The organism is Agromyces protaetiae, assembly GCF_030866785.1.
GTDB classification, from domain to species: domain Bacteria; phylum Actinomycetota; class Actinomycetes; order Actinomycetales; family Microbacteriaceae; genus Agromyces; species Agromyces silvae.
In genome coordinates, this window is the sequence record NZ_CP133018.1 from 1,365,135 (window position 1) to 1,480,477 (window position 115,343).

The window sequence follows — 115,343 nt, forward strand, 5'->3', positions numbered from 1 at the left end:
TGGCGGGCCAGACGATGACCGTCGACCGGCTCTCGCGTGGTCGGGTGATCCTCTCGGCCGGCCTCGGCGTACCGCAGTCGGTCGAAGACCGATTCTGGATCTTCGAGGACGATCCCGGCCGCCGCGCGCGGGCCGAGATGCTCGACGAGTCGCTCGAGCTGCTCGAGGCGATGTGGCGCGCTCAGCCGTTCGAGTTCGACGGCGAGCACTACCGCGCGCGCCGCACCGATGAGATGCTGCCGCTGCCGGTGGTGCAGCAGCCGCGGATCCCGACCTGGGTGGTCGGCATGTGGCCGCGTCCGAAGTCGATGCAGCGCGTCGTGCGGGCCGACGGGTGGATTCCGAACTACGCGCCGCCCGGTGTGGAGCTCAGCGGCCCCGAGGAGCAGGCCGCTGTGTACACGCCCGCGGTCGCCGCCGAGGCGATCGCGTGGCTGCGTGCCGAGCGCGAGGCCGCGGGTCTCGCCGAGCGGCCGTTCGCGATCGTGCACGAGGGCACCACGAGCGCGACGGCGGCTTCGGCGGCCCGCGCAACCGTGCAGCCCTGGGCCGATGCGGGCGTCACCTGGTGGCTGGAGTCCGACTGGTCGGTGCCCGCCGACCGCGTCGAGGCGTACGCCCGCGAGCGTATCGCGGCGGGCCCGCCCGCCATCGGCTGAAGCGACTCAGGCGAGCCGCTCGTCCTCCGGGCGTACGAGCCCGTCGCCATTGCGCCGGTCACGGCTCGACTGGATGAGCGTGACCACGCCCCAGCCGAAGGCGATGCCGCCGACGAACGTGAACGCGTGCAGCCATGATGGGCCGCCCATGACGTCGGCGACCAGCGCGACGACGCCGACCAGGATGCCGCCGAACAGATACCCGAGTGCAGCAGCCTCCCGGGTGGTGAAGTTCTTCATGCGGATGAATGTATAGCGACCGGGCCCGAGGGCCGGTGGCGATGCAGTGGTTCCTACCAGCCGTCGCCGTGGCCGCTCCGCGTTCGCGTCCTCAACGCCCATAAGGTGGAGATATGCCCCCGGTTCGTTCGCAGGTCGCGCTCGTCCGGGACCGGCTGTTCGGACCGCTCGACGGGCCCGCGAGAATCGTCGCCGTCGTGGGCGCGCGGGGCGCAGGGGTGAGCACGGTGCTGCAACAGTGGCGCGAACGCCACGAGACCGCCGTGCACGTAGCTCCCGCGAGTCTGCCCGAGCTGCCGCCCCACGAGGCCTCGGGCGCCGTGCTCGTCATCGATCACGGCGACCATCTCGCGAGCGCTGAGTGGCACCAGCTGCGCCGTCTGCTCGACGCCTCCCCGCAGTTGCGCATCCGGCTCGGCGTCCGCAGTCTGCACGGGCTGCCACCCGAGCTCGAGGTGGAGGTCGTCGACGACCTGGCGTTCACGCCGGAGGAACTCGGTGACTACCTCAGGGAGAACGCATCGCGGGCGGACCCCGGTGCGGTGTTCCTCGCCACCGCCGGACATGCCCGCGCCGTGCGGGCGATCGTGACCAGCGGCGTCACGCGTCGCGACCGCTTCGCCACGGTGCTCACCGCGGCAGCGGGCGGGATCGGGCTGCCTGCGGCCGCGTCGCGGCTCGCGGTGCCGAGCGCCCTCACCCCGAGCATCGTCGCCGCACTCGGCGGTCCGGACGACTTCATCGAACGGGCCGAGCGCGATGGACTCGGCTCGTGGACTCCCGGTGGCGGGCCGCCGGTGTTCACGCTCACCCCGCTCGTCCGGGCGGCCACCGCGGCGACGCACCCGGTTCCTGCGGACGATCGGCGCGGCATCCGGCAGTCGGCCGCCGCCCAGCTCCTTGACGAGGAGGCCTGGCTCGCGGCGATCGTCGAGGGCGCGCAATCCGGGCGCCTCGACCTCGTCGACGTAGCGCTGAAACGCGGCGGCATGTCCGTGCTCTGGGACCACGGGCCCGCGATCGTCCGGGTGCTTCGTGGAGTGCCGGTCGCCCAGCTGCGTCGCTGGCCGGTCATCGCGATGGCGCAAGCGCTCGTGCTGAACGCTCGCCGCCAGCACGCCATCCGTGCCGCGGAGCTGATGGGCATCGCGCTCCTCGGCATCCAGACCAGCGCTCGATCGTCGCCCGACCGGGCGCTGCTGCGCGTCATCGAGAGCGTCGCCCGCCGGCTCACCGGCTTCGGCGACGGCGGGGTCAAAGCGGCGCGCGCCGCCGCCCGGACGCTCGACGAGATGCCGCCGGCCGCGCTCGAGGACCTCGCAGGACTGCTCGGCGATCTCCGGGTGCACGCGGGGATCAGCCTGCTGTACGGCGGACACCTCGACGAGGCGCGGCTGCAGCTCGAGCGCGCGGCCGCCGCGCCGAGTCGCGTCGGCATCGAGCTCATGGCGATCGGCGGCGTCGCCATGGTCGAGGCACTCAAGGGTGACATCCACGCGGCGCGTCGGTGGACCGCGCTCGCGGAGGCACGGACGTGGCCGACCGACATCGTCGACGAGTATCCGGGGAGCATGCTGCGCATCGCGCAGGCCTTGGTCGCACTCGAAGCCGGACGGTTCGCGGACGCACGCGATCGGATCGCGACGATCTGGCCGATCATCGACACGATCGAGCACTGGCCGATCCTCGGCTACGTCCGCGCACTCATCGATGTCCGCAGGGGCGCACCCGAGGACGGTCTCGAGGCGCTTCGGCTGCTCCGTCAACGGCGTGGCGGCCGGCTCGGCTCCGCGTCCGCCTCGGCACGCCTGCTCGATCTCGCAGAATCGACGCTGGCGCTCGCCGCGGGTGATCTGGCGACGGCCCGGCGGCTGAAGCCCGGTGCCGCCGATCACCCGTGGATCTGGCTGGGGGCGGCGAGGGTCGCCGTGTTCGAAGGCGACGACGATCGCGCCTTCTCGCTCCTCGGACGGGTCCGGGCGGTCACGCCCCGCGATCGCCTGGGCCTGCTGAGCCTCGAGGCGGTCCTGCTCCGGCGGCTCGGCCGATCCGACGAGGCCGGCGACGTCGCCCGGCGTGCGGATGCGCTCGTGCGGGGCGCCGGGGTGCTCACGCCGCTCGCCCTCGTGCCGGCGAGCGATCAGGACCTGTTCACGCTCGATCTGCCCGATGCGCCGCGGGGCCTCGATGACGTGTCGGCCGCTCCGCGGCTCACCGACCGCGAGCTCGTCGTCCTCCAGCAGCTGGTCCACACCTCGCGACTGCACGACATCGCGACGTCGCTGCACGTGTCGGAGAACACATTGAAGACGCAACGCCGGTCGTTGTACCGCAAGCTCGGAGCGACATCCCGTGAGGAGGCGCTCGCTCGAGCGCTGGCTCACGGCCTGATCGACGACACCGTCGCGCCGACGCGCGCGATGAATGGCACCGACAGCAGCACGAGCGACACCGCCACCGCGAACAGGAGCGGGTAGACGCCGCCGCTGAGCGTGAGGAGCACGCCGGCGATCGCGGGCGCGAGCATCTGCGGGACGATGGTGGCGAGCCCGAGCACGCCGAGGTCTCGCCCGTGATCGGCGTTCGAGGGCAGCACATCGATCATGAGCGCCAGGTCGGCGCTCAGGTACACCCCGCGGCCGACCCCGCCGATCACCGCGAACAGCAGCAGCCCGGTGAGGTCCGGGAAGGCGATCGGGAGGAGCAGTGCGACCGCGAGCACCGCGGTCGCGCCGATGATCCATGGCCGGCGTGCGTCGCCGACGAGCTTGGAGCCGGCGACCGCGCCGACCACGATGCAGGCGATGTGCGTGCCGATCAGCAGGCTCACGGTGCTGCCGGCATCGGCGACCGAGGCATCCGTGAACGCCATCACGATGTAGAGCAGGTAGCCCATCACCAGCTGATGGCCGAGGATCATGAGGAACCGGGCGGCGAACACGAGCCTCAGGTCGCGGGACTTCCAGGCCTCGCGTGCCGGGGTCGACGGGGGAGCGGCCTCAGGGGGTGAGCGATCCGGAGCCGCGAGCGTGAACCCGACCATGACCACGACGAGCACGACGGCGAGCACGACGTACACCGTGCCCGACGAGCTCGCGCCCTGTCCTGCGACGCCGGCCCCGATTGCGATGCCGATCGCCGCGCCACCGCCGTACACCGCGGCCGCCCGGGGTCGTGACGGCTGATCCACCCGGTCGGCGACGATCGCGTCCAGCGGGGCTTCGACCGTGTTCAGGAACGGTTGCAGGATGAGCCATCCGAGCGCGATGGCCCACACCGCCTCGGCCTGACCGAGCAGGAGCATCGCGACCGCGCTCGCGAGTGCGCCGCCGACGATCCAGGGCGAGCGCCGTCCCCATCTGGACCGTGTGCGGTCGGACAGCGCTCCCGCGAGCGGATGCACCGCGAAGGTGACGAGCGACGACGCGGTCATGATCAGCGCGAGGGTGAGCTCCTTCCCCTCGGGGTCCGCGACGGCGACCTGGGCCGGTACGAGGACACCGGCGATCGCGCCGTACATGACGTTCAGGGCCAGGCTGGCGACCAGGAGCGGCCACAGCAGCCGGGATGGGGGCATCTGCGCATTCTTCCAGAGCCGCACGGGGTGGGGTGGCCGGGGGTGAGTTCGGGGGTGAATAGGTCGCGGTCCGCGACGATCGCCCGGTGCGACATCGGCACGCTCGGGGAAAGACAGCCGATGGCTGCCGTGCGCCGTCGTGCGCGCGCATCACCCCCAGGAGTCGCAGATCGTGAACGCTCACCATCCAGATCCGCCGCGTCGGAGACGCGGCCGAACACTCGCCAAGACGGCGTTCGCCGCCGTCGCGGCCACCATGCTCGTCGCCGGCGGTGCGACCGCCGCGCACGCGGTCGAGTCGACCGTCCCGGTCTCGCCGAACCCGCCGCTGGCCGACCGCTGCGACCTCGACCTCGCCATCAGCATCGACCTGTCGAACTCGGTGACCGACACGCAGCTCGCGCAGGCCCGTGCCGAGCTCTCCGGGCTCGTGGCGGCACTCGAGGGCTACCCCGTGAATCTCGCGGTGCACAACTTCGCCTCGAACGCGCCGGCGACCTCGGCTGCGTCGAACGCGCCGCTGCCCCTCACCTCGCTGGCGGACGCTGATGGCGTCGCGGCGATCGATGCGTACGTCAACGGCCTGCAGCGGCCGACGTCGGCTCAGGGCGGGACCAACTGGGATCGTGCGTTCGCCGAGATCGCGGACTCCACGGAGGCGTACGACGCGCTGCTGTTCATGACGGACGGCAACCCGACCCAGTACAACAGCCCCGCGCAGGGCCCGGGCAACTCGACGAACCAGGCCACGATCGACGCCGCCGTGACGAGCGCCAACGCGGTGAAGGCCGAAGGCGTGCGCGTGGTCCCGATCGGGGTCAACGACAACCTTTCCGGCAATGCGCTGGAGCAGTTCCGCGAGCACATCGAGCAGGTCTCGGGGCCGGTCGAGGGCAGCGACTACTACATCGCGGGCTTCACCGGTCTGCAGGACACGCTGATCGAGATCATCAACGCGAACTGCGCCTCGATCGACCTCGAGAAGGTGGGCGAACTCGCCGACGGCGCCACGGGCGCGGTCGGCGACCGCATCGACTATGCCTTCACGGTGACGAACACGGGCACGGTCACGCTCACCGGCGTCACCCTGGCAGACCCGAAGCCAGGACTGTCGGAGATCGAGTTCGGTGTCTGGCCCGGTGCACCCGGCGTGCTGGCGCCTGGTGCCTCGGTCCACGCGACCGCGAGCTACCTGCTGACCGAAGCGGATGTCTCGGACGGGGAGGTCGCGAACGTGGCCGCCACCTCGGGGCTGCCGCCGGCCGGTGCCGCGGTGACCGATGAGTCGCCTGCGCTGGTCGTGCTGCCCGAGCCGGCCCCCGGCATCGACCTCGTCAAGAACGGCGCCGTGAACGGCAGCTCGATCGACTACACCTTCACCGTCACGAACACCGGCAACACCGTGCTCACGGGCGTCTCGATCACGGATGAGCTCGACGGGATCTCGGAGATCGTGTACGGCACCTGGCCGGGCGCGGCGGGCGTGCTCGCGCCGGGCCAGTCGGTCACCGCGACCGCGACCTACGTCATCACGCAGGCCGATCGGGACGCGGGCGAGGTCGTGAACACCGCGACCGCGACGGGGACGCCGCCGAGCGGCCCGGATGTCTCGGACGAGGATGGACACGAGCAGCCGCTGCCCGCGGCGCCTGGGATCCAGCTCGTGAAGACCGGCGCCGTCGACGGTTCGGCGATCGACTACACCTTTACGGTCACGAACACTGGCAACGTGACGCTGACGTCGGTGAACGTCGCCGATGAGCTCGAGGGCCTCTCGGAGATCGTGTACGGCACGTGGCCGGGCGAGGCCGGCGTGCTCGCGCCGGGCCAGTCGGTCACCGCGACCGCGACCTACGTCATCACGCAGGCCGACCGCGACGCGGGTGCGGTCGTGAACACCGCGACCGCGACGGGCACCCCGCCGAGCGGCCCGAACGTCTCCGACGAGGACGACCACGAGCAGCCGCTGGTGCCGTCCCCGGCGATCCAGCTGGTCAAGACGGGTTCGCTGACGGATGGCACGATCGCGTACGAGTTCATGGTGACGAACACGGGCAATGTGACGCTGTCAGGCGTCTCGATCGCCGATGAGCTTCAGGGCCTGTCGGAGATCGTGTTCGGCACGTGGCCGGGCGAGGCCGGCGTGCTCGCGCCGGGCCAGTCGGTCACCGCGACCGCCTCCTACCGGGTCACCGACGCCGACCGCGCCGCAGGCTCGGTCACGAACTCCGCGACCGCCACCGGTCTCCCCCCTGCCGGCCCGGCGGTCGCGGATGAGGACGGCGTCGAGGTGTCGACCCCGGCGCCGCCCACGAAGCCCACGGCACCGCTTGCCGACACGGGCTTCGACGGTGAGCGACTCGCCGGCGTCGGCGTGCTCGCCGCGCTGACGCTGCTCCTCGGAGCGGGCGCGCTGTTCGTCCAGCGCCGCATCCGCGCCGGCGCGTAGTCGAACGCACACCACACGACCCCCGCGGCCTTCGGGTCGCGGGGGTCGTGCTGTGCCTGACCGGTCCCGGATCGAGGACGCGCGGCGTCAGAAGATGCGCACGCCGGCCTCGGCCGGAGCGGCGAGTAGGCGCTCGATCTCATCGTCGAGCCTGACCAGGGTCAGTGACGCGCCGGCCATGTCGAGCGAGGTGCAGTACTCGCCGACGTAGCTGCGCGCGACCGTGATCCCGCGCTCCTCGAGGACCTCGTGCGCGTGACCGTACGCGACGTAGAGCTCACTGATGGGCGTGCCGCCGAGGCCGTTGATCATGAGCGCGACGCGATCGCCGCGCTCGTAGGGGAGGTCGGCCAGCACGGGCTCGAGCAGGATGTCGACGAGCTCGTCCGACGGGACGATCTTTGCGCGGCGACGTCCCGGTTCGCCGTGGATGCCCACGCCGATCTCGATCTCGTCGTCCCCGAGCTCGAAGAGCGGCGAGCCTTTCGCGGGCGGTGTGCACGCCGTGAGCGCGAGCCCCATGGTGCGCGTCACGGAGTTCACCTTCTCGCCGATCCGCATGAGCTCATCGAGGTCGGCGCCGGCTTCGGCCGCCGCGCCCACCGCCTTGATCACGAAGAAGTTGCCGGCCACGCCGCGGCGCCCGACCGTGTACGTCGAGTCCTGCACGGCGACGTCGTCGTCGATGAACAGCGTGCGCACGTTGACGCCGTCGGCCTCGCTCATCTCCTGGGCCATGTCGAAGGCCATGCGGTCGCCCGTGTAGTTGTTCACGAGCAGCAGCACGCCCTTCGCGGAGTTCAGGAGCTTCGTCGACTCGTAGACGTAGTCCATGGGCGGCGCGGCGAACACATCGCCCGGACACGCCCCGTCGAGCATCCCCTTGCCGACCACCATGACGTGCGCCGGCTCGTGGCCCGACCCCGAGCCCTGGATGATCGAGACCTTGTCGTCCCTCGGGGCATCGGATCGCATGATGAGGTTGTACGCGGGGACGTACGTGAGCGTGTCGGGGTTGGCCAGCGCGAGCCCCTTGAGCATGTCGGGCACGAACTGCTGCGGGTCGTTGACGAACTTCTTCATTTCACTGTCCTCCACTGGTGTCGGGGCGGGTCAGGGGCTCGGGTTCCGGGCAGGCCAGCCCGCGGCGAGGGCCTCCGCGATCACCGCGATCGCCACGGCGCCCGCGTCGGGCGAGCCGATGCTGCGCTCGCCGGTGTACGCGGCGCGGCCGCGTTTGGCGATCATCGGCGTGGTCGCGTCGGCGGCTCGTCGCGCGGCCTCCGCGGCGGCGACGACGACGGCGTCGGATGCCTCGCCCTCGGCGAGGGCCGTCTCGATCGCGTCGGTCATCGGTGCGAGCGCGTCGAGCAGGGTCTTGTCGCCCAGCTCGGCGTCGCCGCGCTTCTTGATCCCCTCGATCGCGGCGCGCAGCATCGCGACCGCGTCCGCTCCCGAGAGGTCGGACCGGCCCTTCGCGACGGTCGCGGCCCTGAGGAAGGCCGTGCCCCAGATGGGGCCGGACGTCCCGCCGATCCGGCTGCTGATCGCGACGCCGATCTTCTGCAGGAACGTGCCGATGTCGGCACGGTCGTAGTCGTCCCAGTCCCTCAGGACGATCTCGAACCCGCGAGCGAGCGAGTAGCCGAAGTCGCCGTCGCCGACGACCGAGTCGAGGTCGCCGAAGTACTTCTCGTTGTCCACCGCCGTCTGGGCGATCGTCCGGACGACGAACTCGGCGTCGGCAACGCTCGTCATGAGGTCTCCTTCTCGGTGGTGGCGGCGGCCGGGCGGTCGAGCTCGAGGATCCGGTCGAGATCGGCGAGGCCGATCTCGGCGCCCGGCGCGACGCCGAGCGGGTCGGCGATGACGTGCGCCGGCTCGGTCTCGTCCCCGAGTGAGGACACCACGAGCGAGGCACCGGTGAAGTCCTCGTCGGCCGTATAGCTGCTGACGGTCACGAGCGTCCTGAGCCCGGCCGCCACGGCGGCCTCGACCCCGTTCCCGCTGTCCTCGATGACGACGGTCTCGTCGGGATCTGCACCGAGCTCGTCGAGCGCGAGCAGGTAGATGTCGGGGGCGGGTTTCTTCCGCGGCACGATGTCACCGGCGAAGACCCTGAACCGCGCCGCGAGGTCGCGGCCGACGGCGTGGTCGAGGACGGCCTGCACGGATGCCTCGGCCGAGGTGGAGGCGACGGCGAGTCGCCACCCCGCGGCATCCGCCTGGCCCGCGATGCGCGCGATGCCGGGTCGCGCCGGGAGCGCGCCTGAGGCGACCAGCTCGGTGTAGACCGCGGTCTTGCGGCGGTGCCACTGCGCGAGCACCTCGCGCTGCCCGTCCTCGTCGGCCGGCAGCCCGTTCGCGGCGACGAACTCCGGGGTCAGCAGGCTCGCCATGCGCTCCTTGCCGCCGCCGATGCGGAGCTTCTCGGCGTAGTCCTCGTCGCTCCAGCGCACGGGGAGACCGAACGCCTCGAACGTCGCGTTGAACGCGGGCAGGTGGCCGTTGCGCTCGGTGTCGGCGAGCACGCCGTCGCAGTCGAAGATGAGGGTCGGCATGATCACCACGCCTTGCCCGCGCTGCCGAACGTTCCGGCGAGTCCTGTGGTCAACGCGACGATGTGCGAACGCACGTCGGCGAACAGCGACGGCGGGTCCCACGTGTCGGCGGCCTCCGCGCCCTTGAGGAACGCGAGGCTCGAGCGCATGAACTCGATCTTGAGCGCAGTCGAGATGTTGACCTTCGCGCACCCGCGCGAGATCAGGTCGTGGAACTGCTCGTCGGTCATGCCGCTGCCGCCGTGCAGGGCGATCGGGATTCCAGTCGCCTCGACGAGTGCGGTCACCCGCTCGAAATCGAGGTCGGGCGAGGACGAGTACACGCCGTGCGCATTGCCGATCGAGGGGGCGAAGACGTCCACGCCGGTCTCGCGGATGAACGTGAGCGCGGTGTCGAGGCTCTGCCGCCGGGTCTCCGTGTCGGTCCCGATGCCGTCTTCGACGCCCTTGATCGCCTCGATCTCACCCTCGACGTGGGCGCCGTGCCGGCGAGCCTCGGCGACGACCTCGATCGTCTGCCGCTGATTCTCCTCGACCGGCAGCGTCGACGCATCGAACAGCACCGAATTCCAGCCGCGCTCGAGACAGTCGGTGATCACCTGCCGTTCGGGGCAGTGGTCGAGGTGCAGGGTGACCGGCACCTCGATGCCGGCCGTCATCGACTCCCACATGCCGAACAGCACGTTCAGGCCGATGGACTTCACGGTCTTGACCGAGGTCTGCACGATCACGGGAGATCTGGCCTCGACCGCCCCCGCGAGCACCGCCTCGAGCGTGAGATCGTTCACGATGTTGATGGCGGGGACCCCGTACCGGCCCTCGAAGGCCCGGTCCACGATCTCGCGCAGTGAGACGACAGCCATGCGACACCCTCCTCGCCGTCGGGGTCAGGCTACGAGCGCGCCGCCGGCGCCGAAAGGCGTGGTTCCCCCTACGCGCACGTAGGCAGTTCCACGACGTCGCGGCTCGTCAGTGGGGGTGCAGCGCCGAACGGCTGGCCAGCGTCGTGCGGTTGGCTGCGCCGGTCTTTCTGAGGATCGCGCCGACGTGCTTCTCGACCGTGCGCACCGAGATCTGCAGGTCGACCGCGATGCGCTTGTCGGGGAGTCCGCGCTCCACGAGCAGCCGGACCTGTTTCTCGCGAGGGGTCAGGTGCTCGCCGCCGGCCCCGCCGGCGTCGAGCGCCGCGGCGAGCCGGTTCAGGACGTCGGCCGTCATGAGCGAGTCGCCGCGCGCGGCGGCGAGCACGGCTCGCGCGAGGTCGGCCGGGTCGGCCTCCTGCTCGACGAACGCCACCGCGCCGATGCGTGCCGCGCCGCGGACCCGCTCGTCGTCGAGGCCGTGGATGAGGAGCACGACCGCGGCGTGCGGGTCGGCCGCGCGCAGGTAGGACGTCAGCTGCACCCCGTCGATGTGCGGGAGGTCGAGGTGTGCGATCACGACGTGCGGGTGCAGCAGCTCGTAGGCCTCGAGGGCCTCGCCGGCGTCGCCGGCCTCGCCGACGACCTGGAGGCCGGGCTGGAGACTGCCGAGCAGGCGCGCCAGGCCCGCGCGGATGATCGGGCTCTCGTGCACGACGAGCACGCGCCAGCGAGGACGGGGCGCCGGTTCGGGCGACGTCACCGGCACGGGGTGGGGGCCGACGGAGTCGGGCCGAGCGGCCCAAGCCCGGTCGAAGGCGGGGGAGCTGTCGAGGTCGACCGCGTCGCCCGGGGCGCTCGGGTCGCCAGGGTCGCGCGGGTCGTCCACCGGTCCTGCGGCGAGCGGCGCGGGTCTGAGCCCCAGGACGTCGCGGGCGACGCGCTCACGTTCGGCCAGGACCGCGGCCTCGCGCTCGCGCCGGTTGGCGAGCGCATGCAGGCGTGCGTTCGCGATGGCGATCGCGGCGTGCGTCGCGAACAACTCGACCAGCGTGGCATCCGAATGTGTGAAGCGGCGCGCGGGATCGCGACTGAACACGACGCAGCTGCCGATGATCGATCCGGCCCAGCGGATGGGCACGCCGATCACGCCGTGCAGCGAGGCGCGGTCGGGTGCGGCGATGTGGCCGCCGCGCACGTCGGCGTACTCGTCGAAGATCACGGAGCTCCGCGCCCGGACGATCGCCCCCGTCACGCCCTCGTCGAGGGGGAACGTGTGCCCGGAGAGGCAGCCGACGCCGAGGTCGACCTCCTTGCGGTACGTGCCGGCCGCCTCGTCGACCGTGCAGATCGAGCCGCTGTCGCAGCCCAGGAGCTCCATGGTGTGCCGGAGGATGCGCTCGAGCAGCGGTGCGAGCGCGAACTGGCCGGCGAGGTCGGTCGCGAGCGCGGCGAGCGCCTCGAATCGCGCGTCGTCGTCGGGCGACGGATCGGGAAGTTCCGGGTGGGCCATTGCGACGATCTCCATCGATGGTCGGCACGGCGATTCGCCTGATCACATCATGCGCCACCGAGCGGCGCGCGCACCACTGCCGGTGCTGCTCGTCGCGCGCTACGTTGGGGGCATCTCAACGCCGAAGGAGCGCCTCGTGGGCACCGTGATCATGTACGGATCGATGTCGGTGGACGGCTTCGTCGCGGACGACGACGATCAACCGGGCCCACTGTTCGACTGGTTGACCGGTGGTGACGTTCCGCTGGACGACAGCGGCGTGTTGAAGGTGTCGCAGGCGTCGTACGACTACACCCGGGCGTACTGGGACCGGATCGGGGCGACCGTCGTGGGCCGCCACGTGTTCGACCTGACGGACGGCTGGGACGGCACGCCGCCGAGCGGCGTCGACCACGTCGTCGTCGTGACCCACCGGCCGCCGCCGGAGGGTTGGGACCCCGAGGCCCCGTTCCACTTCGTCGACGGCGTCGAGGCGGCCGTGGCCGTGGCGCAGGAACTCGCGGGCGACCGCGTGGTCGAGGTCGCCGCCGGCGAGGTCGGCGGCCAGGCCCTCGCCGCCGGCCTCGTCGACGAGGTCCGCATGGACGTCGCACCTGTCGTGTTCGGGTCCGGCGCACGCTACTTCGGCTCGGTCGACGCCCAGCAGCTGCTGGAGGATCCCGTCGAGGTGATCCAGGGCGACCGCGTGCTGCACCTGCGCTATCCGGTGCGCCGTCCACCGGTCTGAGTGCGGAAGGAGGGACTTGAACCCTCACGCCCGAAGGCACAGGAACCTAAATCCTGCGTGTCTGCCGATTTCACCACTCCCGCGAGTGCCCGCCCAGTCTAGGCGGCTCGGCGGTGCGCACTCAGCCCTGGACACCGCCGACGCACACTTGGAGCGCCCCGGGGCGCACGGTGATGCGCGCGCGGACGACATGCCCGAAACTGTCGCCGTCCAGCTCGATACCGTGCGGCGTCTCGAACCGGGCGTCGAACTGCCGGCCCTGTGCGTACGCCAGCGCCTGCAGGTCGGGCGCGAGCCGGAGCAGGTCCCGACCGAACCGCGAGCGGTGCGCGACGCCCTGGATCGTGAGACGGGTGCCGATCCTCGCCCAGCCGAACCCGCCTTTCGGACGCAGCATGACCACGTCCAGGAGCCCGTCGTCGACCTTCGCGGTCGGAATGAGGAGCATGTTGCCGGTCAGCGTGCCGCAGTTCCCGACGATGACGGTGTGCGCGCGAGTCGACCGGGTGTGTCCGCCGTCGATGCGGTAGTCCAGGTGGAACAGCCGGTTGGCGATCACGGATCGAGCGATCGGGTTCACGTAGGCGAGCCAGCCGAGGCGCTTCTTGGCGGTCGCGCTCGTGTTGGCGGCCATCTCGGCGTCGAGCCCGATGCCGGCCATCACCAGAAAGACGTGCGTGCGCCGCGCTGAGTGCTCGTCCTCGAGATCCGCGACCGCGATGTCGACCGGACGCGTCACTCCCGCGAACGCCGCCGCGACGGCGCCGTCGATGTCGGTGAGGGACAGGCGGAGATTGCGGGCCAGGAGGTTCCCGGTACCGGCGGGAACGAGTGCCAGCGGCGTCCCGCTCTCGACCAGGGTTTCCGCGACCGCCCGGACGGTGCCGTCGCCGCCCGCAACGATCACCACGGTCGGACTTTTCGCAAGGGCCTCCTCAGCTGCGTGCGCTCCGAAGTCCTCGCTGCCGGTCTCGTACCAGCGGGACTCGCCCCACCCGTGCAGCTGTTCCTGCTCCGTCACAGCGCGGCGGACCCGGTCGAGTCGAGTCTTGACCGGGTTGTAGACGATCGCGGCATGCTTCACCTGCACCCTGCTGAGCCTAGGACCCGTGCGTCGGATCGGTGTCGGTGGGGCCGGCAGCATGCCGGCCCTCGCCCCGGCGCAGCATTCAGCGGATGGCGACGACCGTCTCCCACGGTGCGAGACGCGGCGCGAGCGGAGCCCCCTCCCGGTGGTTGCCGAGGACGGTGCGCGCCGACCGCCACTGGTCGCACAGGTCGTCGGGGAGCGTGGCTGGTCGCCCCGAGAGGTTCGCGACGACCAGCAGCGTGGTGGCGTCGAGCGTGCGGGTGTAGGCGAACACCTGCGGGTCTTCGGCGAGCAGCAGACGGAAGCGTCCATCCACGACGACCGGTTCCGAGTGTCGCAGCTCGATGAGCCGGCGATACCACGCGAACACCGAGCGGGGATCGTCGTATTGCGCTTCGGCGTTGAGCCACGTGTGATTCGGGTTGACCGCGATCCACGGCTCCGCACTGCTGAAGCCGGCTCCGGGGGAGCCGTTCCACTGCACCGGTGTGCGGGCGTTGTCGCGGCTCGCCAGGGTGATGGCCTCGAGCACGTGTCGAGCGCGGTCGGGATCCATGCCGCGTGTGACCTCACGGTAATGATTGAGGGTCTCGAGGTCGCGGAAGTCGTCGATGCTCGCGAAGGGCATGTTGGTCATGCCGATCTCCTCGCCCTGGTAGATGTACGGCGTGCCGCGCATCAGGTGCAGGGTGGTCGCGAGGGCTGTCGCCGACTCGTACCAGTACCGGGTGTCGTCGCCGAACCGCGAGACGACCCGCGGCTGGTCATGGTTGTTCCAGTAGAGGCTGTTCCATCCGACGTCGGCGAGCTCCTCCTGCCAGCGCGCGAACACCCGCTTGAGCGCCACGAGGTCGAGCATGCCCGCCGTGAACTTGCCGCCCGGCCCGTGGTCGAGTCCCACATGATCGAAGTGGAAGACCATGTCGAGTTCGCGTCGGCGCGGATCGGTGTACAGGCGCGCCTTCTCGGGAGTGACGTCGACCATCTCGCCGACGGTCAGCACGTTATCGGCACGCCCGTCGAACACCTCGCGATGCATCTCCTGCAGGTAGTCGTGGATGCGCGGGCCGGAGCCGTAGAGCGCCATCCCGTCGCCCCACCCCGAGCTCCCCACGCGGCCGTCGGCGAGGTCGTCGGGCTTGGAGATGAAGCTGATGACATCCATGCGGAACCCGTCGACGCCGCGGTCGAGCCACCAGTTCATCATCCGGTAGATCTCCGACCGGACCTCGTGGTTCTCCCAGTTCAGGTCGGGCTGCTTCGGCGAGAAGAGATGGAGGTAGTACTGGCCGGTCGCCTCGTCGAGGTCCCATGCCGGCCCCGAGAAGAACGAGCCCCAGTTGTTCGGGGCGCCGCCATCGCGCGGGTCTCGCCAGATGTACCAGTCCCGCTTCGGGTTGTCGAGGGATGAGCGGGACTCCTGGAACCAGGCGTGCTCGTCAGAGGTGTGATTGACGACGAGGTCCATGATGAGGCGGATGCCGCGCTCGTGCAGCGTCGCGATCAGCTCGTCGAGGTCGTCGAGCGTCCCGAAAGCGGGATGCACCGCGAAGTAGTCGCTGATGTCGTACCCGTTGTCGTCCTGCGGCGACGCGTACACGGGTGACAGCCAGACGACGTCGACGCCCAGTCGCACGAGGTGGTCGGCGTGCTCGATGATGCCGCGCAGGTCGCCCATGCCGTCGCCGTCGCCGTCGGCGAAGCTGCGGGGATAGATCTGGTAGACCACCGCGCCCTTCCACCACGGCTCACCGTTTCTCACGCTGGGGTGGCGGACCGAGGTGAGCAGGGTCGTCATCGGAGATCCTTCTCTGCGCGAGCGGCGGGGCCGTCGGCGGCGGGGAGCCAGATCAGGGTCCATCGGCCGAGCGGAGGCAGGGCGAACGCCAGATGCTCCTGGCCGGCGCTGAGGGCATCGGCCTGCGCGGCCGTCCCGGCGTCGCGGCCGAGGAGGGGGCGAAGCTCGGGGCCGTCGGGACTCGCCGACCACACGCCCACCGGTGCGAGGCCCGTGGCGACCTTCACCGTGGCGCCCTCGAGCGGCGCGACGGGAGGCTTGGCGCGATCCCACTCGGTCTCCTCGAGACCGAGCAGGTTGACCACGTGGACCACGTGCGAGCCGTCTCCGGTGCGGAAGACCCGCACCCAGACCGAGTCGGCAGCGGCCTTCGTCGAGACGGTGTGACCCGCTGCGTCGATCACGATGTCTTCGTTGATCCCGCCCGTGTAGAACTCCGTGACGTCGTGCACGTCGGGCGCCAGCAGGACGTCGCCGTACCTCACGAGGAAGTCGTACCAGGGCACGAGGGCGTCGACGGCCGCGGGTTCGAGCTCGGCGTTGCGCGGGTAGTAGGGATCGGTGAGGGCATGGGAGTTGTCGCCGAGGAGGAGGTGCGTCCCTCCGCTGGAGTAGATGGCCGCCATTGCGCATTTCGCCGCCTCGACGCCGCCGGCCGGGCCGTCGGCGAAGCAGGAGAGGTACGCGGAGATGATCGGCGGATGCTCCGGACGCAGGGCGCGAGTGCGCGCCACGAGCTCCGCGAGGTCCTGCAGTGTGTCGTGCGGTGACCAGACCTCGATGTACGACGCATCCTGTGCCGCGCCGGCGGTCTCGCGGGTGCCGAAGTCGTTGACGTTGTTGAACATGAACCGCGCGTCGGGTACGGCCGCCCGCACGGCCGCCAGCATGCGCACGAACGAGCGTGCCACATCGATGCGCCCGTCGGCGGTGCGTGCGAACTTGGGCCATCCGTATTGGTCGAGGTGGAAGCCGCGCAGGCGCGTGCGGTCGATCACGTCGCGCAGCTGCTGGGTGTAGTGGGCGAGCCACGCCTCGTCACCCGGGTCCACCAGCACGAGGAAGTCCTCACCGAGCCGGTAGGGGGCGCCGTCTTCTCGGCGCAGGACTGCGGCGGACCACCGGTCGACCTCGTCGGCGCCGATGGCGTACACCGCCGAGTAGCCGAGCGGCACCGTGCCTGCTTCGGAGAAGCGGGCCGCGAGCCGGTCGATCACCGCGAGGGAACGCGGCTGCCCGAGCGGATCGAGATACGGGTCCTCGGGCGGCAGCAGGGTGGAGTGGCGGTACGCCCAGTCATAGAACTGCGCGAGCGACAGGTGCAGTCGCCGGAAGAAGGTCAGCATCTCCTCGACGGGAGCGGAGTCGTCCATCTTGGTGACGAACCCGTATCGGGGCCGGTCGAACGGGTCCTCGAGCACGTCGAAGGCGGTGCGGTGCCGTTCCGCCCCCGCCGCGTCCACGCCGGTGACGCCGTACCCTCCAACCGGCTGCGCGGGAACGATCGCAACACCGTCCTCCACCGTGACCTCGGCGACGACGTGGGCGAGGTGATGCACGCGCACGGTGCGCACCGACGGGTCGTCGACCAGGAGGCGGACGGCGTCGCCGGGGACGTGCGATGTGCGCTCGGGGATGATCATCGGAGTGCTCCTGCGTCGCTGGTGGGGGATGCGTGCGGGGGGAAGGACATCAGCTCTTGACCGCTCCTGTGGTGATGCCGGCGACGAAGAATCGCTGGAAGGTGATGTAGACGATGAGCACGGGGATGATGGCGATCGCCGACGCGGCGAAGACCAGACCCCAGCTCGTGGAGTGCTGCCCGTGGAAGAGCGCGATCGCGACGGGCAGGGTGCGTTGCGCGGGGTCGTTGATGACGGTGAGCGCCCAGATGAACTCGTCCCAGGAGCCGAGGAACGAGAAGATCACCACCGTCGCGAGTGCCGGCTTGGAGAGCGGCAGCGCGAGATGGAAGTACCGACGCCACGCGCCGGCGCCATCCATCAGCATCGCCTCGTCGAGCTCACGCGGGATCGTCTCGAAGAACCCGCAGAGCAGGAAGGTGTTGAAGCCGAGCGCGGTGCCCACATAGAACGGCACGAGACCAGGGAGCGAGTCGAGCAGCTGCAGGTCCTTCGCGAGGATGAACTGCGGGATGATCAGCATCATGGTCGGAATCGTGAGACCGGCGATGATGAGCGCGAACAGCAGCCGGCGGCCGGGGAAGCGGAATCGGGTGAACCCGTACGCCATCATCGACGAGAGCAGCACGATCAGGAACGTGCTCGCCGTGGCCACGAAGACGGAGTTCAGGAAGTAGAGACCGAAGTTCTCCTCGCCGAGGGCTCGCGCGTAGTTCTCGATCGTCGGTTCGGTCGGCAGCAGCTCGAACGGGTTGCCGAGCGAGTTGGTCCGCGTCTTGAACGAGGTGGCGATCATGAACAGGAACGGGTAGACCAGCACGATCGCGAGCACCGTGAGGATCAGGTATCGCAGGGCCATGCTCACCCGGCGGCGGGTCTTGGGTGTGACCATCAGAGGGCCGTCTTCCGTCGGGTCCACCAGTACTGCAGTGCCGAGAGGGCGAGCACGAGGATCGTCAGGCTGAATGAGATCGCGCTGCCGTACCCGAAGTCGAGGAACCGGAAGGCCTCCTCGTACATCATCGTCAGCGGGACCTGCGTGTCGTTCGCGCCGCCGGTGATGAGCAGCACCGAGATGAACACGTTGAAACCTCCGATGACGAGCAGGATGACGACGACCGCGAGGGCGGAGCGGATCGAGGGGAGCGAGACGTGGCGGAACCGCTGCCAGGCGTTGGCGCCGTCGAGCGCGGCGGCCTCGTGCAGCTCACGCGAGACGCCGGTCAGGGCGGCGAGGAAGATGAGCATCGCCCAGCCGAGGCCCTTCCACACGCCGAGCGCACAGATGGCGACGTACGAGGTCCATCTCTCGAGGAACCACGCGACGGGATCCTCGCGCACGCCCACGACATCGATGAGGAGCGCGTTGGCGAGTCCGGTCTCGGCAGACGAGAAGATGAACTGGAAGAGCAGCGACACGACGACCCAGCTCGTGACGACCGGAAGATAGAAGAGCACGCGGTACGCGGTGCGGCCGGGGAGCTTCGAGTCGAGGAGGACGGCGATGCCGAGGCCGATCACGATCTGCAGCGGAACCGTCACGGCGGTGTACACGACGGCATTGACCAGCGCGATCTGCAGATCGGGGTCGCTGAAGGCCCGAACGTAGTTGTCGAGTCCGACCCAGGGGCTCTCCGCCCCGGGAACGATGTTCCACTCGCGCAGGCTCATGAGGAACGTCTGCACGGTGGGGTAGAGCATGACGAGCGCGTAGAGGGCGAAGCCCGGGAGCACGAAGGCGTATCCGGCCCAGGCGATGCGACGGCCGCCGGCAGGGGCGAGGACCCGGCGCGCCGGGAGCGCGCGCGTGCGCGCTCCCGGCTCTCGGACAGTCGTCATCGGATCAGTTCGCGTAGTCGGCGAGCAGCTCGTCGGTCTGTTCCGCCACCGTGTCGAGGGCTTCCTCGACCGTCTTCTCGCCGCGGAGGGCCAAACGGATCTCGTCCTGCAGCAGCGTGTCGATGCGTGACCAGGCCGGTGTCGCAGGGCGGTTCTTGGCGGTCTCGAGCTGCGCGAGGAACTGCTCGTAGTAGGCGTTCAGTTCGACGAGCTGGGGGGCGACATCGGTGAGCACGGAGATCTGGCCGATCTTCGAGAATTCGATCTGTGCCCATTCGCTGAGCAGGAAGCGCATGAACTCCGCGGCCGCCGCCTTGTTCTTCGACGACTTCGTCAGCACGATGTCCTCGCCACCCACGACGCTGATGCTGCCGCCCGCGCCGGCCGGCACCGGCGCCGCGTTGAGCTCGAAGTCCGGATACTGCGAGCCGAAGATGGGCCACATCCAGGGGCCGTCGAGGATCGTGGCGTAGGCGCCCTGAGCGAGCCCGTCGCTGGTGGACAGTCCGCCGGAGTCACCGAGCACCGTGTCGGGCATGAATCCCTGCGTGTAGAGATCGACGAAGGTCTGCACGCCGGCGATGGATGCCTCGCTGTTGATGTAGCCCGAAGCCACCGTCACGTCCTCGTCGGTGATATCGCCGCCGGCGCTCCAGATCCACGGGAGGACGTTCCAGCCCCCGGCGCCGTTGTCGGCGAAGGCGTAGATGTCCTTCGCCTTGAGCGCCGCGCCGACCTCCATCAGCTCGTCGACCGTCTCCGGCGGTGCGTCGACGCCCGCCGCGGCCAGCGCCTCGGCGTTGTAGAGCTGGACGCGTGTGTTCGTGTCGAGCGGAAGCCCGTAGTACTCGCCCTGCCAGCGGTTGGTCGCGAGCATGCCCGGGTACGTGCGATCGGCGATCTCCTGGAAGTCGGGCATCTCGGTGCTCAGCGGCACGAGGACGCCCAGGTCTGCGAGCTCGGGGACCCACGCGAGGTCGGCGCGGACGAGGTCGGGAAGCACGTCACCGGCGACGGCCGTGACGAGCTTCTGGTGCAGTTCGTCGTGGGGCACGGCGACGTCCTGGACCTCCACGTCGGGGTAGGTCTCGTTGAACTTCGGGATGATCACGTCGCGCAGGGTCGAGACCTCGGTCGAGTCCACGCCGTACGCGTGCCAGAACGTGACCGTGCCGGAGATGTTGGTGTCGCCCGGTTCGCCGATGCCGTCGGCGGAGGTGCCGGCGTCGGCCGACGTGCAGGCGGCCAGGCCGGCGGACGCGAGCGCGAGTGCGCCGACGACGCTGAGGGCGCGCACCCACTTCGGAGTGGGACGGGACATGATGACCTCCATTGGTCCAGTGATGATCGGGGTGCTGCGTGCGTAAATAGATCTATAGCAAAACAAATACAGCCGTCAATAGTGTGTTTTGCGCGGTGTGGCGCAATAATAAGGTTCGCCATGCAACTAAAGGGCGGAGAAAGGGGCGTCATGCCGACGAAGCAGCGGGCCTGGTCCTCAGCCGATGCGTCCCTGCCCGTGGCGATCGAGGTGCTGCGTCGCGGCCCGATCTCGCGCGCGGAGCTCGCACGCCGTCTCCAGCTCACGCGCGGGTCGCTCAGCCGTCTCAGCGCCCCGCTGCTGCAGTCGGGGATCCTCCGCGAGGTCGGCGAGCACAACGACGGCCGAGTCGGACGTCCCACGCAGCTCCTCGACGTGGACGCCGACGCCTCGACGTTCGTCGGCATCAAGCTGCGCGAGAACGAGGTGATCGTCGCCCTGACGAATCTCCGCGGGCACATCCTCAGGTCGAACACCGCGGCGCTGACCGCAGGCGACCCCGAGAGCGTCGTCGCCATCATCGCGGAGCAGGTGCGGGTCGTCGCCGCCGAGACGCCCCCGAGCGCGATCGGCATCGGGATCGGCGCACTCATCCGCGACCGCGCCGACGTCGTCAGTGCGCCGTTCCTCGGATGGCGGGACGTTCCGCTCGCCAGGCTCGTGAGCGATGCGACGGGCATCCCCACCCTGATCGACAACGACGTGCTCGCGTTCACCGAGTACGAGCACTGGTTCGGAGAGGGCCGCGACGACGAACGATTCGCGGTGGTCTCACTCGGTTCGGGCACCGGATTCGGCCTGGTCGCCAACGGAGCGCTCGTCACCGCCAGCGACTACGGGATCGGCCTGGTCGGCCACTGGCCGCTCGACCCCGCGGGTCCGATGTGTCCCGACGGGCACCGCGGCTGCGCGATGAGCCTGCTCGACTCCGACTCCGTCGCGCGCCGCACGTCCGACGCGCTCGGCCGCCCGGTCGACTACGAGACGACGCTGCAGCTCGCACGCGAGGGTCAGCCGGCTGCCCGGAGGATCGTCGACGAGGCCGGCCGGGGTCTCGGCCGGCTGCTGGCCGCGATCTGCAATCTCACACTCCCGCAGCACCTGATCATCGCGGGGGAGGGTGTCGGACTCGCGCGGGTCGCGTGGGACGCCATCCACGAGGGCATCCGTGCCGACCGCGACCCGCGGGCGATCACGCCGCCCATCGTCATCACATCCGGCGACAACGCGGGATGGTGCCGAGGTGCGGCGGCGCTGGCGATCCAGGCCTACGTGCAGGGCCGTCTGCACGACACCTCGGCCTGATCCGCCGCCGGTCGCGACACGCGACGCCGAGTGTCGGCTGTGCGGCGTATTCGGGCGAGTCATCGGCCTCGGCGCCGCAGGCACTGTGGATAACTTCGCAGTGAGGCATCCGCTTCTGAAGCATCATGGGGCGCATGTCCGATCCCGTCCGCAGCATCGCCGAGCGCGTCCGCGACCGTGTGCTGCGCGAGGGGGTCGATCTCGGCGGCGATGACACGCTCGCGGCCGGGTATGCGCGCGACGAGGTCCGCAGGTACAACGAAGCCGCCCTCGGCGGGCTGCACGAGGCGCTGGGCGACGAACCGGCGGCCGAGCGAGAGGTCGTCGCCGAGCTCGCGGGCTATGGGGTGCTCCAGCCGTTCTTCGACGACCCGAACATCGAAGAGCTCTGGATCAACGGGCCACGGCGCGTGTTCGTCGCGCGCGACGGCGTGCCCGAACTGACGAACATCATGCTCACCGAGCACGAGGTGCGCGAGTTGGTCGAGCGGATGCTGCAGCACTCGGGGCGGCGCGTGGACCTCTCGTCGCCGTTCGTGGACGCGTCGCTGCCAGACGGGTCTCGGCTGCACGTCGCGATTCCCGACGTGACGAGGTCGTGGTCGGTGAACGTGCGCAAGTTCCAGCAGCGCATCCGAACGCTGCCGCAACTCGTCGAGCGCGAGGCGCTCACCCGCGAGGCCGCCGAGTTCCTCCGGATGTGCGTGCTCGCCGGAGCGAACGTCCTCGTCTCAGGTGCGACGCACACCGGCAAGACGACGATGCTCAACGCGTTGATGTCCTGCATCCGCAGTCACGAACGGGTGGTCACCGTCGAGGAGACGTTCGAGCTCGACCTCGATGTGCGCGACCTCGTGGCGATGCAGTGCCGGCAGCCCAGCTTGGAGGGTACGGGCGAAATCACGCTGCGCAGGCTCATCAAAGAGGCGCTCCGCATGCGACCCGACCGGCTCCTCGTCGGGGAGGTGCGTGAGGCCGAGAGCCTCGACCTGCTGATCGCGTTGAACTCAGGGCTCCCCGGCATGTGCACCATCCATGCGAACACCGCCGCCGACGCCCTCGCGAAGCTCTGCACCCTTCCGTTGCTGGCCGGCCGGAACATCGACGCCGCCTTCGTCGTGCCGACGGTCGCGAGCTGCATCGACGTCGTCGTCCACCTCGCGATCGACCGGCACGGCGTGCGGCGCGTCGACGAGATCTCGGTCACCACCGGCGCAGTGGTCGACGGCACGGTCGAGGCGGATCGCGTCTTCATGCGGCGCGGCGCACGGCTGCGGCCGACGAGCGCCAGGCCTGAGCGGCTCACGAAGCTGCGCGTCGCGGGGTTCGACCCCGAGATCGTCCTGGGGGGCACGTGAGTCTCGTCCTCGGCGCCGGGCTCGGGCTCGGGCTCCTGCTCGCGATCTCTCCGATCGTCTGGCCCGCCGCGCCCGCACGGTCGGCGGCACCGCGGCGCACCCGCTTCGACACCGTGCGCGACGAGCTGCAGCTCGCCGGCCTCAGCTCGGTACCGACGAGCGTGATCGCCGTCGTTGCCGGAGTGTTCGGCGTCGCGGTCGCGGCGCTCGCGCACGCGCTGTTCGGCCTGACCGCGCTGACGTTCGTGGGAGGCGTGCTCGGGCTAGCGATCGTGCCGGCGTCCGTGCACGCCCGAGCCCGGGCGCGGCGGGCCGCGAACCGCGCGGTGTGGCCCGAGGTCGTCGACCACCTCGTCGCCTCGGTGCGCGCCGGCCTGTCGCTGCCCGACGCGCTCGCCGCGCTCGCGACACTCGGACCTGCCGCGACGCGCGCGCCGTTCGCCGCGTTCGACGACGAGTACCGGCGCACGGGTGTCTTCGCACCCGCGCTCGATGCGCTGAAGGCTCGGCTCGCCGACCCCGTCGCCGACCGCATCCTCGAGACCGTCCGGATGGCACGCGAGGTGGGTGGCACCGAGATCACCCACGTGTTGCGAAGCCTGTCGACGTATCTCCGAGACGACGCGGCGCTGCGCGCCGAAGTGCGCTCGCGTCAATCGTGGACCCGGAACGCCGCGAAGCTCGGTGTCGCCGCGCCCTGGGTCCTCCTCGTGCTGCTCTCGACGAAACCCGAGACGCTGCAGTCGTACGACACGCCCGCGGGTACCGGCCTGCTGCTCGTCGGGCTCGCGGTGAGCGCGGTGGCGTACCGGGCCATGGTCGCCCTCGGCCGGCTCCCCGACGAGCGGCGGTGGTTTCAGTGACGGGCACGGCAGCGCTGGCGATCGCCGCGGGCGCCGTGCTCGGCCTCGGCCTCTGGCTGCTCGCCGCGTCGGTGCCGAGACTCGGGCGACCGCGGCTGATGCAGCGGGTCGCCCCATACCTGGCGGATGTCTCGGACGAGGCCCGGGCGAGCCTGGTCCGCCGCACGGCCGATCCGGCGCCGGTGCTCGGCGTGGTCGCCGTTCCGCTCGCGCGGCGTGCCCGGGCGCTGCTCGGGCAGCTGCTCGGCGGTGACGAGGTCGTCCGCCGTCGGCTACGGCAGGCCGGTTCCGCGGGCGACGCCGATCGCTTCCGTGGCGAGCAGCTCGCGTGGTCGGTCGGGGCGTTCTGCGTGGCATCCGTCGTCATGGTCGTCGCGCCGGCGGCGCAGTCGCTCCCGGTCCCCGCTCGCGTCATGGTGCCCGTGCTTGCCGCCGTGCTCGGCGCGACGCTTCGTGACTGGCTGCTGCAGCGTGCTGCGCGGCGCCGACTCGAGCGCATCAGCGCCGAGCTGCCCACGGTGCTCGAGTTCCTCACCCTGAGCCTCACCGCGGGCGAAGGCATCCTCGACGCGATCCGTCGGGTCGCGCGCACCGGCCACGGTGAGCTCGCGGCGGAGTTCGCCGGCGTCGTGGCCGCGGTCGGCGCCGGGGTCCCGTTGCCGGTGGCGTTGCGCAGGCTTCGCGATGAACTGGGTCATCCCGCGGTGGCCCGGGCGCTCGATCAGGTGATCGGGGCGCTCGACCGGGGTGCTCCGCTCGCCTCGGTGCTGGCCGCGCAGGCCGGCGACGCGCGCGAAGCGGCGAAGCGCACGATCATCGAGCTCGCCGGGCGCAAAGAGATCGCGATGCTCGTGCCCCTGATCTTCCTGATCTTGCCGATCACGATCGCCTTCGCCCTGTTTCCCGGCTACGTCGTCCTGCAGGCGGGGCTCTGACCCGAGACGAATGACATGAACGAAGGGATCCTCCATGAGACGACTGCTGGGCCGACTGTGCGACGAGCGCGGCGACGTGCCGGGATGGGTGCTCATCACGCTGATGACCGCGGGGCTCGTGCTCACGATCTGGGTGCTCGCCGGGCCCGCGCTCGAGCAGGTGTTCCAACAGGCGATGGACCACGTGCTCGGCGGCCTCTGACCGTGCGGGCGGCGCTCGCCGACGAGCGAGGGGCCGCGGTCGCGGAGTTCTCGCTCGTCGCGGCGTTGCTCGCCGCACTCGTGCTCGCGGTCCTGCAGCTCGCGCTCGGGCTGCACGTGCGGAACACGCTCGCCGACGCCGCTGCCGAGGGCGCGCGGTATCGCGCGCTCGTCGGCGTGACCGACGCCGACGGCCTGCACCGCACCCGGGAGCTCATCGCGTCCGCGCTGACCGAGGAGTATGCGCGCGACGTCACACTTTCCAGAGCCGGCGCCGGTGCCGAGACGATCATCGAGGTGACCGTGCGCGCGCCACTTCCGGCCATCGGCCTGCTCGGTCCCGCGAACGCCATGGAGGTGACCGGCCGTGCGACCGTCGAGCCGCTGGACTGAGCGCCTCCGCGGCCTCGGCGACGATCGCGGCGCCGCCGCGCTCGAGTTCTTGACGGCCGGCATCCTGCTCTTGGTGCCACTGGTCTACGTGGTGCTCGCGCTCGCCGCCGTGCAGGCCGGTACCTTCGCCGTCGAGGCCGCGGCTCGGCATGCCGCACGCGTGGCCGTGCTGGCCGCGGTCGACGATCGCCGTGCCTCACTCGACCTGATCGACCGGGCAGCGCGCACAGTGCTCGCAGACCGAGGCATGGATGGTGGCGCTGCCGAGATCGCGGTGTCGTGCGTGCCCGAGGGCGGCTGCGCCGCCGCGGGCGCCCGGGTGCGGGTCGAGGTCGCGACCTCGGTCGCGCTCCCGCTCGTCCCCGACCTGTTCGGGTGGCGGGTCGGCTCGGTGCGGGTCGAAGGCGTAGCCACCCAGACGGTGTCGAAATACGCGGTGACCGGCCGATGACAGCGCGATGCCCGCGACCCGATCGCCGTACGTGGGGCGGAGGGCTGCACGACGAGACCGGATCGACGCTGCCGCTCATCGTCGGCTTCGCCGCGCTCGCCGGGGCGCTCATCCTCGTCGTCACCGCGGCCTCGTCGCTGTACCTCGAGCGCAAACGCCTCTTCACCGTCGCCGACGGTGCCGCGCTCGCCGCTGCCGAGGCCTGGTCCTTCGCCGCGACCGCTGCGACACCCGAGGGCGAGGGCGCTCCCGATGTGACCTTCGAGCAGGCGGCCCTCGAACGCGCGGTCTCGGACTACCTCGCCGCGGCCGACGCCGCAGCCGCCTTCGACGGGCTCCGGCTCGTCGGGGTCGAGAGCGCCGACGACCGCGGCGTCGCGGTCGCCCTCACCGCGAACTGGCGCTGGCTGGGCGACGGCGGGCTCATTCCGGTCGAGGTTCCGATCGAGGTCGTCGCCACCGCCCGTTCGGTCATCCGCTGAACGACGCGTCGCTCACCGAGACACGGTCGAGTCGCTCGACCGCCTCGCGCACGCCCGGCTTGGTCTTGCCGCAGGCATCGCGCGGGTAGTGCACGGGAACGACCGCACCGGCTGAATCCTCGAGCCAGAGCGCGGGGACGAGTTCCATGTCGGCGGTGCACGCGACGTTCGCTGGGACCGGGTCGTCGGGCTTCGCCAGCGCGTCGATCACCGGTCCGAGGTCGCCCTCGAACCGCTCGATCCGTACCGTCGGACCGTCGGCGGCTCCGTTCACCGGTGCGGGCGCGAAATCCACCTGGCACCGCAGCGCCGCGACCGCGTCGAATCCGGCCGGCACACGCCCGGGCGTCGGAGCCGGCGCGCGCGTCTCGGGTGCGGGATCCCACCAGTCGCCCTCGGTGCGGCAGTCCACCTCGGCGACCGGCTGCGCCTCGGGCGAGAGCGGCGGCTGGGTCCCCGAGAGCTGCGCGCACCCAGCGAGCCCCACCAGCGCAGTCAGTCCGGCGGCCGCGAGAAGTGGTCGCACGAGCAATTCCAGCGAACGGTGTGATCTCGATGAGCAGTCCCTCATGCCCAGAACAACGCGCGACGAGCCAGGAACGTTGGGTGCGTCGGTGGTCGCCGGTCAGCCGGCGGCGCGTTGCACGCGGGTCGGCGTGAACGTGAGCCGGATGAGATCCATCCCGCCCCACTCCTCGATCACGCCCGGGTACCAGTACCGCTTCGACAGTCGCGTCGCGAGTTCCTGGGCTCCGTCGGCCTGCAGCGTCACGTGGCCCTCGGCGGCGACCCAATACTCGGGTTCGCCGACCGGCGCCGTCACGACGACCGATGCCCGCGGATCGCGCCTGAGCCGTCTGATCCGTGCCGTGCTCGCGCCCGAGAACATCTCGAGCCCCCCGTCCTCCCCGAGCTCGTACCAGACGGGTCTCGGCGCCGGGAGCCGGTCTCCGTCGGGCACGGCCGTGAAGAAGAGATAGAGGGGCCTGGTCAGGAATTCCAGGTCGTCGTCGGTGAAGCTCGTCATGGAGTCGGTACCTCGCAGAGTCTGCCGGTCTCGGCCGGGATGGTCGGGTCGGTGAACATAGGGGTCTCGCCCGAGTGCGCGGCCTGGTCATCGAGCGGCGTCCGCGACTCGTAGATCGAGTCTTCCATGGGAAGCGGCGTTCCTGCGGCGGCGATGGTGGCCGCGGGCCGAGCCTCGCCGAGGAGGCCGTCGACCACCGGCCGGTCCACGTCGTCGGTGTCAGGAGGGACCACTCTCGTCGACACACCCGAGCCCGCACTCAGCGGAACATCATCTTCTCGTAGAGCGTGCGGCCGGTCACCCGGTCGGTCAGGTCGTCGAGCCGGATGTCGAGGTCGAGGTCGGCGTTGAAGTCGTAGTACATGGGGTGCTCGCCCGCGTGGAGCACGCGCTGGATGCCGTGGCGGGGCGTGGACATGTCCAAGGATTCGATGAGCCGGGGTTCGGTCACGGTCATGGTGATCGTGCCGCGCTCGGCCGCCCAGGTCCACACCATCTTGGTCGGATAGGTCTGATGCCCGGGGCCGGGCACGTCGCCACTCGTCTCGAGCCGAAGCGGCAGCAGGTCGTCCGTGATGATCGTCTCGCCCTTGGCGAGGAAGAAGGTCGGGATATTGAGTTGACCGAACCCGAACAGGCCCTTCGTGGTCATCCGTACGTAGACGATCGTGTAGTCGCCGACGTGGGCGCGGCCCCAGTACCAGTGGTCGAGGAACGATCCCATGAGGTGGTTTCCCCAGTTGTGGTCGTGGTACGCGCTGCCTGTGAGCCGCGACGTCGATCCGTGCTCGGTGATCGTCGCGGTGACGGTGCCGTACGGCACCGGCACCACCCACGCGAGGTAGTGCGACTTCGCCTGGTCGAAGTAGCTGATTCCCGCCCCGGGGCGCCACGACGGCGCCGCACGGTCGATTCGCACGTCGGCGACGATGCCGTCCGCCTCGAGGTGCAGCTCGTACACGTCGAGGTCGCCGCGCACGGTGCTCGGGCCGATGCGCACGTCGCACCGATCGGTCGCGGCGCTGAACTCGTCCGCCGGGAAGGTGGGCTCGAGGTGCACCCGGCGGCCGTCGGGGTACTGCCGGATGACGAGCAGGGTCGGCGTGAGCGGGCCGGAGGGGTCGGTGTGCGGCTTGTTCGAGAACGTGACGACGAGGGTCGAGCCGTCGTCGAACTGGCAGTCGAAGTACCACCACTCGAACGTGGTGTCCGCGGTCTTCGCGGCACGGTACCCGTCTTCCCAGACGGCGATGGTCTTCGGGTCGAGTCCGAGCGCGGCGAGCGCGTCGGTTTCCGCGCGGTCCATCTGCGCGCGGGCTTCGACGGTGTCGGGCAGATCGTGCACGGGCATGGAACTCCTTCGTCGACGGCGATGGCCGGCCGTACCCCTCGTGCGACCGGCTCCGGCGCCAGAGTACTGGCGTGACGATCGACGGATCGGGATCGACCGCTGCGACACGCGGAGGAGATTCTCCGATCCTGGGCTGGCGTCTGCCGCGATGCCTCAGGGCCGTCGGCGGTGCGGCACGTAGCGGGGGATCCAGCGCCAGAGCATCGCCGCCCCGATGAGGCCAAGCACGCCGACGGCGGCGCTCGCCGCCGTGATCGACACCACTGAGGTCACGGCCGAGATCAGCAATGGAGCTCCGGCCTGGCCGGTGTCCGAGATGGTGCGGAATGCGCCGAGGAACGGTGCGGGGTTCCCCTTCGGCGCGAGGTCGGCACCGAGCGTCATGATGATGCCGCTCGTGACGCCGTTCGCGACGCCGAGAAAGATCGCAAGCCCCGTGAACCACGCGACACGATCAGGGAGGTCGTGTGTGAACGCGAGCGCGAGATGCCCCATCGCCATGCCGAGTAGCCCCGGGATGGCGCTCCACAGTCGCCCGAACCGGTCCATGATCTGCCCGCTGACATAGAACAGCGCGAAGTCGATCGCGCCGGAGAGGCCGATGACGAGCGCCGCCTGCTCCGCGGGCATGCCGATCGAGACCGACCAGAGCGGGAGGATGACGATGCGGCTCGCGCGGATCGCCGCGATGATGCCCACGCCCGAACCGATCCGGGCGAGCACACCGCGATTCGCCCGGATCGCACGGAACACGCTCGACGACGCCGCGGCCGCTGATGCGGCCGAGTCGCCTTCGGTCGTCACGGCACCGGATGCTCCGCGCGCGACGCGTGCCGCACCGAAGGTCTTCTCGGGGTCGGGCAGCAGGAGCAGCACGGCGATGACGGCCGCGCACGCCACGACCAGGACCCAGAACACGGCCTCGCTCGAACCGGTCCACGCGATGATCCCGGCGGCGACGAACGGTCCGACCGCCCAGCCGCCGCGGAACACGCCACCGAGGGTCGACAGCGCCCGCGCACGCACCCGCGCCGGCACGTACGTCGTCAGGAACGCGTGCCGCGCAAGCGCGAACACCGCGGTCGCGAGGCCGAGCAGGAACACGCCCACCCCGAGCGCGAAGACCGAGGGAAGGCCGAGCGGGACGAGCACGGCGATCACCGCGAGGATCGCCGCGCCGATCATCGCGGGTCGCTCGCCGATTCGGGCGACCAGCCAGCCGGCCGGCAGATCGGCGACGAGCTCGCCGACCATGAGCATGGCGGCGACAAGTCCGGCGATCGCGAGCGACGCGCCGCGATCGACCGCGACGAGCGGGATGACCGGGATCAGCGCGCCCTCGCCGAGCGAGAACACGAGCGTGGGCAGATACGCCGGGAGGATGACCGAGCGCCACGCGAACGGGGCGGGCGAGGCGTCACTCATCGTCCTCGACGCTACACCCGACCAGCTCGGCGCCTGCGGCGGCCGGGATCCGCCCGCACGACTAGGCTGTTCGAGACATGTTGGATGCAGATTTCTCGCAGGCGCTCGCGGCCCTGCGCGCCACCTTCCGCGACATCCGGGCCGTCGTCGACGTCGACGCACTCGAGGCCGACATCGCCCGGCTCTCCGAGGAGGCCGGTGCGCCCGACCTCTGGGACGACACCGACAACGCGCAGAAGGTGACGAGCGCGCTCAGCCACCGTCAGGCCGAGCTGAAGCGCGTCACCGAGGTCGAGGCTCGGCTCGACGACCTCGACGTGCTCGTCGAGCTCGCCGCCGAGATGGACGACGAAGAGGCCGCCGAAGAGGCACGTCAGGAGCTCACGGCGCTCGAGGGCGTGATCGGCCAGCTCGAGGTGCAGACCCTGCTCGACGGCGAGTACGACTCGCGCGGCGCGGTCGTCACGATCCGCTCGGGTGCCGGCGGCGACGACGCCACCGACTTCGCCGAGATGCTCATGCGCATGTATCTGCGCTGGGCCGAGCGGCACAAGTACCCCGTCAAGGTCATGGACACGTCCTACGCCGAGGGCGCCGGCATCAAGTCCGCGACGTTCGAGGTCGACGTGCCGTATGCCTATGGCACGCTCTCCGTCGAGGCCGGCACGCACCGCCTCGCACGCATCAGCCCGTTCGGCTCGGCCGACAAGCGGCAGACGAGCTTCGCCGCGGTCGAGGTCATCCCCGTCATGGAGGAGGCCAAAGAGATCGACATCCCCGAGAACGACATCCGCGTCGACGTCTTCCGGTCCTCGGGGCCGGGCGGCCAGTCGGTCAACACGACCGACTCAGCGGTGCGCCTGACGCACATCCCCACCGGCCTCGTCGTCTCGATGCAGAACGAGAAGTCGCAGATCCAGAACCGTGCCGCCGCCATGCGCGTGCTGCAGACCCGGCTGCTGCTGCTCAAACGTGAAGAAGAGGCCGCGAAGAAGAAAGAGCTCGCGGGCGTCATCACGGCGAGCTGGGGCGATCAGATGCGCTCGTACTTCCTCTACGGCCAGCAGCTCGTGAAGGATCTGCGCACCGGCTACGAGGTCGGCAACCCGGCCACGGTGTTCGACGGTGACCTCGACGGGCTCATCGCCGCCGGCATCAAATGGCGCAAGCGCAAAGACGACGACTGACCCAACGCGAACGAGGCGCGAGTCGCTGAGCACGATTCCGCCGAACCCTGCTTAAGCTCGAACCCGATGATCCGCTTCGACTCCGTCACCAAGACCTATCCGGGCCAGGGCAGGCCTGCCCTGAACGACATCGGGGTGGAGATCCTGCGCGGCGAGTTCGTCTTCCTCGTCGGCGCCTCCGGCTCCGGCAAGTCGAGCTTTCTGCGACTGATCCTCAAGGAGGAGAAGCCGACCAAGGGCTCGATCCACGTCCTCGGGCAAGACCTCGGCTCGATCTCCAGCCGCAAGATCCCGTATTTCCGGCGGAGCCTCGGTGTCGTATTCCAGGACTTCCGCCTGCTGCCGAACAAGTCGGTCTATGACAATGTCGCGTTCACGCTCCGTGTGATCGGCAAGTCGCGCGGCTTCATCCAGTCGGCGGTTCCCGAGACGCTCAAGCTGGTCGGCCTCGACGGCAAGGCCAAGCGGATGCCTCATGAGCTCTCGGGTGGCGAGCAGCAGCGGGTCGCGATCGCGCGCGCAATCGTGAACAAGCCGCAGGTGCTGCTCGCCGACGAGCCGACGGGAAACCTCGACCCGGTCACCAGTGCGGGCATCATGACACTTCTCGAGCGCATCAACGCCGGCGGCACGACGATCGTCATGGCCACGCACGAGGCCGGCATCGTCGACCAGATGAAGCGTCGGGTCATCGAGCTCTCGGCCGGCGACATCGTCCGCGACGAGACGGAGGCCGGGTACGACGGGCAGACCGTGCGCGACATCGAGTACGTGCCCGAGCAGCAGCCCGACGCGCCGATCACCGCGGTCGCCCCGAAGATGACCCCCGAGGTCATGCGCGATGCACCGCCGCTGTACGTGGAGCCCGAGGCGACCGATGACGTGACCGACGCTGCAGCCCAGATCACGGCGGCCGCGACCGGTCAGATCCAGCTCGACCCCGACCAGCTGAAACCGAAGGAGACGCCGGAGGCCGCGGCATCCGATCATCTGACGCTCGCCGAACGGCTCGGGTTGCGCGCCCCCGGCGGGCCCCGACACGACGACCGTGACCAGGAAGTGGGGCCCACCTCATGAGGATCGGGCTCGTGCTCGCCGAGGCGGCGAGCGGGCTGCGCCGCAACGCCTCGATGGTCGTCTCGGTCGTGCTCGTCACGTTCATCTCGCTCACGTTCGTGGGCACCGCGGCACTCATGCAGCTGCAGATCGGCCAGATGAAGAGCTACTGGTACGACCGCGCCCAGGTCGCCGTCTACCTGTGCACCACCGTCTCGACGGCGGCGGGCTGTATCGACGGCGAGGCCACGGAGGAGCAGAAGGCGGCCGTCGAGTCGCAGCTCGACTCGGCCACCTTGACGCCGTACATCGACGAGTTCTACTTCGAAGACCACCAGCAGGCCTACGAGAACTTCCAGCAGCAGTTCGCGGGAACGCCTGCGGCCGACTACGTCACGCCCGAGGTGCTCAACGAGACGTTCTGGGTGAACCTCGTCGACCCGTCCCAGTCCGAGGTGATCGCCGAGGCGCTCGCCGGACTCGCGGGCGTCGAACAGGTCGTCGATCAACGCCGCTACCTCGACCAGATCTTCGACGTGCTGAACGCGGCGAGCTTCACGGCGATCGGCATCGCGGCGATCATGCTGGTCGCGGCGGCGCTGCTGATCGCGACCACGATCCGGTTGTCGGCGTTCTCGCGCCGTCGCGAGCTCGGCATCATGCGGCTGGTGGGTGCGTCGAACCGGTTCATCCAGACCCCCTTCGTGCTCGAGGGCGTCATCGCGGGACTGATCGGCTCGGTGCTCGCAGGTGCCGCGGTGCTCGGCATCGTGCACTTCTTCGTGCAGGGATACCTCGCGGGGAGTCTGTCGTTCACCTTCGTCGACCTCGGCGAGGCGTGGCTGGTGGTGCCGCTGCTCATCGCGGTGGGCGTGCTGTTGGCCGCGGTCTCGGCGGGCATCGCGATCCGCCGCTACCTGCGGGTCTGAGCGCGCTCCGCGCGCGTGGGCTAGACTGAACGGCTGCCCGGGCCGTGCCCGCGGCATCCGTCATGTCCACCCGCTCGAACGAAGGAGCAACCCGTGCCGAAGGAACGCGGTCAGAAGGTCGTCGCGACCAACCGCAAGGCGCGGCACGACTACACGATCGAGGACACGTACGAGGCGGGTCTCGTGCTCACCGGCACCGAGGTGAAGTCGCTGCGAGAGGGACGTGCGTCGCTCGTCGACGGGTATGCCTTCATCGACGGTGGTGAGATGTGGCTCGACGCGGTGCACATCCCCGAATACACCGAAGGCACCTGGAACAACCATGCGCCCCGCCGGAAGCGCAAGCTGCTGCTGCACAAGCAGGAGATCATCAAGATCAGCCATCGCACGCAAGACGGCGGCTACACGCTGATCCCGCTGTCGATCTACTTCAGCGACGGCCGGGCGAAGGTGGAGCTGGCGGTGGCGAAGGGCAAGCGCGAGTACGACAAACGCCACGCGCTGCGCGAGCGGCAGGACAAGCGCGAGGCCGAACGCGCCATCGCGAGCCGGCGGCACCTGGGGGAGTGACGCCCGCTGGCCGGGCTGACGGCCGGGCTGACGGCCGGGCTGTCAGCGGCGGTCGGTAGGCTGCGCGGGTGACCCCTCACGCGCGCATCCCCGTTCCCGGCACGTACAACTTCCGCGACGTCGGCGGCCTGCCCGCGTCGACCGGGGTGGTGCGGCGGGGCGTGCTGTACCGGTCCGACGGCCTGCAGCGGCTGGGCGAAGCCGGCCGCGCGGCGCTTGCCGAGCTCGGCGTCGGCATCGTCATCGACCTCCGCGACGACACCGAGGCGAAGTTCATGCCTGACGACCTCGACGGGCTCGACGTCGAGGTGCTGCGGCTGCCCGTCTTCGAGGGGTCCGGCGCTTCGCACGGCCCGAACGTGACGCTCGAGGCGCTCTACGAGCGCATCGTCACGCAGCATGCGGGCGTCGTGGTCGACGCCATCCGCGAGATCTCGACGGCGGACGGCCGGGCCGTCGTAGTGCATTGCACCGCGGGCAAAGACCGGACCGGCATCGTGACCGCGCTGACCCTGCTCGCGGTCGGCGTCGACCGCGACGACGTCATCGCCGACTACGCCCTGACCGAGGCGAACCTCGCAGGGGAGTGGCTCGAGGAGATGGTCGAGATGGTCGGCAGGTTCGGCGTGCCCGACGGTCCCGAGCTCCGCGTGCTGATGGGCGGCAGCCCGCCCGAGGCGCTCGAGGGCGTGATCACGCTCGTTGAACGCGAGCACGGGTCGGCGCGCGAGTACCTCCTCGCATCCGGCCTCACGTTGCACGAGCTCGCCGCGCTCGAGCGCCTGCTCGTCGAACCGAGCTGAGCCGAGCGGCACGCCGTGTCAGGGAATCCCGGCGTGCTCGGCGCGTGCCGCGCAACTCGCTCCGCGCCACTTCTGCACGCCCGCGCCACCAATGCGGGCGCGGGCGTGCAGAACTGGCGCGATGGCGGGCGCGATGGCGGGCGCGGGCGCGCAGAAGTGGCGCGATGGCGGGTCCGCGGCATGCCGCGGGCCGGCCGCGTCAGGCGGTGAATCGGGCGTCGACGGATGCCTCGAGCACGAGGTCGGCGGGCGTGAGCTCGGTGACCGGGGCCTGCGCGCCGCCGAAGGCGGCGGCACGCATCATCACGGGCTGCGGGCCGGAGGGCCCTGGTTGCGGGCCGAGCAGCCCTCGATCGGCGAGCTCGACGGCTGTCGGCTCGCCGAGTCCGAGCGCGTCGGCGTACACGCGGGCTTTCGCGATCGCGTCGGCGACCGCCCGTCGCTGGGCGTCCTCCTGCACGCGGTGGCGCGTGGCATCCGTCAGTCGCCACTCGACGCCGCCGATCGCGATCGAGTCGCGCTCGGCGGCGGCGCTCACCCATTCGGTGAGGCGTGCGAGATCGCGGAAGACGACCTCGACATCGGCGCGGGCCTCGTGAGCGAGGGGCAGCTGGCGGCCCTCGGCGTTCCAGGGGCGGTGCGCCCAGACCCGGAGCTGACCCGCTGACCAGACGTCGAGCACGCCCTCCGCGTCGACCGACTTGACCTCGTCGAGCAGCGCTTGGTGTGCGCGGCCGGCCTGCTGCAGGACGGCGTCGCGGCTCGGGCCGGAGGCCGCGACCGCGATGCTGACCGCGCCGAGCTCGGGTGCGATGCGGGCCTCGGCCCGGCCGGTGACGGTGATCTGGGTGCTCACGGTTCGCTCCTTCGCGGTCGGGAATGGCGCGCCGGGCGCCGATGTTCTATTCTGTAAGGCCGCGCAGTCCACTGCGCGGTTCATGGCAATTCCACAGTGTGCGACGACGGCCCGCCACGACCCTGCGACCGCAGGGCCTGGTGACCAGGGGGATGATCGGTTTCGACATCGTCTGAGCAACCGCGAGAAGCGGGCCGAGGATGCAGGGTTATCTCGTGAACGCTCCCTGCACAACAATAACTGCCAATAAGAAGCAGTCTGACTTCGCCCTCGCTGCCTAAGCGAGTCCGATAGTCCGTCAGCCCGGGTGGGTTCCCGCCCCGGTCGCTGGCGTCATTTAGGGAACTTGCTGCGCGCCGTCGCCTGAGCGGCGTGCGGGACTTTACTCAGGCTGGGCCTGTCGACTCAGTTGCCTGTGGCAAGGGTCGGGGCCGAGCAGAACGCCTCACAGGATGCGCCCGGAGAAGGCGCGGAACCACAGCGATGGACGGGGGTTCGATTCCCCCCATCTCCACCATGGTCGTCGTTGCACACGAACGAATGCCACACGAAGAGGCCGCCCTACGGGGCGGCCTCTTCGCGTGTGCGCGGACCGGTGATGGCACGCGGCACGAGCGCGACCATGAGCACCATGACGACGAGCTCGACGAGGGTCTGCGTGACCACCACGAGCGGCGTCAGCGTGAACCCGGCCGGCAGCGCGAGTGCGAGCGGCAGCACCACGAGCGAGTTGCGTGTCACGCCGCTGAAGACGACCGCGCGGCGCTCGGGCACGCCGAGGCGTGCCGTGCGCGCGACGAGGGCGCCCAGCGGGCCGACGAGGAGCGGGAACGCGGCGAACAGCGGCAACACGGTCACGAGGGCGGCGAGCTGGCCGCTGACCGCGGCGATCTGCGACGCGACCACGATCGCGAGCGTGAGCATCATGAGCGGCACCATCGCGCCGAGGAATCCGCTCCGGAGGGTGCGGGCGGGCCGGATGCGGCGCGCAAGTGCCTGCGTCGCCGCTGCGGCCGCGAGGGGGACGGCGATCAGCCAGACGAACGCCTCGACGAACGGCGCCGCATCGAATGTTGCAATGACGTCGGGCCCGGCCATCAGCCAGAGGTAGACGGGCAGCAGCAGGATCTGCGCGAGCATGAGCACCGGGGTCGTGGCGATCAGGCGGTCACGCGCGCCTCCCGCGAGTCCGGTGAACACGATCACGTAGTCGACGCACGGCGTCAGCAGCACCAGGAGCACGCCGACGAGCAGCGCGGGGTCGCCGGCCACGAACCGACTGAGTGCGAACACGACCAGCGGGATCAGGACGAAGTTCAGGGCGAGGATCGCGACCAGGAACCGCCCGTCGCGGAACGCGCGGCCCAGGTGCGTGATGGGCACCGCCAGGAACGTCGCGTAGAGCAGCACCCCGAGCACCGGCGTGATGGCGACCTCGAGCGGGTGAGCGAGCGTCGGCGCCGAGAGCCCCACGATCGCGCCGGCGGCGATCGCGGCGAGGTACAGCCACACCTGGCGGCCTTCCCACCACTCGATCGCACGCTGCACGGCTCCAAGCCTGCACCATGTGGCACGTCGTCAAGGGTCGCCGGGCGGACGCTGCCCGGCAGTAGCATGGCCCGCATGCCCTACGCCGCCGACGCCGCCAGATACGACCGCATGACCTATCGCCGATCGGGCCGTTCCGGCCTCCAGCTCCCGCTGCTCTCCCTCGGGCTGTGGCACAACTTCGGCGAGAACCGGCCGCTCGAAGGCCAGCGAGACCTGCTGCGCCGCGCATTCGACCTCGGAATCACCCACTTCGACCTCGCGAACAACTACGGCCCGCCGTATGGCGCGGCCGAAGAGAACTTCGGCCGCGTGCTCGCGACGGACTTCGCGCCGTACCGCGACGAGGTCATCATCTCGACGAAGGCGGGCTGGGACATGTGGCCGGGCCCATACGGGGTCGGCGGCAGCCGCAAATACCTCACCGCGAGCCTCGACCGCTCGCTCGCCAGCATGGGCCTCGACTACGTCGACATCTTCTACCACCACCGGCCCGATCCCGAGACGCCGCTCGAGGAGACGGCGGCGGCGCTCGATGCCGCTGTCCGCGCGGGCAAGGCGCTGTACGTGGGCGTTTCGTCCTACTCGGCGGAGCAGAGCCGAGAGATCGCCGGGTACCTTCGCGAGCTCGGCACGCCGCTGACGATCCACCAGCCGTCGTACTCCATGCTGAACCGCTGGATCGAGACCGAGGGGCTGCTCGACACCGCCGAAGACCTCGGGTTCGGCATCATCGGCTTCACACCGCTGGCCCAGGGGCTGCTCACCGACAAGTACCTCCGCGGCATCCCCGAGCATTCGCGTGCAGCGGCGGGCACGTCGTTCGACCCGTCGATGATCTCGGAGGAGGCGCTCGAGCGATTGCGCGGGCTCGACGCGATCGCCTCGGCCCGCGGCCAGTCGCTCGCCCAGCTCGCCCTCGCCTGGGCGTTGCGCGACGAGCGCGTCACGAGCCTCGTGATCGGTGCGAGCCGGGTCGAGCAGCTCGAGGAGAACGTGCGCGCGCTCGACCGGCTGGAACTCGCCGACGACGAGCTCGCCACGATCGACCGGCACGCGGTCGACACGGGCGTCGATCTGTGGGCCGACGCACGCGGCGGCGGCGAGCTCCCGGACCTGCGCGGCTGATCGGGCGATCGGCCGGCTGATCGCGCGATCGGCTCGGCGGGTCGGCGGATGCCTCGCGGCGCCCGCCGCCTCAGTGCGGCGCGTGCAGGGCTTCGAGCACCGCCTCGTGCAGGTGGCCGTTGGTCGCGAGCGCGCTGCCGTGGTGGGCGCCCGGCGCGCCGTCGATCGAGGTGAACCGGCCGCCGGCTTCGTCGACGATGGGCATGAGCGCGGCGAGATCGTACGTCTTCACGTCGAACTCGCCCACGATGTCGACCAGGCCCTCGGCGAGCAGCGTGTACGACCAGAGGTCGCCGTACGCGCGGTCGCGCCAGACTCGCTCCGAGAGGGCGAGGAGGCGGTCGAGGTGGCCGGCGTCGCGCCACTGCGCGAGGCTCTGGAAGCTGAGGGACGCGTCGGCGAGCTGCGAGACGCCCGACACCCCGATGCGCCGCGGCTCTGTGCCCGGCGCATCCGTCGTCCACGCACCGTGACCCGTCGACGCCCACCAGCGGCGTCCGAGCGCGGGGGAGGACGCCACGCCGACGACCGGCGTGCCATCGACGGCGAGCGCGATGAGCGTGCCCCAGACCGGGACACCGCGCAAGAAGTTCGCGGTGCCGTCGATCGGGTCGATGATCCACTGGCGTACCGACGAGCCCTCGGTGCCGAACTCCTCGCCGAGCACCCCATCGGTGGGCCGGAGCTCGGCGAGGCGATCGCGGATCGCACGCTCGACGGCGAGATCGGCCTCGGTGACCGGGGTGCGGTCGGGCTTCGTCGCGACCTCGAGGTCGACGGCCCGGAACCGTGCGAGCGAGATCTCGTCGGCGCGGTCGGCGAGGTCGAGTGCGAGCGCGAGGTCTTCGGCGAGAGTCGTCACGTGCACCAACCCTACTGAACCGCCCTGGTGCGAGCGGCCGCTTCGGGTGTACGGTGAGCGTCACTCAGCACACCCCGACGGCATACCCGGCCGAGAGAGGCCTCAGCGGTGAGGATCCGACCCGAGCGATTCGTGCGCGCCACGGCGCGCACCTTCGTTGCGCTCGCGACGGCATCCCTGGTCGCGCTGATCGCGCTCGCCGTCGCCGTCGCGCCGACGGCGCCGGTCGAGGCGCTCGCGGTCGCCGGTCAATCCTGGATTCCCGGCGAGATTCCGCCTGAGCCGGGGGATCGTGCGCTGCATGACGCGTCGCCGGCCGAGGGTGGTCTCGACGACGGCGACGACGCGGTGGCCCTGCATGCCGGCGTCGCCCGGCAGGTCACTGCACGACGCACGGGCGTTGCGGCGGCGCGCCGCCGAGACATCCGTCTCATCACCGGGTCCGCTCCGCGCGGGCCGCCGACGAACTGATCCGCCTCGCTGCAGAGGCGTCCTGATCGGGGTCCCTTGTCCCCCAAAACGAGGGTGATTCACGCTTCAATGATTGACGCTCAGCTTTTTCGCGCCCAAAACTATGCTCGATGGGGACGCACTACCCGACGAATCCTCATCGGAGCTGCGATACCCGTCGCGCCTCCGTCGCCTCACACCTCATCGGTACCCAGCCGAACCCGGAGGCACGGCAATGAAACCCACTGCGCCGACGCGCGCCCGCGCGTCGTTCGAACATTCAGAACCAGGACGCTTCGCGCGTCTGCTCCTCGCCATGGTCACGGCAGTCATGCTCGTGGTCACGATGCTGGCCCTGCAGCCGGTGTCGGCCGCACAGGCGGCCACCGACGAAGATCCGTCATTCGTCCTCACGCAGAACGACCTCGAGTTCCTGCTCCGCCAGATGCAGATCTCGGAGTCGCACGCGGCGGGCAACCCGCTGCGCTGCGCGAACGACGAGGACTCGAGCGGCAAGTGCGTCACCGGCGACGCCCGCACGCTCGGCGTCCGGACGGTCGACGGGACCGAGAACAACCTGGTGGCCGGTCAAGCCGAATACGGCTCCGCCGACCGGGCGTTCCCGCGCCTGCTCGAGCCCGAGTGGCGCCAGGCCGACCCGAACCCGCCCTTCCCGGGCACCACGCCGCCGACGGGCCCTCCGGGCAACCCGCCTGCGGTCGTCGAGATGTGCGAGCCGGGGAACACCTGCTACGCGCAGACCGACGGCATCGTCTACGACGCCGACCCCCGCACGATCTCGAACCTGATCGTCGACCAGACGATCAACAACCCCGCGATCCTGAACCAGCTCGACGCCGGCACGGCGACGCGCGTGCCAGGCACCGACCGGGTCGTGATCCCGAACACCGCGCCCGACGAGGAACTGTCGGCGCCGTTCAACACGTTCATGGGCTTCTTCGGCCAGTTCTTCGACCACGGGCTCGACCTCGTCAAGAAGGGCGGCAACGGCTCGCTCATCGTGCCGCTGCAGCCCGACGACCCGCTGTACGTCGCGGGCTCGCGGACGAACTTCCTGACGCTCACCCGGGCGACGCGCATCGAAGACGAGGCGGGCAACCCGACGACCGAGCACATCAACCTCACGACGCCGTACATCGACCAGAACCAGACCTACTCGTCGCACCCGTCGCACCAGGTGTTCCTGCGTGAGTACACGGCGGACGCGAGGAACACGGGTCACCTGCTCGAGGGCGCCCAGGGTGGTCTCGCGACCTGGAACGGCGTGAAGGCGCAGGCGAACGAGGTGCTCGGCATCGAGCTCACCGACGCGGACCTCCTCGACGTGCCGCTGCTGCGCACCGACCAGTACGGGCACTTCGTGCCGGGCCCGGAGCGCGGGCTTCCGCAGCTCGCGGTCGCCGACGAGACCGTCGAGGGCGGCGTGGCGTTCGTCGAAGGCGACACGGACGCACCGATCTCGACGGAGGACGCGCTCGGAACCGGGCACGCCTTCCTCGAGGACATCGCGCACGGCGCGACGCCCGTCGTCGGCCCGAACGGGCAGCTGCTGCCCCGGTACGACGAGAACGGCGAGCCGGTGCTCGACCCGGAGACGGGCGAGCCGATCCTGTCGGGCTACGACAACGTCGCGCTCGGCCGGCACTTCATCGCCGGCGACGGCCGCGTCAACGAGAACATCGGCCTCACGGCGGTGCACCACGTGTTCCACTCGGAGCACAACCGGATGATCGGTCAGATCGAATCCGTGCTGAACGGTGAGCGCCCCGAGCTCGAGAGCGGGAACATCGAGGAGTTCGCCAAGGCGTTCCGCGGTGAGGCCCACGCGTTCCCGTCGCTCAAAGCCGGGCAGGAGCTGCCGCAGCCGGAGGCGGACGACTGGACGTACGAGGAGCGCCTCTTCCAGGCGGCGAAGTTCGCGACCGAGATGCAGTACCAGCACCTCGTGTTCGAGGAGTTCGGCCGCAAGGTGGCCCCGTCGATCGATGAGGTCGTCTTCAACGAGAACAGCTACAACGCCGGCATCGACCCCGCGATCTTCGCGGAGTTCGCGCACGTCGTGTACCGGTTCGGCCACTCGATGATGACCGACAGCATCGGCCGTGCGGCGGTCGAAGGCGGCACACAGGAGTTCGAACCCGTGCCGTTGTTCGACGGCTTCTTGAATCCCGACGCCTACGATCTCGGCGGCGACCTCACACCCGAAGAGGCCGCAGGCTCGCTGATCAACGGCATGACCGCCGAGGTGGGCAGCCAGATCGACGAGCACGTCGTGGACACGCTGCGCAACCAGCTGCTCGGGCTGCCGCTCGACCTTGCGACGATCAACCTCCTCCGGGCCCGTGACGTCGGTGTCCCGCCGCTGCAGGAGGCACGTCGCACGTTCTTCGAGGCGTCGAACGAACCGGCCCTGCGTCCATACGCGAGCTGGTTCGACTTCGGCCAGAACATCAAGAACGGCAACAACTTCGGTCGTGGCGGTTCGAACGCGTCGCTGGTCAACTTCGTGGCGGCGTACGGCACGCACCCGACCGTGGTCGACGCGACCACGATGGAGGCGAAGCGGGAGGCGGCAGCGCTGCTCGTGAACGGTGCGCCGCTGGGCGAGGAGTTCATCCTGCAGTACGCCGGCATCGACCGGTTCGACACCGCGGCGAAGGTCTCGCAGCGCGCATTCCCGACCCCGGGCGTGCCGGTCGCGTACCTGACGAACGGGCACAACTTCCCGGACGCCCTCGCGGGCGGCGCCGCTGCGGCGGCGCAGGGTGGGCCCATCCTGCTGACGACGAACACCCTCGGAGCCGAGATCCCGAGCGCGACCGCGGTCGAGCTCGCTCGACTGAAGCCCGAGCGCATCGTGATCCTCGGTGACGCGAAGGCCGTGAGCGAGGCGCAGAAGACGCGACTCGAGGCCTACGCGACGAGCGGGGTGGTCGACCGCATCGGCGGCATCGACCGGTTCGAGACGGCGGCCATGATCAGCGAGGAGTTCGCTGCGCCTGGCGTCAACCGGGTGTTCGTGACGAACGGGTACAACTTCCCCGACGCGCTCGCGGGCTCCGCGGTCGCGGCGCGGGACGGTTCGCCCGTGCTGCTCGTCACGCCCACGTCGATCCCGGCGCAGACCGCTGCCGAGCTCGAACGCCTCGAACCCGACGAGATCGTCGTGCTCGGTGGTCTGCCGACCGTGGGGGCGAGCGTGTACTCCGCGCTGTCGAACTTCGCCCCGTCGATCGACCGGATCGCCGGTGCCGACCGCATCGAGACGGCTGTGCAGATCAGCGAGACGTACTTCCCCGACGGGGCCGAAGAGCTGTTCATCGCGACGGGGTACAACTTCCCCGACGCGCTGGCCGGCGGCGTCGCCGCCGGGCTCAAGGGCTCGCCGCTGCTGCTGGTGAACCCGGCGGGCGCGTCGCAGGCGGTGCTCGACGAGATCGCACGGCTCCAGCCCTCGCGCATCCACGTGCTCGGCGACTTCCCGTCGGTGCCGCAGGTGGTGCACACGCAGCTCGCCGAGTTCACGCCCGAGCCGCTCGACCCGCCTGAGGACCGCCTGGCCTTCATGCAGAGCACGGGCGCCTGGGCGAACGACGCGGAGGGCAAGACCACCACGGGTCTCGACACGGTGGACTTCTGGATGGGCGGACTCGCGGAGCGGCTCAACCCGTTCGGCGGCATGCTCGGCTCGACGTTCAACTTCGTGTTCGAAGCCCAGTTGGAGGCGCTGCAGTTCGGTGACCGGTTCTACTATCTGTTCCGGAACCAGGGCCAGCAGCTGTTCGCCGCTCTCGAGGGCAACACCTTCGCGGACATCATCCAGCGCAACACGGATGCGTCGAACCTTCCGGCCGACGTCTTCGCGCTGCACGACCCGATCCTCGACCTCGAGAACCTGCCGAACCCGCGTCCCGCGGGGCTCATCCAGGAGCCGAATGGCACTTGGCGCTGGGACGGCGACGAGCACGTCGAACTCCACGGAACCGCGAATGCCGACCGCATCCGAGGTGACGAGGGCGACGACGCGCTCTGGGGCTACGACGGCGACGATGTCATCGAGGGCGGCGCCGGCAACGACGCGCTCGTCGGCGGCAAGGGCGACGACATCATCACCGACTCGTTCGGCGACGACAACATCAAGGGAAAGCAGGGCAACGACGCGATCAACTCCGGTCCGGGTATCGACCTGACGCTCGGCGGGCTCGGCGACGACTTCATCATGGGCGGCGGTGACTTCAAGACCATCTTCTCCGGACTCGGGAACGATGTGGTCCTGGGCACCTCCGGCCGGCTGACGGTCTTCGGCGGCGAGCACGACGACTGGGTCGAGGGTTCGTCCCACGCCGACCTGCTGCAGGGCGACAACGCCGACCAGTTCCAGAACGACGTTCTGGGCGGCGCCGACGTCGTGATCGGCGGTCTCGGCAACGACGACATCGAGGGTGAAGGCGGCGACGACATCCTCGTCGGCAAGGCCGTCGGCACCGATCGTCATCTCGGCAACCTCGGGTTCGACTGGCTCACCTATTACGGCGAGTCGTTGAACGTGACCGCCGACATGTCGATGACTCGGGTCACGCAGCCGAACAACCCGCTGCCGAGCCGGTTCGACCAGCTCGAGGCCCTCTCGGGCGGTGCCGGCAACGACACCCTCCGTGGGCCGCTGGTCGCACCGGATGACATCGCCGAGAACGAGATCCCGTTGCACAAGGCCACGCAGGAGAGCCTCGACCTGATCGATGGGCTCGAGGAGCTGCTGCGACCGGCCGGCGCACCGTACGACTACGCGGCACCGCTCCTGCGGGGCACGCCGGAGTCCGACACCGACGGCGTCCACAAGATCATGGTCGGCGGCGCAGGCTCCGACCTGATCGAGGGACGCGGCGGCAACGACTACCTCGACGGTGACGCGTTCCTCCGGGTGCAGCTCGTCGACACCGAGACGGGCACGCGCTACGACAGCGCAGCCCAGGTGCAGGCGGCGGTGTTCCGCGGGGACGTCAACCCGGGTCAGCTCGATATCGTCCGCGAGATCGTGATGGACCCGAACGCCGCCACCGCGGTCGACACCGCGTTCTACCGGAACTCCTTCGCCTCGTACACGATCAGCCAGCTGCCCGACGGGTACTGGCGGGTCGAGCACACCCAGGTGCAGGAGGCTGAGGAGAGCGACGGTACCGACGTGATCCGCGGCTTCGAGGTGCTCCAGTTCACGGATGGCTGCGCCATGCTGAACGAAGCGGGCACCGCCTGGGAGGCCTGCGAGGCCAGTGCTCAGGTGCTGCTCGACACGGAGAGCCCCGTGGAGGACTCGCCCATCACGGCGACCATCACGGATCTCGATGGCAACGCGATCGACACCACCGGATTCACCAACGTGCAGTACACGTGGTGGGGCGGGGAAGGCGAGGATGCCAACACCATCACCGAGTGGGAGCAGCTGGCACTGGTCACGGTCAATGCCGGTCAGCCCGCGAGCCCGACGACCTTCACACCCGGCGACACCGCCGTCGGGCAGTTCCTGAGGGTCACGGTGTCGTACCTCGACGCCAGCGGCATCGCACGGGTCGCGGCCTCCGCTCCCGCACCGAATGTGGTCGCGAACGTCAACGACGTCCCGACCGCACCGACCATCATCGTCTCGCCGAGCGGTCTGCTGACCGTGACGCCACCGACGGATGGTGATGGCTTCAACGAGGACGATCCCGGATTCACCTACCAGTGGTTCCGCAACGGGGTCGCGATCGATGGAGCCACGGGGAACACCTATACGCCTGGCGCCGCGGACTCGGGAGCCACGATCACCGTGACGGTCGGATACACCGACCTGAACGGGACGGCGGAATCGGTGACCTCGCCGGGGGTCCTCGCCCCCTGATACATGGGGACCCTCGAATAGGTCGGGGAGGGGCGGGCCTGGCGGGCAGGCCCGTTCCTCCCCGATCTGCCCGACCAGCGCCGACCCACCCCAGCCCCCGAGAGGTCGGTTCGCGCAGTGGCGACCTGTCGGGTACGGGCCCGGCCGATGCCCCACCGCATCGGCCGGGTTCGTGCGCGTCCTGGCGCGTCAGCAGGCGGCGACACCGCCCGAGCGGATGCCTCGTGGCCGACGCCCGACCGATTGGCACATTCGGAGATCGGCTGGTAACGTTGATCCCCGGCCCGGGGCAATGAAATCCCGGGCCGATGCACCTCTAGCTCAATCGGCAGAGCAACTGACTCTTAATCAGTGGGTTCAGGGTTCAAGTCCCTGGGGGTGCACCAGCAGCCCCGCGTCTACGACGCGGGGCTTCGCATTTCAGCGCGGTCCTTCGTCGACCGGATGCTCAGTCGTCGACGCCGCGGGCGGCGAGGGCCTCGCCCATGGCGTCGGCGGTCTGCAGGGCGCGCACGACCACGGGGACGGCGATCGCGCGCAGCGACCCTTCGGCGCCGCGCGCCTTGCGCGCCTCCAGGACGGCACGGACGAGCTCCTGCATGAGCGGCACGGCGCGGATCGTGAGCGCCAGCACGAGCCCGACCCGGTCGGCGTCGATGCGCCGGCCGAACGGGCGGAGCGCGGCGCGCATGGCGTCGAGGATGTCGCCGACGCGGGTCGTGAGGGTCACGAGGGCGGCCAAGGCGACGCAGACGAGCACGCGCAGCGCGAGCATCAGGGCCGCCTCCCAGCCCTGGAAGAACCAGTTCAGCGCGCCGGCGAACGCGACGATCACCACGATGGGTGCGAGTTGAGCGAGCACGGCGCGCGGCCGGATCCCCGCGATCGCGAACAGCACCGCGGTCACAGCCGCAGCCCCCAGCATCCACGGCCACGACGGCAGCAGCGCGACGGCGATCACCGCGATCGCGAGGCCCGCGAGCTTCCAGCCCGCGGGCAGGCGGTGCAGCATCGAATCGCCGGGGGAGTACAGCCCGATCATGACGGATGCCTCATCCCACGAGTGCCCGGTACGCCTCGAGCGACGCGGCCGGTGGGCCGTCGGCGACGACGCGACCCTCGTCGACCACGAGCACGCGGTCGAACGACTCGACCGACTCGAGCCGGTGCGTGACGAGGATGAGCTGCTGATCCAGCTGGGCGAAGTGCCGCTCCACGAGCAGCGAGTTGCGTGCGTCGAGCAGCGTGGTCGGCTCGTCGGCGACGACGATCGCCGGCTCGGCGACGAGCACGGCCGCGAGCGCGAGCAGCTGCTTCTGCCCGCCCGACAACCGGTGCGCCGGCCGGTCGGCGAGCTCGGTCAGCCCGAACCGCGCGAGCGCGCCGTCGACCCGGGCCGAGGCATCCGCCGCACTCAGCTTGAGCCGCCGCAGCGAGAACGCGACGTCCTCGCGCACCGTCGGCATGACGATCTGGTGATCGGGATTGGTGAACACGAACCCGACGCGGCGCCGCACCTCGCGGCCCTGCCGCGCGACGTCGAGCCCGTCCACCAGCACCCGGCCCGACGTGGGCGAGATGAGCCCGTTCACGAGTCGCGCGAGCGTCGACTTGCCCGAGCCGTTCGCGCCGATCACACCGATACGCGGCTCGGTGAGGCTCAATGACACCTCGTGCAGCACCGGCTGGTCGTCGTACCGGTGCGAGACCCGGTCGAAGACGATCTCGGGCATCAGCGGGCAGCCGGCGCGGCCTCGTCGGCGCTGCGGCGACGCCACGGCCACTCGCGCGGCACGATCAGGCCGGGCCATGCGCGGTGCACGCCGGCTGCGACGCCGGCCGCGATGACCGCCTTGACGACATCGCCGGGCAGGAACGGCACGGCGCCCGCCAGGAACGCCTGATGGAGCGGCAGTCCGGTGACCACCGCGAGCCAGGGCACGCCGACGAGGTACACCACCACGATGCCGCCCACGACACTCGCGACGAGCAGCGGCCAGAACTTCAGCCGCGGCGCGAAGCGCTCGGCGATCCAGCCGATGACGAACGCGCCGGGGATGAATCCGATGAGGAACCCGCCCGACGGGCCCGCGAGCACGCCGAGACCGGCGGCGCCGCCCGCGAGGATCGGAAGTCCGGCGAGGCCGAGCGCGGCATACACGATGACGGCGAGCGAGCCCTTGCGCGCCCCGAGCATGACGCCCGCGAGCATGACGCCGAGGGTCTGCAGGGTGATCGGCACGCCGAAGCCGACTGGGATTGCTCCGGGCAGGGTGAGGCCGGCGATGAGCGCGGCGAACACCGCGATCTGGGCGAGGTCGCGTGCGGTGGACTTCGGCGCGGCGCGGCTGGGCGTGGGGGCAGTCGTCATGAAGCTCACGCTAGGAAGGACCGGCCGGCGTGCGCGCGAGGTCGCCCTACAAAGAACCGGCGCCGACTTTGGAGCGCGGTGCGCCGGGTCAGGCGGCGGCGTCGAGCTTCGCGGGCTCGTCGTGCGAGGCGTCGGTCGCGTCGACGGATGCCTCGGGCTGGTCGGTCGTCTCGGCGGACGCCGGCTCGTCGTGCACGGGCTCGACCACGGGCTCCGCCCACAGCACGAGCGGCGAGGGGTTCCAGCTCAGTGCCATGGTGTCTTCGCCCTCGGGGACCACGACCGCGACGGTTTCACGCTCGTCGAGGATCGTGCGGGTGACCTCCGAGGCGATCTGGTGGGTGACGACGGCGTCGAAGATCATGTCGGTGTCTTCGGGCGTGCGGCGCACGAGCGCCCATTGCCCGTTGGCGCCGATGAACTCGGCGAGTTTGGTGTTGACCAGCTCGAAGATGTGCTCACCGCGAAGGTCTGCCGCCGATGGTCGAGGTGCGGCCGTGGCGGCGATCGGGGTGGCTTCGGCTTCGAGCCGTGCGCGGCGGCGCCAGCGGCGGAACATCGGCGGCCCCTCTCAGTTCGGCGGGTCGGGTGGGGAGCTTGTACCACAGTCTGGTGGACGAGTGGGAGATCTCCCGGCTGGACACGCCGCGCCGACCGACGCGGTGCCGTTCCGCGTCGTCGTCAGTCGAGCAGCTTCGCGCGCTCCGACTCGTCGGCCACGGTGCCGATCGCGATCGCGAGGCTCGCGGCCCACGAGATCCACATGAGCAGCAGGCGCCAGTCGCGTGGCCCGGCGAAGGTGGCTCGGACCACGCCGATGCCGCTGAAGATCGCACTGACGACGGCCCCGCTGAACAGGTACTTGCGCATACGACCACGCTATCGCCCGTTCTCGACCGCGCTGGGAGTCCGCCGGGAATCTGACCGATCGGACAGGGACTGACCGATCGGTCAATTAGCGTGTTTCCATGCCCACAGACCCTCAGCCGACGTCCCGCGTGCGCGCCGCCGACGAGCTCAAACAGGTCGCCCTCGAGCAGTTCGCGACGGTCGGTTTCGCGGCGAGCTCGCTGCAGCAGATCGCCGACCGCGCCGGGTACTCGAAGTCGAGTGTGCTGTACCACTACGCCTCCAAAGAGGCGCTGCTCGAGGCCGCGATCGGGCCGGCCATCGACCTGCTCGAGCGTCTGCTCCGGGACTTCGTCGACGCCGGCCGCACGCTCGACGCACGCCGCGTGTTCATCCGGGAGTTCGTCGACTTCCTGCTCGGCAACCGGCTGGCCGTGCACACCTTCGTGAACCAGGGCCAGTTCCTGCGGGACATCCCGGTCATCGAACGCGCGAACACCGTGATCCGCGGGCTCGCCGACTCCATCTGCGACGCCGATGCGCCGCTCGCCGAGCAGATGCGCTTCGGCGTCGCGCTCGCCGGCGCGACCTACGCCCTCGTCGCCGACGAGACGATCCTCGAGGACGAGCAGCGTCACCCCGACGACGAGGTCCGCGAGGCGCTCGTCACCGTGCTCTCCGAACTGCTGCTGCCGGCCGACGGCCGCTGACCGAGAAAGACTGCAACGCCCGTGGCCCTCCTCCTCCACCGCATCGGACGCTTCGCCTACCGCCGCGCCTGGCTCGTCCTCGCCGCCTGGGGCGTGGCGCTCGCCGCGCTGCTCGGCGCGGGCATCGGTCTCGGCGGTCAGCTGCAGGAGTCGTACTCGATTCCCGGCACCGAGTCGCAGACCGCGATCGACCAGCTCGCGGCCGTGTTCCCGCAGACCGCGGGAGCGTCGGCGAAGGCCGTGCTCGAGGTGCCCGACGGCGACTCGGTCGAAGACGCCTCCGCCCGCTCGGCGATCGAGGCCATGGAAGCCGAGCTCGAAGACGTCGACGGCGTCGCCAGCGTGCTCGGCCCGTTCGACGAGTACGCGGGCGACCAGATCTCCGGCGACGAGCGCACCGCCTACATCCAGGTCCAGTTCGACGGTCAGACGACGGATGTCTCGCAGGACTCCTTGGATGCGGTCGTCGCCACGGGCGAGATCGGCCGGGACGCCGGGCTCGAGGTGGCCTTCGGCGGTGAGGTGTTCGAGGAGACGACGTTCGGGCTCACGATCACCGAGGCGCTTGGCGTGCTCTTCGCCGGCGTCGTGCTCTTCATCACGTTCGGATCGCTCGTCGCGGCGGGCATGCCGCTGCTCACCGCGCTCGTGGGCGTGGGCGCCGCCTTCGGCGGCATCACGATCGTCTCGGCCTTCACGACCGTGTCGAGCACCGCGCCGATGCTCGCGGTGATGATCGGGCTGGCGGTCGGCATCGACTACGCGCTGTTCATCCTCTCGCGGCACCGCACCCAGCTCGCCCGGGGCGAGGATCCCGAGCACAGTGCGTCCGAGGCGGTCGCGACCGCGGGCGGTGCGGTCGTGTTCGCGGGCCTCACGGTCATCATCGCGCTCCTGGGGCTCCTCGTGGTCGGCATCCCGTTCCTCAGCGTCATGGGCGTCGCCGCGGCGTTCGCGGTCTTCATCGCGGTCGCCGGCGCCGTCACGCTCCTGCCGGCGCTGCTCGGACTGCTCGGCCACCGGCTCGTGCCGAAGCCCGGCAGCCGCGCGGCGCGACGGGCGCTCGCCGGCGACGAGGGCGGAAAGCGCACGATGGGCCGCCGCTGGGTCGACACGGTGCTGAAGGCGCCGATCGTGTTCGTGGTGCTGGTCGTCGGGCTGCTCGGCGCCGCCGCCATCCCCGCCGCGAGCCTCGACCTGAATCTGCCCGCGGGCAACGGCGAACCGGGCTCGAGCCAGCGCGAGGCCTACGACATGATCGCCGACGGGTTCGGCCCCGGCGCCAACGGGCCGCTCATCGTCACGGTCGACATCACCCAGACCACCGACATCTTCGACGACCTGGACGCGATCGGCGCGCGCCTCGCGGAGGTCGACGGCGTCGACTACGTCGGTCAGGGCATGCCGAACGAGACGGTCGACACGGCGATCATCCAGGTCATCCCCGAGAGTGCGCCCGACGACCCCGAGACCAAGCACGTGGTGCAGGAGATCCGCGACCTGGAGCCCTCGATCACCGCCGACTTCGGCACACCCATCGCGGTCACGGGCTACACGGCCGTCTCGATCGACATCTCGCAACGACTGAACGATGCGCTCATCCCGTTCGCGCTCATCGTCGTCGGCCTCTCGATCGTGCTGCTGCTCATCGTCTTCAGGTCGCTGTTCGTGCCGGTCAAGGCCGCACTCGGCTTCCTGCTCTCGGCGTTCGGCGCGATCGGGGTGACCGTCGCGGTCTTCCAGTGGGGCTGGGCGGCCGAGCTGTTCCACATCGAGCCGGGCCCCATCCTCAGCTTCCTGCCCATCCTGCTCATGGCGGTGCTCTTCGGGCTCGCCATGGACTACGAGGTGTTCCTCGTGTCGGGCATGCGCGAGGAGTACGTGAAGACCAAGGACCCGCGTACCTCGATCGTGCACGGCTTCCAGCACGCGGCCCGCGTCGTCACGGCCGCCGCGCTCATCATGTTCTTCGTCTTCTTCGCCTTCGTGCCCGAGGGCTCCGGCGTGATCAAGGGCATCGCCTTCGCGCTGGCCGTCGGGGTCGCCTTCGATGCGTTCCTCGTGCGGATGACCCTCGTGCCGGCCGCGATGGCCCTCGCCGGCCGCGGCGCCTGGTGGTTGCCGACGTGGCTCGCCCGCGCGCTGCCCGACGTCGACATCGAGGGCGAGGGCCTCAGGACGCACCTCGACCAGGCGGCGTGGGCGGCATCCCGACGAGCGGCCGTGCTCGCCGAGGACGCCGTCTTCGGCCTGCCGGACCGCCCGATCGGCCCGGTCGACGTCGAGGCGCCGACCGGAGGGCTGCTGCTCGTCTCCGGCGAGCCGGTCGATCGCCGGATCGTGGCCGCCGCGCTCGCCGGCCGCCTCGCGCCGGTCGACGGCCGGGTCGCGGTGCTCGGCGAACCGCTTCCCACCGGGGCATCCGCCGTGCTCCGCCGCGTCGCGATCGCCGAGCTCGACACCGACGCCACGCGAAGCGTGGCGGACCTGATCGCCTCCCGGCTCGACGCGACGAGGCCGTGGTACCGGCTCACGCCCTCGACCGCGGCAGTCGACGGCTGGCTCGAGCGCCTCACCGAGGCGCGCGGCCCCGGAGCGGCCGGCATCGATCGTCACACGAGCGTCGCCGCGCTCGGCGCGGTCGACCGTGCGCTGATCGCGCTGACCGCCGCGCTCGCCGAACGACCCGACGCGGTCGTGATCGACCTCGACGACGAGACCGGCGCCGACGGCGCCCGGTTCTGGTCGGCCGCGGCCCGGCTCGTTCCGGCCGCCACCACCGTCATCGCCGGGGTCGCGCCCGGGCATGACGCCGCACCCTTCGCGCCGCGCGGGCTCAGCACCGTCCGCCTCGGCGCCGTCCTCCAGGAGACGAACCGATGAGCACCCGACTGCAATCCCTGCTCGGCCGCACCGACCGCCAACGCCGCACGCGCTTCGCCGCACTGCTCGCGGCCGTCATCCTCGTGCCGCTCGCGGTCGCCGGCCTCGTCTCCGGCGCGCTCGGCGGCGCCGCCGACCGCCTCGAGACCATTCCCGCCGTCGTGGTGAACGACGATCAGATGGTCACCACGACGCTTCCCGACGGCAGCGAGCAGACGGTGCTCGCCGGACGGCTGCTCGTGACCGAGCTCACCGGTGACGGGGGTGCCGGTTTCGACTGGTCGATCACGAATGACGACGAGGCCGCCGAGAAGCTCGAGTCGGGCGAGGCGTACGCGGTGCTGACCATCCCGCCCGGGTTCTCGGAGTCGATCACGTCGCTGTCGGGCGACCAGCCCACCAAGGCCGACCTCTCGATCCGCACCGACGACGCGCACGGCTACCTCGCGGGCGCCGTCGCGCAGTCGGTGGGCACCGCGATGAGCGCCACATTCGGCCAGGCCATCACGGCGCAGTACCTCGAGGGCTTCTACGGCAACCTCGCCACCCTCGGTGGCTCGCTCGGCGACGCCGCGAGCGGCGCGACGGAGCTCTCGAGCGGCGCCGGCACACTGGCCGATGGGGTCGGGCAGCTGTCGGCGGGCGTCGCGCAGGCGGCGTCGGGCGCGGCGGATGCCTCGGCCGGGGCCTCGACGTACGCCTCCGGCGTGCACCAGTTCGCCGACGGCGTGACCGGCTACACGCAGGGCGTCGACGGCATCGCGTCCGGCCTCGGCCAGCTCAGTGCCGGCGCAGCGCGCGTGGATCAGATCTCCGATGCCTGGGACCAGTACACGGGCGGGATCTCCGCGGGCGTCAGCCAGGTCGACCAGTACCTCGGCCCGGCTGCGACCGGCCTCGATCAGTTCATCGCTGAGAACCCGGAACTTGCCGCGCAATTCCCGCAGTTGCAGCAGGCGGCCAATGCCGTCACGGGTGTGCGCGGCCAACTCGGTCAGCTCTCGACCGGCGGCCAGACCCTCGCGGCGGAGTCCCGCGCAGCGATCGATGGTCTGCAGGGCGGGATCGCCGAGGCCGCCGGCGGCGCCGCACAGATCTCCGCCGGATCCGCGGGTCTCCGCGACGGGGCGACCGGTCTCGCCGCGGGCGCCGACCAGCTCGCCGGCGGCGTGGACGAACTCGCCTCGGGTCTCGGGCAGCTCTCGACCGGGGCATCCGCCGCCGCGACCGGAGCCACGCAGCTCGCCGACGGCACCACCCAGCTCGCCGACGGCCTCACCAGCGGCGCCGAGGGCGCCTCGGCGCTGACCGACATCGACGCCGCCGAGACGGCCGACGTGGTGTCGCAGCCGGTGAGCGTCGCCTCCGAGCGCCAGAACGAGATCGGGTCGATCGGCGAGGTCATCGGCATCCTCTTCGCGCCCATCGGGCTCTGGATCGGTGCGCTCGCGATGTTCCTCGTGTTCCGCCCGATCACGCGCGAGGTGCTCCGCAGTACGTCCTCGACCGGTGGCATCGTCGGTCGCACGCTCGTGCGTGCCTCGCTCGTCGCACTCGCGCAGACCGTGGCCGTGGTCGCGCTGCTGCACGCCGCGCTGGGAGTCTCGTGGGCGGTGCTCCCGCAGACGCTCGCGTTCTCGGCGCTCATGGCGCTGGTGTTCACCGCGCTGCACGCGTTCCTCACCACGGCCTTCGGCCGGGCGGGACTGCTCGTCTCGCTCGTGCTCGTCGCGCTGCAGATCGCGGCGACGGGCGGGCTCTACCCGATCGAGGTCGTGAGTGCGCCGTTCCAGGCGATCAGCCCGTTCCTGCCGCTCACCTGGGCGGTACAGGGCATGCAGGGCATCGTGGCGGGCGTCGGCGGTGGGGTCGTCGGCGGCGCGGCGGCGGTGCTGGCGCTGTTCGGGCTGGCCGGCGTGCTGCTCACCTGGGCGGTCGTGGCGCGGCGCCGAGGCATCCGCTCGACCGGCCTGACCGCGGCCGCGCTGGGCTGACCTCGGGGCTCAGCGACCCTCGCCCGGCAGCAGCGTCTCGAGCGCGCGCTGCGAACGGCTCGTCTCGCGCGGGCGGGGGGCCTGACCGAGGTGCCGACGGGCGAACTCGAGGGTCTCCCGCAGCAGGTCGATGCGGTCGTGTTCGGTCTTCGCCTTCCGGGTGTTGACCTCGGCGACGACCGAGCCGTTCCACTCGCGCTCGGCGAGCAGCCCGAGCACCTCGGCCACCGGCTCCCGGCCGTGACCGGGAAGCAGGTGCTCGTCGAAGATCTGCCCCTCGCCGATGGCGCCCGAACCGTCGCAGAGATGGACGTGGCGCAGGCGATGCCCGAGGTCCTTCGCATACGCGAGGCTGTCGACGCCGGAGAGCGCCGCGTGCGAGAAGTCGAGCGTCACCGCGTCGCAATCCATGACGCGCGGATCCCAGCCGGGTGAGTAGGCCTTCAGATTCTTGCCCGCTGCGCGCCAGGGGAACATGTTCTCCACCGCGATCTCGACGCCCCGGCGTTCCGTGATCTCGCGCACGATCGAGAGGAATTTCTCGGCGTAGCCCGACTGCCAGCGGAACGGCGGATGGACGACGACCGACTCCGCGCCGACCGCGGCCGCGAGCTCGGCCGTGCGGTCGAGCTTCACCTTCGGGTCGCGCCCCCAGACGAAGTGGGTCAGCAGCAGCACCGGCGCGTGGATCGACAGCACCGGAAGCGCGTACCGCTTCGAGAGCTCGCGCAGCACTTCGGGCTGCTGTGTGGTCTCCTCCTGGGTGACCATCACCTCGACGCCGTCGTAGCCGGACAGCTTCGCCAACCGGAACGCGTGCTCGGGACCCTGCGGGTAGACGCAGGTCGTGCTCATGCCGACTCGGATCATCAGGTGGGCCAGTGTAGTGCGCCGAGGTGAAAGGTCGGCACGAACGGAGTGGGCGGAATCCCGACTGTTAGCCTGAGGGGAGCGCGAGGAGGACACCGCCGCCCATGACGACATCTCCCGGATCAGACGAGCTCTACATCGACGCCGCCTACGACATGGTCGTGGTCTCGAACCGCCTCCCGGTCGACTATCAAGGGGGAGTCGGCGCCGACACGATCTGGCGCAGCTCGCCCGGCGGGCTCGTCACCGCGCTCGAACCGGTCATGCGCACATCCGGTGGCGCGTGGGTGGGCTGGCCGGGTGTGGCCGACCGCGAGTTCGACCCGTTCGACCACGACGGGATCTCGATCATCCCCGTGCCGCTGTCGGAACAGGAGCTCGCCGACTACTACGAGGGTTTCTCGAACGACACCATCTGGCCGCTGTACCACGACGTGATCGCGCCGCCGACGTTCCACCGCGAATGGTGGGACGCCTACGTTCGCGTGAACCGGCGGTTCGCCGAGGCTGCCGCTCGTGCGGCTGCCGAGGGTGCGGTGGTCTGGGTGCAGGACTACCAGCTGCAGCTCGTGCCGCGGATGCTCCGCGAGTCCCGCCCCGACCTCGTCATCGGGTTCTTCAACCACATTCCGTTCCCGGCATACGGCATCTACTCGCAGCTGCCGTGGCGCCGCCAGGTCGTCGACGGCCTGCTCGGTGCCGACGTGATCGGCTTCCAGCGTTTGGCCGACGCGAGCAACTTCGCGCGTGCGGTGCGCCGCTTGTTCGGCTACGCGACGAAGGGCACCGTGATCGAGGTCCCGGCCGAGGACGGCGAGGTCCGACGGGTCGTCGCCCGGCACTTCCCGATCTCGATCGATGCCGCCGGCTTCGAGGAGATCGCACGGCGTCCCGAGGTCCAGGAGCGCGCCAGACAGATCCGTGAGGAGCTCGGCAACCCGGCGACGATCATGCTGGGCGTCGACCGGCTCGACTACACCAAGGGCATCCGGCACCGCATCAAAGCCTTCGGCGAACTGCTCCACGAGGGACGGCTGTCGGTCGAGGACGCCACGCTCGTCCAGGTCGCGAGCCCGTCGCGCGAACGCGTCGAGACCTACCGGCAGCTGCGTGACGAGATCGAGCTCCAGGTCGGCCGGTTGAACGGCGACTACTCGACCCTCGGGCACCAGGCGGTGGCCTACCTCCACCACGGGTACCCGCGCGAAGAGATGGTCGCGTTGTACCTGGCCGCCGACGTCATGCTGGTGACCGCGCTCCGCGACGGCATGAACCTGGTCGCGAAGGAGTACGTCGCATGCCGGTTCGACACCGACGGCGTGCTGCTGCTCAGCGAGTTCACCGGGGCGTCCGATGAGCTGCGACAGGCGATCCTCGTGAACCCGCACGACATCGAGGGGCTGAAGGACTCGATCATCGAGGCCACGCAGATGCCCGCGCGCGAGCGCGCGCGACGCATGCGGGCCTTGCGGAAGCGCGTCCGTGACAACGACGTCGCGAACTGGTCGGCGACCTTCCTCAAGACCCTCACCGGCGTCGGCAAGATCGCGCCGGGCATCTCCGATCCGCTGCAGGCCGCGATCGTCGCGCTCGCGAGCACCGAGCGACTGCTCGTCGCCCTCGACTTCGACGGCACGCTCGCGCCACTCGTCGACCGTCCCGAGGACGCCCGCGCGACCGAACGCGCCCGTGCGGCGATCGAACGACTCGCCTCCGACGAGGAGACCCGTGTGGCGATCGTGTCGGGCCGGGCGCTCCAGAGCCTCAGCGAGGTCGCGAATCCGTCGGCGGGCACCCTGCTCTCGGGCTCGCACGGCGTCGAGCTGCAGCTCGACGCGGGGGGCGTGCAGGTCGACCTGCGCGAGAACGAGCTCGCGAAGCTCGAGCGCCTCGGACAGATCGTCGAACAGGTCGCCGCAGCGACGCCCGGCGCATGGATCGAGCACAAGCCGGCCGGACTCGCGCTACACACCCGGCAACTGAGCACCGCCGACGGTGTGGCGTTGCAACAGGACGCGCGTACGCACGTCGAGACCGAGCTCGTGGGCATCACCGTGCGCACGGGCAAGGCCGTGCTCGAGTTCGCCGTACGCGAGAGCGACAAGGGCGAGTCGCTCACCCGGCTCCGCCAGCACGTCGGGGCCACTGCGGTGCTCTATATCGGCGACGACGTCACCGACGAAGACGCGTTCGCGACGCTCGACAGCGACGACGTCGGGGTCAAGGTCGGTCAGGGCAAGACCCTGGCGGCGCATCGCGTGCGCAGCCCGGACGACGTCGCTGAGCTGCTCGAGCGGCTGGCCGATGCCCGCGAGGGCGCGCGCGGGCGAGACCCGCGCTGGACATAGACTCGTCCTTATGCCCACCGAGTTCGATCACAAGCCCCGTAGTCGCGTCGTCACCGATGGCATCGAAGCCACGACGAGCCGTGGAATGCTGCGTGCCGTCGGCATGGGAGATGCCGACTGGGACAAGCCGCAGATCGGCATCGCGAGCTCCTGGAACGAGATCACGCCCTGCAACCTCTCACTCGGCCGCCTCGCGCAGGCCGCGAAGGAAGGCGTGCACGGCGGCGGCGGCTACCCGCTGCAGTTCGGCACCGTGTCCGTCTCCGACGGCATCTCCATGGGCCACGAGGGCATGCACTTCTCGCTCGTGTCGCGTGAGGTCATCGCCGACTCGGTCGAGGTGGTCATGGAGGCCGAGCGGCTCGACGGGTCGGTCCTCCTCGCGGGCTGCGACAAGTCGATCCCCGGGATGCTGATGGCCGCGGCCCGGCTCGACCTCGCGAGCGTGTTCCTCTATGCCGGCTCCATCGCGCCGGGCTGGGTGCGACTCTCCGACGGCACCGAGAAGGACATCACGATCATCGACTCGTTCGAAGCGGTCGGCGCGGTCAAGGCCGGCAAGATGAGCGAGGCCGACGCCAAGCGCATCGAGTGCGCCTTCGCGCCGGGCGAGGGCGCGTGCGGCGGCATGTACACCGCCAACACGATGGCCTCGGTCGCCGAGGCGCTCGGCCTCTCGCTGCCCGGTTCGGCCTCGCCGGCGTCGGCCGACCGCCGCCGCGACTACTACGCGCACCGCTCGGGCGAGGCCGTGGTCAACCTGCTGAAGCAGGGCATTACCGCGCGCCAGATCCTCACCAAGAAGGCATTCGAGAACGCCATCGCGGTGGGCATGGCGCTCGGCGGCTCGACGAACATCGTGCTGCACCTGCTCGCCATCGCCCGTGAGGCCGACGTCGATCTCACCCTCGACGACTTCAACCGGATCGGCGCGAAGGTGCCGCACATCGGCGACCTGAAGCCGTTCGGCAAGTACGTCATGAACGACGTGGACCGTCGCGGCGGCGTGCCCGTGCTCATGAAGGCGCTGCTCGAGGCCGGCCTGCTGCACGGCGACGTGCTCACCGTCACCGGCAAGACCATGGCTGAGAACCTCGCCGAGCTCGACCTGCCCGCGCTCGACGGCGAGGTGCTGCACACGCTCGACGACCCGATCCACGAGACCGGCGGCATCACAATCCTGCACGGCTCGCTCGCTCCCGAAGGCGCGGTCGTGAAGACCGCCGGGTTCGACGCCGCCGTGTTCGAGGGCCCGGCCCGCGTGTTCGAGCGCGAGCGCGCGGCGATGGACGCCCTCACGAACGGCGAGATCTCACACGGCGACGTGATCGTGATCCGGTACGAGGGCCCGAAGGGCGGGCCCGGCATGCGCGAGATGCTGGCGATCACGGCCGCCATCAAGGGCGCCGGGCTCGGAAAAGATGTACTACTCTTGACGGACGGTCGATTCTCAGGCGGCACAACCGGCCTGTGCATCGGCCATCTGGCACCCGAGGCGGTGGACGCAGGTCCGATCGCCTTCGTGCGCGATGGTGATCTGATTCGGGTCGATATCGCGGCTCGTTCCATCGACCTACTGGTCGACGAAGCCGAGCTGGCCGCCCGCCGCGAAGGCTGGGCGCCGCTTCCTCCGCGCTACACCCGAGGCGTCCTCGCGAAGTACTCCAAGCTCGTGCGCTCCGCTGCCGAAGGCGCGACGACGGGCTGAGTGCTGCGCCCCACCCGCTCACTCACCGTCCAGCAGAAGGATACGAATGTCCACGGAATCCAGTCCCGTGCCGACGCCCCCGAGCCCGCCCTCCAGCGCGCCCGAAGAACTCACCGGCGCCCAGGCGGTCGTCCGCTCGCTCGAGAATCTCGGCATCACCGATGTCTTCGGTCTTCCGGGCGGCGCCATCCTGCCCGTATACGACCCGCTCCTCGACAGCCGCAAGCTCCGGCACATCCTCGTCCGCCATGAGCAGGGTGCCGGCCACGCGGCCGAGGGCTATGCATCGGCGTCGGGCAAGCTCGGCGTCGCGATCGCGACCAGCGGGCCCGGCGCGACGAATCTCGTCACGGCGATCGCCGACGCGCACATGGACTCGGTCCCGCTCCTCGCCATCACCGGTCAGGTCTTCTCCAACCTGATGGGCACCGACGCGTTCCAAGAGGCCGACATCGTCGGCATCACGATGCCCATCACGAAGCACTCCTTCCTGGTCAAGAGCGCCGAGGAGATCCCGGCGACGATCGCGGCTGCGGTGCACATCGCGACCACCGGCCGTCCCGGCCCGGTGCTCGTCGACATCACGAAGGACGCCCAGCAGGCGACGTTCCCCTTCCAGTGGCCGCCGAAGATCGACCTCCCGGGGTACCGGCCCATCACGAAGGCGCACGGCAAGCAGGTGCAGGCCGCGGCCCAGCTCATCGCCGAGGCGAAGCGGCCGGTGCTCTACGTCGGCGGCGGCATCGTGCGTGCGAACGCCTCGGAAGAACTGCTCGCGTTCGCCGAGGCGACGAACACCCCCGTGGTGACGACGCTCATGGCACGGGGCGCGTTCCCCGACTCGCACCAGCAGCATCTCGGCATGCCGGGCATGCACGGCACGGTGCCGGCGGTGCTCGCACTGCAGGAGGCCGACCTGCTGGTGGCGCTCGGAGCCAGGTTCGACGACCGGGTGACGGGCAAGGCGGCGCTCTTCGCGCCCGACGCGAAGGTCGTGCACGTCGACATCGACCCGGCCGAGATCTCGAAGATCCGCACCGCGGACGTGCCGATCGTCGGTGACCTGAAAGACGTGCTGGTCGACCTCTCCGCGGCCTACCGCGACGCCATCGGCGACCAGACCCCCGACCTCGACGAGTGGTGGGCGACGCTCGACGGACTCCGCGAGGAGTTCCCGCTCGGGTACTCGCCGACCTCTGACGGGCACCTCGCGCCGCAGTATGTGATCCAGCGCATCGGCGAGCTCACCGGGCCCGAGGGCGTCTACGCGGCGGGCGTCGGCCAGCACCAGATGTGGTCGGCCCAGTTCATCAAGTACGAGCGGCCGAACTCGTGGCTGAACTCGGGCGGTGCCGGCACGATGGGCTACGCCGTTCCCGCGGCGATGGGCGCGAAGGTCGCGCAGCCCGACCGTGTGGTCTGGGCGATCGACGGTGACGGCTGCTTCCAGATGACGAACCAGGAGCTCGCGACCTGCACCCTGAACGACATCCCGATCAAGGTCGCGGTCATCAACAACTCCTCCCTCGGCATGGTCCGGCAGTGGCAGACCCTGTTCTACGACGGCCGCTACTCGAACACCGACCTGAACACCGGCCACGACACCGTGCGGGTCCCCGACTTCGTGAAGCTCGCCGAGGCGTACGGCGCACTCGGCATCCGGGTGACGAAGGAAGAGGAGGTCGACGCCGCGATCAAGCTCGCGCTGGAGACCAACGACCGCCCGGTCGTGATCGATTTCGTCGTCTCGGCCGATGCCATGGTGTGGCCGATGGTGCCGCAGGGCGTGTCGAACAGTTACGTGCAGTACGCCCGCGACCACTCGCCGGCCTTCAGCGAGGAGGACTGACCATGTCGACCCACGTGCTCTCGCTCCTCGTCGAGGACAAGCCCGGCCTGCTCACCCGGGTCGCCGGGCTGTTCGCCCGCCGCGGCTTCAACATCGAATCCCTCGCGGTCGGCCACACCGAGATCCAGGGCCTGTCCCGCATCACGGTCGTGGTCGACGTCGAGGACCTCCCGCTCGAGCAGGTCACGAAGCAGCTGAACAAGCTCGTGAACGTGATCAAGATCGTCGAGCTCGAGCCGGCGCAGTCGGTGCAGCGCGAACATCTGCTCATCAAGGTCCGGGTCGACAACGCGACCCGATCGCAGGTCCTCGAAGCCGTGAACCTCTTCCGCGCGCGGGTCGTCGACGTGGCGACCGACGCACTCGTCATCGAGGTGACGGGCGACTCCGGCAAGACCCAGGCGCTGCTCAAAGTGCTCGAGCCCTATGGCATCAAAGAGATCGCCCAGTCGGGTCTTCTCGCGATCGGCCGCGGCGGCAAGTCCATTTCCGAGCGCGTCTTCCGCAGCTGACCAGACCGAACCATCAAAGGAGAAAGAACCGCAATGGCTGAGATCTACTACGACAACGACGCCGACCTCGCGCTCATCCAGAGCAAGAAGGTCGCCGTCATCGGTTACGGCTCGCAGGGCCACGCGCACGCGCAGAACCTCCGCGACTCGGGCGTCGAGGTCGTCGTCGGGCTGAAGGACGGCTCGAAGTCGATCCAGAAGGCGACCGAGGCCGGTTTCGACGTGAAGAACGTCGCGGACGCCGCCGCCTGGGCGGACGTCATCGTCATCCTCGCGCCCGACCAGTACCAGCGCCACATCTTCGCCGAGTCCATCAAGGACAACCTCGCCGAGGGCAAGGCCCTCGTGTTCGGTCACGGCTTCAACATCCGGTTCGGCTACATCGAGGCGCCCGAGGGCGTCGACGTCGTCATGGTCGCCCCGAAGGGCCCGGGCCACACGGTGCGCCGCGAGTTCGAGGCGGGTCGCGGCGTCCCCGTGATCGTCGCGGTCGAGAAGGATGCGTCGGGCAACGCCTGGCCGCTCACGCTGTCGTACGCGAAGGCGATCGGCGGCCTCCGCGCCGGCGGCATCAAGACGACCTTCACCGAGGAGACCGAGACCGACCTGTTCGGTGAGCAGGCGGTCCTCTGCGGCGGTGTCTCGCAGCTGATCCAGTACGGCTTCGAGACCCTGACCGAGGCCGGCTACCAGCCGCAGGTCGCGTACTTCGAGGTGCTGCACGAGCTCAAGCTCATCGTGGACCTGATGTGGGAGGGCGGCATCGCCAAGCAGCGCTGGTCGGTCTCCGACACCGCCGAGTACGGCGACTACGTCTCGGGCCCGCGCGTCATCGACCCGCGCGTCAAGGAGAACATGCAGGCCGTGCTCGCCGACGTCCAGTCGGGTGCGTTCGCCGAGCGGTTCATCAACGACCAGGACAACGGTCAGAAGGAGTTCCTCGAGCTCCGCAAGAAGGGCGAGCAGCACCCCATCGAGGCCACCGGCCGCGAGCTCCGCAAGCTCTTCGCCTGGAACGCGTCGGAAGACGACGACTACGTCGACGGCGAGGTCGCGCGCTAAACGCGACTCTCAACGGCCCGTCCCGGATTCTCCGGGACGGGCCGTTGCCGTCTCCGGGCCGTTGCCGTCTCCGGCCCCGCCACACCTCGCTTGCTCAGGAATCGCGGACGGTGTTGCGGCGTGTCCGCCCGCGACACGCCGCCGCGCGGCGGGATCTTCCTGAGCACGGGCACGGGCACGGGCACGGGCACGGGCACGGGCACGGGCACGGGCACAGGCCCGGGCACGGGCACGGGCACGGGCGCGGCTCAGGGGGCGTTGCCCCAGAAGGTCCCGACGAGTCCGGCGTGTTCGAAGTACGCCGCGGCTTCCGCAGGCTCGCGTCGCCGGTACGGCGAATCGAGGCGGCCGGCGTACCAATTCGCGGCGAGCCGCCAGAGCGTCGTGAGGTCGAAGACGGCGCCGCGCTCGTTCCCCGTGTCCGAGAGCCAGCGTGCGACGCATGCGTCGTCGCAGAAGATGCGCTGGTGCTCGCAGGCGTGCACCACGTCGTCCCACACCCGCGCCATGGGCACGAGGAAGTGCGCGACCTGGGTTCCGTCGGGAGGGCCCTCGCGGGTCACGGTCCACGAGTGCGCCGTGCCGCAGGCCGGGCAGGTCGTCGCGACCAGCGCCGCTGGCTCCGCGGGCACCAGGTTGGGGATGGCGAACGCATCCCACGCACATCCGCCCCACCACAGTGTGTGTTCGCCCATGACCGAGAACGCGAAGTTCCGCGTCGCGAACGGGTGCGCGAGCACCACGCCGCGGTCGGCGTCGAGCACGAGATGGCGCGCCGCCGCGAGCTCGTCGAGCGCCGCGTCGACCGCCTCGCTCGAGACGCCCGTTCGCGTCGCGAGATCGCGCACGCTCGGCATCAGGCCGGTCGCGGCGAGTGTCGAATAGATGTGAAGCCGCACCAGTTCGCCGAGGTCGCTCGTCATACCCCGAGTCTGCTCCGTCCGCGGGGTGCCCGCCATCGCCCTCGGGCGACATCCGCCGGCAGCGCGCTCACTAGGCTGGGGGGATGACCCGCGAGAACGACGACGAGGCGCTGAGCTGGGAGGGCGACGACGATCCGACGCTCGCGCCGGGCTGGAAGCGGGTCGGCAACGCGGCGCCCGTGACGGATGCGGCTGACGCAGGCCAACCGGATGCCTCAGTCACGACGGCGAGCTCAGGGGCGACGGATGCCTCGGCCGAGGCGACCGGCGACGCCGACGGGGAGGCGGTGCGACGCCAGACGAGCTCGGCGGAGCTGCTCATCCTCGGCGTGCTCGCCGGGGTGTACCTGCTCTACACCGTCGGCTGGCTGCTCACGGCGGTGCGTACGGACGCACCTGGCACGAGTCTCGTCGCGGACGCGATGTACACGCTCGGCCTCTGGCTGGCCGTGCTCGCGCCCGCCCTCTGGTTCGGGCTCGCGTACGCCGTGGTCTCCCGGCCGCCGCGACGCCTGCTCTGGCTCATCGTGGGCGCGATCGTGCTTGTCCCGCTCCCGTTCGTGCTGGGGGTGACCGCATGACCGCCGAGCCCGCATCCGCATCCGGCCCCGCCGTTCCGGCCGGCGAGCGCGCTCCGCGCGCGGTCCAGCCGCTGTGGCTGCAGGTCGCCCTCGCGGTGCTCTTCGGCCTGTTCTACGCCTACGACGTGTGGGAGGTCGTCGAGAGTCTCGTGCAGATCCTCAGCCTCGGGCTCACGTTCGAGGTGATCGGCTGGGTCATCATGGTCGTCGCCATGCTGGCCCCGCTCGCCCTGTTCGCGGCGGCGTTCGCGATCGGCCGCGGACGGAGCATCCCGATCGCCATGCTGGCCTATCTCACCGGACTCGCCGTCTCAGGCGCGCTGTTCTCGACCTTCACGGTGCTGCTCGGCGTCTCGGGGGCCATCGCCGTCCCGGCCTGAGCCGCGGGTGCGTCACACGAACGAGCGCGGCATGCGCGCTCAAGTAGAGTGAGTGCCGAGCGCCCCGACGGCTGTGGCGCCGTTCCTCTCCCCAACTCGCGCGGGGCCCGCGCACGTCACTCGAAGGAATCGTCTGTGTCAAAGCCGGTCGTGCTGATCGCCGAAGAACTCTCGCCCGCCACCGTCGACGCCCTCGGGCCCGACTTCGAGATCCGCTCGGTCGACGGCACCGACCGTCCGGCGCTGCTCTCGGCGCTCGCCGACGCGAACGCGATCCTCGTGCGCTCGGCGACCAAGGTCGACGCCGAGGCGATCGCTGCGGCACCGAAGCTGCAGGTCATCGCACGTGCGGGCGTCGGCCTCGACAACGTCGACATCAAGGCCGCGACGACCGCGGGCGTCATGGTCGTGAACGCGCCGACCTCGAACATCATCTCGGCTGCCGAGCTCACGGTCGGGCACATCCTGAGCCTCGCGCGGCACATCCCGGCGGCGCACTCGGCCCTCGCGCAGGGGGAGTGGAAGCGGTCGGCGTACACCGGCACCGAGCTCTACGAGAAGACCGTCGGCATCATCGGCCTCGGCCGCATCGGCGCGCTCATCGCCGCCCGCCTACAGGCGTTCGGCGTCGAGGTCATCGCGTACGACCCGTACATCACGGCGGCGCGGGCGCAGCAGCTCGGCGTGCAGACCGTGTCGCTCGACGAGCTGCTCGAGCGCAGCGATTTCATCACCATCCACATGCCGAAGACGCCCGAGACGACGGGCATGATCGGCACCGAGCAGCTCGCCAAGATGAAGCCGACGGCGTTCGTGGTGAACGTCGCCCGCGGCGGGCTCATCGACGAGGCCGCGCTGCACGACGCGCTCGTGAACGGCACGATCGCCGGTGCGGGTCTCGACGTGTTCGTCTCGGAGCCGCCGAAGGAGTCGCCGCTGCTCGGCCTGCCGAACGTCGTCGTCACCCCGCATCTCGGGGCCTCGACCGACGAGGCGCAGGAGAAGGCCGGCGTCTCGGTGGCGAAGTCGGTGCGGCTCGCGCTCGCCGGCGAGCTCGTGCCTGACGCGGTGAACGTGGCGGGCGGCGTCATCGACCCGTACGTGCGCCCCGGTATCTCGCTCGTCGAGAAGCTCGGCCAGCTCTTCTCCGGTCTGGTCGACGGCCCGCTCACGAGCCTCGACATCGAGGTGCACGGCGAGCTGAACGACTACGACGTGAGCGTCCTCAAGCTCGCCGCGCTGAAGGGCGTCTTCACGAACGTCGTCAGCGAGTCGGTGTCCTACGTGAACGCGCCGTTGCTCGCCGAGCAGCGTGGCATCGAGGTGCGCCTCATCACCGACGCCGAGTCGCCCGAGTACCGCAATGTGATCACGCTCAAGGGTGCGCAGGGCGACGGCCGCCAGGTGTCGGTGTCCGGCACGCTCACCGGCCCGAAGCAGATCGAGAAGCTCGTCGGCATCGACGGGTACGAGATCGAGGTGCCGATCGCGAGCCATCACATCGTCATGCTGTACACCGACCGCCCCGGCATCGTCGCGGTCTACGGCAGCGAGTTCGGTGACGCGGGCATCAACATCGCGGGTATGCAGATCGCCCGGCGCGAGGCCGGCGGGCAGGCGCTGAGCGTGCTCACGGTCGACTCGCCGGTTCCGGCCGACGTGCTCGAGCGGGTACGCGCTGCGACCGACGCCGAGGTCATGGTCGAGATCGACATCACCGAGTCCTAGGACGGGTGGTCGGATGCCCCGCCCGCGGCCCGGCCGTCGGCGGGGCGTTCTCGTGCGAGGCGTTGGAGCAGGGCGACGAGGCGGTTCATCGCGTCGTCGTCGATGGTGCTGGCATCGGGCGAGTCCGCCTCGGCGCGGAGGGCCGCGTGGTAGTACAGCCCATCGCCGATGAGGGTGACCGCGAGCGCGACCGTCGGGTCGGCGACGTGGTGCGAGAGCACCTCGATCCACCGCCGGCGCACCTCTTCGAGCGCGTCCGCCGCATCTCGATCGCCGCCCTGCGCGAGGCGCACCATGGCCACGAACGTGCGGTCGAGCGGCGTCGCGACATCCGTCGACGAGCGGATGAAGTACGAGACGGCGCCGTCTGGGGCGGCGTCGATCCGCGCGACGTCGTCGTCGATGAGCTGCCGGATGCGGTCGGTGAGTCCGGCGATCAGCGCGTGCCGTGACCCGAAGTGGTACAGCAGCCCGCCCTTCGACACGCCTGCGGCCTTCGCGGTCGCGTCGAGGGTGGCGGCCCGTTCGCCGTCGGCGACGATCAGTCGCTCGAACGCGTCGAGTACCGCCTCGCGAGCGGCAGGAGGTCGGCTCATGGGTCCATTCTCGATGCATCCGTCGGGTGGTTCTCTGTTACTATACCAGCCAGACGGTATAGAAACTGGACCCACACTCATGCACACCGACACCTCGTCGACCTCGATCGCCCGCACCGACACGGCGTCCCTCGCCTCCGACGGCCCTCGCGCACCCCGCCGGGCGTGGGTCGCGCTCGCCGTACTCATGCTCCCCGTGCTCCTCGTCTCGGTCGACAACACGGTGCTGAGCTTCGCGCTCCCCGAGATCGCCCGCGACCTCGCGCCCACTGCCGCCCAGCAGCTCTGGATCATCGACGCCTACCCGCTCGTGCTCGCCGGCCTGCTCGTCGCGATGGGCTCGCTCGGCGACCGCTTCGGTCGCCGTCGTCTGCTGCTCATCGGATCGCTCGGCTTCGGAATCGTGTCGGTCGCCGCCGCGTTCGCGCCGACGGCCGAGGCCCTGATCATCGCCCGCGCCGCGCTCGGGTTCTTCGGTGCCATGCTCATGCCGTCGACGCTGTCACTGCTGCGATCGGTGTTCACCGACCGCGAGCAGCGCCGTCTCGCCATCGCGATCTGGGCGACCGGGTTCGCGGCGGGCAGCGCGCTCGGCCCCATCGTGGGTGGCGTGCTGCTCGAGCACTTCGCGTGGGGGTCGGTCTTCCTGCTCGCGGTGCCCGTGCTGCTGCCGCTCGTCGTGCTGCTCCCGCTCCTCGTCCGTGAAAGCCGCGACCCCGCACCCGGTCCGATCGATCTGTTGAGCATCGCCCTCTCGCTCGCCGCGATGATCCCGGTCGTGTTCGGCATCAAGGCGATCGCGACGGATGGGCCGGGCGGGTACGGCATCCCGATGATCCTCGTGGGCCTCGTGTTCGGCTGGCTCTTCGTACGCCGGCAGCTCCGTCGCCCGAAGCCCATGCTCGACGTGCGCCTGTTCCGCCGCGGTGCGTTCGGCGGTGCCGTTCTCGTGAACCTGATGAGCGTCATCTCGCTCGTCGGCTTCCTGTACTTCGTCTCGCAGCACCTGCAGCTGATCGCGGGGCTCAGCCCCGTGCAGGCCGGTCTCGCGCTCACGCCGGGTCTGGTCGCGATGATCGCGGCCGGGCTGCTCGTGGTGCCGATCGCCAAACGCGTCGCGGCGCGGGTCGTCGTGCCCGTCGGGCTCACACTCTCGGCCGGGGCCTATGTCGTCATCGCGCTCACGGCCGATTCCGGTCAGCTCGCACCGGTGGTGCTCGCCTTCGTCATGCTCGGCATCGGTATCGGGGCTGCGGAGACGGTCTCGAACGAGCTCATCCTCAGCAATGCCCCCGCCGCGAAAGCGGGCGCCGCGTCGGCGGTCTCCGAGACCGCCTACGAGCTGGGCGCGGTGCTCGGCACCGCGGTCATGGGCTCGATCCTGACCGCGTACTACCGGGCGACGCTCGATCTCCCGACCGGGCTGACCGCCGCGCAGGCCGACGCCGCCCGCGAGACGCTCGCCGGTGCGTTCACCACCGCGTCGGAGCTTCCCGACGCCGCACGCGTCGCGCTCGAGGCATCCGCCGCGCACGCGTTCGACAGCGGGGTCGTCGTGACCTCGTTCATCGGCGTCGCGCTCATGCTCACCGCCGCCGTGGTCGCGGCGACGACGCTCGGCAGAGGCGCGAAGCGCGCGGATCAGTAGGCCGCGGGGCCGTCCGGCGTGCTCGTCTCGTCGCGGCGCACGCGCTCGCCGGTCGCCGGGTCGACCGACGTGCGCGATGTCGAGACCGTGTTCCGGCGACGCGCGATGAGCACGATGCCGAGGATGATCACGAGGGCTCCGGCACCCATCAGGATGTAGCCGACGGTCGTCACGTCGATCCAGTCGACGGTGACGTTCACGGCGAACGCGAGGATCGCGCCGATCGCGAAGAGGACGATTCCGAGTCCGAGGCTCATCAGGCCCTTCCTTCCCGGGCACGGGCGGATGCCGCGCCGCTACTGGCACCGGCGCCGAAGCGCGGGCAGCGGCCTCAGGTTAGCCAGGCCACGCACTACGCTGGGAGGGCTGGCGCACGAAGGGACACGCATGGTAACGACGCTCAAACTCGCGGTCATCCCCGGTGACGGGATCGGTCCGGAGGTCGTCGGCGAAGCGCTCAAGGTGCTCGACGCCGCCATCGCAGGCACCGACCTCGCGTTCGAACAGACCCGGTTCTCGCTCGGTGCCGGTCGCTACCTCGAGACGGGCGACGTGCTCACCGACGACGACCTGGCCGCGATCGCCGGTCACGACGCCATCTTGCTCGGCGCGGTCGGCGGCGCGCCCGGTGACCCGCGGCTCGCGGGCGCGAACATCGAACGCGGCCTGCTGCTGAAGCTGCGGTTCGAGCTCGACCACTATGTGAACCTTCGCCCGACCGTGCTCCATCCCAACGTCGTGAGCCCGCTGGCCGAGCCCGGGGAGGTCGACTTCGTCGTCGTCCGCGAGGGCACCGAGGGCCCGTACGTCGGCAACGGCGGAGCGATTCGTGTCGGCACGCCGCACGAGATTGCCAACGAGGTGTCGGTGAACACCGCGTACGGCGTCGAGCGCGTGGTGCGCTACGCGTTCGAGCAGGCGGCGGCGCGCCGTAACAGGCTCACGCTCGTGCACAAGACGAACGTGCTGGTCTTCTCCGGCTCGCTCTGGAAGCGCACGGTCGACGCGGTCGCCGCCGAGTACCCGGGCGTCGCGGTCGACTACCTGCACGTCGACGCGGCGACGATCTTCCTCGTCACGGATCCTGGTAGATTCGACGTCATCGTCACGGACAACCTCTTCGGCGACATCCTGACCGATCTGGCCGGCGCGATCAGCGGCGGCATCGGCCTCGCCGCCTCGGGCAATATCAACCCCGACGGCAGGTTCCCGAGCATGTTCGAGCCGGTGCACGGTTCGGCTCCCGACATCGCCGGGAAGGGCATCGCCGACCCCACGGCCGCGATCCTGTCGGTCGCGCTGCTGCTCCGCCACCTCGGCGAAGCGGATGCCGCGACCCGCGTGGAGCAGGCCGTGACCGCCGACCTCGCCGAACGCGGCGACCAGCGCCGCAGCACGATCGAGGTCGGCGACGCGATCGCCACCCGCATCCAGGCCGCACTGCAGCCCGCACACTCGTAGCCCAGCGCACACCTCGCATCAGACGCATCCGAAAGAAGACGCCATGACCACCGACCTCCGCCTCCAGGCCCCCTCAGCCGCCGGACTCATCTGGAACGTCGCCCGCAACGCCGAGGCGAAGAGCGACGCCGAGCGCGACGCGATCCTCGCGGACCCGGGCTTCGGCAACCACTTCACCGACCACATGGTCGACCTGTGCTGGTCGCAGAAGGGCGGCTGGCACCGGCCGCGTGTCTCGCCGTACGGCCCGATCCAGCTCGATCCGGCGGCCGCCGTGCTGCATTACGCGCAGGAGATCTTCGAGGGCCTGAAGGCGTACCGTCACGCCGACGGCTCGATCTGGACCTTCCGGCCGTACGAGAACGCCGCCCGCCTCCAGCGTTCGGCCCACCGTATGGCGCTGCCCGAGCTGCCCGTCGAGCACTTCATCGACTCGCTGAAGCAGCTCGTCGCGGTCGATGGCGACTGGGTGCCGACGGCCCCCGAGACGAGCCTGTACCTCCGGCCGTTCATGTTCGCGAAGGAGGCGTTCCTCGGGGTGCGCCCCGCGCAGAAGGTCGCCTACTACCTCATCGCGAGCCCGGCGGGCGCGTATTTCAGCGGCAATGGCGGCGTGCAGCCGGTGAACATCTGGCTGTCGACGCGGTACGCGCGTGCGGGCAAGGGCGGCACGGGGGCGGCGAAGACCGGCGGGAACTACGCGTCGAGCCTGCTGCCCCAGGCCGAGGCGTACGAGAAGGGCTGCCAGCAGGTCATGTTCCTCGACGAGGGGAAGTACCTCGAGGAGCTCGGCGGCATGAACGTCGTCCTCGTGAAGAAGGACGGCACGCTGCTCACGCCCGAGTCGGACACGATCCTCGAGGGCATCACGCGCGACTCGATCCTGCGCCTCGCGGCGGACCGCGGCCACGAGGTCGAGCAGCGCAAGATCACGATCGACGAGTGGCGCGAGGGCGCGGCGTCGGGCGACATCGTCGGTGCGTTCGCGTGCGGCACGGCCGCGGTCGTGGTGCCGATCGGGCGCCTGCTCGCCGAGGACTTCGAGATCGCGCACGTCGGAGACGAGGCCGAGCAGCTCGCGCTGTCGCTGCGTGAGGAGCTCACGGGCATCCAGTACGGCCGCGTCGAGGACCGGCACGGCTGGATGCTCCGCCTCGACGCCTAATTGGAGGCCGGGCCTGCGCTCAGGGCCAGGTGAACGTCAGGTCGGTGTGGACCGGCTCGGTGAGTCCGGTGATGAGCAGGCTCACCGCCATGCCCCGGTCCTTCTTCAGCACCGAGAAGGCCTTCGTGCCGGTCGGTGTGACGGTCACGCGTCGTTGCGCGGGTGCGCCCGTGCAGTTGACCCACTCGCCGCCCTGACCTTCGACGGTCGTGGACGTCTGCGTCACGTCGGCGGTCACGTAGGCGACCGTACCGGTGGGGCAGGTGTAGCTGAAGAGCACGTTCGCCGACTGGCCCGTGTTGCCGAGCTGGCCGAGCAGCTGACCTGAGATCGCCTGGATGCTCACGTCGTCGGTCGCGTCGGCGGGCTCCGCCGCCGCCGGCGCGGCGGTGGAGCCGAGCAGGAGGGCTGCGCCGAGGAGGGCGGTGGACATGGTCAGCTGACGACGGTGAGCGGTGATCATGCCAGAATACTAGCACTCGCGAATCGCACGGATGCGGGCACGTGCTCAGTCACCCGGGAACGGACAGTGCCTCGATAGGCTGGCCGGTATGAAGATCGCGCGGTTCAGTCACGATGAGTCCATCTCGTTCGGCATCGTCGACGAGGAGGAGCACGAGCTGGTCGTGCTGAAGGCCGACCCCATGTTCGCCGGGTTCGAGCCGACCGGCGAGCGGGTGCCGCTCGCCGAGGTGAAGCTGCTCGCGCCGGTGATCCCGCGTTCGAAGGTCGTGGCGGTCGGCCGCAACTATCGCGAGCACGCCGCCGAGTTCGGCAACGAGGCGCCCGCCGAACCGCTGCTGTTCCTGAAGCCGAACACGGCGGTCATCGGCCCGGGCGACGCGATCGTGTCCCCGCCGCAGAGCGAGCGGGTCGAGTTCGAAGGCGAACTGGCCGTGATCATCGGCCGCATCGCGAAGAACGTGGCGGAGGCCGACGCGGAAGACGTGATCTTCGGCTACACGATCGGCAACGACGTGACCGCACGCGACCTGCAGCGAAGCGACGGGCAGTGGACGCGTGCGAAGGGCTTCGACACGTTCTGCCCGCTCGGCCCGGTCATCGACACCGAGGTGGACTTCGAGCACGGCACGATCGAGACCAGCGTCAACGGCGAGCGCAAGCAGGAGGGCCGGCTCGCCGACATGGTGCACTCGGTGCCCGCCATCATCGCGTACGCGTCGAGCGTGTTCACGCTGCTGCCGGGCGACGTGATCCTGACCGGCACGCCCGCCGGCGTCGGCCCGATCGTCGCCGGGGACACCGTCGAGGTCACCGTGTCTGGGCTCGGGACGCTGTCGAACCCGGTGCGCTGAGCCCGGCCGCTCGTACGGTCAGCTCGGCGCCGCCCGACCGAGCGCCTGCGCGGCGAGCTCGACGTCCTCGTCGTCGTTCCAGACGTGGAAGGCCACCCGGGCGCGCCCCGCGCGGCCGGACGCGACGACGCCCGCCGCGGTGAGTGCACGCAGGTCGTCGCCCTCGGCATCCGGCCACGTCACGATCGCGCTGTCGGATGCCTCGAGCCCGAGCCGTGCTCGGAACGCGTTCGCCAGCGCGAGGTCGTGTTCGAGCACGGCCGTCTCGTCGAGCGATGCGGCGACGCCGAGTGCGGTTTCGGCGCCGACCCATGCCTGCCACGCGGGGGAGACGTCGAACCGCGACGCGTCGTCGGCGAGGTGCAGCGACGGGCCGTAGCAGCTCGTCCACGGGTCGGCGCCGGAGTACCAGCCTGCGGCGAGCGGCGTGAGCTCGGCGAGCGCGCGATCCGAGTGGGCCGCGAAGGCCGCACCCCGCGGGGCCGAGAGCCATTTGTAGGTGTGGCACACCGTGAGGTCGGCGTCGAGGTGACGGGTCGGCAGCCAACCGGTCGCCTGCGTGGTGTCCACGAGCAGGAAGGCGCCGGCATCGCGCGCGGCGCGCGAGATGGATGCCTCGTCGGCGACCTCGCCCGTCGCGGACTGCACGAGCGAATAGGCGACGATCGCCGTGTCGGCGGCGATCTCGTCGGCGAGCGCGGCGAGCGGCACGTGCCGGACCCGCAGGTCGCCGCGCACGAGGAAGGGCGAGACCAGCGAGCTGAAGTCCCCGTCGACGCACACGACCTCATCGCCCGGTGCCGCGGACGCGGCCACGAGCGCCACGAACACGGACACCTGCGAGCCGAGCGCGATGCGGTCGGAGCTCGTGCCGAGCAGGGTCGCCGCGTGTGCGCGCGATCGCTCGGCGACCTCGGTGTACCGGGCCGCGGTCGCGGTGCCGAGGCGCCAGCGGTCGAGGTCGGCGCGGAGGGCGGCGACCGTCGCGGCGGCCGGCAGGCCCATGGTGCACGCGGCGAGGTACCCGCGCCCTGCGGCCGCGCCGTATCCCGCGATGGGCTGGGCTCCGTCGACGTCGAGCATGCGGTCAGTCTCCGCCGAGCGGGACAGGTTCGCAATGGTGCACGCGGGGGCCGAGGCATCCGTGGCTACGATTGGTGACGATGTCTGACACGGCCCACCCCACGACCACCGCCACCGGCAGCGACGTCCGCGTGCGTTTCTGCCCCTCGCCGACCGGCACGCCGCATGTCGGTCTCGTGCGCACCGCGCTGTTCAACTGGGCGTACGCCCGGCACACGGGCGGCACGTTCGTCTTCCGCATCGAAGACACCGACGCGGCGCGCGACAGCGAAGAGAGCTACGAGATGATCCTCGACGCGCTCACGTGGCTCGGGCTCGACTGGGACGAGGGCATCGGCATCGGCGGTCCGCACGCGCCGTACCGGCAGTCGCAGCGGAGCGACATCTACGCCGACGTGATCGCGCGGCTGAAGGCCTCCGGGCACGTGTACGAGAGCTTCTCGACCGCGGAGGAGATCGACGCGCGCAATGAGGCCGCCGGCCGGCCGAAGCAGCTCGGGTACGACAACTTCGATCGCGATCTCACCGACGAGCAGCGCGCGGCGTTCCGTGCGGAGGGGCGCGAGCCGGCGTTGCGGCTACGGGTGCCCGATGTGGACCTCGGCTTCGACGACCTCGTGCGCGGACCCATCGCGTTCGCGGCGGGGTCCACGATCGACTTCGTGGTCGTGCGGCCCAACGGCGCCCCGCTGTACACGCTCGTGAACCCGGTCGACGACGCCATCATGGGCATCACCCACGTGCTGCGCGGCGAAGATCTGCTGTCGTCGACGCCGCGGCAGATCGCGCTGTACCACGCGCTGATCGACATCGGCGTGACGACGTTCGTGCCGCGCTTCGGCCATCTGCCCTACGTCATGGGGGAGGGCAACAAGAAGCTCTCCAAGCGCGACCCCGAGTCGAACCTGTTCCACCATCGCGACCGCGGCTTCATCCCTGAGGGCCTGGTGAATTATCTCGCCCTGCTCGGCTGGGGCTTCTCGGCCGACCGCGACGTGTTCAGCCGCGACGAGCTCGTCGCCGCGTTTGACGTCGCCGACGTGAACCCGAACCCGGCCCGCTTCGACCTGAAGAAGGCCGAGGCGATCAACGGAGATCACATCCGGCTGCTGCCGGTGTCGGAGTTCGCGGCACGGACCGTGCCGTACCTGCAGCGCGAGGGCATCGTCGAGCTGCCCATCTCGCCCGCTGAAGAGGCGACCCTCGTCGAGGTGGCGCCCCTCGTGCAGGAGCGCATCGGCCTACTGGGCGAGGCGCCCGGCATGGTCGGCTTCCTGTTCACGGATGCTGCGCACCTGCACTTCGAGGAGGACGCGCTGGCGTCGCTCCCGGCGAACGCCACGGAGGTGCTCGTGGCGGCTCGCGACGCGCTCGACCGTCTGCCGGGGGAGGCGTGGGCGACCATCGAGATCGAGGAGGCGCTGCGCGGCGCGCTCGTCGAGGGGCTCGGCCTGAAGCCGCGTGTCGCGTTCGGCCCGGTCCGCGTCGCGATCTCGGGGCGGCGGGTGTCGCCGCCGCTGTTCGAGTCCATGACGATCCTCGGCAAGATCGACTCGCTCGCGCGCATCGACCGGCTCGCGTTCCGCCTGACGATCTGACGGCGGCGCCGGGCGCCGAGGGTCGGCGGCCAGCCCGTGCTCGGTTTGGACGGCGCCCGACCGTAGGCTAGAGTTACATGTCGGCCCGGGACCTCTGTTTCAGGCCATTGGGGTATGGTGTAATTGGCAACACGGCTGATTCTGGTTCAGTTGTTCTTGGTTCGAGTCCAGGTACCCCAGCCAGTATGACTCCTCGAAAGCCCCGGTTCTCCGGGGCTTTTCTCATGTCTGAGCGGCCACCTCAGCTGGGACGCCTCCGAATGCGGGTTACCGCCCCTGCGATCGCCGTTGCACTCGCAAGGGCGGGACGGCGTCTTCGGCCATGTCGACCAGATCAGGATTACCGCTGTCGAGTGCATCGACATACCGCTGGCATCGATCGATCGACCGCAGGTTGTCAGCGATACGCTGTTCGACGCTCCGGCTCACAGTGCAACCGCGTCAGCGAGCGCTGATGTCGAGATGGGTTGCTTGAGCAGTTGCACGGGGAAGATGTCGATGTCGTCCCGACCGAAGAGCGTGCGAGTCTCTTCCATGAGGCCGGATGCGCGCATGAGGAGGTTCCCATCGGCCGGGTCCATCTCGACGAGGATGTCGATGTCGCTGCCCTCGTGTGCCGTCCCACGAGCAATCGATCCGAAGAGCCTCGGATTCGTCGCCGCATACCTCGCCAACAGTGCTTCGAACTCGTCACGACGTGCATCGAGCACCCCGCGAAGGGCGAGCGTCTCCGGCGTTGCGACGGGAATGGACATATCTTCAGAATACCGGCGGAGGCTCATATCCCGCGAGCGCGGTCGACGAAACCGGATGGTTGCGGCGAGGAGCAGTGGAGCAGCGCGATCCACACGCAGGTGACGGCCGCCATGTCTAACGAGAATGACAACCAGCAGTTCGTTCCGTGTGGTGCTCCAACCGATGAAGCGATCGGACTTGCCGGAGCGACTTGCCGGAGCGACTTGCCGGATCGGGGGATCGCAGCGCCCGCATCCGGGTCCCACTCGATGTTGGTGACGATGGCAGTGTGTAACACGTTTCTTACGCTTCCAAGTGCTGGATGGTGCGTGCTGCCCGCAGCACCGTCTGCCGAGGCGCCCGTGAGCCGGCGGCCGCCTCGGCGCCGGTAGGCTGGGGGAGTGCGCCCCCACACCCGAGTGATCTTCCTGGACGTGGACGGCACCATCATCGACGGGCACGAGCGGATGGCTCCCTCGACGCCCGAGGCGGTCCGCCGGGCGCGGGCCGCCGGGCATCTCGTGTACCTCGCGACGGGTCGCTCGCGCGCCGAGATCCTGCCGCACGTCGCCGAGATCGGCTTCGACGGCGCGATCACCGCGGGCGGCGGATTCGCCGAGGTCGGCGACCGGCTCATCGCGTCGCACACCATGAGCGCCGACGATCTTGAGGCGCTCACCGACGTGCTCGAGGACGAGGGCCTCGACTACTACCTCCAGGCGGCGGACCGCGTGTACGCATCGCCCGGGATGCTCGAGCACTACTTCCGCCTCATGCGCGAAGGGGCGCTGCCCGACGATGACACGGCCGAGGGCGTTCCGGAACTCGTCATCCCCGAGGCATCCACCGACGCCGCGCTCGCCGACGCCTACGCGCCCGTCGCCGACGCACCGGACGATGCCATCGCGAAGGCGCTCTTCCTCGGCGAGGACGAGCGCGCCTACGAGCGCGTCGCGCGCCGCCTCGGCGACCGGTTCACGGTGATCACCGGCACCATCGCGCATCTCGGCGGGGCGAGCGGCGAGGTGTCTCCGCTCGGCGTCGACAAGGGCAGGGCCGCGTTCGACGTGCTCGCCGATCTCGGTGTGCCGGTCGAGCGCGCGGTCGCGATCGGCGACAGCGTCAACGATCTGCAGATCCTCGAGCGGTGCGGGCTGGGCATCGCGATGGGCAACGCCTCCGCCGCGGTCAAGGCGATCGCCGACGAGGAGACCACGGGCGTCCTCGACGACGGCATCTGGAACGCCTTCGTGCGCCACGGCCTGATCTGACCGCCGTCGCCGGCCCGGTGCGGTTTCCCACATTTCCGCGACGCGCCCCTGCCGGCCGACGGGCACCGGGTCCAGACTGACCGCCAAACGCACCCCGATCCGGGTGGCACCGACGCCGCCCGCCCGGCCGACGGCGAGGACACCATGACTTCACAACGACGTGTGCCAGATGACCTGCGACCCACGAGTCCTCGACGGCGGGCCATGCTCGGCTCGGCCGCCCTGGTCACGGCCGCGGTGCTGGCGACCTCGCTCCTCGCGACCGCCGCACCCGCTGCGGCGCTCGAAGGCGCGCCGACGGTCGTGAGCCTCACGTTCGACGACTCCAACGCGAACCAGAACACCGCGGCGAGCATCCTGAACGCGAACAACCTCGACGGCACGTTCTACGCGACGACGGGGTTCGTCGGCCAGCCGGGCTACCAGACCCGCGCCGACCTCGAGGCGCTCGCCGCGGCGGGGCACGAGATCGCCGGCCACTCCGTGTCGCACCCCGACATGGCCACGCTGACGCCGACCGAGGCCAGGGCCCAGGCCTGTCAGAGCCGCGCGACGCTGACCGCGTGGGGCTTCCAGGTGACGAGCTTCGCCTACCCGTACGCGTCCCTGAACGCGACGGCCAAGCAGGCGGTCGTCGACTGCGGTTACAACACCGCGCGGAACCTGGGCGACATCGAGACCCGGTTCGGATGCTCCGGATGCGGGTTCGCCGAGGCGGTACCGCCGGCCGATCCGTTCGAGCTGCGTGTGCCCGACCAGGTCGACTCGACGTGGACGCTTGCCGACCTGCAGAACACGGTGATCAACGCCGAGAACACCGGCGGCGGATGGATCGGGCTGACGTTCCACCACATCTGCGACGACTGCGACGTCGAAGGACTGAACGTGAGTCCGGCGCTGTTCACGCAGTTCGTGCAGTGGCTCGCGGCCCGGCCCGCGACGCACAACACGTCCGTCAAGACGGTGCACCAGGTCTTCGGCGGGGCCGTGAAGCCGGTCACCGGCACGACCTTCCCGCCCGCACCGGCGCCCGGCGTCAACGGCATCAAGAACCCCAGCCTCGAGGAGCTCGGTACCAACGGCGTGCCCGACTGCTTCATGCTCGCCGGATACGGCACCAACGCGCCGACCTTCAGCCGGGTGTCGCCCGGTCGCACCGGCAACGTGGCCGAGCAGGTCGTCATGGCGAACTACGTCGACGGCGACGCGAAGACCATCATGACGATGGACTTCGGCTCGTGCGCACCGACCGTGACCGAGGGCCATCAGTACTCGCTCCGGACCTGGTACACCTCGACCGTGGTCACGCAGTTCGCGGTGTACCTGCGGAACGGCGTCGGCGGCTGGGTGTACTGGACGTCGAGCCCGTGGTTCGCCCCGGCCGCCGCGTACACCCAGGCGATCTGGGACTCGCCGCCGATCCCGGCGGGGTACAACGGCATCAGCTTCGGCCTGAACCTGTTCTCCAACGGCCAGCTCGTCACGGACGACTACGAGCTGTACGACCTGTCGGGTGCGCCGACCACCACGGTGCCGGGCACGCCGACCATCACCGGTACGGCACAGGTCGGCCAGGTGCTCACCGCGAACCCCGGCACCTGGACGCCGGCACCGTCGACCTACACGTATCAGTGGCTGCGGAACGGCACCGCCATCACGGGCGCCACCAACGCGACGTACGCACCGGTGGCGGCCGACGTCGGCACGACGCTGACCGTGCGGGTCTCCGGGACACCGGCTGGGGCGACCGCGGCGAGCGCGACCTCGGCGGGGGTCACGGTCACCGCCGCGCCCGTGACCGTGACGCCGGGCACGCCGACGATCACGGGGACACCGCGCGTCGGCAGTGTGCTCACGGCGAACCCGGGCACCTGGTCGCCGGCGGGGCTGGGGTTCACCTATCAGTGGTTGCGCAATGGCACGGCCATCGCCGGCGCGACCGCGCAGACGTACACGGCGGTGGCCGCCGACGCAGGGACGACGGTGAGTGTGCGCGTCACGGGGACGCCGGCCGGGGGCACCGGCGTGAGCGCGACCTCGTCGGGCGTCGCGGTCACCGCGGTGACCGTCACGCCCGGCACGCCGACGATCAGCGGGACGCCGCGTGTGGGCAGCGTGCTCACGGCGAACCCGGGCACGTGGTCGCCCACCGGGCTGACGTTCACCTACCAGTGGCTGCGGAACGGCACCGCCATCGCCGGCGCGACCGCGCGGACGTACACGGCGGTGGCCGCGGACGCGGGCGCCACGCTGAGCGTGCGGGTCACGGGTGCTCCGGCCGGCGGCACGGGGGCAAGTGCCACCTCGGCGGGCGTCGTGGTGGTGGCGACCGTGACGCCGGGCACGCCGACGATCTCGGGTACGGCTCGGGTCGGTGGCGTGCTGACCGCGAACCCGGGCACGTGGTCGCCGACCGGCGTCGCGCTCACGTATCAGTGGCTGCGCAACGGCAGCCCGATCGCCGGCGCGACCGCGCGGACCTACACGCTCGTGACCGCCGACTGGCTGAGCATGATCTCGGTCAGGGTGACGGGCACCGTGACCGGCGCCACCGCGACCAGGACCTCGGGGTCGATCCTGATTCTGCGTCTCAGGTGACGCGAGGCCGCGGGTCAGCGGGCTGGGGGGCGCCGGCCGTCCGTCGCTACCGTTCCAGGTGGCGGCGGGCGGCGTCGGCGAGCCAGCGTTCGTAGCGGTCGTGGTCCCAGCCCGATTGGAGGACGAGTTGCTGATGGCTTTCGGGCGACCACAGGAAGGACAGGACGGCCGCGGATGCCTCGGGGTCGGTACCGGGCGCGGCGATGCCCCGCTCGATCAGCTGGCCGGCGACGCTGAGGTAATCGGCGTGTCGGCGCACCAGCAGGTCGCCGAGTGCACGGTCGATGGCGTCATCGGTGTTGGCCGCGCTCAGGAACTCGATCCAGAGCACGCTCGTCCGGGCGTTCGCCGCGGCCACGAAACCCGCCACGGCGGCGAGCCAGTCGTCGGCGCCGGCGATGGCTCCGAGCGCCGCGGCCGCATCGCCGTCGGCGATCTGCGCGTCGCCTTCGGTCCCCGCGAACGCCTGCTCGAACGCGCGCAGGAGCAGGTCTCGTTTCGGGCCGTTCGCCTTGACCGTCTCGGTCGAGACGCCGGCTCGCGCGCCGATGTCGGCGAGCGAGCTGCCGTGGTAGCCGCGTTCGACGAAGCTGGCCGCAGCGGCGTCGAGCACGCGCCGGCGCGTCGCCGCAGCCTGCTCGGAGCGCAGTGCCGACCGGTACGCGCGGGTCGTCGTCGTGTCTGCCATCGAACTCCCTATTGACCAGCCTGCCAGGGTGGTGAATACTTCAGTGGTGTTTCCAATCCTAACCCGTGCGACACCTGACCCGAGGACCCGCTCATGATCTCCGTGCTCATCGCCTCCACACCGGTTCGCGGCCACGTCACCCCATTGCTCGCCGTCGCCGAGGCGCTGGTCGCGGCCGGCGACCGCGTGCGATTCCTGACCGGAGCGCGTTATCGCGATGACGTGCTCGCCACCGGTGCCGAGTTCCTGCCCCTGCCGCCCGAGGCGGACTACGACGACCGCGACATGGACGCGGCCTTCCCCGGCCGTCGCGGTCTCACAGGACCCGCGGGCATCCGGTACGACATGATCGAGATCTTCCTCAAGCCGGTCCCGGCGCAGCTGCGTGCGTTGCGCGCGGCCATCGGCGCCGAGCCGACGGACGCGGTGCTCGCCGAGTCGATGTTCGGTGCGGCGGCGGTCCTCAGCGGGGTGCCGCGCGCCGAACGGCCGCTCGTCGTCAATCTCGGCATCGTGCCGCTGGCGATGAAGCACCCCGATGTGGCCCCCTTCGGCCTCGGCATCACGCCCCTACGAGGGCCGATCGGCCGCCTCCGCAATGCGGTGCTCACCGCGACCGCCGAGCGAGGCGTGTTCGCGCCCGTCCAGCGGTACGCCGATCAGCTCGCGCGCACTGAGACCGGCCGAGGGCTCGACCGGTTCTTCCTCGACTGGCCCGCCGGTGCCGACCTGCTCGTGCAGTTCACGGTGCCCGAGTTCGAGTATGTGCGACGCGGGCTGCCCGACACCGTGCACTTCGTGGGGCCGGTCTCGCGTGCGCGTGCGTCCTCGTCCGAGCTGCCGAGTTGGTGGCCCGAGCTCACGGCGGGGCGCCCGGTCGTGCACGTGACGCAGGGCACCGTCGCGAACAGCGAGTGGACCCTCGTCGAACCGACCGTTCGTGCGCTCGCCGGAGAGGACGTGCTCGTGGTGGTCTCGACGGGCGGGCGCCCGGTCGACGAGCTGCCGCGGGACCTGCCGTCGAACGTCAGGGCAGCGAGCTTCCTCCCGTACGAGCGGTTGCTCCCGCTCACGCACGTCATGGTCACGAACGGCGGCTACGGGGGAGTGCACTACGCCCTCGAGCATGACGTGCCGGTCGTGGTCGCAGGCCGAACCGAGGACAAGGCCGAGGTCAGTGCCCGAGTCGCGTGGTCGGGCGCGGGCATCGACCTCCGGACCGACCGGCCGGCTCCGTCGAAGATCGCACGAGCCGTGCGCACGGCACTCGAGGATGCGAGCTATCGAGCGCGCGCCGCCGAGATCGGCGCTGCCATCCGACGTTCGCCCGGGCCATCCGCCGTGCATGAGATCGTCACGCGAGCTCTCGCCCCGGCTCGGGCCGGCGGGCCATCGCCGAACTGAGTAGTTCCTACCAGTCGGCGATCGTTCGAGACCCACCCCATCCGTGAATCGGCGCCCGATTCGCGCCATGTCCCCCGTTCGGGTGATGCCTCACTCTCCTGTGGATATGCCACGTTGAGGAGATTGCGTACGCGACCTTGGTGGGGAGATCACGTGTTCAGAGCCATTCGCGCTGCCCTTGCGGTGCTGGTGACCGGAGTCCTGGTGGCAGGCTTCGCCGGGCCGGCGGTTGCGGAGGAGCCGTCCGTCCCCGAGCCGGTGACGCTGGCGGACCAGGTCGCCGAGGCGGCGAAGAGCGGCGCGACCGGAGCCGACGAGCTCGCCGCGTCGGTCGGCCTGCCGGCGACGGGTGCGAACAGCCTCTCCGTGAGCGAAGACGGCGCGATCGCGGCCACCGTGACGTTCGCCGCGGCACCCACCGAGGGCGACCTCGCGCGGGTGGCCGGCATCGCGACGGTCGACCGCGTGTACTCCTTCAGCCCGGCGGCCGTGGTGACCGTGGACCCGGTGCGGATCCCTGAACTCCAGGCGCTCTCGGGCGTGACCTCGGTCGTGCCGGTCGTCACCGCGACGACCGGTGCCACCCGCGCACCGCTCATGGCCACCGAGGTGGCACCCGCGGGCGCCCCGGCCGACGACTCGTGCCGCGCGATCCCCGTCGAGGCCGATGGCCCGCTGCGCACCGAGCTCGCGCGTGAGACGTTCGGCGTGGACGGCACGGGCGTGACGATCGGGATCATCTCGGACTCATACGGCCTGGCCACCGACGTCACCACCCCTGAGCAGGACGTCGCGCTCGGCGTGCTGCCCGGCCCGGGCAACCCGTGCGGCTACGAGACGCCGGTCGAGGTGCTCGTCGAGTCCGCCACCGGCGACGACGAGGGCCGCGGCATGGCGCAGCTCGTGCACGGCATCGCGCCGGGCGCGAAGCTCATGTTCGCGTCCGGGTGGGGTGGTCCGAACGGCATGGCCGAGTCGATCATCCAGCTCGCCGAGGCCGGAGCGGACATCATCGTCGACGACCTGGGCTACGCGACCGAGACCTACTTCCAGCAGGGGCTCATCTCGGTGGCGATCAACGCCGTCCGGGCGCAGGGCGTCGCGTACTACACGTCGGCGGGCAACTCGAACGTCGCCGGTGCCGAGGACGGCCCGAGCGCAGGCCTTCCGATCGCGGCGTGGCAGACGCCGTCGTACCGTGGCATCGAGTGCCCCGACTGGGTCCAGGTCGCCCCCGGCGTGACCGAGTACGACTGCCTCGACTTCGACCCCACGTCGGTCGACGACGCGTACGACCTCCTGGGCTTCAACGGCGGCCTCGACCCGCAGGTGCTGCTCAGCTGGGGCGAGCCGATCAACGGCGTCGAGTCGTCGTTCGACCTGCAGCTCTACGCCGAGGACGAGGACGGGCAGCCCGAGCTGTACGGCGTCGGGGTGACCTTCGACTCGAACATCCCGAACCGGCTCGTGCCGACCGAGGACGTCGAGGAGGGCGTGTACCGGCTCGTGGTGGTGCGCGACCTGACCGATCGGGCTGCGCACGAGCCCGCCCTCTGGATCGGCACCATGCAGGGTTCCGACGGCATCTCCTGGCGCGAGCACGACCGCAGCACCGGTGACGACGTCGTCGGGCCGGCGACGTTCGGCCACCCGGCCGACGGTTCCGGCGTCGGCGTCGCCGCGGCCGACTGGCGGACGCCGCAGGTCCCCGAGCCCTTCACCTCGCCCGGGCCGGGCACGATCCGCTTCGAGGCCCTCGATCCGCAGAGCCTGGTCCCCGCCGCCGCCCTGCCCGAGCCCGTTCGCATCCAGGCCCCGGAGGTCACGGGTGTCGACGGCACCCGCACGAGCTTCTTCGGCGGGCCGGGCGACGGCCTCTACCGGTTCTTCGGCACCTCCGCCGCGGCTCCGAACGTCGCCGCCACCCATGCCCTCGCCACCCAGTTCGCGCCGGGCACCGGCGCGGACGAGATCACGGAGCTGCTCCTCGAGACGGCGGCACCGATGACGAACCCGTTCGACGGCATCCTGCCCGACGACGAGGTCTTCGGCGCCGGTCTCGCCGACGGCTACTCGCTGCTGGCCGCACTGCCGGCCCCCGCGGTCACCGGCCTCGCCGGCACCGTGCTGTCGCCGACGAGCGTGGCCGTGGAGTGGGAGGCCGGCGCGACGGCGACCGGCTACCAGGTCGAGCTGCTGCGACAGGGCGAGATCATCGACGCCGGCACGCTGGGGGCCGAGGAGACCGCCACGACGTTCGCCGGACTCACTCCCGAGACCACCTACCGGGTCCGGGTCGCCGCGCTGAACAGCTCGGATGAGCCGGGCGTCTGGGCGGAGACCACCGACCTGCGGACGCCGCGGCCTCCGCAGCCGAGCACGCTTCCGGCGGCTCCCGGGGAGGCCGCACTCACCCCGGAGACCGCCGGCGGGCTCATCGCGACGCCCGACCGGGTTCGCGCGGGCGAGACCGTCACGATCAGCGGGTTGCCCGCGTCCGCCTGGGTCGCCGGCTGGGCGTACTCCACTCCGACGGTCCTCGGATGGGCCTGGACCGGCGCCGACGGGAAGGCGGCGTTCCGCATCCCCGCGGACCTCGCAGCCGGCGCGCACCGACTCGCGGTCACCGATGCGTCAGGCCAGCTGCTCGGCTGGGTCGGCGTGACCGTGCTGGCCGACGCCCCCGTCCCGGCACGACCCGCCGGACTCGCGACGACCGGCACCGACGTCGACGTGACGCCCGCGCTCGCCGCCGTGATGCTGGCCCTGCTGGCCGGTGCCGCGCTCACGGCCGTCGGGCGACGGCGCGCCCGCCGCTCCTGACCCGCACGAAGACGGATGCTTCGGACCACACCGGTCCGGAGCATCCGTCGTCGCGGTGGTCGGCGGTGCGCGCCACGCCTGCGAGAATCGAGGGCATGAGCGAGGAAGCGGCGACCGGCCAGACGAGCGACGAATCGACCGCGACGGTGACCACGCCGGCCGGGCACTGGTCGCGCCACGCGCCGTGGATCGCGGTGGTCATCGGGGTCGTCGTCCTCGTCGTCGACCAACTGACGAAGGTCTGGGCCGAGGCGACCCTGACGCTCGGTGAGCGCACACCCGTGCTCGGCGACGCGCTCGGCATCCAGCTCGCCTACAACCCCGGCGCGGCGTTCTCGCTCGGTGCGAATGCGACCTGGGTGTTCACGATCCTCGCCGGCATCGGTGTGGTCGTCGTCGCCTGGTTCGTGTGGCGCGTGCGTTCCCGGGTGTGGGCCGTGTGCCTCGGGCTCCTCCTCGGCGGGGCGACCACGCACTTCCTCGACCGCATGTTCCGGGATCCGTCCTTCGGCCAGGGGCACGTCGTCGACTTCATCGCCTACTTCAACTGGTTCATCGGGAACATCGCCGACATCGCCCTCTTCTTCGGGGTCGTGATGTTCCTGATCCTCACCCTCCGCGGCACGCCGCTTCGGCCGGCGCCCGAGGCGCCGGCCGAGGTCGGGGATCAGCCGGCCGGAGATCGGGCGGTCTGAGGCGTCGGCCCAGGGCCGGCGACGAGGTCAGATGGACGCGTCGGCCGGCACCGGGAGCGCCGGCTCCTCGGTCGCGTTCCGGCCAAACGCCCCGCGGTACCGCGCTGCCGGGTGCCGTGCATTGAGCCGCGGCTCGCCGAACAGCTGCTCGCGCAGCGTGGTGCCGGGGCCGTAGTCCGACCGCGCGAGCCCGCGGGCTCGGAGCGTGGGCAGCACGTCGCGGACGAACTCTTCGAAGGACCCCGGAATCACCCAGTTGATGACGTTGATGCCGTCGACGCCCGCGGCCTGCCACTCCTCGAGTGCGTCGGCGATCTGGTCGGCCGTGCCGACGAGCCGGGTCGAGCGCGAGATGAGCAGCGCGACGTCGCGGATGACGGGCTCGCGGTCGGTGATCGCCTTGGCGGCCCACTCGGTGAGGCCCTTCGCCGTGTTCGTCTCGACGTCCTTGATGGGCGTCTCGGGGTCGTACACGCGACCGGTCTTGTCGACGAGCGCGTGGTGCGCGAGGTATCCGTCGACCGACACGTACTTCTCGTACTCGGCCGCCTTAGCCTTCGCCTCCTCCTCGGTCGCGCCCACGACGAACGACAGCCCCTGGAAGAACTTGATGTCCTCCGGCCGCCGGCCGGCTTCGACCGCGAGCCGTCGAGTGTCGTCGATGAGCTCCTTCGCGATCGCGGGTGTGGGCGCGATGATGAACGTCGCCTCGGCGTTGCGCGCCGCGAACTGGCGGCCCGACGCGGACGAGCCCGCCTGGTAGAGCACGGGCGTGCGCTGCGGGGAGGGCGACGGCAGGTGCGGGCCCTGCACCTCGTACCGCTCGGAGACGTGGTCGATCTTGTGGATCTTCGTCGGGTCGGAGAAGACGCCGCGCTCCTTGTCCTTCAGCAGCGCGTCCTCATCCCACGAGCCCTCCCAGAGCTTGTAGGTCACGTCGACGTACTCCTCGGCCCACGCGTAGCGCTCGGTGTGGTCGGTGAGCCGCGGGTAGCCGAAGTTCCGCGCGCCGTTGTCCTGCAGCCCCGTCACGATGTTCCAGGCGATGCGGCCGCGCGAGATGTGATCCAGCGTCGAGACCTGGCGAGCGAAGTTGAACGGATGGTTCTGGGCGACGTTGCTCGTGAGCGCGAGGCCGATCTTCTCGGTGTGGGCGGCGAGTGCCGCGACGAGCGGGATCGGGTCGTTGCTCGGGATCTGCAGGCCCTCGCGGATGTACACGTCGAAGTCCGCGTCGGCGTCGCCGTAGACGCCCGTGACGTCGGCGAAGAACATGGCGTCGAACTTCGCCTCCTCGAGCAGCTTCGCGAGGCGGATCCACACGCCGACGTCGTTGAAGTCGACCTGACCGGCGTCGGGCCGCCGCCACTGGCCGTGGTGGATGTGCGAGCTCGTGTTCATCACGAACGCGTTCAGGTGCAATGGCGTGCGGGGCGGCGGGGTGGTCATGACTGGCTCCTCGGTTCGAAGGCGGGAATGGAGGCGATGAGCTCGCGCGTGTACGTCTCGCGCGGCCGGTTGAAGATCTCATCGGGCGGGCCCTCTTCGACGACGCGACCGTCCTTCATGACGAGTACGCGGTGGCTGAGGTGGGCGATGACGCCGAGATCGTGCGAGATGAACAGGTAGCTGAGCCCGAGCCGCTGCTGCAGCTCGACGAGCAGGTCGAGCACCTGGGCCTGGATCGTGACGTCGAGGGCCGACACGGCCTCGTCGAGGACGATGACGTCCGGCTCCGTCGCGAGCGCCCGCGCGATGGAGATGCGCTGGCGCTGCCCGCCCGAGAGACGCAGCGGGAACCGCGCGAGCACGGCGTCGGGGAGCCCCACCTGGTCGAGCAACTCGCGAAGTCGCGCGGCGCGTTCCTCGGCTGAGCGGATGCCTCGGGGCAGCGCATCGGCGAGGATGCGTTCGACGTTCCACCGGGGGTCGAAGCTCGAGAGCGGGTCCTGCGAGACGACCGCGATGCGCGAGCGCCGGGCACGGCGCCGACGTTCCGGCACGCTCGACCACGGCTCGCCGAGGAGCGTGACCTCGCCCCCGTCGGCGGACTCGAGCGCGAGCGCGATTCGGCCCGTCGTGCTCTTGCCCGAACCCGACTCGCCCACGACGCCGAGCGTCTCGCCGCGGTGCAGCGCGAACGACACGTCGTCCACGGCGAGCGTCGAGCTCCCGTCGGGCGCCCGGAACCGTTTGACGAGGCCGTGCGCCTCCAGCACGACCTCCGCCGAGGCATCCGTCGCCCGCTCGGCTGTTCCGCCTCGAACGGTCGCAGACGGCGGGTCATCGCCCGCCTGCACCCGCCATCCTCGACTCTTCGGCGAAGGCGCGGGCGAAGGCGAAGGCGTGGGCGCGGCGGTCGAGTCGGGGCCGACCGTGGGGCTGAGCGGGCGGCCGCGCGTGGCCTCGCTCGGCACGGCGGCGATGAGCGCCTTCGTGTACGACTCCCGCGGGTCTGTGAGCAGCGTCTCGGCCGGACCCTGTTCGACGACGCGGCCGTGCTGCATGACGAGCACGTGGTCGGCGAGCTGCGCGACCACCGAGAGGTCGTGGCTGATCAGGATGATCGAGGCGCCACGCCGCTTCGACTCCTCGAGCAGCGCGAGCACCTGGGCCTGCACCGTGACGTCGAGCGCCGTGGTCGGCTCGTCGGCGATGATCACATCGGGGTCGAGCGCGAGCGCCGACGCGATCAGCGCGCGCTGGCGCAGACCGCCCGAGAGCTGACCCGGCCGCTGGCGGGCGCGCAGCTCGGGCGCGGGCACGCCGACCGCGGTGAGCAGATCGACGACCTTCTTCCGCCGCGGTCCGCGGCCCCGCCAGCCGTGCAGCCGCAGGCCCTCGCCGATCTCGGCGCCGACCGGCCTGAGGGGGTCGAGCGAGACGAGCGCGTCCTGGAGGATGAAGCCGACCTCGGTGCCGCGGATACGGCGCCAGGTGCGATCGGGCAGGTCGCGCACGTCGCGGCCGTGCACCTCGAGCGCTCCGGCCTCGACCTTCGCGCCGCGGCCCGTGAGCCCCACGATCGTGCGCGCCGTCACCGACTTGCCCGACCCCGACTCGCCGACGATCGCGACGCACCGCCCCGGGTGCAGATCGAACGAGACGCCCTCGACGATCCGGCGCTCGCCGGCGTTCGTGGCGAACGAGACGGACAGGTCGCGGATGGACACGCGCGGATGCGGCGGGCTCGCCGCATCTCGGCGTTCGAGCGCGGGCCTCCGGTCGGCCCCGGTGCGCTGGTCGGTGACGGTCATGACTGCTCTCCCTTCTCGAGGAACACCTGGAGGTGGCGGCCGAGCGTGGTCGCAGCGAGCGCGAGCAACACGATCACGAGGCCCGGTATCACGGTGAGCCAGCCGGCCTCCGTGATGTAGGCGCGGCCCGCGTCGAGCAGCGCGCCCCACTCGGGCGACGGCGGTGCGACGCCGAGCCCGAGGAACGACAGGCTCGACGCCCACACGATCGACTGCCCGATCGAGAGCGCGAAGATCGCCACTAGTGGCCGCAGCGCGTTCGGCAGGATGTGCCGGCGCAGGATGCGCCCGCGTGGGTGCCCGAGCGCGGTCGCCGCCTCGACGTACGCGGAGTCCTTCGCCGTGAGGATCTGGCCGCGCACCATGCGCGCATAGCCGGGCGCCGTGCCGATGCCGACCGCGAGGATCTGGGTCAGCGCCGACGGACCGAGCACCGCGATGAGCAGCAGGGAGAGCAGCAGGGCGGGGAACGAGAACGCGACCTCGAGCAGCCAGCCGACGACGGACGAGGCCACCCGGCCGCCCAGGGCCGCGAGCGTACCGAGCACGATCGCGAGCGACAGGCTCACGGCCGCCGCACCGATGCCGATGCCGAGCGACTCGCGGGTGCCGAAGACGACGCGCGAGTAGAGGTCCCGGCCCGATTCGTCGGTGCCGAACCAGTGCGCGGCCGATGGCGGCTGGAGCGATGCGGGCAGGTCGATCGCGAACGGGTCGTGCGTCGCGAGCAGCTGCGGCCAGAGTGCCGCGAGCGCGAAGACGCCCGCGCCGGCCACTGCGATGACGACGTCCCAGGAGATGCGCGACGAGCGCGGTCGGCGGCCGCCCGTACGGACCGCGGGTTCGGGCGCGATGGTGGTCATGCGGTCCTCCTCAGGCGCGGATCGACGAGCACGTACGCGACGTCGACGACGAGGTTCGCGATCACATAGAACGCGGCGATGAGCATGACCACGCCGATGACGACGGGCATGTCCTGCGAGTTCACGGCCGAGACGAGCACGCTGCCGATGCCGGGCCGTGCGAACACGGCCTCGACGACGACCGCGCCCGAGATGGTCGCACCGAGCGCCCAGCCCGAGAGCGTGATCGCCGGCAGCACCGCGTGTCGCAGCACATGCCGGAGGCGGACCCCCGTGTCACCCATGCCGCGCGTGCGGGCACTGAGCACGAACGGCTGGTCGAGTGCGCGCTCGAACTCGGTGCGCGTGGCCTGGCCCATGAAGCCGGCGAGTGGGATCGCGAGCGTGAGCGCCGGGAGGATGAGTCCGTGCAACCCGGTGCCGCCGATGACGGGGAACCAGCCGAGCCCGAGCGCGAACACGAGCAGCAGGATGATGCCCAGCCAGTAATGGGGGAGGCCGGCGGTCACGGTGTCGACGAACCCGCCGATCGCGCGCACGCGGGGTCCCCGGCCGGCGGTCAGCGAGACCCACACGATCATGAGGATCCAGGCGAACAGCAGCGCCGTGAGCGTGAGCACGATCGTCGCGCCCAGCTGGTCGGCGACGATCGCGAGCACCGGCCGGTGCTGCTGGTAGGACGTGCCCAGGTCGCCCGTCACGAGCCCGCGCAGATAAGTGAAGTACTGCACCAGGGTCGGGTCGTCGAGGTGGTACTCGGCGATGATCGGCGCGAGCTCCTCAGGTGTGCGTTCGATGGCCTGCCCGTTGCGGATGTTCAGGATCGCCGTCGCCCGGTCGCCCGGGATCGACGCCTGCGCGAAGAACGCGGCGGTCGCCGCGCCGAGCAGCACGAGCACGGCAGCGAGCGCCTTACCGGCGACGAGACGGAGGGGACCGAGGCCGCGCGCGGCCGCCGTGAGCCCTCGCCCGGACGGCGCCGGCGGGGCCGCGAGGACCCCGGCCGGTGCCGTCACGGGCGACGCCGCCGCCTCAGCTGACGAATCGTGCGTCATAGAAGGTCGGTCCTCCCTGCGAGTGCTCCTGCTTCACGCCGTCGAGCTCCGGGGAGATCGCCAGCGTGGAGAGGCGGTCGTAGATGCCGATGGCGAGTGCATGGTCGGCGATGTACTCCTGGGCCTCGGCGTACAGCGCGTTCTGCGCATCGACATCGGCCGTGGAGTTGGCCTCGAGGATGATGGCCTCGAGCTCGGGGTAGTTCGTGAACGAGTCGTTGTTGTAGTTCGGCCACTCTGGCGTCGACTGCCGCCAGTTCACGTAGAGGATGCCGCTCGTCACCGCCGTCCAGTACCCCGGGTAGATGTCGCGCTCGCTCGGGCCGCCGTACGCGCCCGAGAACAGCTCGGCCTGCGGCACGGGGATCAGCTCGACCTTGAAGCCGGCCTGCTTGGCCTGCTCCTGCACGCCCTGCAGGATCGAGGCGCCGTCGGCGTTGATGATCGATCCAGCGCCGTACGGCAGCACGATGTCGAGCGTCTCGCCGTCCTTGGTGCGGTAGCCGTCGGCGTCCGTCCCGGTCCAGCCGGCCTCGTCGAGCAGCGCCTCGGCCTGGTCGAGGTCGAACGTGTACCGGTCGGCGGCCTCCTGGCTCCAGCCCGGCGTGCTCTGGCTCACGCCGCCGTTGCCCTCGTAGGGGATGACGCCGCGGCCGATCGTCTCGACGAGCGTCTGGCGGTCGAGCGAGTAGGCGAATGCCTGGCGCACGCGCTCATCCGTGAACGGCCCCTCGGCCGTGTTGAAGGTGAGCTGTTGCGGTCGGCCGCCCGTGACGTACTTCTCAAGGGTGAAACCGGCCTGCTCGGTGCTGTTCCACTGCACCGCCGGCACATCGTAGATCGCGTCGACCTCGCCGCTCTTGAGCGCGGCGACGCGGGTCGTCGCATCGGCGACGAACTTCCAGACGACCTCCTCGACGTGCGCCGGCCCCGTGTGGCCGGCGTTGGCGGGCGGCGAGGTGTACTCGTCGTTGCGCGTGAGCACGATCTCCTGACCGCGGTTCCAGTGGTCGACCACGAATGCGCCCGTCCCGATCGGCGACTCGCAGTTCGCTTCGTCGCTGCGCGTCTCGAGCGCCTCCTGCGACTGGATGCCGAAGTAGCCCTGCGTCAACGTCTCGGCGAGGCGGGGGTACGGCTTCGAGAGGTCCACCTGCACCGTCAGCTCGTCGACCGCCGAGGCGCCCTCGTAGTAGCCGCCGAGCCAGGCGAGTGCCGTGCCGTTGCCGCCGTGGTTCACCCAGTGGTCGAAGTTGTAGGCGACGGCCTCGGCCGTGAGCGGCGAGCCGTCCGTGAACGTGACCCCGGGCTTGAGCTCGAAGGTCCAGTGCAGGCCGTCGTCGCTCACCCCCCACTCCTCGGCGAGCCACGGCACGGCCGTGCCGTCTTCGTCGAGTGAGACGAGGCTGTCGAGCACGTTCGCGCTCAGGTAGGCCTGCTCGATCCAGCCGCCGAACACGCACGCCGGCTCCTGCTGGTGTGCGTAGACGATGGTGCCGCCGTCGACCGGATCGCCGGCCGCGGCCTGGCCACCCGCGGCGCATCCGGCCAGCGCGAACGTGGCGGCTGCGGCGACGGCGAACGCCGGGAGGGCGCGTGGTCGTGAGGTCATGGGGGCTCCTTCGAGGCATCCGGTCGATGCGAGGCATCCGGTCGATGCGACGCATCCGGTCGATTGAGCGGCGACGCTACCCAGCCCACGTCGCGACCCGCGACCGCATGCCGTCACATGCGTTATCGAAGGTCACCGGACGTCACCGACCACGAGCCGTCGAGCGATCCGGCAGCCCCGACGCGTCGAGTGTGTCGCCGGTTTACGTCCCGCGACGGGGTCTTACCGTGGTGACGTCGCTGCGCTGGCGAGCACCGGGCCGCGCCGCATACGGTCACAGCATGTCCGATGCACTCTCGCTGGTCGCCGTCTCCGGCAGCCTGCACACGCCGTCCAAGACCACCGTGCTCGCGAGCGAGATCCTCGACCGGTTCACCGAGGCGTTCGCCGCCGCCGGGCTCGAGGTCGAGCCGACGTTGCTGGAGCTCAGTGACATCGGCCGGGAGTTCTCGGGCGCACTGAGCCGGTCGGAGTTGAGTCCCGCGGCCGAGGAGGCGGTTCGGAGCATCGAGTCGGCGACCTTGCTGATCGTCGCGAGCCCGGTCTACCGGGCGAGCTTCACGGGCCTGTTCAAGCACGTGTTCGACTTCGTCGGCCAGTATGCGCTGATCGACAAGCCCGTGCTGCTCGCGGCGACGGGTGGCAGCGATCGGCACGCGCTCATCATCGAGCACCAGTTCCGTCCCCTGTTCTCGTTCTTCCAGGCGATCACGCTCCCGATCGGGGTGTACGCGAGCGACGGCGACTTCGTCGACTACCGGATCGAGTCCGATGCGCTGCACGAGCGGATCGATCAGGCGGTGCTGCGCGGGGTGCCGGTGGTCCGCGGCACCCTCCCGCAGTCGCTCTCGGAGTACGTGTCGATCTGGTGACCGCCCGCGGGGGCGGGCCGGCGCGCCCGAGTTGCGCCCGCGCCCGCCGTTTGCGACGCTGAGGGACGTGCCGCCCGACTCGCGTTCCCTGCTGGCGGGTCTGACGTGGAAGCGGTTCCTGATCGGGGCCGGCGGCGCCCTCGTCCTGCTCGTGCTCGTGGTCGCCGCGGCCCGCGGCCTGCGCACCCTTCCGGGCGTGCAGGCGTTCATCGAGACCTACCCGGGTCACCGCGAGCTCGCGCCCGGTGGTCCGGTCGGGATCCCGGCCTGGCTCGGCTGGCAGCACTTCCTGAACGTCTTCTTCCTGGTGCTGCTCGTGCGCACCGGGCTCATCATCCGGTCGAAGCAGCGGCCGCCGGCGTTCTGGACCAGGGACAACTCGCGGTTCCCGCGCACGAAGGGCACGCCGCGTCGCCTCGGCATCTCGGTGTGGCTGCACCTCGTCGTCGACGTGTTCTGGGTGCTGAACGGTGTCGTCTACGTCGTGCTGCTCTTCGCGACCGGGCAGTGGCTCCGGGTCGTGCCGACGAGCTGGGACGTCGTGCCGAATGCGATCTCGGTCGTCCTGCAGTACGCGTCGCTCGAATGGCCCGTCGAGCACGCGTGGCTCTACTACAACGACGCGCAGGTGCTCTCGTACTTCGCGGTCGTCTTCATCGCGTCGCCCATCGCGATCGTGACCGGGCTCCGGCTCTCTCCGGTGTGGCCGCGCGAGGGGCGTTTGACCTCGCTGCCGTCGGAGCGCACGGCGCGTGCGCTGCACTTCCCGACCATGCTCTTCTTCGTGCTCTTCACGTTCGTGCACGTCGTGCTCGTCCTCACGACCGGCGCACTCAGAAACCTGAACGCCATGTATGCCTCGCGCGATGCCGACGACTGGGTCGGCTTCGCCGTGTTCGCCGTCTCGGTCGTCGTGCTCGTCGCGGGTTGGCTGATCGCCCGGCCGCTCGTACTCGCGCCCGTCGCGGAACGTTTCGGTTCGCTCCGCCGCATGCCGCCGCCGCCGCGCCGGGACACGCCCGCGAACTGACGTGTCACGGTCCGGCTGGACAACGCAGCCGTGCTGCGCTTCCATTGGAGCACGTGACGCGGAGGGGGCGTCCAGCAATGGCACCAGAGCAGCATCCGTTCGACGACGACACCGTCGAGCCTGCCCCGCAGCCGTACCGGCACAAACGAGGCCGGGACTTCACGGAGACCCGGACCGCTCACGGCGTGCTCGGCGGCATGATCGGGCTCGTCGTCGCGAGCGCCGCGGCCGGCGCGCTCGTGGCCACCGCGGCCACCCCGGCGATCTCGATGGTGAGCGTCACCGCGACGAGCACCATCGGCATGTTCGAGAACCTGCCGGGCTACCTCGAGATCGGCGAGCTCTCCGAGAAGAGCAACATCTACGCCACGGCGTCCGACGGCTCACCCGTGCTGCTCGCCTCGTTCTACGACCAGAACCGGGTGCAGGTCGGCTGGGACCAGGTCAGTCAGTACGTCAAGGATGCCGCGGTCGCGGGCGAGGACCCGCGGTACTACGACCACGGCGGCATCGACCTCCAGGGCACGCTCCGGGCGGCCGTCACGACGGCATCCGGCCGCGACACGCAGGGCGGATCGTCCATCGCGCAGCAGTACGTCAAGAACGTGCGCGTGCAGGAGTGCGAGCGCGAAGCCGTCGACGAGACGGCGCGTGACGAGTGCTATGCGGCGGCCACCGAGACCAGCATCGATCGCAAGCTCAAAGAGATGCGGCTCGCGATCGGCGTCGAGAAGCGGTACAGCAAGGACCAGATCCTGCTCGGCTATCTGAACATCGCGGGGTTCGGCGGCACCGTCTACGGCATCGAGGCGGCGGCGAACTACTACTTCTCGACCACGGCCGCGAACCTCACCCTCGCGCAGGCCGCGTCGCTCGTGGCGATCGTGAACAACCCGGTGAAGTTCCAGCTCGACCGGCCCGAGAGCGAGACGAACGGCGCGGCGAGCGGCTACGCCGAGAATCACCGGCGGCGCGATTACATCCTGAACCAGATGCTCGAGTACACGAAGATCACGCAGGCCGAGTACGACATCGCGATCGCGACGCCCGTCGAGCCGGCGATCAGTGAGCCGAGCACCGGCTGCCAGACCGCGGGCGGCAGCGCGTACTTCTGCGACTACGTCGCGCACATCCTGCAGAACGACGAGACGTTCGGCGCCGACGCCTCGACGAGGTTCCTGAACTTCCGGCGCGGCGGCTACGACGTCTACACGACGCTCGATCTCGACCTGCAGGTCGCCGCCGAGCGGGCGATCGCGGAGAACGTGCCGTCGACCTACCCCGGCTGGGACGTGGGCGGTGTGATCTCGAGCGTGCAGGTCGGCACCGGCCGGGTGCTCGCGATGGCGCAGAACAAGTCGTACAGCCAGGACCCGAACGTCGTCGCCGGGCGACCCGACTACACCGGCATCAACTACAACACCGACTACGACTACGGCGGCTCGAGCGGGTTCCAGCCGGGGTCGTCGTACAAGGTCTTCACGCTGGCCGAGTGGCTCACCGAGGGCCATGGGCTCAGCGAGCGCACGGACTCGCGGCTGCGCAGCAACTGGGGCGCCTTCCGAGACAGCTGCCTCGGCACACAGGTCGCCGATGCCGGCTGGAACCCGCGCAATGACGCGGGGGAGTCGGGTGCGAACTACACGGCGTTGCAGTCGACGATCCAGTCGATCAACACGGGCTTCCTGGGCATGGCGAAAGAGCTCGACCTGTGCGGCATCGCGCAGACCGCGGAGCGGTTCGGTGTCCACCGCGCCGACGGGAACCCGCTCTTCCAGGGGCCGTCGGCCGTGATCGGCACGAACGAGGTGGCGCCGCTCAGCATGGCCGTCGCCTTCGCGGGCATCGCGAACAACGGCGTCTCGTGCACGCCGATCGCCATCGACCGCATCGTCGGGCGCGACGGCGAAGAGCTCCCGGTACCGCAGTCGACCTGTGCGCCGGCCGTCTCGCCCGAGGTCGCCGCCGGCATGCACTACGGCATGACGCGCGTCATGTCGAGCGGAACCGGCCAGGCCTCGAGCGGAGCCATGGACCCGTGGGTCCCGGTCCTCGGCAAGACCGGCACGACCGACGGCGCGAAGGACACGTGGATGGTCGGGGCGACCTCCAAGGTCGCCACCGCCGCCGCGGTGGTCAGCGTGACGGGCGATGCGAACCAGCGAGGCATCTCCTTCGACTCCGGCCAGGCCGCGACGGCGCGTCATCGCATGTGGCCGGCGGTCATGTCGGTCGCGGCCGCGAAGTACGGCGGTGACGGGTTCACCGAGGCCGGGCCGGGACCGGTCACGGGGCGACAGTCGGTCGCGCCCTCGCCGGGCGCCGACGACGACGACGCGGACGAGGTCGAGTAGGTCGGCGGACGCCTCGGGCTGCGCGGGCCCGAGACATCCGTCTCAGAAATCGAGCGTGTCGCCCGGCTCGAGCGCCAGGTATTCGCCGCCGCCCTGCTCGGTCGCCCAACGCAGACGTGCGTTCGACAGATCTTTGCCGGCTCGCGAGAGCACCATCTCGTGGGTCGGGAACGCGCGCTTCGGTGCGACCTCGACGACGTAGTCCATCGACTCCGCGATCTTCATCCAGGGGGCGCCGGCCGGCGCCGCGAGCACGTCGACCTCGACGCCCTCCGGCACGCTGAACGAGTCTCCCGCGTAGTAGAGCGCGTCGTTGACGAGCACGCCGAGATTGTCGACGACGGGGATCGACTCGTGGATCACCGCGTGCCGGCCGCCGAAGAACCTGAGCCGGAACGGCGCGACCTCGAGCTCGTCGCCCGCGTGCACCGCTTCGACCTCGATGCCCTTGTCGGCCGCGGCGCGGACGACACCGGCGGGGCCGAACAGACGCACACCGGGGCTCTTGGCGGCGATGCGCCCGAGTTGCTCGGGTGTCCAATGGTCGTCGTGCTGGTGCGTGATCACGACCGCGACCGCCCCGGAGGCCTCGGTGATCGGCGTCGTGAACTTGCCGGGGTCGATGAACAGCCGCGAGCCGGAATCCTCGATCATGAGCGCCGCGTGCTCGAACTTCGTCAGTCGCATGCGTCGAGCCAACACGAGCGTCGAGCCGGGACGCAAGCCATTGCGAACCGTGTCACCTGCGCGGTACGAGGGCGTGCGACTGCCAGAATCGGGAGCGTGACCCGACCGGTGGAGCGCCTCCTCGTCGCCGTCAACCCTGCCGCATCGTTCGGTCGCAACCGCGAGGTCGGCGGTGTCGTGGCCACACGGCTCGTCGCCGAGGGCTACGACGTCCAGCTGATGCGCGAGGCGAACCTCGAGCTGCTGCGGCGGGAGACCGAGGAGGCGTTCGCACGCGGGGTGGATGGCCTCGTCGTCGTCGGCGGCGACGGCATGGTGTCGCTCGGTGTCAATGTGCTCGCCGGCTCCGACGTGCCGTTCGGTCTCGTCGCGGCCGGCACCGGGAACGACTTCGCCCGGGCGCTCGGGGTCCCGCACGACGACCCGGTCGCCGCACTGGACGCACTCGTCGCCGCGCTCGAGCGTCCTCCGACGGCCGTGGACGTCGCGGTCGCGCGGCACGGCGAGCTCACGACCCGGTACGGCGTCGTGCTGTCGGCGGGCTTCGATGCGATCGTGAACGAGCGGGCGAACCGGATGGTGCGGCCTCGCGGCCCGAACCGCTACCTGCTCGCCCTGATGCGTGAGCTCGCGACGTTCCGGCCGCGCGAGTACGTGCTGGAGATCGACGGGGTGCGGCGCACGCAGCGCGCGATGCTGGTGTCGGTGGCGAACACGTCGTCGCTCGGCGGAGGGCTGCGGATCGTGCCCGACGCCGAGCTCACCGACGGCCTGCTCGACGTGTTCATCGTGCATCCGCTGAGCCGGGCTGCGCTGCTGCGCGTCCTGCCGAAGGTCTACGAGGGGGCACATGTGGACCATCCCGCGGTCGAGTTCGTGCGGGCGCGTCGCGTCAGGATCGAGGCCGACGGGGTGGTCGCCTACGCCGACGGCGAGCGCATCGGACCGCTGCCCGTCGAGGTCGACGTGGCTCCGGCAGCGCTCCGCGTCTTCCGCTGAACGACGGCGTCTTGGCGGGTCCCGCCTCGATTTGGAAACGCTCTGGAACGTGTGTCATACTCTCTGAGTTGCAAAAACGGCCCCATCGTTTAGCGGCCTAGGACGCCGCCCTCTCACGGCGGTAGCGCGGGTTCAAATCCCGCTGGGGTCACCAGCTGCACAGCGAGCAGAACCCCCTCCATCCGGAGGGGGTTCTTCTCGTTTCGGGCGGGCTCAGCGGCGAGGTTCGGCGGGCTCGCGCGGGTGGTCGCCGTTGGGGGATGCCCCGTGCTCGCGGTGCTCGACCGGCTCACCGTGCTCGCGTGATCGGGCCGGGTCGGCGACCGGCGAGTAGGCGACGGGGAGGCCGTCGTGGATCTCGTGCGGGCGGACGCGGTGATACGACATGCGGTCGATCCAGGCGAGCGCGAGGGCGCTCAGGATGAACACGCAGTGGATGATGACCTGCCACATGACGCCCGTCGACGTGTAGCCGTCGTCGCCCTCGCCGATGCCGTCGTCGTCGAGGGGGCCGACCTCGATGAACGTCTTCAGCAGGTGGATGGACGAGATGCCGATGATCGCCATCGCGAGCTTGACCTTCAGCACGTTCGCATTGACGTGACTGAGCCACTCGGGCTGGTCGGGGTGGTTCTCGACGTTGATGCGCGAGACGAAGGTCTCGTAGCCGCCGATGATCACCATGATGAGCAGGTTCGCGATCATCACGACGTCGATGAGGCCCAGCACGGCGAGCATGATGGCCGCCTCGTCGAGGTGCGACGGGTCGGCGAGGACCGTCTCGGCGAGATGCCAGAGCTCGAACATGAAGACGACCACGTAGACCGCCTGGGCGACGATCAGCCCGAGGTAGAGCGGGGCCTGCAACCAGCGGCTGGTGAAGATGAGTCCGCCGATCGCGCGACCCCACGGGGCGGAGCGTGATCCGGACAGGGGCGAAGGGGGCGTCGTAGGGGCGCGCACGGATCTCCTTTTTCAGTTCAGCGAATGCAGTCTACGTAACCCGCGGTCGGATAGAATTCCGCGCGTGCTTGCCCTCCCCGCCTGGTTCGAGATCGGGTCACTGGTCGTCCTCACGCTGATCCTCGTCGGCGACCTCCTGCTCGTCCTGAAGCGACCGCACGTGCCGTCGTTCAAGGAGTCGACCCTGTGGGTCGCGTTCTACGTCGCGCTCGCGCTGGTCTTCGCCGGGCTCATGTTCGTCCTCGGCGACGCCGAGCACGGCGGGCAGTTCCTCGCCGGCTGGCTCACCGAGTACAGCCTCTCGATCGACAACCTGTTCGTGTTCGTGATCATCATGGCCAGGTTCTCGGTGCCGAGGAAGCTGCAGCAGGAGGTGCTGATGGTGGGCATCATCATCGCCCTCGTCCTACGTGGCATCTTCATCCTGCTCGGCGCCTCGCTGATCGAGAACTTCAGCTGGATCTTCTACCTCTTCGGCGCGTGGCTCGTCTGGACGGCGATCCAGCAGGTGCGCGGCGACCACGAAGACGAGGACTCCGAGACCTTCATCGTGCGGATGCTCCGCAAGCGCGTGTCGATCACTGACGAGTACGACGGGGTGAAGCTCCGCACCACCGTCGACGGCCGACGGTACTTCACGCCCATGATCATCGTGTTCGTCGCGATCGGCACGACCGACCTGCTCTTCGCACTCGACTCGATCCCCGCGATCTTCGGCATCACGCAGAGTCCGTTCATCGTGTTCACGGCCAACGTGTTCGCCCTCATGGGCCTGCGGCAGCTCTACTTCCTGCTCGGCGGCCTGCTCGAACGGCTCGAGTACCTCAAGTACGGCATCGCCTTCATCCTGGCGTTCATCGGCGTCAAGCTCGTGCTGCACGCCATGCACGAGAACGAGCTGCCGTTCATCAACGGCGGTGAGCACATCGAATGGGCGCCCGAGATCTCGACCTGGATGTCGCTCATCGTGATCGTGGCGGCAATGGCCGTCGCGACCGTCGCGAGCCTCGTCAAGGCGCGGCTCGACGCGAAGCGGCGCGGCCACACGCTCATGGAAGAGGTCCCGCACTTCACCGAGGACACACCGGGCAAGCACGACCAGTAGCCGCGGCATGGGCGATGGGCGGCCGACACCGCGGCGGCATCCGGTCGGCGCTCGTGTTGGTAGCGTGGTCCCGGCGTGTCCGGTGTCCGGGCCATGGGGGATCGACGTGCGCCGGTGGACCGATGCGGAGAGTACGGAGGTGAGTCGTGTCGACTGACGAGGAGGGCAGATCCTCGCTGCCACACGGGTCGGCGGTCGTCGCGTACAGTGCGCGAACCGACGTCGGCCGGGTGCGGAGCGTCAACGAGGACGCGTATCTCGCCGCCGCCCCGGTCTACCTCGTCGCCGACGGCATGGGCGGCCATGCCCGTGGCGACGCGGCGAGCCATGCGGTGCTCGAGACCTTCCGACGGCACCTCGAACCCGAGCGCTCGACGACGCCCGAGCAGGTGCTCGATGCGATCCACTCCTCGAACGATGCGGTCCGCGCGCTGAGCGAGGAGGGCGAGGAGGGCACGGCGGTGGCCGGCACCACGCTCGCCGGCGTCGCACTCGTGGACGCCGGTGACGGCGAACTGCGCTGGATGGTGTTCAATGTCGGCGACTCCCGGGTCTACGCGTGGGATGGGCGCCGGCTCGAGCAGGTCAGTGTCGACCACTCGGCGGTGCAGGAACTCCTCGATGCCGGCGTGATCGAGCCCGAAGAGGCCGAGCGCCATCCCGATCGCAACGTGATCACCCGCGCGCTCGGCGCCGACGCGTTCGTCGAACCCGACGTCTGGCTGGTGCCGGCGACCGGACGACAGGTCTTCCTCGTGTGCTCCGACGGACTCACCAAGGAGGTCGACGACGACACGATCGCCCGGGTGCTCGCCGGCGGCGGCGGCCACGCGGCGGGCATCGCCGGCGAACTCGTCGACCTCGCACTCGAACGCGGCGGCCGCGACAACGTCACCGCCGTCGTCGTCGAGTCGGAGTGCGGCGACGTCTCGCGCGCCGACGACGAGACCACCAAAGACCGTGAGGACGCCGTCGGCGGCGACCTCGATGAGACCGCCCCTCGGCGCGGATCCAACGCATGACCGCATACGTACTCGACAGCCAGGATCGCTGGGTCGCACTCGTGCGCGGGGCGGCGGTGCTCATGCTGCCGCGCACCGCGAACGACCTGCCGGAGCTCTGGGAGGCGCTCACCGCGGCCGACCAGGTCGGCGCCGTGCTGGGTCGTCTCACCCGCGACGGGCTCGCCGATGTGCCGCCGTTCGCAATGGTCGCGGGCGCCGATCGCCGCCGCGTGATCGTGCGCGGCGGGTTCCGGGTCGTCGCGGCCGGGGAAGAGATCACGGCCTCGGGCGTCTCGACGTGGGTCGAGCGGATCGTCGCCGCCGATGCACCGTACGAGGTGATCGCGCCGTTCGCGCCGGTCGCCGACGACCTCGACGCATGGCCCGTCGACGACGGCATGGTTCCTGCCTCGATCGTGCGCTCCGACGAGCTGCCGGTCCACCCGGCGGCGGCGGCGCCCTCCCTCGAGGCCGCCGGCGCGCCGGCCGATCCTCCGGCGCCCGCCGATCCTCCGGCGCCCGCCAAGGCATCCGTCGAGGCACCGGCCGCGCCGGCCGCGCCGCCGCCCGCACCGGTGACGGCCGAGACCGCGGTCGTGGCCGAGGAGACCATGGTGCCGCTGGCGGACGACGCGGTCGACGACGCGACGATCGTCGTCGCGAAGCCACCCACGTCGCCGAAGCCCGCGAAGCCTCCGGCGCCTTCGACATCGGCGACGGTGGCCGATGCGGACCCGGCCGGCGATCACGACGGGCTCACGATCGCGGTCACCGCGCTGCAGGAGCTCCGCGGCCGGGCGAAGCGGTCGGCCTCGGGCGAGGCATCCGACACCGGCACGACGGGCGACGCCGACGCGCCCGCCGGCCTCCCGGCGGTGACGCTCCGTCTGCCCGGCGGCAGCGACGAGCCGCTGACCGGCGAGATCGTCCTCGGACGGTCGCCGAGCGTGAGCCGAGCGAGCGGGACCTCGCTGCCGCGGCTGGTGACCATCGGTGCGGGGGACCCCGACATCTCACGCAGTCACGTGCGGATCGGCATCGAGGGTGGCACCGTCGTGGTCACGGACCTGCATTCGCGCAACGGCACGAGCATCCTGCAGCCCGGCCGGGCACCGGTCAAACTCCGGGCCGGCGAGCCGACCCCGGTGCTCGTCGGAACCGTCGTCGATCTCGGCGGCGGGTGCGAAGTCGCCGTGGTGGCCGGCTGATGCGGCGCGCGGCGTCCGATCCGCCCGAGCTGCCCGGATACCGGTACGTGAGCCTGCTCGGCTCGGGCGGGTTCGCGGACGTGTTCCTCTACGAGCAGCGACTCCCGCGCCGCCAGGTCGCCGTCAAGGTCCTGCTCGCCGACGACCTCACCCGCGACACGCGTGCCCAGTTCGTCGCCGAGGCGAACCTCATGGCGCAGCTCTCCGCGCACCCCTACATCGTCACGATCTTCCACGCCGACGTCGCCGAAGACGGACGCCCCTACTTCGTCATGGAGTACTGCTCGGGTCCGAACCTCGCGGCGCAGGCGAAGCGGTCCCCGCTCGGCGTCGAGGATGCGCTGCGGATCGGCATCCGCATCGCGGGCGCGGTCGCGACCGCGCACGGCGCGGGCATCCTGCACCGCGACATCAAGCCCGCCAACGTGCTCACCAACGACTACGGCTGGCCGGCGCTCAGCGACTTCGGCATCTCCTCGACGCTCGAGGGCGACCTGCCGGTGCACACCATGACCGCGGGCGAGGCGGCCGCGACCGGTGGCGGACAATCCGCGATCGGCATGAGCGTGCCCTGGTCGGCGCCCGAGCTCTTCGACGACGATCCGAGCGCCGACACGCGCAGCGACGTGTTCTCGCTCGCGGCGACCGTGCACACGCTGCTCGCCGGCCGATCGCCGTTCGAGATCCCGGGGCGGTCGAACGGCTCGCTCGACCTGATCGGCCGCATCGAGCGCGGCGCGATCACGGCCATCGGCCGTGCCGACGTCCCGCGGAGCCTGCAGGAGGTGCTGCGCACCGGCATGGCCGTCCGGCCGGCCGACCGCTACCAGAGCGCCGTGGAGTTCGCGCGCGCCCTGCAGCGGATCGAGCTCGAACTGGGCTACTCGGCCACGTCCATCGAGGTGCCGAACCTGGCGCCCGAGCCGGGCGCCCCCGAGCGCGAGGCTGACTCGTCCGAGGATGCCGATGAGACCCGCGCGCGGTCGGTGCGGACCGTCCACGCGCAGCCCGGCGACGACGAGACGCGTGCACGCGCCCCGCAGCGGATCGAGGCGCAGGGCCCGGCGCCCATCGACGCGGTCGACGACCGGACGGTCGTCCGCTCGGCCGCGCCGGCGGCGCAGGCCGTACCGGGCCGGCCGGAGCCCGACGAGCACACGGTCCTGCGGTCGGGGCCGCGAACCGGCTCGGTCGCCGGGCCGGGTGCGGCCTCGAGTCCTGGGCACGCCACGGCCACCACCCCCGCGACCAGCGCGAAGAAGTCCCGTGTGGGCGTCGTCGTCGCGAGCATCGCGGGCGCGGTCGTCGTGGCCGCGGTCGGCATCGCGATCGCGGTGGCGGTGACCGCCCCGCCGCGCACGACCGAGGCCGAGCCGACGCAGCGCGCGACCGGCGAGGACGCTGTCGTCGCGGCGACCGTGCCGCAGCCCTCCGTCGCACCGGGCGTGCCCTCGGCCGACGGGTCGAGCGTGAGCTTCGCGGTCACGCACGAGCCGGCCGAGGAGGGCGATCGCTATCGTTGGCAGCGCGCCGACGGTTCGGGTGAGACCGCGGTCGCCGACTCCGGCCAGATCGTCGTCGCGCCGGTGTCGCCCGGGCAGACCGTGTGCATCGACGTGCAGGTGCAGCGCGGCAGCAAGACGTCGGAGACCAGCAGGGGGTGCACACCGTGAAGCCGTTGAAGCTCGAGTTCTGCGGGGAATGGACGACGATCGAGCCGGGGCGGCCGTTCGGCATCGGCCGCGAGTCGGATCTCGTGATCGACGACAATCCCTACCTGCATCGCACGTTCCTCACGTTGGACGCCGCACACGACCTGTGGTGGCTGCACAATGTCGGCCAGCTGCTCTCCGCGACCGTCTCGGATGCCTCGGGCAGCGTGCAGGCCTGGCTCGCGCCGGGGGCGCGGTTGCCCGTCGTGTTCCAGACGATGCACGTGCTGTTCAGCGCCGGTTCGACGACGTACGACTTCACCATCCACGCCGAGGCCGACGTCTACACGACCTCGCTCACCGCGGGGACCTCCGACGCCGGCACGACGATCATGCCGGTGTCGCTCACGCCCACGCAGCGGCTGCTGATCCTCGCGCTCGCCGAACGCGTCCTCGCGCAGCCCACGGCGGGCCGGGCGACGGTGCCCTCGTCGGCCGAGGCCGCCGCGAGGCTCGGCTGGAGCATGACGACCTTCAACCGCAAGCTCGACAACGTGTGCGAGAAGCTCGACAAGATCGGCGTGCACGGGCTGCGCGGCGGGCGCGGCCGGCTCGCCACGAACCGGCGCGCACGCCTGGTCGAGTACGCGGTCGCCACCCGCCTGGTGAGCATCGACGATCTGCCGCTCCTCGACGCGAATCTCGAGCAGTCCGCCGGCTGAGCGAGGCCGCTCGCCGGAGGGTCCACTACCGATCCGGCGGTCATGGGGAGAAGTCCCCGTTCTGGGGACAGTCCTCCGCATGTAGGGTAGATCGCGGTCCACGCCTGGTGCCGTGGTTCCAAGACGTTCGCGAGGGTGGATCCGGGAGATGGCATGGGGTGGCTGAGCTCTCGTCTCGCTGCCCGGAAGTCCGTCGCGACGACGGCCGCCATCGCGGTGCTGGCCGGGGTGCCGATCGGCATCGCCGTGCTGCACCAGGGATTCCCGGTCACCGATCCCGACCTGCATGTCCGCGATGTATGGGTGACGAATGCGGAAGAGCTCGCGGCGGGGCGCTTGAACCGGCAGATCGAGGAGCTGGATGCCTCGGTCGCGACGACCTCCAGCGAGGTCGACGTCATGCAGCACGGCGACGACGTGTTCCTCTACGACGCACCTGCCGGCGCGGTGGAACGCGTCGACCCCGCGTTCACCACGCTCGTGCAGCGCATCGACGTGCCGCCCGCGTCGACGATCGCCTACGGCGGCGACGTGCTCGCGGTGCTGTCACCGCGCGGTGAGCTGTGGACCATCCAGGCGAACGGCGAGCTCTCGTTCGACTGGCGGGGCACCGATCCCGTGGCCGAGCTCGGTGCTGACGGCGACGTCGCCGTCAGCGCGAAGGGCACGGTGTTCGCGACGAACCCCGATGACGGGCTGCTCGTCGAGCTCGAGCGCGGCGCCGACGAGCCGACGCAGCGCGAGGTCGGCGGGCTCGGCGCGCACGAGCTCGCCGCGGTCGGCGAGCGTGCCGTCATCTTCGACCGCGAGGCCGACACCGTCATCGTCGACGACCGGCGCATCGAGCTTCCCGAGTCCGCCCTGCGGCTGCAGCAATCGGGCCCCGAACACGACGACGTGCTCGTCGCGACGGCCGCCTCACTGCTCGAGGTGCCGCTCGGCGGTGGCGACATCCGCGAGACCGCGCACGAGGGAGCGCAGCCCGCGAGCGACGCGGAAGGCCTCGCTGCGCCCGTGCGCGTCGGGGCATGCGTGCACGCCGCCTGGGCCGACGCGGGCCGGTACCTCGCGCTCTGCGACGGCGAGGACGAGCCGCGCCGCATCGACCTCGAGCAGCCGACCGCCGGTGCTCGGCTCGAGTTCCGCGTCAACCGCGACGTGGTGGTCCTGAACAACCTGACCAATGGCGACTCATGGCTCGTCGACTCGGACCTCCGGCTCGTGGACAACTGGGAAGAGGTCACCCCGCCCGAGGAGACCGACGAGCTCGAGGGCGAAGAGAAGAGCTCGCAGCAGACGTTCGAGGACACGCTCGCCGAGCGCACCGAGGTGAACCGGCCGCCGGTCGCGCGCGACGACGACTACGGTGTGCGCCCCGGCCGCACCACGATCATCGAGGTGCTCGAGAACGACACCGACCCCGACGGCGACGTGCTCACGATCGCCGCGACGAACGGCGTGCCCGAGGGCGCGGGCACGCTCGACCTGATCGACGGCGGTCGGGCGCTGCAGTTCACCCCGGCCGAGGGCGCGGCGGGCACCACGTCGTTCCGGTACACGGCCGACGACGGGCGCGGCGGCGTCGCCGAGGCATCCGTCAATCTGCGCATCGTGCCGGACTCCGAGAACTCGCCGCCGGTCGCACTGCGCAACGGCGCCGTGAGCGTCGAGCAGGGGCAGCACATCTCGTACAACCTGCTCGCCGACTGGAACGATCCCGACGGCGACGACCTCTTCCTCGTCGACGCATCGCCGACGGGCGGCGACGTCGTGCGATCCAGCCCCGACGGCTACGTCACGTTCGAGCACAAGTCCGCCGAGCTCGGCCTCAAGGAGGTCGCGTACACGGTCTCCGACGGGCGGGCGTCGGCCTCCGGCACGTTCACCGTCGACGTGAAGCCCACAGGCTCGCTGAACCCCGTCGGCACGCCCGACTACGCGCAGACGTTCGTCGGCGAGACGGTGGTCGTCGAGCCGCTGATCAACGATCTGTCGCCGTCGGGGGCGCCGCTGCAGCTGCTGGGCGTGCAGGACCCGCCCGAGGGCGCGTCGGTGGTGGTCAACCCCGAGCGCGGCACCATCGCGGTCACGAGCACGACGCCGGGCGAACTGGTCTTCCTCTACGACGTCGGCGCGGGCACGAACGTGAGCGTCGGGCTCATCCGGGTGCAGGTCGTCGAGCCGCCCGCCGACGCGCCGCCGCCCATCGCGGTCACGGACACCGCCTATCTGCGGCCGGGGGAGCCGACCTCCGTGTCGGTCCTCGCGAACGACGTCTCGCCGTCGGGCCGCGTGCTCGCGGTGCAGTCGATCGACGACACCGGCACCGAAGGGCTCGTATCGGTCGAGCTCATCACGAACACGGTCGCGCGCGTGAGCGCGTCGGAGGCGATCGACCGGCAGCTGCAGTTCGAGTACGTGGTGTCCGACGGCATCAACACCGCGACCGCGACCGTCACCGTGGTGCCGGTGCCGCCGCTCGTGAAGCATCAGCCGCCGGTCGCGGTCGACGACAGCGCGATCGTGCGCGCGGGCGACATCGTGTCGGTGCCCGTGCTCGCGAACGACTACCACCCCGATGCGGCGTCGTTCGCGTTGCTGCCCGAACTCGACCAGTCGGGCGCCGCCGACGGTCTCGCCTTCGCCGACGGCGACCGGATCCGGTTCCAGGCGCCCGACTCGCCCGGCGTGCGCACGGTCGTGTACACCATCGGCGACGACACCGAGCAGATCGCGCGCGGCACGCTCACCATCACCGTGGTGGGCCGCGACGCCGAGAACCGGCCGCCCGTGCCGACGCCGCAGACCTCCCGCACGTTCGCCGGCTCCGCGGTGAAGATCGACGTGCCGCTCGACGGCATCGATCCCGACGGCGACTCGGTGGTCATCAGACAGATGGGCGTCGCGCCGAGCCTGGGCCGGATCATCGAGCGGACGAGCACGTCCTTCACCTACGAGGCGTTCGACGGCGCCAGTGGCACCGACACCTTCACCTACGAGGTCGAGGACGCGCTCGGCGCCACGGCCACCGGGACCATCCGCATCGGCGTCATCCCGCGGCCCGCGGTCCAGCTCCCGCCCACCGCGGTCGACGACGTCATCGAGATGAAGCCGGGCCGCACCGTCGGCGCCGAGGTGCTGCTCAACGACACCGACCCGAGCGGCTACTCGCTGCACGTCGCCGACCTGCCCGAGATCGACGAGGGCATCGAGGCCGAGATCCGCGACCGACGGCGCGTGGTCGTGACCGCGCCCGAGCAAGAGGGCGCGTATGTGATCCGGTACCAGATCTCGAACGGGCACGGTGGCGTCGACACCGCGTTCCTGCAGGTGATCGTCAGCGAGGACGCGGTCATCGACCCGCCCACCGCCGAGGACCAGGTCATCGAGCCCTCGCAGGTGGTCGCGGGCGAGAGCGTGACGGTCGACCCGCTGCGGGATGCGACGAACCCGGGCGGCCTGGTCGAAGACCTCGTCGTGAGCCTCGAGGGACCCAACGCGGGCCGCGCCGAGCTGGAGAACGACGGCACCATCACCGTCGAACCCGGCCGGGACCGGTACGCGGTCGCGTTCCGGCTCACCAACGAGCTCGACGACCTCTCCGCCATGGCGTTCGTCATCGTGCCGCCGATCCCGACCGGCGAGGACGAGCCGTCCGAGACGCAGCGGCCGAAGACCCAGGAGGAGCTCGACGCCGAGGAGCGGGCGAAGTTCCCCGCCCCGCACCTCAAGTCCCTGCCCGAGATCATCGTGCCGATGAACGGCAGCGAGGAGTGGAACGTCAACGATCTCGTGGAGGTGCCGTCGGGCCAGCCCGCGACGATCCTCTCGGCGACCGCGTCGAACGCCCGGTCCGAACCGTTCGTCGGCCCCACGCAGCTGCGCTTCCAGCCCGAGACCGACTATCGCGGGCCCGCGACGCTCACGTTCGAGGTCACCGATGGATCGGGCGCCGACGACCCCGTCGGCCGCACCGCGGTCCTGACCCTGCCGATCACGGTCGGGGACCCCGGCTTCAACGACGTCCCGCCGGCATTCACCCCGCGCACCGAGGACATCGAGGCCGGCGAGGGCGCGTTCGAGATCGATCTGCGCGCCTCGACGGATCAGCCGAACCCGGAGAACATCGAGAAGGTGTCGTACGGCAACCTGCAGGGCACTACCGCCGAGATCGAGGCCTCGATCGTCGGCGGCGACACCCTGCAGGTCTCCGCGCCGCTCGGAGTGCAGCCGGGCACCTCCACGCGGCTCACCTTCGACCTCTCGTTCAACGAGTTCACGGTCCCCGGGTACGTCGACGTGAAGGTGGTATCGTCGTCGCGCCCGAAGGCCCGCGCCGTGAACGACCCGTCGACCGGTGAGATCGAGGTGAAGCGCGGCGGCAGCCGGACCATCGACGTGCTCGCGAACGACTTCAACCCGTTCGCGCAGGACGGCGTGCCGCTCACCGTCATCGGTGCCGAGATCGCCCAGGACAGCATCGGCTCCAACGCATCGGTGTCGTTCACGCCCGAGGACATCACGGTGCGCACGGGTTCGGCGTTCACCGGCAATCTCAGTGTCATCTACCGGATCGCCGACGGCACGAAAGATCCCGCTCGCGAGGTGCAGGGGTACGCGACCATCGTCGTGCGCGACGTCCCGGATGCGCCGGGCGCCCCGACGGCGAACGCGGGCGACGGCTCCGCGACCGTGCGCTGGAATACGCCTGCGAACAACAACTCGCCCATCCAGAACTATGTGGTCACCTGGAACGGCGGCTCGCAGACCTTCGGCGCGGATGCAGCGGGCACGAACCAGACGATCGACGGCCTGCGGAACGGCACGGGATACCGGTTCTCGGTGCATGCCATCAACCGCATGGGCGACGGTCCCGTGTCGAATCCGTCGTCCGAAGTGACCCCATGGGGCACGCCGACGGCGCCGCGGTCGCTCAGCCTCTCGAAGGGCGGCGACGCCCCCACGAACGTCCGCGCCGACTGGAACGTGCCGAGTGACACCGGCGGCGGCGGGATCTCGTACCGCGCGAGGATCAACGGCGGCGGCTGGCAGACGGTCAACGGCACGTCGACGTCGTGGGGCGGGATCGGCGCCGGCACGCACACCGTCGAGGTGTACGCCGTGAACGGCGGCGGCAAACAGGGCCCGGTCGCGTCGCAGCGCATCGTCGTGAACGATCCGCCGCCCCCGCAGCCGTCCGGCACGATCGGCAAGGGCCCGAGCCGTGGCTGTCAGAGCGGTGGTGGCGGCTGCGCCGAGGTGCGCATCTCGTGGCAGAACATGGACCCGGGTCAGTACCGGGTGTACGCGACCACCAACGGCGGTCCGTGCTGCGGTTACCAGCAGACGGTCCAGGTGGGTGCGAGCGGACAGCTCCAGCTGCTCAACCACCTCGGGATCCGGGCCGCGAACGAGACCATCGCGGTGCGCTTCGAGGCCATCAGCGGCGGCACGTCCCGCACGCTGGGTGCGATCAGCGGAAGCCAGTGGAACAACCTCGGGTACAACACGTGGTGACTCGCGGCACCGACCCACGTGCACGGCCCGACCGACGTGCGAGCACAGAACGAAGGATGACGTCATGGCAGTGACCCAAGAACAGGCCGAGTGGTTCCAGGACGCGTTCGGGCGCCTGGTCGACAACATCGACCGCGCCATTCTCGGCAAGCGTGAGGTGATCTCCCTCGTGCTGACCGCGATGCTCTCCGACGGGCACGTGCTGCTCGAGGACTTCCCGGGGACCGGCAAGACCGTGCTCGCGAAGGCGCTCGCGAACACGCTCGACGGCACGCACTCCCGTATCCAGTTCACGCCCGACCTGCTGCCCTCCGATGTCACGGGCGTGACGATCTACGACCAGGGCAAGGGCAAGTTCGAGTTCCACCGCGGGCCAATCTTCGCCTCGATCGTGCTCGCCGACGAGATCAACCGCGCGAGCCCCAAGACGCAGTCGGCGCTTCTCGAGGTCATGGAGGAGGGCCGGGTGACGGTCGACGGCGTGGGCTACGACGTCGACCAGCCGTTCATGGTCATCGCGACCCAGAACCCGGTCGAGCAGGCCGGCACGTACGCGCTGCCCGAGGCCCAGCTCGACCGGTTCCTGATCAAGACCTCGCTCGGCTACCCCGACCACGACACCGCCGTGACGCTGCTGCTCGACTCGGCGAACCGGGCGCGGGCGACGGGCGTGAGCCCGATCATCGCCTCGGCGTCGATCACGACGATGTCGCAGCTCGCCTCCGAGGTCTACGTCGACGCGGCCGTACTGTCCTATCTGAACGAGCTGGTGTCGGCGACCCGCACGCACGCCGATGCGGCGCTCGGCGTGAGCATGCGCGGCGCGCTCGCGCTCGCGCGCGCGGTGAAGACCTGGGCGATCGCGCACGGCCGCACGTACGTCACGCCCGACGACGTGCGCGAGCTCGCCGTGGCGGTGCTCGCACACCGCATCATCGTCGACCCCGAGGCGGAGTTCACGGGCGTGACGGCCGAAGACATCGTCGCGCAGGCGCTCGTCGACGTGGCGCCGCCGGCGTACCGGGCGGCATGACGACGACCGATCAGGGCCCCGCTCCGCGGATCTCTCAGACACGCATCGCCTTCGGCACGGTGGGGGGTGCGCTCAGCCGCGCCTTCGCCGGGCTCGGGGCGCGCGCCGCGTCCGCCGGCCGCCGCGTCGCGAGCGCGGCGCGCCCGGTCACGGGCGTGATCTCGACGATCGGATGGCTCGTGCTCGCCGCCTCGCTCATCGCGGGCCTCGTCGCGCTGGTGTTCGGGTGGGTCGAGTTCGCGTTTCTGAGCGCGACCCTCGCGGGCGCGGTGCTGGTCGCGGTGCCGTTCGTGTTCGGGCGGATGAGGTACCGCGTCACGGTCGAGCTCACGCCGCGCCGTGTGGTCGCGGGCGAGCGGGCGTACGGCAGGCTCGTGGTGGTCAACGACGGCACCACCCCCTCGGTGTCGTCGCGCGTCGAACTGCCCGTCGGTGACGGCAGCGCGGAGTTCCGCATCCCGCCGCTGGCTCCGGCGGCCGAGCACGAAGAGCTGTTCGCGGTGCCGACGCACCGGCGTGCGGTGATCGTCGCGGGGCCCGCGGTCTCCGTGCGCGGCGACGAGCTCGGGCTGCTCAGGCGAACGGTGCGCTGGAACGACCCGGTCGAGCTCTTCGTGCATCCGCGAACCGCGCGGCTGAAGCCCTCGGCGGCCGGGCTCGTCCGCGACCTCGAGGGCGAGATCACGAAGACGATCACCGATCACGACATCTCCTTCCACGCGCTGCGCGCGTACGAACCAGGAGATCCGCTCCGCAACGTGCACTGGCGGAGCTCGGCACGGACCGGCCGGCTCATGGTGCGCCAGTACGAGGAGACCCGTCGTTCGGAGCTCGTGCTGCTGCAGGCGACCGCGACGGACCACTACGCCGACGAGGACGAGTTCGAACTCGCGGTCTCGGTGTTCGCGTCGATCGGCGTCCAGGTCATCCGCGACCGGACCAAGATCACCGCCCGGACCGAGGGCCAGCGGCTTCGCACCTCGACGCCGACGAGCCTCCTCGACGATGCCAGCCGCATCGACTCGACGGCCGCCGGCAGCTCGCTCCGCGAGTTCGTCCGCGAGACCGTGCGCCGCACGCCCGCGGCGAGCGTCGTGATGCTCGTCGTCGGATCCGGTGCCGCGCTCGCGGAGGTGCGATCGGTCGAGACCGTGCTGCCCTCGGATGCGCAACTGTTCGTGTTCCGCGCCCAGCGCGACACCGAGGCGAAGATCGCCCGGATCGGCGGCACCGCGGTCGCGACCGTGGGCGAGCTCGGCGAGCTGCCCGCGGTGATCCGGAAGGTGCGGCCATGACGCGCATCCCGGCCGCGACGATCGGCGATCTCGCGGTGCTCTCGGTGCTCAGCCTGCTCGCCGTGATCGGCTATCAGACGAGCTTCGGCGACGCGGACTTCCTGCTCGCCGCCGTGGGCGGCCTGCTCGTCGGCACCGGTGCGGCCGTCGCCGGGACGCTGCTGCGGCTCGGCGTGCTGAACACGGTGCTCCTCGGCTTCGCCGCGTACTTCGTGCTCGGCACGCCGTTCACCATGCCCGGGCGCGGCATCGGCTTCGTGCTGCCGAGCCTCGACTCGCTCGCGGGCCTCGCGCTCGGTGCCGTCTACGGCTGGGCCGACATCGTCACGATCGGCACGCCGGTCGAGGCGCCGTACTACGTCGCCGCCGTCCCGTACGTCGCCACGTGGGTCGTCTCGCTCGTGGGCGGCATGCTCGTGCTGCGCTGGCTTCCGCGCCGGCGCACCGTGCTGCGGGCGGCGGTGCTGCTCATCGGGCCGATCCTCCTGTACCTCTCGGGCATCCTGCTCGGCACCGACCAGGCCTATCTCGCGGCCGTTCGCGGGGTGGCGTTCGCGGTCATCGCGCTCGTCTGGCTCGCCTGGCGCCGTCGCGCGGGTGCCGACGCGGGAGGTGTCGTCGAGGCCGAGCGGCGGTCCGATGCGCGCCTCATCGGCCGGCGCGTCCGCGGCATCGCGATCGTCGTCGCCGGGGCGGTCGCTGTCGGCAGCCTCGCCGGGCTGGCGTGGGCGCCCGTGGCATCCGACCGGTTCGTGCTGCGCGAGGAGATCGTGCCGCCATTCGACGCGCGTGAGTTCCCCAGCCCGCTCGCGGGCTTCCGGAACTACACGAAGGACCTCGTCGAGGAGCCGCTGTTCACCGTCTCCGGCCTCGAGCCCGGCGACGTGATCCGGCTCGCGACGATGGACTCCTACACGGGCCGGCTCTGGAACGTCGCCGGCCCCGAGGCCTCCGCCGCGGACGGCGGCTACGCGATCGTCGGCGAGGCGCTGCCCGAGCCCGCGCTCGCCGACCTCGGCAGCGGGCGCGACGTCGAGATCACGGCCTCGGGCTACGACGACGTGTGGGTGCCGAGCGTCGGATACGGCTCGTCCATGCGCTTCACCGATGCGGAGAGCTCGGCGCGCGCCGGCGATCTCCGGTACAACGCGGACGCGGGCACGGCGGTGCTGACCAGCGGCGTCGAGTCCGGCACCGCCTACGAGCTCTCGACGCGCGTGCAGCGCGAACCCGACACCGAGCAGCTCATCGACGTGCCGGTCGCCCGGGTCGACCTGCCCGCCATCGAGAACCTGCCCGACGTCGTCGCCGCGAAGGCCGAGGAGTACGCGGGCGATGCGCCGAGCGCGATCGAGCAGCTGCGCGCGATCGAGACGGGGCTGAAGACCAACGGCTTCCTGAGCCACGGTCTCGCCTCGGATTCGGTGGCATCGCGAGCCGGGCACGGCGCCGACCGGCTGATCGAGCTGTTCACGAGGTCGCAGATGGTCGGAGATGAGGAGCAGTACGCGGCGGCGATGGCCCTGATGGCCCGTCATCTCGGCTACCCGGCCCGGGTCGTGATGGGCTTCGCGCCCGAGATCAGCGAGAACGATGAGGAGGTCGAGGTCCTCGGCGGGGATGTGACCGCGTGGGTCGAGGTGCCGTTCGAGGGAATCGGCTGGATCTCGTTCCGGCCGACCCCCGACCAGGTGGACGTACCGCAGGAGCAGACGCCGAAGCCGAAGAGCGAACCGCAGCCGCAGGTGCGGCAGCCGCCGCGCAGCGAAGCCGTCGAGGATGAGCTGCTGACGACCGTCGAGATCGACGAGACCGACGACGAGGACCGCGAGCAGCCGTTCCAGATCCCGGGCTGGGTCTGGGTCGTGGCGGGCGCGGTCGGCATCCCCGCGCTCCTCGTGTTCGCGCCGCTGCTCGTGGTGGCGCTCGCGAAGCGCCGGCGTCGCGAACGCCGGCGCCGTGCGCGACCCGACCGCAGTGCTGCCGGTGCCTGGGACGAGCTGGTCGACCGGTATCTGGAGCTGGGCTTCGAGCCGCCGACGCGCGCGACCCGGCTGCAGGTCGCGGCCGAGCTCGAGCGTCAGGCCGCGCAGCAGGGGCTCGCGGAGCAGGGCGAGCCGGTCGCCACGCTCGCACCGCTCGCCGCGGCGGTCGATCGCGACGTGTTCGCGGGTGGCGAGGTCGAGAGCGAGGTCGCCGATCGCCGGTGGACCGAGGCGGATGCCGCGGCGGCGGCCGTCTCGGCGGCCGCCGGCGGTGTGCGGCGGCTCGTGAGCCGGTACCGGCTGGCCAAGCGGCGGGCGAAGCCGGGTGCCGGCGAGCGTGACACGTCAGCGCGCACGTCGCGGAGGTCGCGTCGGAAGCCCGGCGCGGATCGATAGGGCCCGAGGCGGATCGATAGGGTGAGTGTGTGAACGACGGCATCGAGCAGACGGGCGATCCCGGCTTCATCGTGCCGCCGCCAGGGCTCGTTCCCGATGCCCCGGCGGCCGCACCGGCGACCACCAAGCGACCGCGTTCGCGCCCGGTGGAGCGCTCACTGCCGACGTTCACGCCGGCCACGGCCGCGGTGCCGGCGCCCGGCGTGGTGCTACCTGGCGCGGCGCCCGTGGCGCCGCCGGCACCGGCCGCACCGCCCCCGCAACCCGCCGCCTCGCCCTCGCAGGGCTGGCGCCTCATGGGGGAGGGGCCGGTCGAGGTCATCGTCACGCGCCGCGCGCTCCTCGGCCGCGCACCGGACCGGAGCGCGTCGCCCGTGCCGGACGCCGAACCGATCGTGGTGAACGACCCGGCACGCACGGTCTCGAAGACGCATGCCGTCGCCGAACCGGGCGACGGCGTGCTGCTGGTCACGGATCTGGGGTCCACGAACGGCGTCCGCATCGAACGGGCGGGTGCGGCTCCGACCGA

General features: G+C 70.6%; 96 protein-coding genes, 4 tRNA genes and 1 other RNA gene (2 of these 101 cut by a window edge). 59 read left to right on the forward strand and 42 right to left on the reverse strand.

Annotated features, from left to right (window positions below; all coding sequences use genetic code 11):
* Nucleotides 1-659 carry the 3' portion of an LLM class flavin-dependent oxidoreductase gene (locus QU602_RS06295; protein ID WP_308799387.1) on the forward strand. Its footprint begins 214 nt before the window's first position, so the window shows 659 of its 873 coding nt (coding positions 215-873); the start codon falls outside the window, past its left edge; the stop codon is at nucleotides 657-659.
* Nucleotides 660-665: 6 nt separating this feature from the next.
* Here QU602_RS06295 and QU602_RS06300 read toward each other — a convergent pair whose 3' ends face one another.
* Nucleotides 666-899, reverse strand: a complete 234-nt coding sequence (locus QU602_RS06300; RefSeq protein ID WP_308799388.1) for a hypothetical protein — start codon at nucleotides 897-899, stop codon at nucleotides 666-668.
* Between the two features lie 113 nt (nucleotides 900-1,012).
* Here QU602_RS06300 and QU602_RS06305 point away from each other — a divergent pair, with 113 nt between their 5' ends.
* Entirely contained in the window at nucleotides 1,013-3,376 is a 2,364-nt protein-coding gene (locus QU602_RS06305; RefSeq protein ID WP_308799389.1) for a helix-turn-helix transcriptional regulator, read from the forward strand.
* Here QU602_RS06305 and QU602_RS06310 read toward each other — a convergent pair.
* Nucleotides 3,280-4,476: an MFS transporter gene (locus QU602_RS06310; protein ID WP_308799390.1), complete on the reverse strand. Its 1,197-nt coding sequence runs from the start codon at nucleotides 4,474-4,476 to the stop codon at nucleotides 3,280-3,282. The two genes, QU602_RS06305 and QU602_RS06310, sit on opposite strands and share 97 nt — an antisense overlap.
* Nucleotides 4,477-4,648: 172 nt before the next feature.
* Here QU602_RS06310 and QU602_RS06315 point away from each other — a divergent pair, with 172 nt between their 5' ends.
* Entirely contained in the window at nucleotides 4,649-6,925 is a 2,277-nt protein-coding gene (locus QU602_RS06315) for a DUF7507 domain-containing protein (RefSeq protein ID WP_308799391.1), read from the forward strand.
* An 87-nt stretch (nucleotides 6,926-7,012) separates the two neighbouring features.
* On the opposite strand, the gene dhaK is transcribed toward QU602_RS06315, so the two are convergent.
* The 5 genes from dhaK to QU602_RS06340 form a co-directional block, all read right to left on the reverse strand.
* Nucleotides 7,013-8,008, reverse strand: a complete 996-nt coding sequence (gene dhaK / locus QU602_RS06320) for a dihydroxyacetone kinase subunit DhaK (protein WP_308799392.1) — start codon at nucleotides 8,006-8,008, stop codon at nucleotides 7,013-7,015.
* Nucleotides 8,009-8,038: 30 nt separating this feature from the next.
* Complete coding sequence (gene dhaL / locus QU602_RS06325) at nucleotides 8,039-8,683, reverse strand: dihydroxyacetone kinase subunit DhaL (RefSeq protein WP_308799393.1); 645 nt, start codon at nucleotides 8,681-8,683, stop codon at nucleotides 8,039-8,041.
* Nucleotides 8,680-9,486: an HAD-IA family hydrolase gene (locus QU602_RS06330; protein WP_308799394.1), complete on the reverse strand. Its 807-nt coding sequence runs from the start codon at nucleotides 9,484-9,486 to the stop codon at nucleotides 8,680-8,682. The genes dhaL and QU602_RS06330 overlap by 4 nt, the downstream gene beginning before the upstream one ends.
* 2 nt (nucleotides 9,487-9,488) lie before the next feature.
* Nucleotides 9,489-10,349 carry a class II fructose-bisphosphate aldolase gene (locus QU602_RS06335; RefSeq protein WP_308799396.1) on the reverse strand — a complete coding sequence of 287 codons (861 nt, stop codon included), beginning with the start codon at nucleotides 10,347-10,349 and terminating at the stop codon, nucleotides 9,489-9,491.
* Nucleotides 10,350-10,455: 106 nt separating this feature from the next.
* Nucleotides 10,456-11,859, reverse strand: a complete 1,404-nt coding sequence (locus QU602_RS06340; protein ID WP_308799397.1) for a response regulator — start codon at nucleotides 11,857-11,859, stop codon at nucleotides 10,456-10,458.
* Between the two features lie 136 nt (nucleotides 11,860-11,995).
* On the opposite strand from QU602_RS06340, the gene QU602_RS06345 reads away from it, so the two are divergent.
* Nucleotides 11,996-12,586, forward strand: coding sequence for a dihydrofolate reductase family protein (locus tag QU602_RS06345; protein ID WP_308800103.1), 591 nt, complete (start codon nucleotides 11,996-11,998; stop codon nucleotides 12,584-12,586).
* 1 nt (nucleotide 12,587) lies between these two features.
* On the opposite strand, the gene QU602_RS06350 is transcribed toward QU602_RS06345, so the two are convergent.
* From QU602_RS06350 to QU602_RS06380, 7 genes are all read right to left on the reverse strand, one after another.
* Nucleotides 12,588-12,669: transfer RNA gene (locus tag QU602_RS06350), tRNA-Leu, on the reverse strand.
* Between the two features lie 38 nt (nucleotides 12,670-12,707).
* A complete protein-coding gene (locus tag QU602_RS06355; RefSeq protein ID WP_308799398.1) occupies nucleotides 12,708-13,676 on the reverse strand; it encodes a diacylglycerol/lipid kinase family protein in 969 nt (322 codons plus the stop codon).
* Nucleotides 13,677-13,755: 79 nt separating this feature from the next.
* On the reverse strand, nucleotides 13,756-15,474 hold the full coding sequence (locus tag QU602_RS06360) for a glycoside hydrolase family 13 protein (RefSeq protein WP_308799399.1): 1,719 nt from the start codon (nucleotides 15,472-15,474) through the stop codon (nucleotides 13,756-13,758).
* On the reverse strand, nucleotides 15,471-17,117 hold the full coding sequence (locus QU602_RS06365; protein WP_308799400.1) for a glycoside hydrolase family 66 protein: 1,647 nt from the start codon (nucleotides 17,115-17,117) through the stop codon (nucleotides 15,471-15,473). The genes QU602_RS06360 and QU602_RS06365 overlap by 4 nt, the downstream gene beginning before the upstream one ends.
* 49 nt (nucleotides 17,118-17,166) lie before the next feature.
* Nucleotides 17,167-18,009, reverse strand: a complete 843-nt coding sequence (locus tag QU602_RS06370) for a carbohydrate ABC transporter permease (RefSeq protein WP_308799401.1) — start codon at nucleotides 18,007-18,009, stop codon at nucleotides 17,167-17,169.
* Nucleotides 18,009-18,956, reverse strand: a complete 948-nt coding sequence (locus QU602_RS06375) for a carbohydrate ABC transporter permease (RefSeq protein WP_308799402.1) — start codon at nucleotides 18,954-18,956, stop codon at nucleotides 18,009-18,011. The genes QU602_RS06370 and QU602_RS06375 overlap by 1 nt, the downstream gene beginning before the upstream one ends.
* A 4-nt stretch (nucleotides 18,957-18,960) precedes the next feature.
* On the reverse strand, nucleotides 18,961-20,277 hold the full coding sequence (locus tag QU602_RS06380) for an extracellular solute-binding protein (RefSeq protein WP_308799403.1): 1,317 nt from the start codon (nucleotides 20,275-20,277) through the stop codon (nucleotides 18,961-18,963).
* Between the two features lie 150 nt (nucleotides 20,278-20,427).
* On the opposite strand from QU602_RS06380, the gene QU602_RS06385 reads away from it, so the two are divergent.
* The 8 genes from QU602_RS06385 to QU602_RS06420 all read left to right on the forward strand — a co-directional run bounded on the left by QU602_RS06385 (nucleotide 20,428) and on the right by QU602_RS06420 (nucleotide 26,265).
* Nucleotides 20,428-21,582 (forward strand): ROK family transcriptional regulator, encoded by a 1,155-nt coding sequence (locus QU602_RS06385; protein ID WP_308799404.1) that lies wholly within the window; start codon nucleotides 20,428-20,430, stop codon nucleotides 21,580-21,582.
* 134 nt (nucleotides 21,583-21,716) lie between these two features.
* Nucleotides 21,717-22,940, forward strand: a complete 1,224-nt coding sequence (locus QU602_RS06390) for a CpaF family protein (RefSeq protein WP_308799405.1) — start codon at nucleotides 21,717-21,719, stop codon at nucleotides 22,938-22,940.
* A complete protein-coding gene (locus QU602_RS06395; protein ID WP_308799406.1) occupies nucleotides 22,937-23,803 on the forward strand; it encodes a type II secretion system F family protein in 867 nt (288 codons plus the stop codon). The genes QU602_RS06390 and QU602_RS06395 overlap by 4 nt, the downstream gene beginning before the upstream one ends.
* Nucleotides 23,791-24,738 (forward strand): type II secretion system F family protein, encoded by a 948-nt coding sequence (locus QU602_RS06400; protein ID WP_308799407.1) that lies wholly within the window; start codon nucleotides 23,791-23,793, stop codon nucleotides 24,736-24,738. Before QU602_RS06395 ends, QU602_RS06400 begins: the two co-directional genes overlap by 13 nt.
* Nucleotides 24,739-24,772: 34 nt before the next feature.
* Complete coding sequence (locus QU602_RS06405) at nucleotides 24,773-24,940, forward strand: hypothetical protein (RefSeq protein ID WP_308799408.1); 168 nt, start codon at nucleotides 24,773-24,775, stop codon at nucleotides 24,938-24,940.
* A 2-nt stretch (nucleotides 24,941-24,942) separates the two neighbouring features.
* Nucleotides 24,943-25,332: a TadE/TadG family type IV pilus assembly protein gene (locus QU602_RS06410; RefSeq protein ID WP_308799410.1), complete on the forward strand. Its 390-nt coding sequence runs from the start codon at nucleotides 24,943-24,945 to the stop codon at nucleotides 25,330-25,332.
* Nucleotides 25,307-25,783: a TadE family protein gene (locus QU602_RS06415; RefSeq protein WP_308799411.1), complete on the forward strand. Its 477-nt coding sequence runs from the start codon at nucleotides 25,307-25,309 to the stop codon at nucleotides 25,781-25,783. Before QU602_RS06410 ends, QU602_RS06415 begins: the two co-directional genes overlap by 26 nt.
* Nucleotides 25,780-26,265, forward strand: a complete 486-nt coding sequence (locus QU602_RS06420; RefSeq protein ID WP_308799412.1) for a pilus assembly protein TadG-related protein — start codon at nucleotides 25,780-25,782, stop codon at nucleotides 26,263-26,265. The genes QU602_RS06415 and QU602_RS06420 overlap by 4 nt, the downstream gene beginning before the upstream one ends.
* On the opposite strand, the gene QU602_RS06425 is transcribed toward QU602_RS06420, so the two are convergent.
* From QU602_RS06425 to QU602_RS06445, 5 genes are all read right to left on the reverse strand, one after another.
* Nucleotides 26,255-26,791 carry a hypothetical protein gene (locus QU602_RS06425; protein WP_308799413.1) on the reverse strand — a complete coding sequence of 179 codons (537 nt, stop codon included), beginning with the start codon at nucleotides 26,789-26,791 and terminating at the stop codon, nucleotides 26,255-26,257. The two genes, QU602_RS06420 and QU602_RS06425, sit on opposite strands and share 11 nt — an antisense overlap.
* Nucleotides 26,792-26,890: 99 nt before the next feature.
* Nucleotides 26,891-27,292, reverse strand: coding sequence for a pyridoxamine 5'-phosphate oxidase family protein (locus QU602_RS06430; protein ID WP_308799415.1), 402 nt, complete (start codon nucleotides 27,290-27,292; stop codon nucleotides 26,891-26,893).
* Complete coding sequence (locus QU602_RS06435; protein WP_308799416.1) at nucleotides 27,289-27,501, reverse strand: hypothetical protein; 213 nt, start codon at nucleotides 27,499-27,501, stop codon at nucleotides 27,289-27,291. Before QU602_RS06435 ends, QU602_RS06430 begins: the two co-directional genes overlap by 4 nt.
* 50 nt (nucleotides 27,502-27,551) lie before the next feature.
* The gene (locus QU602_RS06440) at nucleotides 27,552-28,643 is read right to left on the reverse strand and encodes a hypothetical protein (protein ID WP_308799417.1); all 1,092 of its coding nucleotides are present in this window, start codon (nucleotides 28,641-28,643) and stop codon (nucleotides 27,552-27,554) included.
* A 153-nt stretch (nucleotides 28,644-28,796) separates the two neighbouring features.
* On the reverse strand, nucleotides 28,797-30,068 hold the full coding sequence (locus tag QU602_RS06445) for an MFS transporter (protein WP_308799419.1): 1,272 nt from the start codon (nucleotides 30,066-30,068) through the stop codon (nucleotides 28,797-28,799).
* A 77-nt stretch (nucleotides 30,069-30,145) separates the two neighbouring features.
* On the opposite strand from QU602_RS06445, the gene prfB reads away from it, so the two are divergent.
* The 5 genes from prfB to QU602_RS06470 all read left to right on the forward strand — a co-directional run bounded on the left by prfB (nucleotide 30,146) and on the right by QU602_RS06470 (nucleotide 34,613).
* Nucleotides 30,146-31,255: a peptide chain release factor 2 gene (gene prfB, locus QU602_RS06450; protein ID WP_308799420.1), complete on the forward strand. Its 1,110-nt coding sequence runs from the start codon at nucleotides 30,146-30,148 to the stop codon at nucleotides 31,253-31,255.
* 66 nt (nucleotides 31,256-31,321) lie between these two features.
* On the forward strand, nucleotides 31,322-32,332 hold the full coding sequence (gene ftsE, locus QU602_RS06455; RefSeq protein WP_308799421.1) for a cell division ATP-binding protein FtsE: 1,011 nt from the start codon (nucleotides 31,322-31,324) through the stop codon (nucleotides 32,330-32,332).
* Nucleotides 32,329-33,240: a permease-like cell division protein FtsX gene (gene ftsX / locus QU602_RS06460; RefSeq protein WP_308799422.1), complete on the forward strand. Its 912-nt coding sequence runs from the start codon at nucleotides 32,329-32,331 to the stop codon at nucleotides 33,238-33,240. Before ftsE ends, ftsX begins: the two co-directional genes overlap by 4 nt.
* Nucleotides 33,241-33,333: 93 nt before the next feature.
* Nucleotides 33,334-33,810 (forward strand): SsrA-binding protein SmpB, encoded by a 477-nt coding sequence (gene smpB / locus QU602_RS06465; RefSeq protein WP_308799423.1) that lies wholly within the window; start codon nucleotides 33,334-33,336, stop codon nucleotides 33,808-33,810.
* Between the two features lie 68 nt (nucleotides 33,811-33,878).
* A complete protein-coding gene (locus QU602_RS06470; RefSeq protein ID WP_308799424.1) occupies nucleotides 33,879-34,613 on the forward strand; it encodes a tyrosine-protein phosphatase in 735 nt (244 codons plus the stop codon).
* Between the two features lie 199 nt (nucleotides 34,614-34,812).
* On the opposite strand, the gene QU602_RS06475 is transcribed toward QU602_RS06470, so the two are convergent.
* A complete protein-coding gene (locus tag QU602_RS06475; RefSeq protein WP_308799425.1) occupies nucleotides 34,813-35,469 on the reverse strand; it encodes an SIMPL domain-containing protein in 657 nt (218 codons plus the stop codon).
* Between the two features lie 148 nt (nucleotides 35,470-35,617).
* Between QU602_RS06475 and ssrA the strand changes: the two genes are divergently transcribed.
* Nucleotides 35,618-35,986, forward strand: a transfer-messenger RNA (tmRNA) gene (ssrA, locus tag QU602_RS06480).
* 44 nt (nucleotides 35,987-36,030) lie between these two features.
* Here the strand turns inward: ssrA and QU602_RS06485 are convergent.
* Nucleotides 36,031-37,017 (reverse strand): arsenic resistance protein, encoded by a 987-nt coding sequence (locus QU602_RS06485; protein ID WP_308799426.1) that lies wholly within the window; start codon nucleotides 37,015-37,017, stop codon nucleotides 36,031-36,033.
* Nucleotides 37,018-37,092: 75 nt separating this feature from the next.
* Between QU602_RS06485 and mgrA the strand changes: the two genes are divergently transcribed.
* The gene (gene mgrA / locus QU602_RS06490) at nucleotides 37,093-38,145 is read left to right on the forward strand and encodes an L-glyceraldehyde 3-phosphate reductase (RefSeq protein ID WP_308799427.1); all 1,053 of its coding nucleotides are present in this window, start codon (nucleotides 37,093-37,095) and stop codon (nucleotides 38,143-38,145) included.
* A gap of 70 nt (nucleotides 38,146-38,215) precedes the next feature.
* Here mgrA and hisN read toward each other — a convergent pair whose 3' ends face one another.
* Nucleotides 38,216-39,007, reverse strand: a complete 792-nt coding sequence (gene hisN / locus QU602_RS06495; protein WP_373692895.1) for a histidinol-phosphatase — start codon at nucleotides 39,005-39,007, stop codon at nucleotides 38,216-38,218.
* Between the two features lie 108 nt (nucleotides 39,008-39,115).
* On the opposite strand from hisN, the gene QU602_RS06500 reads away from it, so the two are divergent.
* The 3 genes from QU602_RS06500 to QU602_RS06510 all read left to right on the forward strand — a co-directional run bounded on the left by QU602_RS06500 (nucleotide 39,116) and on the right by QU602_RS06510 (nucleotide 45,742).
* Nucleotides 39,116-39,478 carry a hypothetical protein gene (locus QU602_RS06500; protein WP_308799429.1) on the forward strand — a complete coding sequence of 121 codons (363 nt, stop codon included), beginning with the start codon at nucleotides 39,116-39,118 and terminating at the stop codon, nucleotides 39,476-39,478.
* 295 nt (nucleotides 39,479-39,773) lie between these two features.
* The gene (locus tag QU602_RS06505; protein ID WP_308799431.1) at nucleotides 39,774-45,356 is read left to right on the forward strand and encodes a peroxidase family protein; all 5,583 of its coding nucleotides are present in this window, start codon (nucleotides 39,774-39,776) and stop codon (nucleotides 45,354-45,356) included.
* 310 nt (nucleotides 45,357-45,666) lie between these two features.
* Nucleotides 45,667-45,742: transfer RNA gene (locus QU602_RS06510), tRNA-Lys, on the forward strand.
* Between the two features lie 62 nt (nucleotides 45,743-45,804).
* Here QU602_RS06510 and QU602_RS06515 read toward each other — a convergent pair.
* The 5 genes from QU602_RS06515 to QU602_RS06535 form a co-directional block, all read right to left on the reverse strand.
* Nucleotides 45,805-46,398, reverse strand: a complete 594-nt coding sequence (locus tag QU602_RS06515; protein WP_308799432.1) for an energy-coupling factor transporter transmembrane component T family protein — start codon at nucleotides 46,396-46,398, stop codon at nucleotides 45,805-45,807.
* Nucleotides 46,399-46,408: 10 nt separating this feature from the next.
* Complete coding sequence (locus tag QU602_RS06520) at nucleotides 46,409-47,089, reverse strand: energy-coupling factor ABC transporter ATP-binding protein (protein ID WP_308799433.1); 681 nt, start codon at nucleotides 47,087-47,089, stop codon at nucleotides 46,409-46,411.
* Nucleotides 47,089-47,727 (reverse strand): biotin transporter BioY, encoded by a 639-nt coding sequence (locus QU602_RS06525; RefSeq protein ID WP_308799434.1) that lies wholly within the window; start codon nucleotides 47,725-47,727, stop codon nucleotides 47,089-47,091. Before QU602_RS06525 ends, QU602_RS06520 begins: the two co-directional genes overlap by 1 nt.
* Nucleotides 47,728-47,815: 88 nt before the next feature.
* Entirely contained in the window at nucleotides 47,816-48,286 is a 471-nt protein-coding gene (locus QU602_RS06530; protein WP_308799435.1) for a hypothetical protein, read from the reverse strand.
* A gap of 122 nt (nucleotides 48,287-48,408) precedes the next feature.
* Entirely contained in the window at nucleotides 48,409-48,597 is a 189-nt protein-coding gene (locus QU602_RS06535) for a hypothetical protein (RefSeq protein WP_308799436.1), read from the reverse strand.
* A 98-nt stretch (nucleotides 48,598-48,695) separates the two neighbouring features.
* Between QU602_RS06535 and QU602_RS06540 the strand changes: the two genes are divergently transcribed.
* The 3 genes from QU602_RS06540 to QU602_RS06550 are packed head-to-tail and all read left to right on the forward strand — an operon-like array spanning nucleotide 48,696 to nucleotide 54,163.
* Nucleotides 48,696-49,286, forward strand: a complete 591-nt coding sequence (locus tag QU602_RS06540; protein ID WP_308799437.1) for a TetR/AcrR family transcriptional regulator — start codon at nucleotides 48,696-48,698, stop codon at nucleotides 49,284-49,286.
* A 21-nt stretch (nucleotides 49,287-49,307) separates the two neighbouring features.
* Nucleotides 49,308-52,169, forward strand: coding sequence for an MMPL family transporter (locus QU602_RS06545; protein WP_308799438.1), 2,862 nt, complete (start codon nucleotides 49,308-49,310; stop codon nucleotides 52,167-52,169).
* Nucleotides 52,166-54,163 carry a YhgE/Pip domain-containing protein gene (locus QU602_RS06550; protein WP_308799439.1) on the forward strand — a complete coding sequence of 666 codons (1,998 nt, stop codon included), beginning with the start codon at nucleotides 52,166-52,168 and terminating at the stop codon, nucleotides 54,161-54,163. The genes QU602_RS06545 and QU602_RS06550 overlap by 4 nt, the downstream gene beginning before the upstream one ends.
* Nucleotides 54,164-54,172: 9 nt before the next feature.
* Here QU602_RS06550 and QU602_RS06555 read toward each other — a convergent pair whose 3' ends face one another.
* Complete coding sequence (locus QU602_RS06555) at nucleotides 54,173-55,018, reverse strand: sugar phosphate isomerase/epimerase family protein (RefSeq protein ID WP_308799440.1); 846 nt, start codon at nucleotides 55,016-55,018, stop codon at nucleotides 54,173-54,175.
* Between the two features lie 119 nt (nucleotides 55,019-55,137).
* Here QU602_RS06555 and QU602_RS06560 point away from each other — a divergent pair, with 119 nt between their 5' ends.
* From QU602_RS06560 to ilvC, 5 genes are read left to right on the forward strand one after another with little or no spacing between them, the layout of a single operon-like run.
* Nucleotides 55,138-57,381, forward strand: coding sequence for a bifunctional alpha,alpha-trehalose-phosphate synthase (UDP-forming)/trehalose-phosphatase (locus QU602_RS06560; protein ID WP_308799441.1), 2,244 nt, complete (start codon nucleotides 55,138-55,140; stop codon nucleotides 57,379-57,381).
* Nucleotides 57,382-57,391: 10 nt separating this feature from the next.
* Nucleotides 57,392-59,089, forward strand: a complete 1,698-nt coding sequence (ilvD, locus tag QU602_RS06565) for a dihydroxy-acid dehydratase (protein WP_308800104.1) — start codon at nucleotides 57,392-57,394, stop codon at nucleotides 59,087-59,089.
* 46 nt (nucleotides 59,090-59,135) lie between these two features.
* Nucleotides 59,136-60,938 (forward strand): acetolactate synthase large subunit, encoded by a 1,803-nt coding sequence (locus QU602_RS06570; RefSeq protein ID WP_308799442.1) that lies wholly within the window; start codon nucleotides 59,136-59,138, stop codon nucleotides 60,936-60,938.
* A 2-nt stretch (nucleotides 60,939-60,940) separates the two neighbouring features.
* Nucleotides 60,941-61,450 (forward strand): acetolactate synthase small subunit, encoded by a 510-nt coding sequence (gene ilvN / locus QU602_RS06575; RefSeq protein WP_308799443.1) that lies wholly within the window; start codon nucleotides 60,941-60,943, stop codon nucleotides 61,448-61,450.
* Nucleotides 61,451-61,483: 33 nt separating this feature from the next.
* Nucleotides 61,484-62,512, forward strand: coding sequence for a ketol-acid reductoisomerase (gene ilvC / locus QU602_RS06580; RefSeq protein WP_308799444.1), 1,029 nt, complete (start codon nucleotides 61,484-61,486; stop codon nucleotides 62,510-62,512).
* Between the two features lie 248 nt (nucleotides 62,513-62,760).
* Here ilvC and merB read toward each other — a convergent pair whose 3' ends face one another.
* Nucleotides 62,761-63,435 (reverse strand): organomercurial lyase, encoded by a 675-nt coding sequence (gene merB, locus QU602_RS06585; protein ID WP_308799445.1) that lies wholly within the window; start codon nucleotides 63,433-63,435, stop codon nucleotides 62,761-62,763.
* An 83-nt stretch (nucleotides 63,436-63,518) separates the two neighbouring features.
* Here merB and QU602_RS06590 point away from each other — a divergent pair, with 83 nt between their 5' ends.
* The 3 genes from QU602_RS06590 to serA all read left to right on the forward strand — a co-directional run bounded on the left by QU602_RS06590 (nucleotide 63,519) and on the right by serA (nucleotide 66,124).
* Nucleotides 63,519-64,016 (forward strand): DNA polymerase III subunit gamma/tau, encoded by a 498-nt coding sequence (locus QU602_RS06590; protein ID WP_308799447.1) that lies wholly within the window; start codon nucleotides 63,519-63,521, stop codon nucleotides 64,014-64,016.
* On the forward strand, nucleotides 64,013-64,396 hold the full coding sequence (locus QU602_RS06595) for a hypothetical protein (RefSeq protein WP_308799448.1): 384 nt from the start codon (nucleotides 64,013-64,015) through the stop codon (nucleotides 64,394-64,396). Before QU602_RS06590 ends, QU602_RS06595 begins: the two co-directional genes overlap by 4 nt.
* A gap of 135 nt (nucleotides 64,397-64,531) precedes the next feature.
* The gene (gene serA / locus QU602_RS06600; RefSeq protein WP_308799449.1) at nucleotides 64,532-66,124 is read left to right on the forward strand and encodes a phosphoglycerate dehydrogenase; all 1,593 of its coding nucleotides are present in this window, start codon (nucleotides 64,532-64,534) and stop codon (nucleotides 66,122-66,124) included.
* On the opposite strand, the gene QU602_RS06605 is transcribed toward serA, so the two are convergent.
* Nucleotides 66,121-66,720, reverse strand: a complete 600-nt coding sequence (locus QU602_RS06605) for a TetR/AcrR family transcriptional regulator (RefSeq protein ID WP_308799450.1) — start codon at nucleotides 66,718-66,720, stop codon at nucleotides 66,121-66,123. The genes serA and QU602_RS06605 overlap by 4 nt on opposite strands.
* 79 nt (nucleotides 66,721-66,799) lie before the next feature.
* Between QU602_RS06605 and QU602_RS06610 the strand changes: the two genes are divergently transcribed.
* Nucleotides 66,800-68,368, forward strand: coding sequence for an MFS transporter (locus tag QU602_RS06610; RefSeq protein ID WP_308799451.1), 1,569 nt, complete (start codon nucleotides 66,800-66,802; stop codon nucleotides 68,366-68,368).
* Here QU602_RS06610 and QU602_RS06615 read toward each other — a convergent pair.
* A complete protein-coding gene (locus tag QU602_RS06615) occupies nucleotides 68,362-68,625 on the reverse strand; it encodes a DUF6458 family protein (protein ID WP_308799452.1) in 264 nt (87 codons plus the stop codon). The two genes, QU602_RS06610 and QU602_RS06615, sit on opposite strands and share 7 nt — an antisense overlap.
* Nucleotides 68,626-68,755: 130 nt before the next feature.
* Here QU602_RS06615 and QU602_RS06620 point away from each other — a divergent pair, with 130 nt between their 5' ends.
* Together QU602_RS06620 and QU602_RS06625 are read left to right on the forward strand one after the other, a co-directional pair.
* Nucleotides 68,756-69,829 (forward strand): 3-isopropylmalate dehydrogenase, encoded by a 1,074-nt coding sequence (locus QU602_RS06620; protein ID WP_308799454.1) that lies wholly within the window; start codon nucleotides 68,756-68,758, stop codon nucleotides 69,827-69,829.
* Nucleotides 69,830-69,872: 43 nt separating this feature from the next.
* Nucleotides 69,873-70,994, forward strand: coding sequence for a branched-chain amino acid aminotransferase (locus QU602_RS06625; RefSeq protein ID WP_308799455.1), 1,122 nt, complete (start codon nucleotides 69,873-69,875; stop codon nucleotides 70,992-70,994).
* A 19-nt stretch (nucleotides 70,995-71,013) separates the two neighbouring features.
* Here QU602_RS06625 and QU602_RS06630 read toward each other — a convergent pair whose 3' ends face one another.
* A complete protein-coding gene (locus QU602_RS06630) occupies nucleotides 71,014-71,457 on the reverse strand; it encodes a hypothetical protein (RefSeq protein ID WP_308799456.1) in 444 nt (147 codons plus the stop codon).
* An 88-nt stretch (nucleotides 71,458-71,545) separates the two neighbouring features.
* Here QU602_RS06630 and QU602_RS06635 point away from each other — a divergent pair, with 88 nt between their 5' ends.
* The gene (locus QU602_RS06635) at nucleotides 71,546-72,310 is read left to right on the forward strand and encodes a fumarylacetoacetate hydrolase family protein (RefSeq protein ID WP_308799457.1); all 765 of its coding nucleotides are present in this window, start codon (nucleotides 71,546-71,548) and stop codon (nucleotides 72,308-72,310) included.
* An 18-nt stretch (nucleotides 72,311-72,328) separates the two neighbouring features.
* Here QU602_RS06635 and QU602_RS06640 read toward each other — a convergent pair whose 3' ends face one another.
* The gene (locus QU602_RS06640; protein ID WP_308799458.1) at nucleotides 72,329-73,393 is read right to left on the reverse strand and encodes an aminotransferase class V-fold PLP-dependent enzyme; all 1,065 of its coding nucleotides are present in this window, start codon (nucleotides 73,391-73,393) and stop codon (nucleotides 72,329-72,331) included.
* Between the two features lie 80 nt (nucleotides 73,394-73,473).
* On the opposite strand from QU602_RS06640, the gene gltX reads away from it, so the two are divergent.
* Nucleotides 73,474-74,991 carry a glutamate--tRNA ligase gene (gltX, locus tag QU602_RS06645; protein ID WP_308799459.1) on the forward strand — a complete coding sequence of 506 codons (1,518 nt, stop codon included), beginning with the start codon at nucleotides 73,474-73,476 and terminating at the stop codon, nucleotides 74,989-74,991.
* 108 nt (nucleotides 74,992-75,099) lie between these two features.
* Nucleotides 75,100-75,174, forward strand: a tRNA-Gln gene (locus tag QU602_RS06650).
* A gap of 242 nt (nucleotides 75,175-75,416) precedes the next feature.
* Here QU602_RS06650 and QU602_RS06655 read toward each other — a convergent pair.
* Nucleotides 75,417-75,746: a nucleotidyltransferase family protein gene (locus QU602_RS06655; RefSeq protein WP_308799461.1), complete on the reverse strand. Its 330-nt coding sequence runs from the start codon at nucleotides 75,744-75,746 to the stop codon at nucleotides 75,417-75,419.
* A 381-nt stretch (nucleotides 75,747-76,127) separates the two neighbouring features.
* Here QU602_RS06655 and QU602_RS06660 point away from each other — a divergent pair, with 381 nt between their 5' ends.
* Nucleotides 76,128-76,997 (forward strand): HAD family hydrolase, encoded by an 870-nt coding sequence (locus QU602_RS06660; RefSeq protein ID WP_308799462.1) that lies wholly within the window; start codon nucleotides 76,128-76,130, stop codon nucleotides 76,995-76,997.
* Between the two features lie 204 nt (nucleotides 76,998-77,201).
* Nucleotides 77,202-79,595 carry a polysaccharide deacetylase family protein gene (locus QU602_RS06665; RefSeq protein WP_308799464.1) on the forward strand — a complete coding sequence of 798 codons (2,394 nt, stop codon included), beginning with the start codon at nucleotides 77,202-77,204 and terminating at the stop codon, nucleotides 79,593-79,595.
* Between the two features lie 46 nt (nucleotides 79,596-79,641).
* Here the strand turns inward: QU602_RS06665 and QU602_RS06670 are convergent, their stop codons facing one another.
* Nucleotides 79,642-80,283, reverse strand: a complete 642-nt coding sequence (locus tag QU602_RS06670) for a TetR/AcrR family transcriptional regulator (protein ID WP_308799465.1) — start codon at nucleotides 80,281-80,283, stop codon at nucleotides 79,642-79,644.
* A 93-nt stretch (nucleotides 80,284-80,376) separates the two neighbouring features.
* On the opposite strand from QU602_RS06670, the gene QU602_RS06675 reads away from it, so the two are divergent.
* The 3 genes from QU602_RS06675 (at nucleotide 80,377) to QU602_RS06685 (ending at nucleotide 85,205) form a co-directional block, all read left to right on the forward strand.
* Nucleotides 80,377-81,687: a nucleotide disphospho-sugar-binding domain-containing protein gene (locus QU602_RS06675; protein WP_308799466.1), complete on the forward strand. Its 1,311-nt coding sequence runs from the start codon at nucleotides 80,377-80,379 to the stop codon at nucleotides 81,685-81,687.
* Nucleotides 81,688-81,840: 153 nt separating this feature from the next.
* Nucleotides 81,841-84,510, forward strand: a complete 2,670-nt coding sequence (locus QU602_RS06680) for a S8 family serine peptidase (protein WP_308799467.1) — start codon at nucleotides 81,841-81,843, stop codon at nucleotides 84,508-84,510.
* Between the two features lie 95 nt (nucleotides 84,511-84,605).
* A complete protein-coding gene (locus tag QU602_RS06685) occupies nucleotides 84,606-85,205 on the forward strand; it encodes a signal peptidase II (protein ID WP_308799468.1) in 600 nt (199 codons plus the stop codon).
* A 27-nt stretch (nucleotides 85,206-85,232) separates the two neighbouring features.
* Here the strand turns inward: QU602_RS06685 and QU602_RS06690 are convergent, their stop codons facing one another.
* Genes QU602_RS06690 through QU602_RS06710 form a run of 5 tightly spaced genes read right to left on the reverse strand, consistent with a single transcriptional unit; the run spans nucleotide 85,233 to nucleotide 91,992 of the window.
* Nucleotides 85,233-86,654: an NtaA/DmoA family FMN-dependent monooxygenase gene (locus QU602_RS06690; RefSeq protein ID WP_308799470.1), complete on the reverse strand. Its 1,422-nt coding sequence runs from the start codon at nucleotides 86,652-86,654 to the stop codon at nucleotides 85,233-85,235.
* Nucleotides 86,651-88,462, reverse strand: coding sequence for an ABC transporter ATP-binding protein (locus QU602_RS06695; protein ID WP_308799471.1), 1,812 nt, complete (start codon nucleotides 88,460-88,462; stop codon nucleotides 86,651-86,653). The genes QU602_RS06690 and QU602_RS06695 overlap by 4 nt, the downstream gene beginning before the upstream one ends.
* Nucleotides 88,459-89,325 (reverse strand): ABC transporter permease, encoded by an 867-nt coding sequence (locus tag QU602_RS06700; protein ID WP_308799472.1) that lies wholly within the window; start codon nucleotides 89,323-89,325, stop codon nucleotides 88,459-88,461. Before QU602_RS06700 ends, QU602_RS06695 begins: the two co-directional genes overlap by 4 nt.
* Nucleotides 89,322-90,380, reverse strand: coding sequence for an ABC transporter permease (locus QU602_RS06705; RefSeq protein WP_308799473.1), 1,059 nt, complete (start codon nucleotides 90,378-90,380; stop codon nucleotides 89,322-89,324). Before QU602_RS06705 ends, QU602_RS06700 begins: the two co-directional genes overlap by 4 nt.
* Complete coding sequence (locus QU602_RS06710; RefSeq protein WP_308799475.1) at nucleotides 90,358-91,992, reverse strand: ABC transporter substrate-binding protein; 1,635 nt, start codon at nucleotides 91,990-91,992, stop codon at nucleotides 90,358-90,360. Before QU602_RS06710 ends, QU602_RS06705 begins: the two co-directional genes overlap by 23 nt.
* A 281-nt stretch (nucleotides 91,993-92,273) precedes the next feature.
* Here QU602_RS06710 and msuE point away from each other — a divergent pair, with 281 nt between their 5' ends.
* The 3 genes from msuE to QU602_RS06725 all read left to right on the forward strand — a co-directional run bounded on the left by msuE (nucleotide 92,274) and on the right by QU602_RS06725 (nucleotide 96,248).
* Complete coding sequence (msuE, locus tag QU602_RS06715) at nucleotides 92,274-92,864, forward strand: FMN reductase (RefSeq protein ID WP_308799476.1); 591 nt, start codon at nucleotides 92,274-92,276, stop codon at nucleotides 92,862-92,864.
* A gap of 67 nt (nucleotides 92,865-92,931) precedes the next feature.
* Nucleotides 92,932-93,894, forward strand: coding sequence for a cytochrome b/b6 domain-containing protein (locus tag QU602_RS06720; RefSeq protein WP_308799477.1), 963 nt, complete (start codon nucleotides 92,932-92,934; stop codon nucleotides 93,892-93,894).
* Nucleotides 93,895-93,971: 77 nt separating this feature from the next.
* Nucleotides 93,972-96,248, forward strand: a complete 2,277-nt coding sequence (locus tag QU602_RS06725) for a transglycosylase domain-containing protein (protein WP_308799478.1) — start codon at nucleotides 93,972-93,974, stop codon at nucleotides 96,246-96,248.
* A 42-nt stretch (nucleotides 96,249-96,290) separates the two neighbouring features.
* Here the strand turns inward: QU602_RS06725 and QU602_RS06730 are convergent, their stop codons facing one another.
* Entirely contained in the window at nucleotides 96,291-96,935 is a 645-nt protein-coding gene (locus QU602_RS06730; protein ID WP_308799479.1) for an MBL fold metallo-hydrolase, read from the reverse strand.
* 96 nt (nucleotides 96,936-97,031) lie between these two features.
* Here QU602_RS06730 and QU602_RS06735 point away from each other — a divergent pair, with 96 nt between their 5' ends.
* Nucleotides 97,032-97,934, forward strand: a complete 903-nt coding sequence (locus tag QU602_RS06735) for a YegS/Rv2252/BmrU family lipid kinase (protein ID WP_308799480.1) — start codon at nucleotides 97,032-97,034, stop codon at nucleotides 97,932-97,934.
* Between the two features lie 78 nt (nucleotides 97,935-98,012).
* A tRNA-Glu gene (locus tag QU602_RS06740) sits at nucleotides 98,013-98,088 on the forward strand.
* A 59-nt stretch (nucleotides 98,089-98,147) separates the two neighbouring features.
* On the opposite strand, the gene QU602_RS06745 is transcribed toward QU602_RS06740, so the two are convergent.
* Nucleotides 98,148-98,897, reverse strand: a complete 750-nt coding sequence (locus tag QU602_RS06745) for a TIGR00645 family protein (RefSeq protein ID WP_308799481.1) — start codon at nucleotides 98,895-98,897, stop codon at nucleotides 98,148-98,150.
* Between the two features lie 55 nt (nucleotides 98,898-98,952).
* Between QU602_RS06745 and QU602_RS06750 the strand changes: the two genes are divergently transcribed.
* The 10 genes from QU602_RS06750 to QU602_RS06795 form a co-directional block, all read left to right on the forward strand.
* Nucleotides 98,953-100,002 (forward strand): TerC family protein, encoded by a 1,050-nt coding sequence (locus QU602_RS06750; RefSeq protein WP_308800105.1) that lies wholly within the window; start codon nucleotides 98,953-98,955, stop codon nucleotides 100,000-100,002.
* A 146-nt stretch (nucleotides 100,003-100,148) separates the two neighbouring features.
* Nucleotides 100,149-101,024: a PP2C family protein-serine/threonine phosphatase gene (locus QU602_RS06755; RefSeq protein ID WP_308799482.1), complete on the forward strand. Its 876-nt coding sequence runs from the start codon at nucleotides 100,149-100,151 to the stop codon at nucleotides 101,022-101,024.
* Nucleotides 101,021-102,214, forward strand: a complete 1,194-nt coding sequence (locus QU602_RS06760) for an FHA domain-containing protein (protein ID WP_308799483.1) — start codon at nucleotides 101,021-101,023, stop codon at nucleotides 102,212-102,214. The genes QU602_RS06755 and QU602_RS06760 overlap by 4 nt, the downstream gene beginning before the upstream one ends.
* Nucleotides 102,214-103,887 (forward strand): serine/threonine-protein kinase, encoded by a 1,674-nt coding sequence (locus QU602_RS06765; RefSeq protein WP_308799484.1) that lies wholly within the window; start codon nucleotides 102,214-102,216, stop codon nucleotides 103,885-103,887. The genes QU602_RS06760 and QU602_RS06765 overlap by 1 nt, the downstream gene beginning before the upstream one ends.
* On the forward strand, nucleotides 103,875-104,588 hold the full coding sequence (locus QU602_RS06770; RefSeq protein ID WP_308799485.1) for a hypothetical protein: 714 nt from the start codon (nucleotides 103,875-103,877) through the stop codon (nucleotides 104,586-104,588). The genes QU602_RS06765 and QU602_RS06770 overlap by 13 nt, the downstream gene beginning before the upstream one ends.
* A gap of 135 nt (nucleotides 104,589-104,723) precedes the next feature.
* Entirely contained in the window at nucleotides 104,724-110,105 is a 5,382-nt protein-coding gene (locus QU602_RS06775; protein WP_308799486.1) for an Ig-like domain-containing protein, read from the forward strand.
* 64 nt (nucleotides 110,106-110,169) lie between these two features.
* Nucleotides 110,170-111,138 (forward strand): AAA family ATPase, encoded by a 969-nt coding sequence (locus tag QU602_RS06780; protein WP_308799487.1) that lies wholly within the window; start codon nucleotides 110,170-110,172, stop codon nucleotides 111,136-111,138.
* Nucleotides 111,135-112,433, forward strand: coding sequence for a DUF58 domain-containing protein (locus QU602_RS06785; RefSeq protein ID WP_308799488.1), 1,299 nt, complete (start codon nucleotides 111,135-111,137; stop codon nucleotides 112,431-112,433). Before QU602_RS06780 ends, QU602_RS06785 begins: the two co-directional genes overlap by 4 nt.
* On the forward strand, nucleotides 112,430-114,814 hold the full coding sequence (locus QU602_RS06790) for a transglutaminase domain-containing protein (RefSeq protein ID WP_308799490.1): 2,385 nt from the start codon (nucleotides 112,430-112,432) through the stop codon (nucleotides 114,812-114,814). Before QU602_RS06785 ends, QU602_RS06790 begins: the two co-directional genes overlap by 4 nt.
* Nucleotides 114,815-114,843: 29 nt before the next feature.
* On the forward strand, nucleotides 114,844-115,343 hold the 5' portion of the coding sequence (locus QU602_RS06795; protein WP_308799491.1) for an FHA domain-containing protein. It continues 85 nt past the right edge of the window; 500 of the gene's 585 nt are visible here — the first part of the coding sequence; its start codon is at nucleotides 114,844-114,846; its stop codon lies beyond the right edge, outside the window.

Bases quoted from the DNA above. Each gene is read 5' to 3' on its own strand.
- dhaL (WP_308799393.1), bottom strand. From the start codon at position 8,683: ATGACGAGCGTTGCCGACGCCGAGTTCGTCGTCCGGACGATCGCCCAG.
- QU602_RS06300 (WP_308799388.1), bottom strand. From the start codon at position 899: ATGAAGAACTTCACCACCCGGGAGGCTGCTGCACTCGGGTATCTGTTC.
- QU602_RS06685 (WP_308799468.1), top strand. From the start codon at position 84,606: ATGAGCGAGGAAGCGGCGACCGGCCAGACGAGCGACGAATCGACCGCG.
- gltX (WP_308799459.1), top strand. From the start codon at position 73,474: ATGTCTGACACGGCCCACCCCACGACCACCGCCACCGGCAGCGACGTC.
- QU602_RS06305 (WP_308799389.1), top strand. From the start codon at position 1,013: ATGCCCCCGGTTCGTTCGCAGGTCGCGCTCGTCCGGGACCGGCTGTTC.
- QU602_RS06560 (WP_308799441.1), top strand. From the start codon at position 55,138: ATGACGACATCTCCCGGATCAGACGAGCTCTACATCGACGCCGCCTAC.
- QU602_RS06705 (WP_308799473.1), bottom strand. From the start codon at position 90,380: ATGACGCACGATTCGTCAGCTGAGGCGGCGGCGTCGCCCGTGACGGCA.
- QU602_RS06630 (WP_308799456.1), bottom strand. From the start codon at position 71,457: ATGATCACCGCTCACCGTCGTCAGCTGACCATGTCCACCGCCCTCCTC.
- QU602_RS06780 (WP_308799487.1), top strand. From the start codon at position 110,170: ATGGCAGTGACCCAAGAACAGGCCGAGTGGTTCCAGGACGCGTTCGGG.
- QU602_RS06520 (WP_308799433.1), bottom strand. From the start codon at position 47,089: ATGCCCGAGATCGTCTTCGACCGGGTCTCGCACCGGTACGACGACCAG.
- QU602_RS06380 (WP_308799403.1), bottom strand. From the start codon at position 20,277: ATGTCCCGTCCCACTCCGAAGTGGGTGCGCGCCCTCAGCGTCGTCGGC.
- QU602_RS06635 (WP_308799457.1), top strand. From the start codon at position 71,546: ATGAAGATCGCGCGGTTCAGTCACGATGAGTCCATCTCGTTCGGCATC.
- msuE (WP_308799476.1), top strand. From the start codon at position 92,274: ATGTCCGATGCACTCTCGCTGGTCGCCGTCTCCGGCAGCCTGCACACG.
- QU602_RS06570 (WP_308799442.1), top strand. From the start codon at position 59,136: ATGTCCACGGAATCCAGTCCCGTGCCGACGCCCCCGAGCCCGCCCTCC.
- QU602_RS06335 (WP_308799396.1), bottom strand. From the start codon at position 10,349: ATGGCTGTCGTCTCACTGCGCGAGATCGTGGACCGGGCCTTCGAGGGC.
- QU602_RS06710 (WP_308799475.1), bottom strand. From the start codon at position 91,992: ATGACCTCACGACCACGCGCCCTCCCGGCGTTCGCCGTCGCCGCAGCC.
- QU602_RS06385 (WP_308799404.1), top strand. From the start codon at position 20,428: ATGCCGACGAAGCAGCGGGCCTGGTCCTCAGCCGATGCGTCCCTGCCC.
- QU602_RS06515 (WP_308799432.1), bottom strand. From the start codon at position 46,398: ATGATCGGGCTGTACTCCCCCGGCGATTCGATGCTGCACCGCCTGCCC.
- QU602_RS06540 (WP_308799437.1), top strand. From the start codon at position 48,696: ATGCCCACAGACCCTCAGCCGACGTCCCGCGTGCGCGCCGCCGACGAG.
- QU602_RS06725 (WP_308799478.1), top strand. From the start codon at position 93,972: ATGGCACCAGAGCAGCATCCGTTCGACGACGACACCGTCGAGCCTGCC.
- QU602_RS06675 (WP_308799466.1), top strand. From the start codon at position 80,377: ATGATCTCCGTGCTCATCGCCTCCACACCGGTTCGCGGCCACGTCACC.
- prfB (WP_308799420.1), top strand. From the start codon at position 30,146: ATGTTGGATGCAGATTTCTCGCAGGCGCTCGCGGCCCTGCGCGCCACC.
- QU602_RS06550 (WP_308799439.1), top strand. From the start codon at position 52,166: ATGAGCACCCGACTGCAATCCCTGCTCGGCCGCACCGACCGCCAACGC.
- QU602_RS06760 (WP_308799483.1), top strand. From the start codon at position 101,021: ATGACCGCATACGTACTCGACAGCCAGGATCGCTGGGTCGCACTCGTG.
- merB (WP_308799445.1), bottom strand. From the start codon at position 63,435: ATGACGAGCGACCTCGGCGAACTGGTGCGGCTTCACATCTATTCGACA.
- QU602_RS06330 (WP_308799394.1), bottom strand. From the start codon at position 9,486: ATGCCGACCCTCATCTTCGACTGCGACGGCGTGCTCGCCGACACCGAG.
- QU602_RS06595 (WP_308799448.1), top strand. From the start codon at position 64,013: ATGACCGCCGAGCCCGCATCCGCATCCGGCCCCGCCGTTCCGGCCGGC.
- QU602_RS06445 (WP_308799419.1), bottom strand. From the start codon at position 30,068: ATGAGTGACGCCTCGCCCGCCCCGTTCGCGTGGCGCTCGGTCATCCTC.
- QU602_RS06365 (WP_308799400.1), bottom strand. From the start codon at position 17,117: ATGATCATCCCCGAGCGCACATCGCACGTCCCCGGCGACGCCGTCCGC.
- QU602_RS06690 (WP_308799470.1), bottom strand. From the start codon at position 86,654: ATGACCACCCCGCCGCCCCGCACGCCATTGCACCTGAACGCGTTCGTG.
- QU602_RS06370 (WP_308799401.1), bottom strand. From the start codon at position 18,009: ATGGTCACACCCAAGACCCGCCGCCGGGTGAGCATGGCCCTGCGATAC.
- QU602_RS06695 (WP_308799471.1), bottom strand. From the start codon at position 88,462: ATGACCGTCACCGACCAGCGCACCGGGGCCGACCGGAGGCCCGCGCTC.
- ftsX (WP_308799422.1), top strand. From the start codon at position 32,329: ATGAGGATCGGGCTCGTGCTCGCCGAGGCGGCGAGCGGGCTGCGCCGC.
- QU602_RS06670 (WP_308799465.1), bottom strand. From the start codon at position 80,283: ATGGCAGACACGACGACGACCCGCGCGTACCGGTCGGCACTGCGCTCC.
- QU602_RS06340 (WP_308799397.1), bottom strand. From the start codon at position 11,859: ATGGCCCACCCGGAACTTCCCGATCCGTCGCCCGACGACGACGCGCGA.
- ilvC (WP_308799444.1), top strand. From the start codon at position 61,484: ATGGCTGAGATCTACTACGACAACGACGCCGACCTCGCGCTCATCCAG.
- QU602_RS06505 (WP_308799431.1), top strand. From the start codon at position 39,774: ATGGTCACGGCAGTCATGCTCGTGGTCACGATGCTGGCCCTGCAGCCG.
- QU602_RS06590 (WP_308799447.1), top strand. From the start codon at position 63,519: ATGACCCGCGAGAACGACGACGAGGCGCTGAGCTGGGAGGGCGACGAC.
- QU602_RS06405 (WP_308799408.1), top strand. From the start codon at position 24,773: ATGAGACGACTGCTGGGCCGACTGTGCGACGAGCGCGGCGACGTGCCG.
- mgrA (WP_308799427.1), top strand. From the start codon at position 37,093: ATGCCCTACGCCGCCGACGCCGCCAGATACGACCGCATGACCTATCGC.
- QU602_RS06785 (WP_308799488.1), top strand. From the start codon at position 111,135: ATGACGACGACCGATCAGGGCCCCGCTCCGCGGATCTCTCAGACACGC.
- ilvN (WP_308799443.1), top strand. From the start codon at position 60,941: ATGTCGACCCACGTGCTCTCGCTCCTCGTCGAGGACAAGCCCGGCCTG.
- QU602_RS06625 (WP_308799455.1), top strand. From the start codon at position 69,873: ATGACCACCGACCTCCGCCTCCAGGCCCCCTCAGCCGCCGGACTCATC.
- QU602_RS06535 (WP_308799436.1), bottom strand. From the start codon at position 48,597: ATGCGCAAGTACCTGTTCAGCGGGGCCGTCGTCAGTGCGATCTTCAGC.
- QU602_RS06420 (WP_308799412.1), top strand. From the start codon at position 25,780: ATGACAGCGCGATGCCCGCGACCCGATCGCCGTACGTGGGGCGGAGGG.
- QU602_RS06555 (WP_308799440.1), bottom strand. From the start codon at position 55,018: ATGAGCACGACCTGCGTCTACCCGCAGGGTCCCGAGCACGCGTTCCGG.
- QU602_RS06605 (WP_308799450.1), bottom strand. From the start codon at position 66,720: ATGAGCCGACCTCCTGCCGCTCGCGAGGCGGTACTCGACGCGTTCGAG.
- QU602_RS06640 (WP_308799458.1), bottom strand. From the start codon at position 73,393: ATGCTCGACGTCGACGGAGCCCAGCCCATCGCGGGATACGGCGCGGCC.
- QU602_RS06610 (WP_308799451.1), top strand. From the start codon at position 66,800: ATGCACACCGACACCTCGTCGACCTCGATCGCCCGCACCGACACGGCG.
- QU602_RS06390 (WP_308799405.1), top strand. From the start codon at position 21,717: ATGTCCGATCCCGTCCGCAGCATCGCCGAGCGCGTCCGCGACCGTGTG.
- QU602_RS06525 (WP_308799434.1), bottom strand. From the start codon at position 47,727: ATGACGACTGCCCCCACGCCCAGCCGCGCCGCGCCGAAGTCCACCGCA.
- ilvD (WP_308800104.1), top strand. From the start codon at position 57,392: ATGCCCACCGAGTTCGATCACAAGCCCCGTAGTCGCGTCGTCACCGAT.
- QU602_RS06730 (WP_308799479.1), bottom strand. From the start codon at position 96,935: ATGCGACTGACGAAGTTCGAGCACGCGGCGCTCATGATCGAGGATTCC.
- QU602_RS06665 (WP_308799464.1), top strand. From the start codon at position 77,202: ATGCTCGGCTCGGCCGCCCTGGTCACGGCCGCGGTGCTGGCGACCTCG.
- QU602_RS06655 (WP_308799461.1), bottom strand. From the start codon at position 75,746: ATGTCCATTCCCGTCGCAACGCCGGAGACGCTCGCCCTTCGCGGGGTG.
- QU602_RS06765 (WP_308799484.1), top strand. From the start codon at position 102,214: ATGCGGCGCGCGGCGTCCGATCCGCCCGAGCTGCCCGGATACCGGTAC.
- QU602_RS06430 (WP_308799415.1), bottom strand. From the start codon at position 27,292: ATGACGAGCTTCACCGACGACGACCTGGAATTCCTGACCAGGCCCCTC.
- QU602_RS06790 (WP_308799490.1), top strand. From the start codon at position 112,430: ATGACGCGCATCCCGGCCGCGACGATCGGCGATCTCGCGGTGCTCTCG.
- QU602_RS06310 (WP_308799390.1), bottom strand. From the start codon at position 4,476: ATGCCCCCATCCCGGCTGCTGTGGCCGCTCCTGGTCGCCAGCCTGGCC.
- QU602_RS06700 (WP_308799472.1), bottom strand. From the start codon at position 89,325: ATGACCACCATCGCGCCCGAACCCGCGGTCCGTACGGGCGGCCGCCGA.
- QU602_RS06620 (WP_308799454.1), top strand. From the start codon at position 68,756: ATGGTAACGACGCTCAAACTCGCGGTCATCCCCGGTGACGGGATCGGT.
- QU602_RS06375 (WP_308799402.1), bottom strand. From the start codon at position 18,956: ATGACGACTGTCCGAGAGCCGGGAGCGCGCACGCGCGCGCTCCCGGCG.
- QU602_RS06360 (WP_308799399.1), bottom strand. From the start codon at position 15,474: ATGACGACCCTGCTCACCTCGGTCCGCCACCCCAGCGTGAGAAACGGT.
- QU602_RS06440 (WP_308799417.1), bottom strand. From the start codon at position 28,643: ATGCCCGTGCACGATCTGCCCGACACCGTCGAAGCCCGCGCGCAGATG.
- QU602_RS06615 (WP_308799452.1), bottom strand. From the start codon at position 68,625: ATGAGCCTCGGACTCGGAATCGTCCTCTTCGCGATCGGCGCGATCCTC.
- dhaK (WP_308799392.1), bottom strand. From the start codon at position 8,008: ATGAAGAAGTTCGTCAACGACCCGCAGCAGTTCGTGCCCGACATGCTC.
- ftsE (WP_308799421.1), top strand. From the start codon at position 31,322: ATGATCCGCTTCGACTCCGTCACCAAGACCTATCCGGGCCAGGGCAGG.
- QU602_RS06530 (WP_308799435.1), bottom strand. From the start codon at position 48,286: ATGTTCCGCCGCTGGCGCCGCCGCGCACGGCTCGAAGCCGAAGCCACC.